Source organism: Planococcus salinus (assembly GCF_003719725.1).
Lineage (GTDB): Bacteria > Bacillota > Bacilli > Bacillales_A > Planococcaceae > Planococcus > Planococcus salinus.
In genome coordinates this window covers 115344-230686 of the sequence record NZ_RIAX01000002.1, presented here as the reverse complement: position 1 = coordinate 230686, position 115343 = coordinate 115344, and the positions used below count along the sequence as shown (strand labels likewise).

At 46.1% G+C, this 115343-nt stretch carries 120 protein-coding genes, 1 other RNA gene and 1 riboswitch (2 of these 122 cut by a window edge); of the genes, 103 read left to right on the top strand and 18 right to left on the bottom strand.

Translation table 11 applies throughout. The annotated features are described in order from the left end of the window. On the top strand, positions 1–231 hold the 3' portion of the coding sequence (locus tag EEX84_RS03820; protein WP_123164260.1) for a rhodanese-like domain-containing protein. Its footprint begins 69 nt before the window's first position; only the last 231 of its 300 coding nucleotides appear in the window; its start codon lies off the left edge, out of view; the stop codon is at positions 229–231. Between the two features lie 43 nt (positions 232–274). On the opposite strand, the gene EEX84_RS03815 is transcribed toward EEX84_RS03820, so the two are convergent. Then, on the bottom strand, positions 275–880 hold the full coding sequence (locus EEX84_RS03815) for a trimeric intracellular cation channel family protein (protein ID WP_123164469.1): 606 nt from the start codon (positions 878–880) through the stop codon (positions 275–277). 109 nt (positions 881–989) lie between these two features. On the opposite strand from EEX84_RS03815, the gene EEX84_RS03810 reads away from it, so the two are divergent. The 5 genes from EEX84_RS03810 to EEX84_RS03790 all read left to right on the top strand — a co-directional run bounded on the left by EEX84_RS03810 (position 990) and on the right by EEX84_RS03790 (position 4925). Beyond that, positions 990–2225 carry a methionine gamma-lyase family protein gene (locus tag EEX84_RS03810; protein WP_123164259.1) on the top strand — a complete coding sequence of 412 codons (1236 nt, stop codon included), beginning with the start codon at positions 990–992 and terminating at the stop codon, positions 2223–2225. 121 nt (positions 2226–2346) lie between these two features. Beyond that, on the top strand, positions 2347–2727 hold the full coding sequence (locus EEX84_RS03805; RefSeq protein ID WP_123164468.1) for a MerR family transcriptional regulator: 381 nt from the start codon (positions 2347–2349) through the stop codon (positions 2725–2727). A gap of 42 nt (positions 2728–2769) precedes the next feature. Continuing rightward, the gene (gene glnA / locus EEX84_RS03800) at positions 2770–4104 is read left to right on the top strand and encodes a type I glutamate--ammonia ligase (RefSeq protein WP_123164258.1); all 1335 of its coding nucleotides are present in this window, start codon (positions 2770–2772) and stop codon (positions 4102–4104) included. 256 nt (positions 4105–4360) lie between these two features. After that, the gene (locus EEX84_RS03795) at positions 4361–4558 is read left to right on the top strand and encodes a hypothetical protein (protein ID WP_123164257.1); all 198 of its coding nucleotides are present in this window, start codon (positions 4361–4363) and stop codon (positions 4556–4558) included. A 163-nt stretch (positions 4559–4721) separates the two neighbouring features. Further along, positions 4722–4925, top strand: coding sequence for a hypothetical protein (locus EEX84_RS03790; RefSeq protein WP_123164256.1), 204 nt, complete (start codon positions 4722–4724; stop codon positions 4923–4925). Positions 4926–5022: 97 nt separating this feature from the next. Here EEX84_RS03790 and lexA read toward each other — a convergent pair whose 3' ends face one another. Next, positions 5023–5643, bottom strand: a complete 621-nt coding sequence (gene lexA / locus EEX84_RS03785) for a transcriptional repressor LexA (protein ID WP_123164255.1) — start codon at positions 5641–5643, stop codon at positions 5023–5025. A 121-nt stretch (positions 5644–5764) separates the two neighbouring features. On the opposite strand from lexA, the gene yneA reads away from it, so the two are divergent. The 6 genes from yneA (at position 5765) to EEX84_RS03755 (ending at position 9976) form a co-directional block, all read left to right on the top strand. Beyond that, positions 5765–6127 carry a cell division suppressor protein YneA gene (yneA, locus tag EEX84_RS16770; protein WP_420812549.1) on the top strand — a complete coding sequence of 121 codons (363 nt, stop codon included), beginning with the start codon at positions 5765–5767 and terminating at the stop codon, positions 6125–6127. Next, the gene (locus EEX84_RS03775; protein ID WP_123164253.1) at positions 6124–6777 is read left to right on the top strand and encodes a YneB family resolvase-like protein; all 654 of its coding nucleotides are present in this window, start codon (positions 6124–6126) and stop codon (positions 6775–6777) included. Before yneA ends, EEX84_RS03775 begins: the two co-directional genes overlap by 4 nt. A 58-nt stretch (positions 6778–6835) precedes the next feature. Beyond that, complete coding sequence (locus EEX84_RS03770) at positions 6836–7069, top strand: DUF896 domain-containing protein (protein ID WP_123164252.1); 234 nt, start codon at positions 6836–6838, stop codon at positions 7067–7069. Positions 7070–7154: 85 nt separating this feature from the next. Further along, positions 7155–9155 (top strand): transketolase, encoded by a 2001-nt coding sequence (gene tkt, locus EEX84_RS03765; RefSeq protein ID WP_123164251.1) that lies wholly within the window; start codon positions 7155–7157, stop codon positions 9153–9155. Between the two features lie 203 nt (positions 9156–9358). Then, entirely contained in the window at positions 9359–9604 is a 246-nt protein-coding gene (locus tag EEX84_RS03760) for a YneF family protein (RefSeq protein WP_123164250.1), read from the top strand. 96 nt (positions 9605–9700) lie between these two features. Then, on the top strand, positions 9701–9976 hold the full coding sequence (locus EEX84_RS03755) for a hypothetical protein (protein WP_123164467.1): 276 nt from the start codon (positions 9701–9703) through the stop codon (positions 9974–9976). A 17-nt stretch (positions 9977–9993) separates the two neighbouring features. Here the strand turns inward: EEX84_RS03755 and EEX84_RS03750 are convergent, their stop codons facing one another. Together EEX84_RS03750 and EEX84_RS03745 are read right to left on the bottom strand one after the other, a co-directional pair. Continuing rightward, the gene (locus EEX84_RS03750) at positions 9994–10935 is read right to left on the bottom strand and encodes an alpha/beta hydrolase (protein ID WP_123164249.1); all 942 of its coding nucleotides are present in this window, start codon (positions 10933–10935) and stop codon (positions 9994–9996) included. A gap of 15 nt (positions 10936–10950) precedes the next feature. Next, positions 10951–11850: a hydroxymethylglutaryl-CoA lyase gene (locus EEX84_RS03745; RefSeq protein ID WP_123164248.1), complete on the bottom strand. Its 900-nt coding sequence runs from the start codon at positions 11848–11850 to the stop codon at positions 10951–10953. A gap of 79 nt (positions 11851–11929) precedes the next feature. On the opposite strand from EEX84_RS03745, the gene EEX84_RS03740 reads away from it, so the two are divergent. Together EEX84_RS03740 and EEX84_RS03735 are read left to right on the top strand one after the other, a co-directional pair. Then, positions 11930–13114: an acetyl-CoA C-acetyltransferase gene (locus EEX84_RS03740; protein ID WP_123164247.1), complete on the top strand. Its 1185-nt coding sequence runs from the start codon at positions 11930–11932 to the stop codon at positions 13112–13114. Positions 13115–13128: 14 nt separating this feature from the next. Then, the gene (locus EEX84_RS03735) at positions 13129–13338 is read left to right on the top strand and encodes a YqkE family protein (protein ID WP_123164246.1); all 210 of its coding nucleotides are present in this window, start codon (positions 13129–13131) and stop codon (positions 13336–13338) included. Between the two features lie 52 nt (positions 13339–13390). On the opposite strand, the gene EEX84_RS03730 is transcribed toward EEX84_RS03735, so the two are convergent. Further along, a complete protein-coding gene (locus EEX84_RS03730; protein ID WP_123164245.1) occupies positions 13391–15793 on the bottom strand; it encodes an S-layer homology domain-containing protein in 2403 nt (800 codons plus the stop codon). Positions 15794–16226: 433 nt separating this feature from the next. After that, complete coding sequence (locus tag EEX84_RS03725) at positions 16227–17129, bottom strand: aldo/keto reductase (RefSeq protein ID WP_123164244.1); 903 nt, start codon at positions 17127–17129, stop codon at positions 16227–16229. A gap of 79 nt (positions 17130–17208) precedes the next feature. Here EEX84_RS03725 and EEX84_RS03720 point away from each other — a divergent pair, with 79 nt between their 5' ends. The 7 genes from EEX84_RS03720 to EEX84_RS03690 all read left to right on the top strand — a co-directional run bounded on the left by EEX84_RS03720 (position 17209) and on the right by EEX84_RS03690 (position 23813). Next, positions 17209–17772 (top strand): NUDIX domain-containing protein, encoded by a 564-nt coding sequence (locus tag EEX84_RS03720; protein WP_123164243.1) that lies wholly within the window; start codon positions 17209–17211, stop codon positions 17770–17772. Between the two features lie 92 nt (positions 17773–17864). Then, positions 17865–18326 carry a ferric iron uptake transcriptional regulator gene (gene fur, locus EEX84_RS03715; protein ID WP_123164242.1) on the top strand — a complete coding sequence of 154 codons (462 nt, stop codon included), beginning with the start codon at positions 17865–17867 and terminating at the stop codon, positions 18324–18326. 72 nt (positions 18327–18398) lie between these two features. Next, positions 18399–19301 (top strand): site-specific tyrosine recombinase XerD, encoded by a 903-nt coding sequence (xerD, locus tag EEX84_RS03710; RefSeq protein ID WP_123164241.1) that lies wholly within the window; start codon positions 18399–18401, stop codon positions 19299–19301. A gap of 68 nt (positions 19302–19369) precedes the next feature. Further along, on the top strand, positions 19370–20554 hold the full coding sequence (gene deoB / locus EEX84_RS03705; RefSeq protein ID WP_123164240.1) for a phosphopentomutase: 1185 nt from the start codon (positions 19370–19372) through the stop codon (positions 20552–20554). Positions 20555–20572: 18 nt separating this feature from the next. Then, positions 20573–21877 (top strand): pyrimidine-nucleoside phosphorylase, encoded by a 1305-nt coding sequence (locus tag EEX84_RS03700; protein WP_123164239.1) that lies wholly within the window; start codon positions 20573–20575, stop codon positions 21875–21877. 73 nt (positions 21878–21950) lie between these two features. Next, positions 21951–23273 (top strand): diaminopimelate decarboxylase, encoded by a 1323-nt coding sequence (lysA, locus tag EEX84_RS03695; protein WP_123164238.1) that lies wholly within the window; start codon positions 21951–21953, stop codon positions 23271–23273. Between the two features lie 180 nt (positions 23274–23453). Then, on the top strand, positions 23454–23813 hold the full coding sequence (locus tag EEX84_RS03690; protein ID WP_123164237.1) for a GNAT family N-acetyltransferase: 360 nt from the start codon (positions 23454–23456) through the stop codon (positions 23811–23813). Between the two features lies 1 nt (position 23814). Here the strand turns inward: EEX84_RS03690 and EEX84_RS03685 are convergent, their stop codons facing one another. After that, positions 23815–24315, bottom strand: coding sequence for a DUF309 domain-containing protein (locus EEX84_RS03685; RefSeq protein WP_123164236.1), 501 nt, complete (start codon positions 24313–24315; stop codon positions 23815–23817). A 58-nt stretch (positions 24316–24373) separates the two neighbouring features. Here EEX84_RS03685 and EEX84_RS03680 point away from each other — a divergent pair, with 58 nt between their 5' ends. The 13 genes from EEX84_RS03680 to EEX84_RS03620 all read left to right on the top strand — a co-directional run bounded on the left by EEX84_RS03680 (position 24374) and on the right by EEX84_RS03620 (position 37910). After that, positions 24374–25147, top strand: coding sequence for a segregation/condensation protein A (locus tag EEX84_RS03680; protein ID WP_123164235.1), 774 nt, complete (start codon positions 24374–24376; stop codon positions 25145–25147). After that, positions 25125–25718 carry an SMC-Scp complex subunit ScpB gene (scpB, locus tag EEX84_RS03675; protein ID WP_123164234.1) on the top strand — a complete coding sequence of 198 codons (594 nt, stop codon included), beginning with the start codon at positions 25125–25127 and terminating at the stop codon, positions 25716–25718. The genes EEX84_RS03680 and scpB overlap by 23 nt, the downstream gene beginning before the upstream one ends. A 436-nt stretch (positions 25719–26154) precedes the next feature. Then, positions 26155–26574 (top strand): hypothetical protein, encoded by a 420-nt coding sequence (locus tag EEX84_RS03670; RefSeq protein WP_123164233.1) that lies wholly within the window; start codon positions 26155–26157, stop codon positions 26572–26574. Positions 26575–26769: 195 nt separating this feature from the next. Beyond that, on the top strand, positions 26770–27726 hold the full coding sequence (locus tag EEX84_RS03665) for a hypothetical protein (RefSeq protein ID WP_123164232.1): 957 nt from the start codon (positions 26770–26772) through the stop codon (positions 27724–27726). A 462-nt stretch (positions 27727–28188) separates the two neighbouring features. Beyond that, the gene (locus tag EEX84_RS03660; RefSeq protein ID WP_123164231.1) at positions 28189–28920 is read left to right on the top strand and encodes a pseudouridine synthase; all 732 of its coding nucleotides are present in this window, start codon (positions 28189–28191) and stop codon (positions 28918–28920) included. A 90-nt stretch (positions 28921–29010) separates the two neighbouring features. Beyond that, positions 29011–29568, top strand: a complete 558-nt coding sequence (gene resA, locus EEX84_RS03655; protein WP_123164230.1) for a thiol-disulfide oxidoreductase ResA — start codon at positions 29011–29013, stop codon at positions 29566–29568. A gap of 12 nt (positions 29569–29580) precedes the next feature. After that, positions 29581–31233 carry a cytochrome c biogenesis ResB family protein gene (locus EEX84_RS03650; protein WP_123164229.1) on the top strand — a complete coding sequence of 551 codons (1653 nt, stop codon included), beginning with the start codon at positions 29581–29583 and terminating at the stop codon, positions 31231–31233. Then, on the top strand, positions 31230–32414 hold the full coding sequence (gene ccsB / locus EEX84_RS03645) for a c-type cytochrome biogenesis protein CcsB (protein ID WP_123164228.1): 1185 nt from the start codon (positions 31230–31232) through the stop codon (positions 32412–32414). The genes EEX84_RS03650 and ccsB overlap by 4 nt, the downstream gene beginning before the upstream one ends. A 283-nt stretch (positions 32415–32697) precedes the next feature. Further along, positions 32698–33414, top strand: a complete 717-nt coding sequence (locus EEX84_RS03640) for a response regulator transcription factor (RefSeq protein WP_123164227.1) — start codon at positions 32698–32700, stop codon at positions 33412–33414. Continuing rightward, on the top strand, positions 33407–35188 hold the full coding sequence (locus tag EEX84_RS03635; protein ID WP_123164226.1) for an ATP-binding protein: 1782 nt from the start codon (positions 33407–33409) through the stop codon (positions 35186–35188). The genes EEX84_RS03640 and EEX84_RS03635 overlap by 8 nt, the downstream gene beginning before the upstream one ends. A gap of 45 nt (positions 35189–35233) precedes the next feature. Further along, positions 35234–35767 (top strand): RNA polymerase sigma factor SigX, encoded by a 534-nt coding sequence (gene sigX, locus EEX84_RS03630; RefSeq protein WP_123164225.1) that lies wholly within the window; start codon positions 35234–35236, stop codon positions 35765–35767. Beyond that, on the top strand, positions 35757–36959 hold the full coding sequence (locus EEX84_RS03625; RefSeq protein ID WP_123164224.1) for a hypothetical protein: 1203 nt from the start codon (positions 35757–35759) through the stop codon (positions 36957–36959). The genes sigX and EEX84_RS03625 overlap by 11 nt, the downstream gene beginning before the upstream one ends. Before the next feature lie 88 nt (positions 36960–37047). Next, a riboswitch (FMN riboswitch) is annotated at positions 37048–37180 on the top strand. Positions 37181–37331: 151 nt separating this feature from the next. Then, positions 37332–37910 carry an ECF transporter S component gene (locus tag EEX84_RS03620; RefSeq protein ID WP_123164223.1) on the top strand — a complete coding sequence of 193 codons (579 nt, stop codon included), beginning with the start codon at positions 37332–37334 and terminating at the stop codon, positions 37908–37910. Between the two features lie 63 nt (positions 37911–37973). Here the strand turns inward: EEX84_RS03620 and EEX84_RS03615 are convergent, their stop codons facing one another. Beyond that, a complete protein-coding gene (locus EEX84_RS03615; RefSeq protein ID WP_123164222.1) occupies positions 37974–38225 on the bottom strand; it encodes a ferredoxin in 252 nt (83 codons plus the stop codon). A 106-nt stretch (positions 38226–38331) separates the two neighbouring features. On the opposite strand from EEX84_RS03615, the gene EEX84_RS03610 reads away from it, so the two are divergent. The 35 genes from EEX84_RS03610 (at position 38332) to EEX84_RS03440 (ending at position 68733) form a co-directional block, all read left to right on the top strand. Next, on the top strand, positions 38332–39357 hold the full coding sequence (locus tag EEX84_RS03610) for a YpbB family protein (protein ID WP_123164221.1): 1026 nt from the start codon (positions 38332–38334) through the stop codon (positions 39355–39357). After that, positions 39354–40790: a RecQ family ATP-dependent DNA helicase gene (locus EEX84_RS03605; protein WP_123164220.1), complete on the top strand. Its 1437-nt coding sequence runs from the start codon at positions 39354–39356 to the stop codon at positions 40788–40790. The genes EEX84_RS03610 and EEX84_RS03605 overlap by 4 nt, the downstream gene beginning before the upstream one ends. 69 nt (positions 40791–40859) lie before the next feature. Continuing rightward, positions 40860–41621, top strand: a complete 762-nt coding sequence (locus EEX84_RS03600) for a LysM peptidoglycan-binding domain-containing protein (protein ID WP_123164219.1) — start codon at positions 40860–40862, stop codon at positions 41619–41621. Between the two features lie 223 nt (positions 41622–41844). Continuing rightward, positions 41845–42600, top strand: coding sequence for a metallophosphoesterase (locus tag EEX84_RS03595; RefSeq protein WP_123164218.1), 756 nt, complete (start codon positions 41845–41847; stop codon positions 42598–42600). Positions 42601–42663: 63 nt separating this feature from the next. Beyond that, positions 42664–43632, top strand: coding sequence for a YpdA family putative bacillithiol disulfide reductase (locus EEX84_RS03590; RefSeq protein WP_123164217.1), 969 nt, complete (start codon positions 42664–42666; stop codon positions 43630–43632). A gap of 53 nt (positions 43633–43685) precedes the next feature. Further along, complete coding sequence (locus tag EEX84_RS03585; RefSeq protein WP_123164216.1) at positions 43686–44654, top strand: asparaginase; 969 nt, start codon at positions 43686–43688, stop codon at positions 44652–44654. 81 nt (positions 44655–44735) lie between these two features. Then, positions 44736–45419, top strand: a complete 684-nt coding sequence (gene prsW, locus EEX84_RS03580; RefSeq protein WP_123164215.1) for a glutamic-type intramembrane protease PrsW — start codon at positions 44736–44738, stop codon at positions 45417–45419. Positions 45420–45718: 299 nt separating this feature from the next. Beyond that, positions 45719–46393 (top strand): (d)CMP kinase, encoded by a 675-nt coding sequence (gene cmk / locus EEX84_RS03575; protein ID WP_123164214.1) that lies wholly within the window; start codon positions 45719–45721, stop codon positions 46391–46393. A gap of 1 nt (position 46394) precedes the next feature. Further along, positions 46395–46985, top strand: coding sequence for a lysophospholipid acyltransferase family protein (locus tag EEX84_RS03570; protein ID WP_123164213.1), 591 nt, complete (start codon positions 46395–46397; stop codon positions 46983–46985). A gap of 68 nt (positions 46986–47053) precedes the next feature. Next, positions 47054–48199, top strand: a complete 1146-nt coding sequence (rpsA, locus tag EEX84_RS03565; RefSeq protein WP_123164212.1) for a 30S ribosomal protein S1 — start codon at positions 47054–47056, stop codon at positions 48197–48199. Positions 48200–48221: 22 nt separating this feature from the next. Next, entirely contained in the window at positions 48222–49256 is a 1035-nt protein-coding gene (gene fni, locus EEX84_RS03560) for a type 2 isopentenyl-diphosphate Delta-isomerase (protein WP_275669724.1), read from the top strand. Between the two features lie 94 nt (positions 49257–49350). Then, on the top strand, positions 49351–50661 hold the full coding sequence (der, locus tag EEX84_RS03555; protein WP_123164210.1) for a ribosome biogenesis GTPase Der: 1311 nt from the start codon (positions 49351–49353) through the stop codon (positions 50659–50661). A gap of 23 nt (positions 50662–50684) precedes the next feature. Then, positions 50685–51704 carry an NAD(P)H-dependent glycerol-3-phosphate dehydrogenase gene (locus EEX84_RS03550; RefSeq protein WP_123164209.1) on the top strand — a complete coding sequence of 340 codons (1020 nt, stop codon included), beginning with the start codon at positions 50685–50687 and terminating at the stop codon, positions 51702–51704. An 87-nt stretch (positions 51705–51791) separates the two neighbouring features. Continuing rightward, positions 51792–51995 carry a DUF2768 domain-containing protein gene (locus tag EEX84_RS03545; RefSeq protein ID WP_123164208.1) on the top strand — a complete coding sequence of 68 codons (204 nt, stop codon included), beginning with the start codon at positions 51792–51794 and terminating at the stop codon, positions 51993–51995. Between the two features lie 10 nt (positions 51996–52005). Next, a complete protein-coding gene (locus EEX84_RS03540; protein WP_123164207.1) occupies positions 52006–52716 on the top strand; it encodes a hypothetical protein in 711 nt (236 codons plus the stop codon). 173 nt (positions 52717–52889) lie between these two features. Beyond that, positions 52890–53162 carry an HU family DNA-binding protein gene (locus tag EEX84_RS03535; RefSeq protein WP_123164206.1) on the top strand — a complete coding sequence of 91 codons (273 nt, stop codon included), beginning with the start codon at positions 52890–52892 and terminating at the stop codon, positions 53160–53162. A gap of 536 nt (positions 53163–53698) precedes the next feature. Then, on the top strand, positions 53699–54274 hold the full coding sequence (gene folE, locus EEX84_RS03530) for a GTP cyclohydrolase I FolE (protein WP_123164466.1): 576 nt from the start codon (positions 53699–53701) through the stop codon (positions 54272–54274). A 23-nt stretch (positions 54275–54297) separates the two neighbouring features. After that, entirely contained in the window at positions 54298–54519 is a 222-nt protein-coding gene (mtrB, locus tag EEX84_RS03525) for a trp RNA-binding attenuation protein MtrB (protein ID WP_123164205.1), read from the top strand. A 77-nt stretch (positions 54520–54596) separates the two neighbouring features. Further along, complete coding sequence (locus tag EEX84_RS03520; RefSeq protein WP_123164204.1) at positions 54597–55370, top strand: heptaprenyl diphosphate synthase component 1; 774 nt, start codon at positions 54597–54599, stop codon at positions 55368–55370. Between the two features lie 5 nt (positions 55371–55375). Continuing rightward, positions 55376–56080 (top strand): demethylmenaquinone methyltransferase, encoded by a 705-nt coding sequence (locus EEX84_RS03515; RefSeq protein ID WP_123164203.1) that lies wholly within the window; start codon positions 55376–55378, stop codon positions 56078–56080. 21 nt (positions 56081–56101) lie between these two features. Continuing rightward, positions 56102–57076 (top strand): heptaprenyl diphosphate synthase component II, encoded by a 975-nt coding sequence (gene hepT, locus EEX84_RS03510; RefSeq protein ID WP_123164202.1) that lies wholly within the window; start codon positions 56102–56104, stop codon positions 57074–57076. Between the two features lie 85 nt (positions 57077–57161). Beyond that, positions 57162–57608 (top strand): nucleoside-diphosphate kinase, encoded by a 447-nt coding sequence (gene ndk / locus EEX84_RS03505; protein ID WP_123164201.1) that lies wholly within the window; start codon positions 57162–57164, stop codon positions 57606–57608. Between the two features lie 164 nt (positions 57609–57772). Further along, on the top strand, positions 57773–58945 hold the full coding sequence (gene aroC / locus EEX84_RS03500; protein ID WP_123164200.1) for a chorismate synthase: 1173 nt from the start codon (positions 57773–57775) through the stop codon (positions 58943–58945). Positions 58946–58948: 3 nt separating this feature from the next. Further along, positions 58949–60025 (top strand): 3-dehydroquinate synthase, encoded by a 1077-nt coding sequence (gene aroB, locus EEX84_RS03495; protein ID WP_123164199.1) that lies wholly within the window; start codon positions 58949–58951, stop codon positions 60023–60025. After that, entirely contained in the window at positions 60022–60405 is a 384-nt protein-coding gene (gene aroH / locus EEX84_RS03490; RefSeq protein ID WP_123164198.1) for a chorismate mutase, read from the top strand. Before aroB ends, aroH begins: the two co-directional genes overlap by 4 nt. Then, on the top strand, positions 60402–61490 hold the full coding sequence (locus tag EEX84_RS03485) for a prephenate dehydrogenase (protein ID WP_123164197.1): 1089 nt from the start codon (positions 60402–60404) through the stop codon (positions 61488–61490). The genes aroH and EEX84_RS03485 overlap by 4 nt, the downstream gene beginning before the upstream one ends. 15 nt (positions 61491–61505) lie before the next feature. Further along, complete coding sequence (gene aroA, locus EEX84_RS03480) at positions 61506–62789, top strand: 3-phosphoshikimate 1-carboxyvinyltransferase (RefSeq protein WP_123164196.1); 1284 nt, start codon at positions 61506–61508, stop codon at positions 62787–62789. Positions 62790–62874: 85 nt separating this feature from the next. Then, positions 62875–64128: a tetratricopeptide repeat protein gene (locus tag EEX84_RS03475; RefSeq protein ID WP_123164195.1), complete on the top strand. Its 1254-nt coding sequence runs from the start codon at positions 62875–62877 to the stop codon at positions 64126–64128. Between the two features lie 14 nt (positions 64129–64142). Beyond that, positions 64143–64706, top strand: a complete 564-nt coding sequence (locus EEX84_RS03470) for a ReoY family proteolytic degradation factor (protein WP_123164194.1) — start codon at positions 64143–64145, stop codon at positions 64704–64706. Then, positions 64703–65164 (top strand): DUF2487 family protein, encoded by a 462-nt coding sequence (locus tag EEX84_RS03465; RefSeq protein WP_240033909.1) that lies wholly within the window; start codon positions 64703–64705, stop codon positions 65162–65164. The genes EEX84_RS03470 and EEX84_RS03465 overlap by 4 nt, the downstream gene beginning before the upstream one ends. Positions 65165–65304: 140 nt before the next feature. Next, on the top strand, positions 65305–65808 hold the full coding sequence (locus EEX84_RS03460) for a QcrA and Rieske domain-containing protein (protein ID WP_123164193.1): 504 nt from the start codon (positions 65305–65307) through the stop codon (positions 65806–65808). 21 nt (positions 65809–65829) lie between these two features. Continuing rightward, positions 65830–66504 (top strand): menaquinol-cytochrome c reductase cytochrome b subunit, encoded by a 675-nt coding sequence (gene qcrB, locus EEX84_RS03455; protein ID WP_123164192.1) that lies wholly within the window; start codon positions 65830–65832, stop codon positions 66502–66504. A 40-nt stretch (positions 66505–66544) separates the two neighbouring features. Further along, entirely contained in the window at positions 66545–67327 is a 783-nt protein-coding gene (locus EEX84_RS03450; RefSeq protein ID WP_123164191.1) for a menaquinol-cytochrome c reductase cytochrome b/c subunit, read from the top strand. A 60-nt stretch (positions 67328–67387) separates the two neighbouring features. Continuing rightward, positions 67388–67999, top strand: coding sequence for a lipoprotein heptaprenylglyceryl N-acetyltransferase LhaT (gene lhaT, locus EEX84_RS03445; RefSeq protein WP_123164190.1), 612 nt, complete (start codon positions 67388–67390; stop codon positions 67997–67999). Between the two features lie 56 nt (positions 68000–68055). After that, positions 68056–68733: a zinc metallopeptidase gene (locus tag EEX84_RS03440; RefSeq protein WP_123164189.1), complete on the top strand. Its 678-nt coding sequence runs from the start codon at positions 68056–68058 to the stop codon at positions 68731–68733. A 40-nt stretch (positions 68734–68773) separates the two neighbouring features. Here EEX84_RS03440 and EEX84_RS03435 read toward each other — a convergent pair whose 3' ends face one another. After that, positions 68774–69643, bottom strand: a complete 870-nt coding sequence (locus EEX84_RS03435) for a YitT family protein (protein ID WP_123164188.1) — start codon at positions 69641–69643, stop codon at positions 68774–68776. A gap of 105 nt (positions 69644–69748) precedes the next feature. Between EEX84_RS03435 and EEX84_RS03430 the strand changes: the two genes are divergently transcribed. The 16 genes from EEX84_RS03430 (at position 69749) to EEX84_RS03355 (ending at position 84091) form a co-directional block, all read left to right on the top strand. Further along, positions 69749–70087 carry a nucleotide pyrophosphohydrolase gene (locus tag EEX84_RS03430; RefSeq protein WP_123164187.1) on the top strand — a complete coding sequence of 113 codons (339 nt, stop codon included), beginning with the start codon at positions 69749–69751 and terminating at the stop codon, positions 70085–70087. Further along, positions 70084–70884 (top strand): 4-hydroxy-tetrahydrodipicolinate reductase, encoded by an 801-nt coding sequence (gene dapB, locus EEX84_RS03425; RefSeq protein WP_123164186.1) that lies wholly within the window; start codon positions 70084–70086, stop codon positions 70882–70884. The genes EEX84_RS03430 and dapB overlap by 4 nt, the downstream gene beginning before the upstream one ends. Before the next feature lie 13 nt (positions 70885–70897). Further along, a complete protein-coding gene (locus tag EEX84_RS03420; protein WP_123164185.1) occupies positions 70898–71302 on the top strand; it encodes a methylglyoxal synthase in 405 nt (134 codons plus the stop codon). Between the two features lie 11 nt (positions 71303–71313). Further along, entirely contained in the window at positions 71314–72456 is a 1143-nt protein-coding gene (bshA, locus tag EEX84_RS03415; RefSeq protein ID WP_192892912.1) for an N-acetyl-alpha-D-glucosaminyl L-malate synthase BshA, read from the top strand. After that, entirely contained in the window at positions 72453–73586 is a 1134-nt protein-coding gene (locus EEX84_RS03410) for a CCA tRNA nucleotidyltransferase (protein WP_123164184.1), read from the top strand. The genes bshA and EEX84_RS03410 overlap by 4 nt, the downstream gene beginning before the upstream one ends. Beyond that, on the top strand, positions 73564–74550 hold the full coding sequence (locus EEX84_RS03405) for a biotin--[acetyl-CoA-carboxylase] ligase (RefSeq protein WP_123164183.1): 987 nt from the start codon (positions 73564–73566) through the stop codon (positions 74548–74550). The genes EEX84_RS03410 and EEX84_RS03405 overlap by 23 nt, the downstream gene beginning before the upstream one ends. A gap of 239 nt (positions 74551–74789) precedes the next feature. Further along, complete coding sequence (gene panC, locus EEX84_RS03400; RefSeq protein ID WP_123164182.1) at positions 74790–75626, top strand: pantoate--beta-alanine ligase; 837 nt, start codon at positions 74790–74792, stop codon at positions 75624–75626. 2 nt (positions 75627–75628) lie between these two features. Next, positions 75629–76012, top strand: coding sequence for an aspartate 1-decarboxylase (panD, locus tag EEX84_RS03395; protein WP_123164181.1), 384 nt, complete (start codon positions 75629–75631; stop codon positions 76010–76012). Positions 76013–76348: 336 nt separating this feature from the next. Continuing rightward, positions 76349–79117, top strand: a complete 2769-nt coding sequence (gene dinG, locus EEX84_RS03390) for an ATP-dependent DNA helicase DinG (RefSeq protein WP_123164180.1) — start codon at positions 76349–76351, stop codon at positions 79115–79117. Positions 79118–79133: 16 nt separating this feature from the next. Further along, positions 79134–79304, top strand: coding sequence for a YpmA family protein (locus tag EEX84_RS03385; protein ID WP_123164179.1), 171 nt, complete (start codon positions 79134–79136; stop codon positions 79302–79304). Between the two features lie 8 nt (positions 79305–79312). Beyond that, positions 79313–79789, top strand: coding sequence for a cell wall elongation regulator TseB-like domain-containing protein (locus EEX84_RS03380; RefSeq protein WP_123164178.1), 477 nt, complete (start codon positions 79313–79315; stop codon positions 79787–79789). 15 nt (positions 79790–79804) lie between these two features. Then, positions 79805–80995 carry a pyridoxal phosphate-dependent aminotransferase gene (locus tag EEX84_RS03375; RefSeq protein ID WP_123164177.1) on the top strand — a complete coding sequence of 397 codons (1191 nt, stop codon included), beginning with the start codon at positions 79805–79807 and terminating at the stop codon, positions 80993–80995. Positions 80996–81021: 26 nt separating this feature from the next. Beyond that, positions 81022–82317, top strand: coding sequence for an asparagine--tRNA ligase (gene asnS / locus EEX84_RS03370; protein ID WP_123164176.1), 1296 nt, complete (start codon positions 81022–81024; stop codon positions 82315–82317). A gap of 72 nt (positions 82318–82389) precedes the next feature. Continuing rightward, a complete protein-coding gene (locus EEX84_RS03365) occupies positions 82390–83091 on the top strand; it encodes a DnaD domain-containing protein (protein WP_123164175.1) in 702 nt (233 codons plus the stop codon). Positions 83092–83103: 12 nt separating this feature from the next. Further along, the gene (gene nth / locus EEX84_RS03360; RefSeq protein ID WP_123164463.1) at positions 83104–83784 is read left to right on the top strand and encodes an endonuclease III; all 681 of its coding nucleotides are present in this window, start codon (positions 83104–83106) and stop codon (positions 83782–83784) included. Beyond that, entirely contained in the window at positions 83759–84091 is a 333-nt protein-coding gene (locus EEX84_RS03355; protein ID WP_123164174.1) for a YpoC family protein, read from the top strand. Before nth ends, EEX84_RS03355 begins: the two co-directional genes overlap by 26 nt. A 99-nt stretch (positions 84092–84190) precedes the next feature. On the opposite strand, the gene EEX84_RS03350 is transcribed toward EEX84_RS03355, so the two are convergent. Both EEX84_RS03350 and recU read right to left on the bottom strand, forming a co-directional pair. After that, positions 84191–86908: a penicillin-binding protein 1A gene (locus tag EEX84_RS03350; RefSeq protein ID WP_123164173.1), complete on the bottom strand. Its 2718-nt coding sequence runs from the start codon at positions 86906–86908 to the stop codon at positions 84191–84193. 36 nt (positions 86909–86944) lie between these two features. After that, entirely contained in the window at positions 86945–87541 is a 597-nt protein-coding gene (gene recU, locus EEX84_RS03345; protein ID WP_123164172.1) for a Holliday junction resolvase RecU, read from the bottom strand. Positions 87542–87732: 191 nt separating this feature from the next. On the opposite strand from recU, the gene EEX84_RS03340 reads away from it, so the two are divergent. The 11 genes from EEX84_RS03340 to EEX84_RS03290 all read left to right on the top strand — a co-directional run bounded on the left by EEX84_RS03340 (position 87733) and on the right by EEX84_RS03290 (position 103666). Next, positions 87733–88098 (top strand): YppE family protein, encoded by a 366-nt coding sequence (locus tag EEX84_RS03340; RefSeq protein WP_123164171.1) that lies wholly within the window; start codon positions 87733–87735, stop codon positions 88096–88098. Next, complete coding sequence (locus EEX84_RS03335) at positions 88095–90365, top strand: DEAD/DEAH box helicase (protein ID WP_123164170.1); 2271 nt, start codon at positions 88095–88097, stop codon at positions 90363–90365. Before EEX84_RS03340 ends, EEX84_RS03335 begins: the two co-directional genes overlap by 4 nt. A 7-nt stretch (positions 90366–90372) precedes the next feature. Beyond that, positions 90373–91629 (top strand): ribonuclease H-like domain-containing protein, encoded by a 1257-nt coding sequence (locus EEX84_RS03330; protein ID WP_123164169.1) that lies wholly within the window; start codon positions 90373–90375, stop codon positions 91627–91629. Between the two features lie 64 nt (positions 91630–91693). Next, positions 91694–91987 (top strand): cell division regulator GpsB, encoded by a 294-nt coding sequence (gene gpsB, locus EEX84_RS03325; RefSeq protein WP_123164168.1) that lies wholly within the window; start codon positions 91694–91696, stop codon positions 91985–91987. 49 nt (positions 91988–92036) lie between these two features. After that, positions 92037–92418, top strand: an RNA gene (gene rnpB, locus EEX84_RS03320) — RNase P RNA component class B. 85 nt (positions 92419–92503) lie between these two features. Then, entirely contained in the window at positions 92504–94237 is a 1734-nt protein-coding gene (locus EEX84_RS03315; protein WP_240033908.1) for a putative bifunctional diguanylate cyclase/phosphodiesterase, read from the top strand. 5 nt (positions 94238–94242) lie between these two features. Next, on the top strand, positions 94243–95379 hold the full coding sequence (locus EEX84_RS03310) for a THUMP domain-containing class I SAM-dependent RNA methyltransferase (protein ID WP_123164167.1): 1137 nt from the start codon (positions 94243–94245) through the stop codon (positions 95377–95379). A gap of 50 nt (positions 95380–95429) precedes the next feature. Further along, entirely contained in the window at positions 95430–97337 is a 1908-nt protein-coding gene (locus EEX84_RS03305; RefSeq protein WP_123164166.1) for an ATP-dependent DNA helicase, read from the top strand. A 164-nt stretch (positions 97338–97501) separates the two neighbouring features. After that, a complete protein-coding gene (locus EEX84_RS03300) occupies positions 97502–98260 on the top strand; it encodes an SDR family NAD(P)-dependent oxidoreductase (RefSeq protein ID WP_123164165.1) in 759 nt (252 codons plus the stop codon). 888 nt (positions 98261–99148) lie between these two features. Beyond that, a complete protein-coding gene (locus EEX84_RS03295) occupies positions 99149–102730 on the top strand; it encodes a dynamin family protein (RefSeq protein ID WP_123164461.1) in 3582 nt (1193 codons plus the stop codon). 3 nt (positions 102731–102733) lie between these two features. Continuing rightward, positions 102734–103666 (top strand): sulfurtransferase, encoded by a 933-nt coding sequence (locus EEX84_RS03290; RefSeq protein ID WP_123164164.1) that lies wholly within the window; start codon positions 102734–102736, stop codon positions 103664–103666. A gap of 19 nt (positions 103667–103685) precedes the next feature. Here EEX84_RS03290 and EEX84_RS03285 read toward each other — a convergent pair whose 3' ends face one another. Then, on the bottom strand, positions 103686–105035 hold the full coding sequence (locus EEX84_RS03285; protein WP_123164163.1) for a hemolysin family protein: 1350 nt from the start codon (positions 105033–105035) through the stop codon (positions 103686–103688). Positions 105036–105218: 183 nt separating this feature from the next. Here EEX84_RS03285 and EEX84_RS03280 point away from each other — a divergent pair, with 183 nt between their 5' ends. Both EEX84_RS03280 and EEX84_RS03275 read left to right on the top strand, forming a co-directional pair. Beyond that, the gene (locus EEX84_RS03280; RefSeq protein ID WP_123164162.1) at positions 105219–106793 is read left to right on the top strand and encodes an amidohydrolase; all 1575 of its coding nucleotides are present in this window, start codon (positions 105219–105221) and stop codon (positions 106791–106793) included. 25 nt (positions 106794–106818) lie between these two features. Then, complete coding sequence (locus tag EEX84_RS03275) at positions 106819–107028, top strand: hypothetical protein (protein ID WP_123164161.1); 210 nt, start codon at positions 106819–106821, stop codon at positions 107026–107028. Between the two features lie 68 nt (positions 107029–107096). Here EEX84_RS03275 and EEX84_RS03270 read toward each other — a convergent pair whose 3' ends face one another. Then, positions 107097–107897 (bottom strand): TIGR00266 family protein, encoded by an 801-nt coding sequence (locus EEX84_RS03270; RefSeq protein WP_123164160.1) that lies wholly within the window; start codon positions 107895–107897, stop codon positions 107097–107099. A 176-nt stretch (positions 107898–108073) separates the two neighbouring features. Here EEX84_RS03270 and EEX84_RS03265 point away from each other — a divergent pair, with 176 nt between their 5' ends. Continuing rightward, positions 108074–108319 (top strand): hypothetical protein, encoded by a 246-nt coding sequence (locus EEX84_RS03265; RefSeq protein ID WP_123164460.1) that lies wholly within the window; start codon positions 108074–108076, stop codon positions 108317–108319. 39 nt (positions 108320–108358) lie between these two features. Here the strand turns inward: EEX84_RS03265 and EEX84_RS03260 are convergent, their stop codons facing one another. Beyond that, complete coding sequence (locus tag EEX84_RS03260) at positions 108359–109003, bottom strand: SDR family oxidoreductase (RefSeq protein WP_123164159.1); 645 nt, start codon at positions 109001–109003, stop codon at positions 108359–108361. A 94-nt stretch (positions 109004–109097) separates the two neighbouring features. Next, on the bottom strand, positions 109098–110132 hold the full coding sequence (locus tag EEX84_RS03255; protein WP_123164158.1) for a PQQ-dependent sugar dehydrogenase: 1035 nt from the start codon (positions 110130–110132) through the stop codon (positions 109098–109100). Between the two features lie 78 nt (positions 110133–110210). On the opposite strand from EEX84_RS03255, the gene EEX84_RS16725 reads away from it, so the two are divergent. Next, positions 110211–110333 carry a hypothetical protein gene (locus EEX84_RS16725; protein ID WP_275669723.1) on the top strand — a complete coding sequence of 41 codons (123 nt, stop codon included), beginning with the start codon at positions 110211–110213 and terminating at the stop codon, positions 110331–110333. Between the two features lie 42 nt (positions 110334–110375). Here the strand turns inward: EEX84_RS16725 and EEX84_RS03250 are convergent, their stop codons facing one another. The 3 genes from EEX84_RS03250 to EEX84_RS03240 all read right to left on the bottom strand — a co-directional run bounded on the left by EEX84_RS03250 (position 110376) and on the right by EEX84_RS03240 (position 111737). Then, positions 110376–110582, bottom strand: coding sequence for a hypothetical protein (locus EEX84_RS03250; RefSeq protein ID WP_123164157.1), 207 nt, complete (start codon positions 110580–110582; stop codon positions 110376–110378). 73 nt (positions 110583–110655) lie between these two features. Further along, positions 110656–111045: a ribonuclease HI family protein gene (locus EEX84_RS03245; RefSeq protein ID WP_123164156.1), complete on the bottom strand. Its 390-nt coding sequence runs from the start codon at positions 111043–111045 to the stop codon at positions 110656–110658. Between the two features lie 2 nt (positions 111046–111047). After that, positions 111048–111737, bottom strand: coding sequence for a queuosine precursor transporter (locus EEX84_RS03240; protein ID WP_123164155.1), 690 nt, complete (start codon positions 111735–111737; stop codon positions 111048–111050). Between the two features lie 143 nt (positions 111738–111880). On the opposite strand from EEX84_RS03240, the gene EEX84_RS03235 reads away from it, so the two are divergent. From EEX84_RS03235 to EEX84_RS03225, 3 genes are all read left to right on the top strand, one after another. Then, positions 111881–112078, top strand: coding sequence for a zinc-finger domain-containing protein (locus tag EEX84_RS03235; protein WP_123164154.1), 198 nt, complete (start codon positions 111881–111883; stop codon positions 112076–112078). Between the two features lie 148 nt (positions 112079–112226). Then, positions 112227–113450: an ATP-grasp domain-containing protein gene (locus EEX84_RS03230; RefSeq protein ID WP_123164153.1), complete on the top strand. Its 1224-nt coding sequence runs from the start codon at positions 112227–112229 to the stop codon at positions 113448–113450. An 18-nt stretch (positions 113451–113468) separates the two neighbouring features. Continuing rightward, positions 113469–115343, top strand: partial view of a hypothetical protein gene (locus EEX84_RS03225; protein ID WP_123164152.1) — the 5' portion only. 90 nt of this gene lie beyond the right edge of the window; the window shows 1875 of its 1965 coding nt (coding positions 1–1875); the start codon lies at positions 113469–113471; its stop codon lies off the right edge, out of view.

Here is a 115343-nt window from a genome sequence, read left to right as displayed (position 1 = left end):
GTCCGTGAAGACGAGGAAGTGGCAGCGGGCATGATTCCCGGTGCCAAACACATTCCTCTTGGAGAAGTGGCGGACCGTGTGGATGAGTTGGATGCAGACCAAGAATATTACATGGTTTGCAGAGGTGGCCGCCGCAGTGCGATGGCATGCGAAATTTTGGAAGGCAACGGAGTTAAATGTGTGAACGTTGAATACGGGATGACTGCCTGGAAGGGCGAAACCATCGCGTAAGACAGGACAAGACCGTCCGGCTGCGACAGCCGGGCGGTCTTGTTTATGAAGATAATATTTTCCTTGCCGGCAATCTCCATTTGAATGTATAAGATAAAATGCGCAGCACAGTGATGGTAACAAACAAAATATAGAGCAGGGTATCTGTCCGGACGATATCAAAACCGATCAGCAAACCGGCAACCGCTGCCCAAACAGCGTAGATTTCGGCTCTTAAAACAAGCGGTTTTCTGCCCGCCAGAATGTCACGGACCATCCCGCCGCCTGAACCGGTCAAAACGGCTGCCACAACTACAGCATATACCGGCAGTTCCAATTCCACAGCATACATGGCTCCCTGTACAGCAAATGCGGACAAGCCGATGGCATCAAAAAAATGCCCCCACCGATTCCAATGGCCCAGAAGGCGATGTGGAAACAGAAAAACGACTGTTATGGCAATCAACGCCAACTGAAACATCATTTCCTGCTCCCACAGTGCCGATACAGGTACACCGATCAATAAATTCCGGATAGCGCCTCCGCCAAAAGCAGTGACCACACCGAGTAGATAAACTCCGAAAATATCATATTCTTCTTCCATTGCGATAATTGCTCCCGATACCGCAAATGCAATTGTGCCAATCGCACTCAATACTTCCCACGCCACTTTTTGCATCCTCCCCAAAAATTCAACTCTATGAATTGTAGCAGAATTTGACGCGTTTTCAAACTTAGCGTCATAATGGGAAAGTAACTATCAATTAAAGGAGAATACCATGCTTACAAATGTAAAAGCGATCGAACAACTTATTCAGCCGCAATTGCAAAAAGCAGACGATACTGCGTTTCAGAATCAGCAAAAAGTATTGGCGGCTTTTCATCGGCAGAAAGTCAGCGACCATCATTTTCATCCTTCTTCGGGGTATGGATATGATGACGAAGGAAGAGATACTTTAGAAAAAGTGTATGCGGATGTCTTCAAAGCGGAAGCTGCTCTTGTGCGTCCTCAGATCATTTCCGGCACTCATGCCATTACCATCTCACTGTTTGGAATTCTGCGTCCCGGCGATGAGCTGCTGTATATAACGGGAAAACCTTACGATACGCTGGATTCGATAGTATCTGGAGGAGGAGAAGAAGACAGTGGTTCCTTGAAGGATTTCAATATCGGATACCGCCACATCGATTTAACGGAAACGAACGGCATTGACTGGAAAGCCGTCAGAGGAGCGATCCATGGCCAGACAAAAATGGTTGCCATCCAACGTTCACGCGGCTATGACAACCGGCCCTCTTTTACTGTCGAAGAGATTGGCGAAATGGTAAAGGAAATAAGAAAAGTGAAACAAGATGCAGTGATTTTTGTCGACAATTGCTATGGAGAATTTGTAGAAGAGCAGGAGCCGATCGAAGTTGGGGCGGACCTCATCGCCGGATCATTGATCAAAAATCCGGGTGGCGGCCTTGCGAAAATTGGTGGTTATATTGCCGGAAAAAAAGAATTTGTAAAAAAATGCGCTTACCGGATGACTTCTCCGGGTATAGGAAGTGAAGCGGGTGCTTCATTAAATACACTCGGAGATATGTACCAAGGATTTTTTATGGCTCCACATACAGTCGCTCAAGCGTTGAAAGGCGCAGTTTTTACGTCAGCTCTGCTGGAATCGATCGGAATGAAAACAAGCCCTCATTATGCCGATGCGCGAACGGATCTGATTCAATCCGTTTCTTTTGAAACCCCTGAGCAAATGATTGCTTTTTGCCAAACGATACAAGCCAATTCTCCGGTCAATGCGCAGTTCATGCCGGAACCGGCCTATATGCCGGGATACGAAGACGATGTCATCATGGCTGCAGGTACGTTTGTCCAGGGATCAAGCATCGAACTGACAGCCGATGGCCCGATTCGTCCCCCTTATACAGCTTATGTCCAAGGCGGTTTGACATATGAACATGTAAAGATCGCGGTTCTTAAATCAGTGGAAGAGTTAAAGAAAAAAGAATTAGTGTAACGCCGCTCCTGCATGATTTCATGCAGGATTTTTTTATGTAAGGAAATATAACGTTTACTTGACAAGTTATATTACATGAATTACACTGAAAGAGTAGTAATCAGTGAAAAGGGTGAAACAAATGACAAACCGAGTTCGCCGGACGATGCCGCTGCTTCCGATCAGTATCGTTATGCAGCTGACGGAATTGACTGCTCGTCAAATTCGCTATTATGAAGAACACGAGTTGATCCGCCCTGCCCGCACAGAAGGAAACAAGCGGATGTTTTCGTTAAACGATGTGGATACCTTATTGGATATCAAAGGGTACCTGGAACAAGGTCTCAATATTGCAGGGATCAAACAGATCTATGGCTTGAAAGAAATGCCAGAAAATGAAAAGGCGGAGCCGAAAACCTTGAGCGATGCCGAACTGCGCCGAATTATACGGGATGAGAGACTTCTGAACAATAGGCCCGGCAGAGAACCAAGACATGGTGATTTATCCCGTTTCTTCCAGTAAGGAACGGGTTTACAAAACATACATAGGAGAGTGAAGAAGATCATGAGCAAGTATTCAAAAGATGACATTAAAAGATTAGTAAAAGAAGAAGAAGTAAACTTTATCAGACTGCAATTTACAGATATCCTCGGCATAATCAAAAATGTCGAAATTCCTACTTCTCAATTGGACAAAGCACTCGACAACAAAATGATGTTTGACGGATCTTCCATTGACGGATTTGTGCGCATCGAGGAATCGGATATGTACTTATACCCTGACCTGGATACCTGGGTCATCTTCCCTTGGATCACAGGAAAAGGCAAAGTGGCACGTTTAATCTGCGATATTTACAGCCCGGATGGAACACCGTTTGCCGGTGATCCGCGCGCCAATTTAAAGCGTATATTAAAAGAAATGGAAGAACTGGGATTCACTCATTTCAATCTTGGACCTGAACCGGAATTCTTTCTGTTCAAGCTGGATGACCGAGGCGAACCGTCTCTTGAGCTGAATGACCACGGTGGTTATTTCGATTTGGCTCCAGTCGATTTAGGGGAAAACTGCCGTCGCGATATCGTGCTTGAACTGGAAGAAATGGGCTTTGAAATCGAAGCTTCCCACCACGAAGTGGCTCCAGGACAACATGAAATTGATTTTAAATACGCAGATGCCATCAAAGCATGCGATGATATCCAAACCTTTAAATTGGTTGTCAAAACCATTGCCCGCAAACACGGCCTTCATGCGACATTCATGCCGAAACCATTGTTCGGTGTCAACGGGTCAGGAATGCATATGAACGTATCGTTGTTCAAAGGCAATGAGAATGCATTTTTGGATGAAGACGGCGAAATGAAGCTGAGTGAAACAGCCTACCAATTCATGGCTGGTATTATTGAACATGCACAAGGGTTTACAGCTGTTACTAACCCAACAGTCAATTCATATAAGCGGTTGGTTCCGGGATATGAAGCGCCTTGTTATGTTGCCTGGTCTGGCCAGAACAGAAGCCCTCTCATCCGTGTACCAGCTTCACGCGGCTTATCCACACGCGTGGAAGTCCGTTCTGTTGATCCAACTGCCAATCCGTACCTGGCAATGGCTGCATTGCTTGGCGCGGGACTTGATGGCATCAAAAGAGAACTGACTCCGCCAAAACCGGTTGACCGCAATATTTATGCCATGAACAGAAAAGAACGCGAAGCTGTAGGCATTAAAGATTTGCCTGGAACTTTATATTCTGCTTTACGTGAACTGGAAGCGGATGAAGTAATGACAAAGGCATTGGGATCTCATATTCTGAATAACTTCATCGAAGCGAAAGAGATTGAATGGGATATGTTCAGAACAAGTGTGCATCCATGGGAACGGGAACAATACCTGAAACTGTATTAAATGTTTCGCAACCGTCAAGGCTCTCTGCCTTGACGGTTTTTTAATGCCGTTTCGGATAACTTCAATCATCCCGGAAACGGAGATCAAAAAATGCAGAATCAAGACCAAAGGATTAGGTAATTGAGACCGTAAGTCGCATCACAGCGCGTGACTTTCACAATTTCTTTAGAATAAAAAGATGTATTATAGGACCTTGTGTTCGTTTAATTACTAGATATATATGATAATCTTTTGTTATATAGTAGGAGGGTGCCACATGAAACTAACAATAAACGGGAAGACGTTGAACGAAGAATGGAGTAACATGATTGTAAGGGAGATCACCAGGGAGACGAAAGCCAGTCATCCTATGGAAGTGGAAGAATATCTGAAGGATTATACGGTGGAAGAAAATGAGAATGCCTTTATTCTCCGTCCTCCTACCGCTGAAGGCATACATATTAAAATTTTTTAACCATCTGACCAGATGGCTTTTTATTTTGTGAACTGACGTGGTGTAGAAATTTCAATAACCAATTTGCGAGTGGAAGAGGCGGGACTGCTGATAACCGATAATTTTTGTCATCTATGTTAAACTGGATTACAGATCTTTAGACAACCAATAGAGGAGGATAAAGATGAAAAGTTATCGCGTTGAATTTTGTTTTGACCAAGGCAATACAATTGTCCATGAGATCAAAGCTGTCGACAAAGCTTCTGTATTGAGTAACATTCCAACCAACGGCACGTTTGAATTCACGAATGAAAAAACCGGTAATATTTATCGCATTACAGTGAACTTGGTCAAGTACATTCTGGTAAGTGAATTGGAAGCAGAGTGAGCGCCTATTATCTAGGCGTTTTTTTATGGCAGACAAAAGTTTACATAATAAAATTACGGAACAAACAAAAAATGCCGAGAAAATCTCAGCATTTTGCTTAAAAAATTTGGCGGTATACACCTACCACTTTACCCAATATCGTTACTTGTTCCACAATGATGGGATCCATGGACGAGTTTTCCGGCTGCAGGCGGACAAAGGATTCTTCTTTAAAGAAACGTTTAACTGTGGCTTCGTCTTCTTCAGTCATTGCCACGACGATATCGCCGTTGTCAGCGGTTTGCTGCTGCTTGACCACCACGTAATCCCCATTGAGGATACCAGCTTCAATCATACTTTCCCCCATAATTTCCAGCATGAAAATATGATCGTCTTCCGTGCCGTATGCCTGGGGCAGCGGGAAATACTCTTCAACGTTTTCAATGGCAGTAATTGGCAGGCCGGCTGTAACTTTACCGATCAACGGAACATGTAGAACAGGGCTTTTTTCGATTAAAGCTTCCTCTGTACTGATGACTTCGATCGCTCTCGGTTTTGTAGGGTCCCGGCGGATTAAGCCTTTGCTTTCAAGTCGTGCCAAATGGCCGTGAACAGTCGAACTGGAAGCCAGGCCAACAGCTTCTCCAATTTCACGCACAGAAGGCGGATAGCCTTTTACGCGTACTTCGTCTTTTATGAATGATAAGATATCTTCTTGTCGTTTTGATACTTTTTTCAACAGTTTCACCTCTTTTTAGTGATTCTTCACGTTTTTCTATACTAATTATAGCAACTTGGGCTATGAAATGCAAACATAGGTTCGAATTTCTTTGTTGACAAAAACATTTGTTCGTTTTATTATGGGAACATACATTCCGAACACACATTCCAAGGAGGTAAATCCAATGGCACTTATTCGAAAAAATCTTTATCTTACTTTCTTTTTTTCACTTATTCTTCTTTTATCTTTTTCCCATCTTGTGCTTCTTCAAAAAGAGGAGCGGCAGATGAGCCAAATCCATATTGAAAAAGGGGACACGCTCTGGACAATGGCTGAGTCGTTTAGTGGGGACACGCCGCATCAGGAATGGATCAAGGAAATCATGGATGAAAACGGCCTTTCGACTCCCCATTTAATAGCAGGACAAACGATTAAGATTCCCAGAGAAGATCTTAAATTCGCTCCAGATGATACCATTCAATTGGCCGGTGATTCAGAATGACGAAAAAAGCATTCATTTATTGCCGCGTCAGTACCACGAAAGATACCCAGGAAACCTCACTCGAAAGGCAAGAAGAAGAATTGATGAAGTTCGCTTTTGAACAATCCTATCTGGTAGATCAAGTGTTCTCAGACCAGCACAGCGGGTATGAGATGGATAGGGAAGGTTTGTTGGAAATGTTGAATTACATCAAAACAAATACTGTTGACGCTGTCTTTGTTCAAGATGAAACTCGTCTCGGAAGAGGGCACGCACGGATCGCCTTGCTTCATGTTATGAAAAAATACGGTGTCGAAGTATATACTTTATCGGATCAGGGCCCGATCGCTTTAAACGACATGGATGACATGGTGCTTGAAATCCTGGCAGTTGTTGAAGAGTACCAGCGAAAGATACATAATGCCAAAATCAAAAGAGGCATGAAGCGGGCGGTCGAAAATGGCTACAAACCTGAAAAAAATCTGAGCGGCAAAGGAAATCCCGAAGGCCGCGAGCGACTAGAGCTGCCAGTGGACCAAATTGTCAGCCTGAAGGAAAGCGGGTTGACGTTCCATGAAATTGCTGTGACGCTGCAAGGGTTCGGCTACCAGGCAAGCAAAGCCACTGTCCACCGTCGATATAAAGAATTCAAAGAGCTGTCTCAAAGCTGATTTATTGCAGTCCTCTCTCTTTTTTTATACCATATGATAAGAAGAAAGGTGAGTGCATATGTTATCTCCAGACAAAATCAACCGAATCAATGAACTATCCCGCAAGTCAAAAAAAGACGGCTTGTCCGCCGAAGAAGCCAAAGAACAGTCAGCTTTAAGGCAGGAATATCTTCAGACGTTCCGTCAATCGATGCGCGGTACAATTGAAAACGTCAAAGTGATCGATCCGAACGGTGATGACGTTACTCCAGAAAAAATCAAGAACATCCGGGAGAATAAGTATTTAAACTAATACTTATTCTCTTTTTCGTTGTATTCTTTTCTATTGTTGACTAAACTAGTAAGGGATGAAATTTAGTTCTAGAGAGGATGTTACGATGTCAAACCATACAGACCAACTTGCAGTAACAACGATACGCACACTTTCCATCGATGCGATCGAAAAAGCCAATTCCGGACACCCTGGATTGCCAATGGGGGCTGCCCCTATGGCTTATACATTGTGGACCAAACATATGAACCATAATCCGAAAAATCCCGACTGGTTTAACCGGGACCGCTTTGTACTGTCCGCCGGTCATGGTTCTATGCTTCTATACAGCTTGCTCCATTTAAGTGGGTATGGCTTGCCGATGGAAGAAATTCAGAATTTCCGTCAGTGGGATTCCAAGACTCCCGGTCACCCTGAATATGGTCACACAGTCGGCGTGGAAGCAACAACCGGGCCACTGGGGCAAGGAATCGGCATGGCAGTAGGAATGGCCATGGCTGAACGCCACTTAGCTGCTCAGTACAATAAAGACGGCCTGGACATTATCGACCACCACACGTTTGCATTATGTGGGGATGGAGACTTGATGGAAGGCGTAGCTGGAGAGGCGATTTCTTTGGCTGGCCATTTGAAATTGAACAAATTGGTTGTGTTATATGACAGCAATGATATTTCACTCGACGGAGATCTCGGCAAAAGTTTTTCTGAAAACGTTCAGAAACGCTTTGAATCTTACGGTTGGAATTATTTGCGCGTGGACGACGGCAATGAATTGGACGACCTTTCGGAAAAGATTGCAAAAGCAAAAGAATCTGCCGACAAACCAACATTGATCGAAGTGAAAACCATTATTGGTTATGGCGCTCCGAACAAATCCGGAAAAGCGGATGCTCATGGTGCTCCACTTGGTGAAGACGAAATGAAACTGGTAAAAGAATACTATGAGTGGACATTCGACAAAGATTTCCATGTGCCCGACGAAGTATACGATACTTTCAAGAAAGCGACAGAAGAACTGGGCGGCAAAGCGGAACAAGCTTGGAACGAAAAATTCTCTGAATACGAGTCGCAGTATCCAGAACTTGCAGCACAGCTTCAAGCCGCAATCAAGGGAGATCTGCCGGACAACTTTGATGCAGAATTACCAAGCTATGAAGCCGGCAAAAGCCAGGCTACCCGTTCTTCATCAGGAGAAATGATCAATGCCATCGCGAAAGCGGTACCTTCTTTCTTTGGAGGCAGTGCCGATCTGGCAGGTTCCAATAAAACGACAATCAAAGATGCCGGCGATTTTGATGCTGAAAATCCATCAGGCCGTAACATCTGGTTTGGTGTACGTGAATTTGCGATGGGAACCGCATTGAATGGCATGACGTTACACGGTGGTCTTCATGTATTCGGTGGGACGTTCTTCGTCTTCAGCGATTATATGCGTCCTGCTATCCGTCTGTCCGCATTGATGGGTCTGCCGGTGACTTATGTGTTCACACATGACAGTGTAGCGGTCGGCGAAGACGGACCGACACATGAGCCGGTGGAACATTTGGCTTCACTCCGTGCGATGCCGAACTTGAGCTTGATCCGTCCGGCTGATGCCAACGAAACAAAAGCGGCATGGCGTCTGGCATTAACATCCAAGACAACCCCGACGTTGCTGGTGTTGTCCCGTCAAAACTTACCGGTCCTGGAAAACAGCGCGGAACTTGCCGAGCAGGGTGTCGAAAAAGGTGCATACGTCATTTCGCCTGCTGACAACCCTGAAGCATTGCTGCTTGCAACCGGATCGGAAGTCAGTCTTGCGGTTGAAGCCCAAAAGCAATTGAAGGAACAGGGAATTGCTGTATCTGTCGTTTCAATGCCATCCTGGGATCGTTTTGAACAACAGGACAAAGAGTACAAGCAATCCGTTATTCCGAAAAACGTTAAAAAACGTCTGGCAATTGAAGTGGGAACTTCTTTCGGCTGGGAACGGTATACAGGCGACGAAGGCGACGTGCTTGGAATCGATCGCTTCGGAGCCAGTGCACCTGGAGACCGCATCATGAAAGAGCTCGGCTTTACACCTGAAAATGTGGCAGACCGAGTGAAGAAATTGATCCAGGAATAACTGGAAGCGGAAGCATCCGATAAAAGATGCTTCCGCTTTTTTGTATCTCAACGGAAATCCCAGTTACATGGGCAGCTCCCAACTGTGGACAGGGAAACCATTGGTTTTGAGCTATTGCTTTATTTGTAGTCACATCGCTGAAATTATAGTATAATCCTTTTTGGTGCATGAATTATTTAAGCAACACGAGGGAGGTAACAAATTTGGATACTTGGATCTGGGTAGTAATCGTCATCGTCGCATTGCTCGCAGGTGTTGCGCTTGGCTTTTTTATAGCTCGCCGATACATGATGAAGTATTTGCAGGACAATCCGCCGATCAATGAAGAGATGCTGCGTATTATGATGATGCAAATGGGTCAAAAACCATCTCAAAAGAAAATCAATCAAATGATGGCTCAAATGAATAAAGCTTCTACAAATAAACCTACTAAAACAGCTAAAAAATAAAAGGCGCTCATTATGAGTGCCTTTTTTCATTGGCAATAAAGTTTGAAAAAACAGCAAACGGGCATGGTAGAAAAACAGGACAGAAAGGGTGACGACATGTCTGAAGAACAATATGCTTTTTATCTGCCCGTGCTGCAAAAAGAAGAGGACAGTTTTACAGCCCAAACCAAAGGAGATAAAATTTTCCCTGTCTCACTCGACAAGATCAATGACCTTGTAAAGGAGCTTTCGGATTTCCAGCTGGATACAATCGAACTCCATATCACAGGGGTGGCCAAGACGGGGTCGTTAACAGAACTGATCATCGGAGCTGAAGGGCAAGCGGGAATGAAACTGATTCTGAACAAAAAGCAGCAGGAAGAAGAACAGTAGGAAGCGCAAAAGCACTCTCAAGGAGTGCTTTTTAAAGGGACAAGCAAATTATGAGACAATAAGAATTCCGCAACGACTTCCTGGTATTCTTCAGGGTTTTTATTGAATGACTGTGCATGTGCCCCTTCTTCAAACAGTTTCAGCGCTTTTGGTGCCGGTTTCCGTTCATAGAGTTCCTCGCTCATATGCGGAAGGACGAATTCATCATTCAAGCTATGGATGAACAATACGGGACTCTTGATGTGCACAACTGCTTCTTTTGGAGACACGGTGCTGATCGAGTAGCCGTCACGTATTTTCAGAAACAGATTGGCCAGCCTCAAAGCCAATGTAGTGCGCAAAGGAGTGGAAGTACGCATGACGTGAAGGAGCTGCTCCGATATATCCGAGTAAGCGCAATCCGATATGTAAAAATCCGCTGTGTCTTCCATACCGGCATATAGCAAAGTAGTGGCTGCGCCCATCGATTCCCCGTGTATACCAAAAAACAGATCCGGTCCCACGTGTAATTTCAATGCTTTGACGACCGCCTGCAAGTCGATTTTTTCATAATGGCCGAAACTTGTCGTTTTGCCACCAGAGTCACCGTGGCGGCGGTGATCATACACCACGGAATTAAAACCCAGGCGTTCAAACATCCGTGCATATTTAAACGAATTGACTTTGTTTTCGGTTACTCCATGGCAGATGATGACGTAGCAATTGGTATCATGCGGTTCTAAAAAAATAGCTTTGATTGGATAGCCGTTTGCTGTTTCAATCCATTTCTCACTTTTTTTGACGTGGGCATACCAGAACTCGTCATAGCGTTTGGCGGAAGTTTCCCGTTCTAATATCAAGTTCTCATCTTTTTTCTTTAAGTACATAAGGCGGTTGGTGATGACAAACCCCAAAATCGTCAATAAAGCAGTAAACAGGCTGGAAATGATTCCAGCTATCCATAACAATCGCTTTCTCATGGCACTGGCAACTCCTTATCTACGGTTTTTGTACAATGTATACATTCCCGTATTGATGGTGCCTGACACATGGGGTTCTATTGCTTCTACAGCTTTACATAATGCATCCACGTCAATTCCTGTATCGATGTTCATGCGGTGAAGCATGTTCACGACATCTTCGGTTGCCACATTCCCCGTAGCACCAGGAGCGAACGGACAGCCGCCGAGACCGCCCGCAGAGGCATCAAATCGATTGACTCCTGCCTGTAAAGCAGCCAGAATATTGGCAAGCGCCATTTTGCGGGTGTCATGGAAATGAGCCGTTATCAAAGTTTCCAGAAACGCTTCCATTAATTCAGTGAACAAACGATAGCTTTCAGCAGGGGTCGCCATGCCGATCGTGTCCGCAACACTCAACTCATTGACTCCCCAATCGACAAATTGACGGCACAGGTCAATTGTATCACTCTGCTTGACCGCTCCTTCAAAAGGGCAGTAAAATGCGGTGGAAATGCAGGCGCGGACAAAAATTCCATCTTTCTTCAGCTGCAAAATGAGTGGTTTCAGTATTTCCATGCTTTCTGCCGTCGTTTTGTTGATGTTTTTCTGATTGAAGGTATTGGAAACGCCGACAAACACCGCCACAGCATCTGCTCCTGCTGCTAGTGCCGCATCAATCCCTTTTTTATTCGGTGTCAGAACGATTTGGCGCCCCATCTTCTGCGTATGCCGGACAATGTCCTTGGCATCCGCCATTTGCGGTACCCATTTTGGCGAAACAAAGGAAGTCAGTTCCATTTCCTGTATTCCCGCTTTTTGCAGTTCACTGATGAATGTCAATTTGTTTTCCGTGGTTACAAGCTTGTCTTCATTCTGTAAGCCATCCCGCGGTCCGACCTCGATAATCGTTGCATTATTTGGTAAACTGAACATAGTATCCCTCCTGCTTCTATTGTATAGAGAGGTGGGAGAAAAGAGCAACTGGAATTACATAAACAAGGGGGAGAATAGCATGTCACAAGAAATTGTCATTGTCAGTGCAGTCCGTACGGCAGTCGGGTCTTTTCAAGGATCGTTGAAGGATGTACCCGCAACCAAACTGGGCGCCATCGTCATTAAGGAAGCGGTAAAAAGAGCCGGTATACAACCTGAACAAGTATCAGAAGTCATCATGGGAAATGTATTGCAGGCGGGACTTGGTCAGAATCCGGCGAGGCAGGCTGCCATGCAGGCCGGGCTTCCGGATGCGATTCCTTCCATGACCATCAACAAAGTGTGCGGATCGGGACTGAAAACGGTTCAATTGGCTGCACAGGCCATTTATGCGGGAGATGCGGATATTATAGTGGCCGGTGGTATGGAAAACATGAGCCAGGCACCGTATTTACTGCAAAAAGCACGCGACGGTTTCCGGATGGGCGACCAAAAAGTGATTGACAGCATGCTGTCGGATGGATTGATGTGTGCTTTCGGCGACTGCCATATGGGGAACACAGCAGAAAACCTGAATGACCGATACGGCATTTCGAGAGAAGATCAGGACGCATTCGCCGCCCGTTCCCAGGCTCGTGCCGCAGCTGCAATCGACGCAGGGAAATTCGAAGATGAAATTGTGCCAGTGGAAATTCCGCAGCGCAAAGGAGAACCGGTCATCTTCAAAGAAGACGAATACGTCAAACGGGAGTCAACAGCTGAAAAACTGGCGAAATTGCGTCCGGCTTTCAAAAAAGACGGCAGTGTAACAGCGGGCAATGCTTCCGGCATCAATGACGGAGCTGCAGCCGTAGTTGTCATGTCGAAAGAAAAAGCGGATGAACTGGGATTGACGCCACTCGCAACCATTGTGGCAAGCGGCAATGCAGGCGTTGACCCGTCGGTGATGGGCATCGGACCAGTGCAGGCGGTGAGAAACGCCTTGAAGAAAGCAGGCATGTCTTTGGAGGAAATTGAATTGGTCGAAGCAAATGAAGCTTTTGCCGCCCAGTCGATAGCGGTCGACCGCGAACTCAAATTCAATCAGGACAATTTGAACGTCAACGGGGGAGCGATTGCGATCGGGCACCCGATTGGTGCGAGCGGTACCCGTATTTTTGTCACGCTTCTGCATGAAATGCAAAAGCGTGACGCCAAAACCGGTCTGGCGACATTATGCATCGGCGGTGGCCAGGGCGTGGCGACCATCGTGAAACGGCCGTAAAGGAGTGAGTGACCATGGCCAAAAGAAACGAACCCGCTGACAGCAATTTGCCGGATGATATCCTGGCAAAACTGAAAGCGACAAAAAAAGAGCTGGTGAAAGAAGAACAAAAGCGCCGGGAAGAAATCGAAGCGCAAAAAGCGTTCGAGCGGCAGGAACGTGAGAAAAACCTGTCGTTCGCAGAACTTCTTGAACGGCATGGCGATCAGGGCAATAAATACTGAAACAGCATGCAAAAACCACGCAGCCTCAAAAGAGCTGCGTGGTTTTTGATTTTTATTCGTTTTCATCCAATGCGTTGAGTCTGTTCAGGAAGATTGCGTAATCTCCTCTCGTCAGGGAGTTGGCAACTCCGAATTGCGTCTCTGATGTACCTTGCGTAATGTCATACTCGAGAAGTGCCGCTACGGCTTGTTCGTATCTTTCAGCTACGTCGGTGAAAGGCATATAGTCTGAGCTGGCATCCAATTGATAAGCATTAGCGAGCATGATGGCCATCTCGCCGCGTGTAATATTGTCATGGGCGCCGAATGAAGTATCGGATTTCCCGTTGACAATACCTGCCGCTTTTAATGCGCTGATGTACTCCCGGGCCTGGTCACGGTCAGGGACGTCGGTAAACCCGGAATCGGATACGTCAGTGATGTCCAGCTCCAATGCCTTTCCGAGCATGATGGCCGCATCCGCACGTTTGATGTTGTTGCTTATCCCAAATTGGGTTTCTGAAATCCCGTGCGAGATGTCATTGATAAACAGATAGTTTACTGCTTCATAGTATTTTGCTGCTACGTCTGTAAATGGTAAAGGGTTTGGTTCAGGTGTTGGATCCGGATTCGGTTCTGGATCTGGCTCAGGATCCGGAGTTGGTTCCGGTTCCGGCTCAGGATCAACAACAGGTGCTTTGCCTGTAGTAAAGCGATACAGTTTCGACTTTACCTCTTCATCCTTGTTTGCAATAGTTACATACCAGAAGTACTCTGTAAATTCCCGCAACTCTTTCCACTCGGCAGCTGCTGTATCGCCTGGTTGCAAATCGGAACTTTGCCCGATTTTGTCTTCCTGGTAAATATTCAGTGCCACGTAATCTGTTTCAAGTTGCTTTTCAATCAGTGGGGAACCATTGACGTCGAATAAATCGAAATTTGCAGTAAAGCTCTCTTGGTCTTCATCAAACGGTTCAAAATTATAATCATCCCAAAAAGGCGAATACGAGATGAACTGTACGGTTTCATCAGTCGGATCAAAGGTGATTAACCGCAAATAACCCTGTCCTCGTTCTGGGTGCGTATTTCCTTGGTGATTTGATAAGACTTCCAAAACTTCCCGTGTGGAGCCGTCTTCATTTGTGTAGGTTTTAACTTCTCTCGTCGCTCCATGGTGGTGGCCACTCAATACCATTTTGACGTTTTCATTTTTGCTGACAATTTCTCTGTTGACGATTACTGCGTTTGAGGAAGCGTAACTGCCAATTGAATTGATATTTTCATGCATGCCGATAATGGCGTTGTAATCTGAATGTTCGGATAGCACTGAGTTGGCCCATTTGATGGTTTCCGGCAATCCATCTGTACCATACCCCAGATACAACATGATGAACTTATGTTCACCAAATGAAAACAAATCATAGTGATTTTTGTTCGTGCCGGTAGGTCCGGACTGCTCGATTTGTTCATGGTACCAAGGTTTGTCCCGGAATCGGTCAGCCCCTACATATTTTTTGTAATTATCGTAAACAAATATCCCCCGTGTTTCGTTGTCCCCTGTATCGTAATATAATTCAATGTCATGATTTCCGGGTAATACACCATACGGAATATCAGCGGCCTCTAACTTGCTTAAGTTTTCATCCACGACCTCCCATTGGTCCAGTTCTTTGGGAACCTGCACGAGATCTCCGGTATGCATGGCATATTCGAAAGTTCCTTTTTGGTATTCTTTGACCATATAATCTGTCATGGACTCCCAAACTTCAGGATAATCCTGGGCATAATACTGTGTATCCGTAAACCACAGCATCGTAAACGGATCTTCGTCGGTTTCGGGAGTAACACTGGAAGCGTGCACCATCGCTTGAACTTTACCATTTCTTTCGAATTGAGAGCCACTAACATCGGCTGTCAGTTCGATTTTACTTCCTTGAGAATTTCCTTCCTGTTCCTTTAATGGCATCCATTTCTTTGCCTGATAATCCCATGCAGAAAGAGTCACTTTGCCGTCTCCCGGTGTTGCTCCTGTCCAATTCACTTCCACCTCATCGCCTGCAGCCAGTTCTTCCTTTACATTCACTTCAAAGCGGTGATAAGGAAAGCCTTCCTCACTGACTGTTTCCACAGAAGTTCCGTCCGCCATATCGGCGTCTGCTATATCTGCATCGTTGAATGGTGTTTCTTTCGTAACATCAACCGTCTTCAGTGGATCACCGGATGAAACGCCTTGAAACCCGTTTATGCCTGTGTCTCTTTGAAAGTCATATGTATGCCCTTTTCTGAATTCGGCAGTTGCGGCAGTTTCCCCTCTAAGATCCGGAACTGTGACTTGCAGTGTTGGATTGAGCCCTGTGTTTGTTGAATAGTCTCCAGGCTCAATGTTGGTCAACTCAGTTGTTTGTGCGAGGGGAGACATCGCTGCCTGTGAGGCGACCAATAATGCGACCAATGGAATTGTAAACCCCTTTTTCATAACTTTCCTCCTTTAGTATTCTTGCTTATTGATTCAAAGCAGCATGCAATCAAATATACCTATGTAAGAAGTTCTAGATGAAGAGAATAAAAGTATAATAATTACAAATATTGAATCTATTTGTCCATGATAACATGAATTTATAAAAAGTAAACGTTGTTTTCTAATATATTTGAAAATTTAATATTCTTATAATTTCGTTCCACTTCTGGCAGTGAAATATGAACAATAGACAGAGACAGGAGGTGATTTAAAAGCTTACCATCATCCCCGAAGACAAACGAAAAGTTGCCGGAACAGTTTCAACGGTTTAAAGCGGCACGCAAAAAAACGGACGAATGAAAGCATTCGTCCGTTTTTCACTTGAATTGGTTGTTATAGCTTAACTTCCAGCTTGTTTGGATCGATGCAGTCAAGTGCCGTGAAAAAGAGTTCAATCACGATGCTGCTCATACCGGTCTTCTTTGGTCAGCTGTTTTGCCTGCTCGATCTGTTCAGCAGAAACGTCCGTTTCATATGCCGATATGGTATCTCTGATTTGCTGTGCAGAACTGGCGCCGGCGACGACAGACGCCACTGTGTCCTGCTCCAGCACGCTGTGCAAAGATAAAGCGTGGAGGTTTCCATGGACATCCAGCAATTTTTTTAACGTATTTTTTAATTCGTCTGAGCTGTACGTTAAGTAACCGTCCATCGTTTCAGCCCGTTTCAGTCCTTCATTCGTAAGCAAACCTTTGGCCAAACTGCCTCGTGTTACAACGGATTTCCCGGCAGCCCCGATGGGTTCCAGAAATTCTTCCGGCCGGCGGTCCAAAAGACTGTATTGCATCATGATGGAAGCGATATCGCTTGTTTCCAAAAAGCGTTTGATGACATTCGGCCGTATGGAAGAAATACCGTATGCACGGATCAGCCCTTCTTTTTTCAAGGTTTCGAAAGCATCGATCGTTTCCTCCGCATTGTCGCTGATCATGCCGCCATGGAGCTGGTACAAATCGATATAATCGGTCTGCAGGCGCCGCAGGCTATGGTGCACCTGCTCTGTGATATAAGGCTTGGTCGCGTTCCATTTTACTTCGTCCGAATTTTTGTCCCACTCATTGCCGACTTTGGTGGCAAGAACAATATTGTTCCTGTGTTTCTTCAAAGCTTGTCCGACAAGTTCTTCGTTTGTTCCTTTGTTGTACAGGTCGGCTGTGTCGAAATAATTGATGCCGTGAGACAACGCTTCTTCAATGATAAAGGAAGCTTCTTGCAAGTCGGTCGGCAAGGACATGCAGCCGAAACCGATCTCACTTACCTGTAAGCCGCTGTTTCCCAGAAACTGTTTTTTCACATTGTCACCTCAAAGTTTATGTCGTTCCTTCTATGGTATACTTGACGGTAAGAATAGCACAAACGAAAAGGAGGCAATTATGAAAAAGTTTGAAGAAAAAACCATACATACAAATCGTTTATACGAAGGGAAAATCATCAATTTGAAAGTGGATGACGTCACTTTGCCGAACGGTAAAACCTCCAAACGCGAATTAATCGAACATCCGGGAGCTGTAGCCATCATCGCCATAACCGAAAATCAGAAAATTATTATGGTAGAGCAATACCGCAAAGCGCTGGAACGCTCTATCATCGAGATTCCGGCTGGGAAACTGGAAAAAGGAGAAAAGCCGGAATATACAGCAATGCGCGAATTGGAAGAGGAGACCGGATATACAGCTGACCACTTGGAATTGGTTCAAACCTTTTCGACTTCTCCGGGATTTGCCGACGAAATCATTCACGTCTTTTTTGCGAAAGGTCTGAAGAAGTCTACCAGCGAAGCGGTTTTGGACGACGACGAATTTGTCGAATTGATGGAAGTCCCGATTGCTGAAGCGGAAGAAATGATGGCAGACAACCGGATATTCGATGCCAAAACGGCTTTTGCAGTATTGTGGGCTAAACAACGATTATCTATTGAGAATGAAAACAATTCCTAAATTATAATGATTCTAATCAAATGGCGGTGCCCGCTCTTGTAAATGAGAACAGTCTTTTGATATAATAAGGACAGTTTGAGGGAGGGCGTCACATGGAAACAAGGATTGATCGAATCAAAAAACAACTGCACGCTGCGAGTTACAAATTGACGCCACAGCGTGAAGCGACAGTTCGAGTTTTGCTTGAGCATGAAGAGGACCACTTAAGTGCTGAGGACGTCTACCTGCTGGTAAAGGACAAAGCACCGGAAATCGGATTGGCGACAGTGTACCGGACATTGGAATTATTAACGGAATTAAAGATTGTCGATAAAATAAACTTTGGTGATGGAGTATCACGCTATGACTTGCGCAAAGAAGGCGCAGCTCATTTTCATCATCATTTAGTATGTCTGGAATGCGGGGCTGTAGATGAAATACAGGAGGATTTGCTTGAAGATGTGGAAAACGTCGTTGAAAAACGGTGGAACTTCCAAATAAAAGACCACCGTCTTACCTTCCATGGCATCTGCTGGCGCTGTCATGACAGCGGCTCCCAACAATCGCCAGAATGAACGATGCACAAAAGGAAGGATGGCCAGGATGGTCGTCCTTCTTTTTCAATTTCAAAAAATGAGGTGTAACGAATGAAGTATGCAAAAGATGCGTTGGATGATTATTTGCATTTCCTTCGTGTGGAACGGCAATTGGCTGACAACACATTGCTGTCATACGAAAGGGATTTAAAGAACTATTTGCATTACTTAAAAGAAGTGGAGCAATTGGATTCACTGCGCAAAGTGGAACGAGTACATATTCTGAATCACCTTCGTCATTTGAAAGAGACGACCAAAACACCAAGGACAGTGGCCCGGCATATTTCTTCGATACGGTCTTTTCATCAGTTTCTGATCCGGGAGCGTGTCGTTGACCAGGATCCGACTGTTCATCTGGAAATGCCTCAAATGGAGAAAAAACTTCCGACCATTTTATCAATTGAAGAAGTGGATGCGCTGATACAAGCACCCATTACCTCGAAACCGAGCGGCTTACGTGACCAGGCGATGCTGGAACTCTTATATGCCAGTGGAATGAGAGTCAGTGAATGCATCAATCTGGATATAACTGATGTCCATTTGACAATGGGCTTTGTCCGTTGCACCGGAAAAGGTGGCAAAGAGCGGATAATCCCTCTGGGAAAATCGGCGCTGAATGTATGCCAGGCCTATTTGGAGAACGCCAGAAATGAATTGGTGAAAGCCGGTGAGAAAACGGATGCTTTGTTTATCAACCAACGGGGTAAACGGTTAACGAGGCAAGGGTTCTGGAAATTGCTGAAACAGCATGCACAAAAAGCGGGAATCCAGAAAGAATTGACGCCCCATACACTGAGACATTCATTTGCCACCCATTTGATTGAAAATGGAGCAGATTTGCGGGCGGTTCAGGAGATGCTGGGTCACGCGGATATTTCGACCACTCAAATTTATACGCATGTCAGCAAAACCAGATTAAAAGACGTTTACTCTCAATTTCATCCCCGGGCCTGAAACAGGTCAGACTTCCGACAAGAAGGGAAATTATGGTACGATAGGAGCGTAAACAAGGAGGAAAGACTATGACAATTAAACCTTTTAAACGTATTCATCTCGTCGTATTGGACTCGGTGGGCATCGGCGAAGCACCGGACGCAGAAGCTTTCGGAGATGTGGGAGCTGATACGCTGGGTCATATCGCAGAAGCAACCGGTGGATTGTATATGCCGAACATGGAGAAACTCGGGTTGGCAAATATTGTTCCTGTCAAAGGCTTAACGCCAGTAGATACGCCGGCGGCCTATTTTGGAAAAATGCAGGAAGCTTCTGTCGGCAAAGACACCATGACCGGCCACTGGGAAATTATGGGTCTGAACATTGATACACCTTTCAAAGTCTATCCGAACGGTTTCCCGGAACAATTGATCCATCAATTGGAAGAAAAAACTGGCCGTAAGGTGATTGGCAACAAACCGGCGAGCGGTACAGAAATTCTGGACGAGCTTGGAAAAGAGCATATGGAGACAGGTGCCATCATCGTCTATACATCTGCTGATCCCGTTCTCCAGATTGCTGCGCACGAAGAAGTGGTGCCGCTGGAAGAGCTGTACAAAATATGTGAAATCGCCCGTGAATTGACACTGGAAGCGGAACACCTGGTGGGACGGGTCATTGCACGTCCGTTCGTTGGTGTGCCGGGGGCTTTCAAACGGACTTCCAACCGCCATGATTATGCTTTGACACCTTTTGACAGAACCGTCATGAATGAATTGAAAGATATCGGAAAAGACGTAATTGCCATCGGTAAAATCGACGATATCTACAATGGAGCGGGTGTCACAAAAGCGCTTCGGACAAAAGACAATATGGACGGTATGGACAAACTGGTCCAAGTAGCAAAAGAACCGTTTAACGGCTTAAGCTTTTTGAACTTGGTCGATTTTGATGCGTTGTACGGCCATCGGCGGGATCCGCAAGGCTACGGCGCTGCCCTGGAGGCATTTGATCGTCGCCTTCCCGAAGTGCTGGAGCTTTTGGAAGAAGACGACTTATTGATTCTGACTGCTGACCATGGCAATGATCCCACGTTCCATGGTACAGACCACACACGCGAATTTGTGCCGCTATTGGCGTACTCGCCTCGTTTCAAAGGTGGCCAAGAATTGGAACTAAGAGAAACGTTTTCAGATATCGGCGCATCGGTCGCTGATAACTTTTCAGCTCCACTGCCGAAGTTCGGCAACAGCTTTCTTTCAAAATTACTTTGACAAAGGCGGTTTTGTTCCATGAGAATGGTTGACCTGATTGAGAAAAAAAGAGACGGTTTCGAACTGTCGGATGAAGAGATTCAATTTGTCATTTCCGGTTATACAGCTGGTGACATTGCGGATTACCAAATGAGTGCCTTTCTGATGGCAGTCTATTTTCAGGACATGACAGAAAATGAACGGGCGGCATTGACACTGGCAATGGTCGATTCGGGTGATCGCATCGATTTGTCCGCAATTCAGGGAATCAAAGTCGATAAGCATTCGACAGGCGGTGTCGGAGATACAACCACCCTTGTGCTGGGTCCCCTGGTGGCGGCATGTGGTGTACCGGTCGCTAAGATGAGTGGTCGGGGTCTCGGGCATACAGGAGGGACGATTGACAAATTGGAAGCGATTGAAGGCTTCCACGTCGAACTTACTACTGATGAGTTCATCCAACAAGTAAACGATAAAAAATTGGCGGTCGTCGGCCAAAGCGGCAATTTAACACCTGCTGATAAAAAGATGTACGCCTTGCGTGATGTGACGGCCACTGTCAACAGCATTCCGCTGATCGCCAGTTCCATCATGAGCAAAAAGATCGCTGCCGGAGCCGATGCCATTGTGCTGGACGTCAAGACAGGCGAAGGGGCTTTTATGAAAACGGCTGAAGATGCAGAGAAGTTAGCGCATGCCATGGTATCGATCGGCAATGCGACAGGGAGAAAGACGATGGCCATCATTTCGGATATGAGCCAGCCGCTTGGCTTTGCGATCGGCAATGCTCTCGAAGTGAAAGAGGCAATTGATACATTGCAGGGCAAAGGACCTGAAGATTTGACGGAACTTTGCTTAGTGCTCGGCAGCCAAATGGTTGTTCTTGGCGGCAAGGCATCGACGCTCGAAGAAGCCCGTTCCATGCTCGAGAAAGCCATGGAAACTGGCCAGGCCCTGCAGATGTTTAAACAGTTGATCGAAAGCCAGGGAGGCAATTCGAAAGTGGTGGAAAATCCGGAATTGCTGCCTCAGGCCAAAGTGACGGAACAGCTTCTGTCTCAGCAGGAAGGTTATATTTCTTTCATGGAAGCAGATGAAATCGGCACCGCCGCTATGGTTCTCGGGGCGGGGCGGGCGGCCAAGGATTCGGAGATCGATTTGGCTGTCGGCATCGTGCTGCACAAAAAAGTGGGGGATTTCGTACGCAAAGGAGAGGCTCTTGCGACCATCCATGCAAATACTGAAGAACTCGCAGAATGCATGGAAATGTTATATAATAGCATTGAATTTACAAAAGAACCAGTTGATAAGCCACAGCTTATTTCAGCTGTGATCACGGAATAGTTTCCTGTCTTGCTGGGGTATTTCTCAGCAAGATTTTTCACATACCCCATTTTTGTACATCAGGAGGAGTAATATGCATTTATATGGTACACAAACAATTAATGCCAAAGGCCATTTGACAATCGGCGGCACCGATACGGTGGAGTTGGCAACAGAATATGGAACCCCGCTTTTCGTCTACGATATCCAGTTGTTCCGTGAGCGGGCCAGAGCATTTCAGCAAACATTCGAACAGCAGAAAATCGGCTACCAGGTTGCCTACGCCAGTAAAGCTTTTTCGAGCATCGCCATCTACCAGGTGGCTGCTGAAGAAAACCTGTCACTCGATGTAGTCTCCGGAGGCGAATTGTACACGGCGATCAAAGCCGGCTTTCCAAAAGAGAAAATTCATTTCCATGGCAACAATAAAAGCGAAGCGGAACTGCGGATGGCTTTTGAAGAAGAAATCGGCTGCATCGTTGTCGATAATTTTTATGAAATTGATCAGTTGAAGAAGCTATCCGAACAGCTGGAACGGCCAATGAACATATTGCTCCGTGTCACGCCGGGTATCTCAGCACACACACATGACTACATTACGACTGGTCAGGAAGATTCAAAATTCGGTTTTGACTTGAATAATGGGCAGGCAGACAAAGCATTCGCCGAAACGGTTCATCACGCGTTTCTGAAAGTCATGGGTCTTCATTGCCATATTGGTTCACAGATTTTTGATACGGCTGCATTCCGCATGGCTTCTGAGAAGCTGGTCAAGAAAATGGCGGAATGGAAAGAACAGTATGAGTATACATGCCCCGTCCTTAATTTAGGCGGTGGGTTCGGGATCCGCTATACAGAAGAAGACCAGCCATTGGCGCCTTCCGAATACGTGAAAGAAATGATTCAGACGGTCAAAACCGTTTCAGCTGATGCTGGGTTTGACGTTCCGGAAATTTGGATCGAACCTGGCCGCTCGCTGATCGGAGACGCCGGCACGACGTTGTACACAGTCGGTTCCACGAAAGAAGTACCTGGCACGCGGCAATACATCGCCGTGGACGGAGGGATGTCAGACAATATCCGTCCTGCCCTGTATGGTGCCAAATACAGTTCGCTGCTGGCCAATAAAGCAAATGCCGAATTGACGAAACAATATACAGTAGCCGGAAAATGCTGTGAATCCGGTGACAAGCTGATTGAACAGGCACAATTACCGGCAGCAGAACCCGGTGATATCCTGAGTATGTTCTGTACAGGGGCTTACGGTTACTCGATGGCGAGCAATTACAATCGTCTGGCGCGTCCAGCTGTTGTCTTCGTGGAAAATGGGGAACACCAGCTGGTCATCAAGCGCGAAAGCTATGAAGATTTGATCAAGCAGGATGTTTCATACAATCCTCAGGTGACCCGCCGATGAAAAGGTCAAACGTATTGCTGCTGATTTTTATTTTCCTGATGGCAATGGCTTGGGGAGTCGTATACTGGTTTTTCTTCGCTGATAACGTCGTCGGTGGCTGATTTGGAGAGACTTGAGTTATCGGTCGCTTTATAGTAGGATGAATAAAGCCGCTTTAAGACGAAAATGAGGGATTTGATTATGTTAATCAGATATAAGAAATCATTTGAAAAGATCGCTATGGGGTTATTGTCTTTCATGCCTAAAGAGCGTGAACTGAAAAAATTGCAGCAAACGATGCATATATACGAAGAGAACCCGGGTTGGCAGCTTTATCTCTGGAAAAAAGGAGATGACTTTGTCGGTTTGCTGGGTGTGGAAGTGGAAGAGGGATTTTTCACTGTCCATCACGTATCGGTCAATCCTTCCCATAGAGGGGAAGGAATCGGCCACGCAATGGTGGAGAAGATCCAACAGATCATGCAGGGTCGGGAAATGCGTGCCACAAAAGATACGGAACCATTTTTGAAAAAATGTCCAGAAAAAAAAGCGGAACTTTGATTTAAAGGTTCCGCCTTTTTTTTTGCTCCCGCAGACTGATGATGGAAGAACGATCCCGCAAGCGATGCTTATGCATTAAAAAATATGGATCGTGTTCAGCCGGTGGATGTTCAGCTTTGTACTCGTCGGCCATTTGCTTCAACTGCAAAGAAGTCAACGGGATTTCGTAAGCTTCGAATGGTTTTCGCTCCGTTACCGCCTCGATCGAATAAGTAAGAAGCTCCAGCAATTTTTCGTGGTTGAAACCTTCCACCCATACTCCTTTGTTGGCCAATTTCACTTTTGCACGGATAAATGACCGCAAGGCACCTGGGTAATTGCTTCTTCGCCAGTGGTACATGCCGACAGCCAATTGGATCCAGCCGGTCAATGGATGGGTTTTGTTTTTCGGTGCCACGATTTTCCAGTATTCTTCGCCGACTTCATGGCATTCGAAATAATCCTTTTCCATATTGAAGTAAATAATGTATTGCAGAAACAGCGGATGGTGGAGTGGGTGCATTTTAATCCCCTTTCTACTATAATATAGTCAGTATTATTGAACAGTCAGGTGGCGAAACATGTCTTATGAAGTGAAAGTGCAGGCTTTTGAAGGGCCTCTCGATTTATTATTGCATTTAATACACCGTTTGGAAATCGATATTTATGATATTCCTGTTTCCCAAATCACTTCACAGTATATGGAACACATCCGGGCCATGCAAGTGCTGGAATTGAACGAAGCAAGTGAATACCTGGTCATGGCAGCCACTTTGCTGGCAATCAAAAGCAAAACCTTATTGCCGGTCCATGAAAGCGATATGGAAGATCTTGATTACGACTATGTGGAAGAAGATCCGCGGGAAGAACTGGTTTCACGATTGGTTGAATACCGGAAGTTTAAAGAGGCATCCCTACAGTTGAAGGAGCTGGAAATGAACCGTTCCATCATCTACACCAAGGCTCCCACGGATTTGTCAGCATACCAGCAGGCAGAGGCGGTTGAAAATCCGGATCTGGAAGTGAATGCCTATGATATGCTGGCAGCTTTCCAGAAAATGCTGCGGCGCAAACAGTTGAAAGCGCCACTGTCCGCACGTGTTGCCCGACAGGAAATTTCCATAAAAGATCAAATGACTTTCATCGTAAATCGCTTGAAAACCACAAAAGGCCGGACATCATTTGCGGAACTGTTCCCTTCCAACGATAAATCCGTATTGGTGGTTTCTTTTTTGTCCGTGCTGGAATTGATGAAACGGCAAGTCATACAAGTGGAACAGGAAAAGAATTTTACAGATTTAATGGTGGAGCTCAGAAAGGATACGTGGAACTATGAAGACGACTCTTTCGAGTAAAATAGAAGCGTTGTTATTCGTTGCAGGAGATGACGGAATGACGATGAAACAATTGCAGTTTTTAACAGAAGCGGAAGAACAGGAAATAAAGGAAGCTTTGAAAGGGATGGCGGAAAGGTACGGAGACGCCGCGAGCGGCATCACGGTAAAAGAAATGGCCGGAGTTTATCAGCTTGCCACCAAAAAGCAAGTCGCCGACACCATCCAGAAGCTGGCGGAAAACCCGACACCTCAAGCCCTGTCGCAAGCTTCATTGGAAGTGTTGGCGATTGTCGCCTATAAACAGCCACTTACCCGCCTGGAAATTGAGGATCTGCGGGGTGTGAAAAGTGAAAAGCCGCTTCATACATTGACTGCGAAAGGGTTGATCCAGGAGACAGGCCGTGCAGAAGGAACAGGAAGAGCTATTTTATATGGCACCACTAACGAGTTTTTGAATTATTTCGGGTTGAACAGCCTGGAGGAACTTCCCGCTTTGCCTGAAGAGCCGGGACAGGAACAGGACGAGGAAGATTCCGATTTGTTCATGACCAGATTTCAGGAAACGTTTAAAGAAGAAGTGAATGCGTAGCAGGATTTCGGGGGGAGACTGGACAATGGACAGTCTTCTTTTATTTATCTAAAAAGCAAACGAGTATGACATTGAGCAGCTGATGAATGAGAAATCATTTGGTTTCTTTTTGAAGCACGGAAAAGCCAATCTGGAGCGGCTTACAGAATGGATTGAAATAGGCGTATTATGTAAGTGGAACTTAATGGTTATCGCCGATATTCCGCAAAAAAGTGCGCTTTCCTGTGGGAGTCTCCGCTGTTTTGCTCCATATCTTTTAATAAAATGGTTAACATCTTAAGTTCACCTTATATAGTTGTAGTAATTTAACTATCAGATATAATAGAAAATAATAGAAATTGTCATTGTTGAGTCATATTTAACATTCCATTATTTTTTCCTCTTATGTAATAAGGACCGCTAATTAACTTGGTAAATACTTTCTAGGAGGTATAAGATGAAAAAAATATTGATATTATTTTTAATTGTTTTACTTTTGCATGGTTGCGCTGAAAGTTCGAACAGCTCTTATAAATTAGAGGGGGAAAGTGCTAACTGGAAGGGGAAACTGGATATTCAAGAGCATGATATTAACGATGAAATAAAGGAGGAAGCTCTGGGAACATTTGAATACTTGGGTGATAATTCCGATGAAGTAAACAATGTTGTGATTACCATACCCGTTGAAATAGGCGAATCAGGTTTTGCTATCAGGGATTTCAACGAATTATCTTCAAGTAATAGTTTAGAGTTCAACTTGTCAGATAAAGGTTTACTAGGTTATTTAAAAGTTACCAAGGAAATAGACATTAACATAAGCTGGAAAGAAAACGACGAGCGGTACGATGAAAATATAATAATTGAATTAGATGAATAGTACGGCTAGAAATTGATACTTGTTAATGAACTTCAACTACAAGGTGTACTAATCATAAAAAGTGGAACTACTTTCTAATAGTTCCATTTTTTAATTATTAAGAAATATTAGTAAAAATTCTGAATATTCGTTGTATTTAGTTTCCATATGAGGTATTATTAAGTTGGACCCAAAAATGGAAATAGGAGGGAAAAAATGAAGTTAAAACAAATAGTTTTTCTCATATTGAGTTTAATCTTAACTTTGTCAATTTTTCCAAGTACTTCTTTAGCGACAGGAAATGGTAAAACATGGGGTACTTATTTGTCGAGTTCAGGAACTGGCGGATCTGTAACTAGATATAATTCAATTTCCGGAACCGTAGCCAGTCAGTGTAATGGGGTTTACAATACTATGCATAGTTACACTTATGGTTCTTTTAATCTATCAAATTTTTATTTAAGAAGTGATAACCTTAGAATAACATCTATCAGTAAAGGCGCTGTTACAGGTGGGATAGGAATGTCCTATAATACCGAAAACTCCAATACTATTGTGTATAAGAGTCCTTACTATGCTGACCGTTTATATGCTGGAGACTCGTATCCAAATACTTGGAATAGAAGCATTCCTTTAGGTTCAGTAAATCGAGCAGCAGCAGCAATTAGCTCCACGATATCTGGACTTCAAAACTCTGCGGTATGTGACACAGAAGTGCACCAATTATTTTTTGTTGGAGGGAATAGCCGCTCGATGTCTTCCGATTCGTTACCAGTCAATGTAGATGAAGCTGAAGTGCCTGAAGAAATTCAAACTAGCTCAGATGCTATTTCATTTCTTATGAGCGAAGATTTCAGGAAGTCAGATAGTTCAATCAAAGTTGTTGGAGCAATTACGGACCAATTCGTACACAAAAAAACAGGTGAGTTAGTTTCAATTATTCAACAAGACGTTCCAGTTATTATTGCAGATGTTCAAGATAGTGAATGGAGACAAGAAAAGCATGGTAATTTAAATTATGAAGTAGCTACTTATTCCAATGCCGGCGGAACTCCAATTACAACTCTAAAATATAAATCGGGGGATATTTATGTCGGTTTAGTTTCTTCGCTAAATGAAAAAGAATTGATCAAAGTTATGCGAAAGTATAGTAAAGGCAAATTGTTTGAATAAGAAATAAACTTGACAAATTGTAACACTAAAAGCAACACCCAGAAAGGAAGAGGTATCGAGGAACGAATGGAGCAGCTCGCTTTTACAATTGAGCTGCTCCATTTATATTTACAATAGTAAAGTTATTAAATTTAAACCAGAAATCTTTTTGACCTAGTATATTAAGTAGGCTATAATCTGACCATACTTATTTTATCTTTTTATTTTGTCAATCGTGCTAACGTTCCGACGGTGATGACACTATCAAGCTCCTGGACTGATTTGACACATAGTTTCTTTGACTATGGTGACTAATCTTCCCAGGGGCTTTTTTGTTTATCGTAGCAAGCGGAAATCAGGATTTCCTGCGTGTTCTGCCTTAAGCCTGTCGGGACAGAGCGAAGCGCTTTCGCTTTTCGTGAAAATGTGCCATAATTCCGAGAGGAACGAACGGCCAAAGGAAAAATTCAATGAGGTGAACTTATGGAGAGATTACAAAAGATGCTTGCGCATGCAGGCGTGGCTTCAAGACGCAAGGCGGAGCAGATGATATTGGATGGGAAAGTCAGAGTGAATGGCAAAGTAGTCAAAGAATTGGGGACGAAAGTATCTTCCAATGACACCATCGAAGTGGAAGGCGTACAACTTGAAAAAGAACAAAAAGTTTATTATTTACTATATAAACCGCGCGGTGTTATTTCTGCGGTGACTGATGATAAAAACCGCAAAGTGGTCACTGACTTTTTTGAGCATGTGGAAAAGCGGATTTATCCGGTCGGACGGCTGGATTACGATACATCAGGCCTGTTGATTATGACAAATGACGGTGAGTTCGCCAATTTGCTGACTCACCCGAAGTTTGAAATTGATAAAACATATGTTGCTCGTTTAAAAGGCATTCCTGCAAAAGAAGACCTTCAAAAATTGGAGCGTGGCATCAAGCTCGAAGACGGCATGACTGCTCCTGCTAAAGTGAAAATGCTGTCGAGCGACAAAAAACAAAACAAAGCCATCGTCCAGATTACAATACACGAAGGCAGAAACCGCCAAGTACGCAGAATGTTCGAAGCGATTGGCTATCCGGTCCAGAAACTGAGCCGCGAACAATTTGCCTTTTTAACATTGCACGGGTTGAATGCAGGAGAATCAAGAGAGTTAACAGCGCATGAAGTGAAACTGCTGCGAGTGATGGCAGAAACCGGAAAGCGTCATTAACGTTCACAAACCCTTCAAAACTCCGTTCTTTTGTGTCTGGAAACTTTGCTATAATTGGATTTGCATTCAAGCCTCGAAGGAGGAAGGACATTGAACGACAAAAACAGCAACAAAAAAAATAAAAAAAGAAACAGAGCCATTATGAGGTCAGCTATTCTGCTCGTGCTGATTGCAGCGATCGGATACACGATTTACAACAGTGTAACGGCAGAAGATGTCAGTTTGCTGAAAGTCGGAGACGAGGCACCGGATTTCGTTCTTGTGGATTTGGAAGGCGAACAGCATCGATTGTCAGACTATCAGGGAGAAGGTGTATTTCTGAATTTCTGGGGGACCTGGTGCAAGCCGTGTGCCAAGGAAATGCCTGCCATGGATCGCCAGTATGAAGTCTACAAAGAGCAGGGTGTCCATGTCTTAGCTGTGAATATTGCCCAATCCGATTTTGAAGTCCAGTCGTTTGCTGATCAGTATGGTTTGTCTTTTCCGGTTGTCATCGACAAATCGAAAAGCGTCATGTCTGCCTATAATATCAACCCATTGCCCACGACTGTACTGGTAAATCCGGAAGGCAAGGTTGAAAAAATCATCACAGGTGAAATGACGGAACAGGATATTGAATCATATATGGCTTCGATCAAGCCTGAATAAGGAGTTTTTCGAATGGAGAAGGTGCAATGTCAATGCGGTCATGTGAACCCGCCCGGAACGGACTTATGTGAGTCGTGCGGGCGGTCTTTGACTGAAAAAGAACAGAACAACACATTGGCGGATATGAGATACGAAGGAACAGCCAGAAGATCGCAGACATACAATAAATCGATTGTTGATAAGATATGGAATTTCTTTTCCAGTGTCAAAATAGGAGTCAGTATTATTGTAGTATTGCTGGTTGCAGCGTCAATCGGTACAATACTTCCGCAGCAGGCATATGTCCCGGCCAATACAGAAGCGACGATTAAGGCTTATTATGCCGATGTATACGGAGTTCCCGGACAAATTTATCACGCATTGGGATTTCATGATCTCTACAGCTCGTTCTGGTTTATCGCCTTGGTGGGAATGCTTGCTATTTCACTAATCGTGGCCAGCCTGGACCGGTTTGTGCCTTTGTATCGGTCGTTGAAAAATCAGCGTGTACTTCGCCACGTAAGCTTTATGAACAAACAGCGCATATACGGCAAAGGGCCCGGCAACGAAGACACGATGAAAAAAGCGGAAGCGAAACTGAAAGAATTGAAATACAATGTGTCCACAGACAAAAATGGCCTTCTTGCTGAAAAAGGCCGGTTTTCCAGATGGGGCCCCTATGTCAACCACATCGGGTTGATTATTTTTCTTTTTGGCGTCATGCTGCGCATGATTCCAGGATTTTATGTGGATGAAACGCTATGGATCAGAGAAGGTGAAACGCGTGCAATCCCGGATGCACCGGGTTATTTCATCGAGAGCCAAAACTTCGAGTTGGAAACCTATACGGGTGAAGACGAGGAGGCAGTTTTCGGGGAAGCGATTGAACGTGTAGGAAATGTTGCGAAAAACTACCAGACCGATGTTGTACTGTATCAGAAACCGGAAGACAGCCTTCCAGGTGCAACAGACGATATGGAAGTGGTGGATGAATATCCGATCCGTGTAAACCAGCCTTTGAAATTTGACGGATATGCAGTTTATCAGATGGATTTCCGACTCGACGAATTGAAATCCATGACGTTTGCGCTGACCGATAAAGAAACAGAGGAATCTTTCGGTGAGTTGACAATCGATTTGATCAATCCGGATGAGTTTTATGAACTGGAAAATGGAGCTACTGTGGAATTGCTCGGTTATTACCCTGATTTTGATGGATTCGACAATGGAGAACCCCAAACGGCGACTCCTCTTCCGAACAATCCTGGATTTCTGGTGGAAATGACGACTCCCGAAACGCCTGAAGGTGAAACAAGCTTCATCTTAATACAGGAAACGATTGAACCTTTCGGGGAAAACCAATATAAACTAAGCTTTCAAAATGTCGAAACACGCGATGTTTCCGGTTTAACGATCCGCAAAGATAAAACCCTGCCGATTTTGGGGCTGGGCGGCTTGATCTTTATGATCGGTGTGGCACAGGGCATGTACTTTAACCATCGCCGTTTCTGGATCCAGCAACAGGAGGATGGAACGGTCATCCTGGCAGGCCACACGAATAAAAACTGGTTTGGTTTGAAAAAAGATCTTGATCAAGTTTCTGAGTTTGCATCACTTCCGGCTTATCAGGACCAGCAGGAAGAGACCAGGGAACAAGATGACAAGAAAGGTGCTGAATTGACATGAGCTTAGCTGACTTGAGTGCAAATTTATTATATGTGGCTTTTATCGCTTACCTGATTGCGACATTCGTTTTTGGGGGAGCGGTAAAAGGGAATAAGAACGGATCGTTTAAATCAGAAAAACGGTGGGGCAAAGTGGCCATTACCCTCACAGTGATCGGATTTATCGCCAATTTGGGTTATTTCTTTACCCGATGGGGCGCAACTGGTCATGCTCCACTCAGCAATATGTTCGAATTTACGACAGCTTTTGGAATGACCCTTGTTGGCGGATTCATCCTGTTGTATCTCTTATATAAGACACCGGTACTCGGCATGGTCGTGTTGCCAGTCGCTTTGCTGATCATCGCTTTTGCCAGCATGTTCCCGAGCGAAGTAAGTCCGTTAATACCGGCTCTCCAGTCAAATTGGCTGGCGATCCACGTGAGTACTGTGGTGGTTGCTGAAGGGGTTCTGGCGATCAGTGCGGCTGCCGGTTTGGTTTACCTGTTGAAAGTGGTGGATTTGTCGAAAAACTCGAAACAGCGCTTTTGGCTTGAAGCCATCATGTACTCGTTGATCCTGGTGCTTGGATTTGTCATTTCGAGTACGTATTTCTCTTTGACAAATTATGAGGCAAATTTTGAATATGTCGATAAAGAAGGCCAACCCGCAGAAATCACATATAATATGCCCCCTATCTTCGGAATGAACGAATATGTGGCACTGACAGATGACGCCATGACGCCGCTTGCTGAAACGCCAGCTGTGATCAATGCCGGCAAATTGACGACCGTCACATGGTCCTTTATAGTGGGGACGATTCTGTACTGGCTGATCCGTTTGATCGCGAGAAAACGTGTGACAGCGATTTTCCAGCCGTTCGTTAAAAACGTAAACTTGAATTTAATGGATGAAATCAACTACAGATCGATCATCATCGGTTTCCCTCTGTTTTCTTTGGGGGCTTTGATATTTGCGATGATCTGGGCGCAAATCGCATGGTCCCGCTTCTGGGGCTGGGATCCCAAAGAAGTATGGGCTCTGATCACTTGGCTGTTCTATGCTGCATATCTGCATCTGCGGCTCGGCAAGGGCTGGCAGGGCGAAAAGTCAGCATGGCTGGCGGTTGTCGGTTTTGCCATCATCATGTTCAACTTGGTGGCTGTCAATTTGATCATCGCCGGTTTGCATTCATACGCGTAACTAAGAAAAGCGGAAGCACCTAAAAGAAGAAGGTAAGCTAAGATCGCAACATCCTGTCGCAACGCTTACCTGATCCGCTTCCTGCGGACCTCCGACCAGCGCTGGAGGTCTTGCCGGTAATGGTGCTCTTTTCCATTACCGGCAAGACCGAAGCGACTCGAGGGGCTAGGTGCTGGAGTCTGGACAAATAAAGCCTTTTCCAACAGTGGAAAAGGCTTTTTATTTATTTTTGGGATTTTAGACGTTACAATGGGACATAAGAGAAGAAAGTGGAGGGATTGCAATGTCAGAGGAAATTACGGTTTTGGTTGTCGATGACGAAGAAAGGATCCGCCGGTTGCTGAAAATGTATCTGGAGCGTGAAGGATACATAGTGGAAGAAGCTGAAAACGGTGTGCAGGCTTTGGAGATGGCAATGGAAAAAGATTATCATTGCATCCTGCTGGACTTGATGATGCCTGAGAAAGACGGCATTGAGGTGAGTGCCGAACTCCGTGAAACGAAAATGACACCGATCATCATGCTGACTGCAAAAGGAGAAGAAGCCAACCGCGTACAGGGCTTTGAATCCGGAGCAGATGATTATATCGTTAAACCGTTCAGCCCGCGCGAAGTTGTGTTGCGTGTGAAAGCGATTTTACGCCGTTCTTCCGCTTATTCACCGGTTAACAGTTCGCCTGTCTCAAAAGATCTGGTCGTATTTCCGCATTTGACAATTGATCACGATGCCCACCGCGTAACCGCTGACGGCGTGGAAGTGAATTTAACGCCGAAAGAATACGAGCTGCTGTATTTTCTGGCAAAATCTCCAGACAAAGTGTATGACCGGGAGCATTTGCTGAAAGAAGTATGGCATTATGACTTTTTCGGTGATCTGCGGACAGTGGACACCCATGTAAAGCGTTTAAGGGAAAAGTTGAACCGCGTATCCGAAGCCGCCGCAAAAATGATCGTGACGGTGTGGGGCGTAGGCTATAAATTCGAGGTAGGCAATGAATAGAATATGGAATAGTATTGTCGGGAAGCTGTGGATCACCATACTGCTTCTCGTTTCCTTTGTCTTGTTTATTGTGACGATATTGCTTCTGGAGTTTCTGGGGAACTATCACAGCGAGACAGTTGAAGAAGCCTTGAACCAGGAAGCTGCGACGATTGCCCGGATTTTTAATCAGCATGGGGAAATGGATATTTCGCTGACGGTCATCAATGATATTCTTGGCCCCGAAACCAACGCCGTTATTGCAGAAGCTCCTCATGAAAGTACATATTTTATCCACGAAGGGCTTAACGGTGAAGAAGTCCGCGAAGCTATTTTGAATGAGCCGGATTTTCAAAAAGTGTTCGAAACGGATGAAACAGTCATGAAAGAGATGCTTTTGCCGTCACTGTCTGAAGAAGACCGCATGGAGGCGTATATTGTTTTGGCCAGTCCGATAAATACAGGTGAAGAAGTACATGGCACCGTTTTTATCTATCAGTCACTTGAAGTGATGGACCGCACAGCCAACAGAACGACGAATATCGTTTTTCTCTCAGCTTTCATCGCATTTCTCCTTACTACGTTCTTTGCATTCTTTCTGTCCACGCGCATCACTTTGCCGCTCAGGAAAATGCGGGAAGGCGCTTTTGAATTGGCAAAAGGGAATTTCGATACAAAAGTACGTGCGGCTTCAAGCGATGAAATCGGCCAATTGGCGACTGCTTTCAACCAGATGGGCCGACAGTTGAAACATCATGTGGAAGTCATCAATCAGGAAAAAGAACAGCTTTCCAGCATATTGACTTCAATGGCTGATGCGGTGATCACATTTAATCAGGACCGGACAATTTTGTTGAGCAACCCCCCGGCAGAAAAGCTGATACAGCAATGGTTCTTGAAAAAAGATGGTTCAATGGATGAATCTTTGCCGCCTGAGATGCTTCATATGCTCGATCATGTCCTGGAACTGGAGGAAGAGATCGAAGAGGAGCTTGAAATGGAAGGCGCTTATTACGCCATCAGCCTCAGTCCGCTCTACAGCGGTGAATCAATCCGAGGGGCAGTAGTCGTTTTACGCAATATGACCGAGCAGCATCGCCTGGAAAAATTGCGGGAAGACTTTGTTTCCAATGTGTCCCATGAACTTCGTACGCCGATTGCCATGCTTCAGGGATACAGCGAAGCTTTGCTGGATGATGTGGGGGCAACGGAAGAAGAACGGAAAGAAATGACCAAAATCATTTACGAAGAATCTCAGCGTATGGGCCGCTTGGTCACAGACCTGTTGAATTTGGCCCGTATGGAATCCGGACATATGCGATTGTATAAAGAAATCGTCCAGCTCAATAGCATCATTGAAAGAATGACCTATAAATTTTCCCAAATCGCCAAAGAGAACGGATTGAATCTGTCGTTTGCGACAACGATGGACGACTGGGCTGCGGCTGAATTGGATGAAGACAGAATTGAACAGGTTATGACCAACCTCATTGATAACGCCATACGCCATACACCGTCCGGCGGTGAAGTCAGTGTTCTGGTGGAACAGGACCAGGGATATGCAAAAATCTCCGTCTCTGATACGGGAGTGGGGATACCGGAGGAAGATCTGGAATACGTCTTCGAACGCTTTTACAAGGCCGACAAAGCCAGAACGCTCGGCAAAGGAGGCACAGGGCTTGGATTGGCGATAGCCAGCAACATCATTAAAGCGCATGGCGGACAAATTTACGCTGAAAGCAAGGTGGGGGAAGGCACGTCTTTTATTTTCCTGTTGCCATTAAAAAAAATGTAACTTTTTTCGAAAAGGCACGACTAATTCTAAGAACGGGGGGAGTAGATGAAGGACTCCGTTTTCCATCGGCTCTATGATCAATACCATCAAGATGTATTTCAATTCCTCATTTATCTGGTGAAAAACCGCCATTTGGCTGAAGAGTTGATGCACGAAGTATATATCCGTGTGTTCAAGGCATATGACCGTTTTGAAGGAAAAAGCTCAGAGAAGACATGGCTGTTTTCGATTGCCAAGAATGTGGCTATCGATCATTTCCGGAAAGCTGCTGTCAGAAAAAAACATTCGATGGATCATTTCGACTGGGAAACGCAGCAACTGGTGTCACATGAGCGAATTCCTGAAGAAGTTTCGATGTTGAACGAAGACAAGGTTTTATTGTACCAAACGCTTGATACGTGTACTGGGGATCAGAAAATGGTTATCATCATGCGGTTTTTTCAGGACTTGTCGATTGCTGAAACAGCGGAGGTCCTTGGTTGGACACAAGGGAAAGTAAAGACAACACAACATCGCGCCATCAAATCACTGCGGGAAAAACTAACTCAACAGGAAGGGGGAAATGCCAATGTCGAATAACAAATGGGACGATGAGCACATCGAAAATTTGTTGCGGGATTTCCCCAAAATCCATGATGAGCGGCCGAAAGAAGAAGTATATCTTCGGTTGAAGAACCACCGGCCGGTAACCAATGGAAAAGCGAAGCGCTGGCTGCCACTTATGGTCGCCGCACTGGCTTTCGTCACTTTCGGTATATTGCTGGCCTCACTTTTAAGTCAGGGCAGCCAGAACGAAATGAGCGGTGCGGACCAGGCAGAAGAGCAAGGTTCCATCACTTCGGGAGAAAGCGAAAGCGGAGAAAGGGCAGCTGAAGATGCCGCGGGGATCTCCGAATCCGCTGATGAAGAATCGGCTGAAACTTTTTCTATGATGGAGGCCCAGTCTCAAACGGTCGCTGTTTATGAAGAAGATTTGGAGAATCATGCACTGTTCACCGTTGGCTTGACGGAAAATGCTTTTGTCATTCCAGTGTCGTTCCTGATTCCCGATCAGCAGGTGGAACAGGACCTTGGTGCAGAAGATGTAAATACCGTCAATTTGTATAATGAATACGCCGGGGAAATCGATGAAGAAGCCCTCGGTTTCGATGAATACCATCCGTACCTCGGAACAATTTCTTTGTCGGGTCAGCGCGTTGAACATCAATTGCCTGAAGATCATCAGTACGATATGGCCTCAGCTGCCATCGGCGTATACACTGCAAGTTTGAAAGAAACATTCCGCGGTGCGGAGGAAATTGCAGTTGTTCAGGAAGATGGCTCTTTGGCCGATTTTGATCAAGTGGGCCAACTTGAGCCCCTGGAGGCTTCTGTGACCAATGTCGCTTACTACGCTTATACGACAGCCCGGGGCGATATTTATGTAACTCCGGATTATGGGATGGAATACACTTCTCCAACAGAAGCATTCAATGCAATGACTGAAGCGCCGAACGATTTTCACCATCCGCTGATTCCTGGGGATATGTCTTTTACCGTCACCGAGACGGAAGACATCATTGAACTGGAATTTTCAGAGGCGGTCAATTTGGAAAATCTGGAGAAAGACGAAGCGGTCCGGATGATTGAAGGTCTGTCGCTGACAGCCAAGTCGTTCGGCAAACAGGTAAGGCTGCGCAATGTGGTGCAGGAGCAATGGGACCGCTACGATTTCACTGCCCCATTGCCGATGCCGGCAGCTGCAAACCGCCTGGAATGGCCAATTAACTGAACAGAGAAACACAAAAAGGCACAATGTAAGCTTTTCTATTTACATTGTGCCTTTTTTCTAATAATATAAAGATAGCAACAAAATATCGATTCATCTTCGGGGCAGGGTGAGAGTCCCTACCGGCGGTAATTGAACTGTGTTCATAAGCCCGCGAGCCGTAAAAAGCAGGATTTGGTGAGATTCCAAAGCCGACAGTATAGTCTGGATGGGAGAAGGTGAAGGTGCGGACGTTTGTCTTTTACATGCAGGCAAAACGCTTATTCAGTGTGCCTTTTCTCCCTTAAGTCTCTTTTGAGCTTAAGGGTTTTATCATGTTAAGACGATTGCGATCCAAACCTTTCTTCTGGTGAATCACGACAAGGAGAGAGGAATATGAAGAACAAAAAGTTACAAGCAATGATTGTCATTGGTATGTTGAGCAGCATTTCGTTTATCCTGATGCTTTTCAACTTCCCGTTGCCGGCGTTACCGGCGTTCCTGAAAGTGGATTTCAGTGACGTACCGGCATTGATTGCCACCATTACCATGGGACCGGTAGCCGGAATACTCGTCGCATTTTTTAAAAACGTTCTGGATTGGCTGTTTGCAGGAAGCCCTACTGGAGTACCGGTTGGTCACATGGCGAATTTCGTAACCAGCATTCTGTTCATTTTGCCGGTGTATGCAGTATACCGTAAAGTATCGAATAAAAAAGGGATTGTGTTTGGTCTTGCGATTGGCACGTTAACGATGGCGGTTGGAATGAGCCTTCTCAATTACCTGGTGTTCCTGCCGATGTATACGTATTTCCTGAATATGCCAGCAGAGACGGGCAATGCGTTATTCACTACAATCGTTCTGGGAATTTTGCCGTTCAACTTGATCAAAGGCTTGCTGCTGACAGTGGTAGTCATCCTGTTATTCAACAGTATGCAGTCATGGATTGAAAAACAGCGGGCAATTTACCAATAACCATAAAATAAAAGAGCTGCGCTGAAAGCATTTATGCTTTCAGCGCAGCTTTTTCACTGAAGATTAATCTTCATATTTTAAAGGGTCTCCGTCAAATGGAGCGTCTGCCACTTTAATGGAATCTGTAGGGCATCCTTCGAATGCATCTTCCATATCTTCTTCCAGTTCATCTGGAACTTGCTCTGTTCCCATGTTATCATCTAGAATAACAAACGCGATGCCTTCATCGTCGTAATCGTAAATATCAGGTGCAGCAGCTCCGCAAGCGCCACAGGCGATACAAGTATCTTTATCGACAATGGTATACTTAGCCATATCATTTTCCTCTCCTTTATCTCCGAACAAGTTCAGTTATACTATCGTATTCATTCTATAGGTGTTTGTGCAGATTTTCAACCAAAAAACGTTAGGAGGCCCCGTCTTGTTATTTGATGAACTTGTTCTTACCATCATGAAAGCGGTTAATCACCAACGGACTGTTTCTTCTCCTTTTCACTTGATCAAAGGAAAAAAATCGGGCCAGACTCTCCAGGATATCGGCTATTTTCATCTTTATCCATATTTTTCCGTTCTGCCGCGGCTGGAAAAAGCGGCATACGATCAAACGGTGCAGCGTTTCTACGAACAAGGTCTGCTGGTGGAAGGCGAAGAAAACATCCACTTAACAGCAAAGGCAATGGCTTTGCAGACACCGGTGCCGTTGTTGAACGGCTGGAAGTACAGGGGGAACGAGGCGGTGTTTTTCCAGCGGCTGTCTTTGGTGATTCAGACGTTTTCCCATGTCAGCCAGGGGATACGCATATTCGATCCGGTCCAAACAGCTGAAGACATCCAGTCATGGGTCAAATCTTATTTAAGGGCAATCCGATTTCGTGAGCCATCGGTTTATGCTGATTTCAACGCAGAACTCATAACAACGTTTAAAGCCATACAGGCGACCGATCAGCAGAAGCTGATGCTGATGCAGCGGCTTTCAGGATACGGTCTCAGCGGCATGACCTGGAAGCAGATAGCCGGTGTCCATGGCATCCAGCCAATCGATGCACAGTTGCAGACTGTGGAAGTTCTGCATGGTTGGCTGGAAGTGATTGAACAACAGCGTCCCCCGCTGCTCTCGCTTTTGGCGGAAGGCCTTGTCCAGCAATCTGCACTTACCGAAACAGCAAAGCGAACCAAAAGTTTGTTTGAAAATGGTCATTCGCTTGAGGAAATTGCGGCCATACGACGATTGAAAACAAGTACGATTGAAGACCATTTTGTCGAGCTGGCGATGAACGAGCCAGCTTTTGATCACTCGTCATTTTTGACAAATGAAATATTAAAGGAAATCGTTGCTGTCAGCAAAGCGCAAAAAACGAAACGATTGAGGGACATTAAACAAAAAATTCCGCAAGCTAGTTATTTCCAAATTAGACTAGCGCTGGCGATAAAGGAGGAGCAACAATGAATTTGGATGATTTGCTGTTTACTACATATGGGTTCGCTTCGTTTCGTCCGGGACAACGGGAAGTCATTGAGGCAGTGCTTGAGGGGCAGGATGTGATTGCCTTGCTGCCCACAGGCATGGGAAAGTCTTTGTGTTACCAGCTTCCGGCTCATCAATTGCGGGGCAGTGTGGTGATTGTCTCTCCCTTGCTGTCGCTCATGCAGGACCAGGTGTCCCAGTTAAAGAAAATGGGTGAGAAATCGGTGGTGGCCATCAATTCATTCATGAAATCGGAAGACAAGGCGAAAGTATGGAAACACCTTTCCTCTTACCGGTTTATTTTTATTTCCCCTGAAATGCTTACGCAGGATTTCGTCAAAAGGCAGCTGCAGCGGATACAGGTTTCACTTCTGGTTGCGGATGAAGCCCATTGCATATCGCAATGGGGGTTTGACTTTCGTCCGGATTATTTGCGGATCGCAGAAGTGATTCCGTTGCTTGGGCATCCTCAAGTTCTTGCTTTGACCGCGACTGCAACGCCAAAAGTGACAAGTGAAATCAAAAAATATTTGGCCATTGAAAATCCCTTCGTTTACCAGCATCCGATGGATCGGCCAAACATTTCCTATGATGTGAGAAAGTTTAAGACTCAGGATGAAAAAACCGATTGGCTTGTTGACTTTGTGACCAATTTCGAAGGGCCCGGCATTGTCTATGCAGGAACAAGAAAGAAATCGGAGCACCTGGCAGCGTTATTGACAGAGGCTGGTTTAGCCGCCTCGTATTATCACGGTGGCATGGAGCATCAGGACCGCATTTTTGTTCAGCAGCAATTTCAGAACGGTGAATTGCAGTGGGTGTGCTCCACCAATGCATTCGGTATGGGCGTGCACATCGCCAATATCCGTCACGTCATCCACTTCCAAATGCCGACTTCCGTTGAAGGCTACGTTCAGGAAGTCGGTCGTGCTGGCCGAGATGGCGAGCCGGCTCTGGCGACTCTGTTATATGCGGATGGAGACGAAGCACTGGTGGAAAGCCTGTTGATCGACGAACTGCCTACGGAGCATGAAATATATACTGTACACAAAAACGGAATTCAAGCTTCATCTCTTGTAGAGCAAGGGATAATCCGGGAAACAGCTTTTCGGGTCATTTCCTACTGGCTCAATCAATTAGGAGTGGAAGGAACCCTTCAACAAATCGGAAAAATGCAGTCGGAAAAACTGAAACAAGCAGCCAAAATGCGGGGTCTGATAGTCGGGGGCAGGTGCATCCGAGACTACCTTCTCGAATGTTTCAATCAGCAGACTGACCGAAAACCTGCCAATTGCTGCAGTTTTGAAGGGGTGGATTACACCGTGTATAGAAAGCGAATATTGAAAACCACGCCTGACACCCTGACAAGTTGGGAAGCGCGAATCCAAGCCCTTATGCCCATGAAAAATGGGTGAATATGACATTTACAAATGACAGACTTTTCGTCATAATGTAAATAATAGTAAGGATAGGGGTAGTTTATTATGGGAAATCAAAATTATCATGAATCCGCTGAAAAAAACCGCCAGAAAATAACGGACGAAAGCAGCAATTTGCCTTCCAGAAGAAGCCAACGGAAAGCCGCAAAACAAAAACCTGAAAAAGAAAAAAATTTGTTGTTGCCAGTGTTATTCTTCATATTCATTTTAATCCCTGTAGCACTACTTTTCTATATTGCCTTTTTGTACGAACCTGAAGAGCCGGTCACTTCCAACACAATGGAAACGGAAGTGAGTTTTGAAACCAACACAGCTCCGAGTCAGTCGGAAATTGCCGCTATAGCAGAGCAGGAAAAGGCTGAACGTGCGGAGGCTGAAAAAGCTGAGAAACTCGCCCGCCAGGAAGCGGCAGCGAAAGAACAAGCAGAGAAAGAAGCTGCAGCAAAAACGGAAGCCGAGGCGAAAGCGGCGGCAGAAGCCAAAGCTAAAGAAGAAGCCAAAGCAAAAGCTGAAGCAGAAGCAGAAGCCGCTAAAGCCAAAGCAGAAGCAAAGGCTAAAGCAGAAGCTGAGGCACTTGCACAAAAACAAAAGGAAAAAGAAGAAGCCAAGAGGCAGCAGCAGAAAAAAGAGGAAAAGGCTCCATCTTCCGGGAAAACACATACAGTTCAGCCCGGCGAAACATTATACCGCATAGCTGTTAATAATTACGGAGCGGCGGGAGCAGCAGCAGCTGTTGAGAAAATCAAGCAGGCAAACGGTCTGTCATCCAATTCGATCAGTCCGGGACAAACTTTGATTCTGCCATGATTTCGGCCAAAGTTGGTGACAGCCTGATAAAAGAAGAGGTATACTTGCAAGTGAACTCAGTTTTTCAGGACATTCTTTCTGAATGATGAATGTTTAGCCATCGTTCGCCTCGGGAGCCACGAGCTTCTGTAATGTATGAACAAACTGGTTGAAAAAATAAGGAATGACAAGGCATAGGCAGGAAGTTGCTTATGTTTTTTGTTGTATTGAAAGGAATCTGCACGTGAAATGGATTTATCAAAGCGGCCTGGCAGCCAGTGCGCTGCTTCTTTTTATGTGGCGAAACGCTTTTAAGGAAAAGCTGAAGCATCATACTGTGGAACTTGAGACCAAAAAGCCTTTTTCTCCATTTCAGATGTTGTTTATTTCAGATATCCACAGAAGAACGATTAAAAAGGATTTGATTGATTTTCCTGTGGACTTAATCGTCATTGGAGGAGACCTTGCAGAAAAAGGAGTGCCGCTGCATAGAATTGATCGCAATTTGAAGGTTTTATCGGCAATTGCTCCCGTGTACTTTATGTGGGGCAATAATGACCGTGAAGTTGGAGAAGAAAAATTGAGGCAATTGCTGCACAAGCATCAAATTCATATTTTAGAAAACGAATCGGTTTCATTGTTTGGCGAAGCTCATGTAAAATTGGTGGGAATCGATTATTTTGGATTTGTGGAAAATGGCTTTGAAAAAGCTTTTGCCAATGTTTCCAAGGATGACACCGTTATTTTTGTCTCGCATACCCCTTTTGTATTTAATCGCATAAAAGAAAAGTACCAGGTGCACCTGCTGCTGGGCGGACATACGCATGGGGGCCAAATTCGCTTTGGGCCACTGGGTCTTTATGAAAAAGGGGCATTGACGGAAAAAGATGGAAAAGTGGAACTTGTCAGCAACGGTTTTGGCACTACGACTTTGCCTTTTCGATTAGGGGCGGAAGCGGAATTCCACCTTTTTTCCATTTATCCGAAATTGCTGCACTAGCTGACAGGAAAGAATACCAGAATCATTCTGTAAATGATTCTGAAAAAGTAAGAGAGGTAGATTATGGAGTACACAGATGTGATTGTCATTGGGGGAGGCCCCTGTGGTTTGGCGGCTGCAATGGCTGTCAAAGAAATAGGCCTTCACCCGGTTGTCATTGAGAAGGGCAATATTGTCAACGCCATTTACAATTACCCTACTCATCAAACCTTTTTCAGCACGAGCGATAAGCTATCAATAGGCGGAATCCCTTTCATCACCGAAAACAGAAAGCCGAAACGGAACCAGGCACTGGTATATTACCGGGAAGCGGTGAAGATGAGCGGCATTGAAGTCCGGGCGTTCGAGAAGGTCCAAAAAGTAAGCAAAGATACTTTGTTCACCGTTGAAACTTCGAAAAAGACATATCAGGCAAAGTATGTGATAGCGGCAACCGGTTATTACGATCAGGCCAATGATCTGGAAGTGACAGGTGCCAGTTTGCCCAAAGTCATGCACTATTTCAAAGAAGGGCATCCTTATTTCAATCAGGATGTGCTGGTCATCGGTGGAAAGAATTCTGCCGTGGATGCAGCATTGGAATTGCATAAAGCCGGCAGCCGTGTGACGGTTTCCTATCACGGGACCAGTTATTCGAAAAGCATCAAGCCATGGATTTTGCCGGAATTCGATTCCCTGGTCCGAAAAGGCGAGATCACCATGCTGTTCGATTCGATGGTGGATCGGATTGCAGACGATGAAGTGGAACTGACGGTTAACGATACCAAGCAAACCATACCGAATGATTTCGTTTTTGCGATGATTGGCTATCATCCCGATCATGCATTTTTACGAAGCATGGGAATTGAAATTGACCTGGTTTCAGGCTGTCCTGTAATTGACGAAGAAACGATGGAAACCGGCGTGGAAAATCTGTTTGTCGCAGGAGTGATTGCGGCGGGAAATAATGCCAATAAAATATTCATCGAAAACGGCAGATTTCACGGTGGGCAAATTGCCCAAGCCATTGCAGCACGGGAAAGCACACGTTAAGTGTGCTTTTGTTATTTTTATCGATACATATATTAATCCAGGGGTGATGACAGATGAAAAAGAAAGTTTCCTTGATAACAACAGGTGGCACAATTGCCAGTAAAGAAGTTTCTAAAGGACTGTTGAAATCAGGGGCGATTTCAGGAAAAGAGCTGGCGGAGCTTTGCCAGTTGCCTGAAGAGATAGAAGTGAAGGTGATCGATGTATTTCAGTTGCCGAGCATGCATATCGGTTTTCCTCAAATGCTGGAACTGCGCGAAGCGATTGTAAAAGAGCTCAATGACCCTTCCGTGGACGGTGTCGTTGTGACTCACGGAACGGACACGTTGGAAGAAACCGCCTATTTCCTGGATTTGACCATTTCAGATGAACGAACCATCGTCGTGACAGGATCTCAGCGTTCACCGGACGATGTCGGGACGGATGTCTATTCCAATTTACGCAACTCCATTTACGTATCGGTTGATGAAACACTGCGCTGCACCGGAACGGTCGTCGTTTTCAATGAACGGATTTATACAGCCAAGTATGTAAAGAAAGTGCATGCCAGCAACCTCCAGGGATTTGATTCCTTTGGTCATGGCTATTTAGGGATCATTGACAATGATGAGGTCAAGGTTTATCAGAAACCGATTATGAGGGAAGTTTACGAGGTGGAAGACACGATCCCGCGTGTCGAAATCGTCAAATGCTATTCGGGACAGGATGGCTTTATGATTGATCTTTTAACTGAAGGCGGAACAAGTGGCATTATTCTGGAAGCGGCAGGCCGTGGGCAGATCTCTCCCCATATGGTGAAATCCGTTGAGAAAGCATGCCGGAATGGAGTGGTGGTCGTTCTGACAACAAGCGCTGAAGAAGGCAATACATACCCCACCTATGGTTATCCCGGAAGCGCCCATGACTTAATGTCCCGCGGAGTTTTTCTGGGAAGTGATTATGACAGCAAAAAAGCCCGGATCAAACTGGCAATCGTCCTGTCCGCAGGAAAAGGAATCGACGAAAAGACTTTCCATATTTGAGTCTTTCGTAACGGTTTCAATGGCAAAAATTAACGGTCGTCCGTGGTATAATGAAGCTATTCCAGTCAAAGGAGCATGTCCATGATAATCCTTCTAACAGTTGCGATTGCTCCAAGTTTGGCGTTGTTCAGTTATTTCTATCTGCGCGATCAGTTCGCTACAGAGCCTTCTAAATTATTGTTCCATTGTTTTATCTACGGTGCGGTTCTGACATTTCCGATTCTTTTTGTTCAGTATGTTTTCGATGCTGAAGGTGTCTTTTCAAATGTTTTTACCCAATCGGTGCTATTTGCCAGTATCGTGGAAGAATTTTTTAAATGGCTTGTATTGGTCATCGCCATCTATCGGCATGTCGATTTCGAAGACCCATATGATGGGATCTTGTATGGAGCAAGTATATCCCTCGGTTTTGCCACGGTTGAAAATATCTTGTATCTTTTGGAATTTGGCCTGGAAATAGCTTTTATCCGGGCATTCCTGCCTGTCTCAAGTCATGCTCTGTTCGGTGTGGTCATGGGGTATTACTTCGGAAGGGCTAAGTTTTCGAATCATCAGTCAGGCAGGAAATGGCTGGTTTGGGCTTTGTGCGCTTCGTTGGCGCTGCATATGCTTTACAATGCAATATTGTACTTCAACGACAGCAACTGGCTGTATGGTATCGTCCCTTTTATGCTCTTTCTTTGGTGGTTCGGCCTTCGGAAAGTAAAGCAGGCCCACCAATTGACACTGACGCATTACCGCAACCGGCCCGACATCCAGCCTTGAGACATTCATAGTGACTTCTTTTGAAATGAAAGGAACACGCATAGATTCACCCGCCTGGAACCCGTGAGTTCCGGGTTTTTTGATGCCTGAAAGCTGTTGGGCAAATTTTTGAAGCAATGGCCGCCTGCGCTTTTCTAGTGTCCAGACTCCGGCGCCTAGCCTCTCGAGACGCTTCAGTCCTGCCGGAAATGGCAAGGGACGCCATTCCCCACAGGCCTTCCAGCGCTTGTCGAGGCTGGATAGGCGCCTGCGCTTTTCTATGTTAAAATACATTGACTACATATGACGAGGTGACTGTTTTGACGAAACCGATACAAATTGCGATTGATGGTCCGGCGGCGGCTGGAAAAAGTACAATCGCAAAGATTGTGGCTGAAAAATTAGGGTATATTTACATTGATACAGGCGCGATGTACCGTGCCATTACATTAAAAGCGTTACAGGAAGGGTTAAACCTGGCGAGCAATGAGGAAGTGGGTGAACTGCTGAAAAACACCGTCATTGATTTGCAGCCGTCAGAGAATGGGCAGCTTGTTTTTCTGGATCAGAAAAATGTGACCGAAGATATTCGATCGCAATATGTCACGAAGGCCGTTTCGGAAATTGCAGCCCATGAAGCAGTGCGTGAGCAGATGGTTCATTTACAGCAACAGCTGGCTCATGGGCGCGGAGTGGTGATGGATGGACGTGACATCGGAACACATGTGCTCCCGGACGCAGCATTGAAGATATTCATGTCGGCTTCTGTTGAAGAACGTGCCAGAAGAAGGTTTGAGGAAAACAAAAAACGGAACATTGATACCCCACTGGAAGAATTGCAGAAAGAAATTGCCGAACGTGACAAACTGGACAGTGAGCGTGAGTTCGCACCTTTGCGCAAAGCGGAAGATGCCATTTTCCTGGATACGACTGCTTTGACTATAGAGGAAGCGGCCCTCGCCATCTTAAAACTGACAGCAGAAAGGTTGAAGTAAAGTGAATTTGTATACGTTCGGAAAAGCATTGGTTAAAACCGTGTTAACACCCATGTATCGTTTCGAAGTGATCGGAGCTGAGAACTTTCCGAAAGATGGGGGGATTTTGCTTTGTTCCAATCATATTCATGCGCTTGATCCACCGGTGGTTGGCATGACAGCGCCAAGGACTGTCCACTTCATGGCAAAAGAAGAACTGTTCAAAGCCCCGATTCTGGGGCCGATTCTTCCGAAAGTCAATGCATTCCCCGTCAAACGCGGGATGAGTGACAGGGAAGCACTGCGGACCGCCTTAAAGTTATTGAAAAGCGGCAATGTTGTCGGGCTATTTCCAGAAGGGACCCGCTCGACTGACGGAGTGCTTAAAAAAGGGTTGAGTGGAGCCGGGTTCTTTGCGTTGCGCGGAAATGCAGATGTGATGCCATGTGCCATCATCGGCCCTTATAAGGCATTCCGAAAAGTGAAAGTGGTTTACGGAGAACCGATTCGCATGGAGCCGTTCAGGGAGAGAAAAGCATCCGCCGACGAAGTAACCGAAGCGATCATGGGGAATATCCAAAAAATTCTTGATGAATACCAGGAAAATAAGTGATTATTTTTGTTTTTATTAGAGAATTCGAATAAAATAAAAGATGGATAGTTTGTGAAGGAGGGCTACTTATGTCTGAGGAAATGAACATGATGGAAAACGGGGATCTTCAAGTAGGGGATCGCGTAAAAGGTATAGTTGCTAAAATTGAAGAAAAAGCAGTGACCGTAACGATCGAAGGAGCACCTTTCGATGGAGTTATTCCTATCAGTGAGTTATCAAGCCTTCATATTGAAAAAGCATCAGATTCCGTCGAAGTCGGAGATGAACTCGATTTGGTGATCACGAAGGTGGAAGATGAAAATTATGTATTGTCCAAGCGCAAAGTCGATGCTGAACAGGCATGGGATGCCTTGGAAGAAAAATTTGAGTCTGGCGAAATCATCGAAGCAGAAGTGAAAGATGTCGTAAAAGGCGGATTAGTAATCGATTTGGGCGTCCGCGGTTTTGTCCCGGCATCTCTTGTGGAGGATCATTTTGTCGAGTCTTTCGAAGATTACAAAGGGAAAGTTCTGACTTTTAAAATTGTAGAAATGGAGAAAGAAAATAATCGCCTGATCTTGTCTCACCGGGCGGTCGTTGAGATGGAAAAAGAATCGCAAAAAGCAGAAGTGATGGAAAATATCCATCCTGGCGATGAGCTGAAAGGCAAAGTGCAGAGAATCGCTTCTTTTGGTGCATTTGTCGACATTGGCGGAGTCGACGGCCTTGTCCATATTTCTCAATTATCACATGAACATATTGACAAAGTTTCAGATGTGGTTACCGAAGGACAGGAAGTCACGGTAAAAGTACTTTCAGTTGACCGGGACGCCGAACGGATTTCTTTATCCATCAAAGATACGCTTCCAGGGCCTTGGGATTCGATTGAAGACAAAGCGCCAAAAGGATCGGTTCATACAGGCAAAGTGAAACGCCTTGTCAGTTACGGTGCGTTTGTCGAAGTGTTCCCTGGAGTGGAAGGCCTTGTCCACATTTCACAAATTGCCCATAAGCACATCAGCACCCCACATGAGGTATTGAGTGAAGGGCAAGAAGTTCAGGTGAAAGTGCTGGAAGTCAACAAGGCGGATAAGCGCTTGTCACTCAGCATTAAAGAGTTGCAGGAAAAAGAGCAGGAAAATGATTATTCGGATTATGATATGCCTGAAGAATCATCCGGATTCTCCATCAGTGATGTAATTGGCGACAAATTGAAAGGCTTTAAATCCGAGTAAGATGTCGAGAGCTAAACGGAAGATGGATCATATTCAATTTGCTTTATCCACCGGCCAGCAAGCCGACACAATGTTCGATGACATCCGTTTTGTCCATCAGGCATTGCCGAATACGGGTGTGCAGAACATCAGTTTAAAACCGGAAACAGGTGATTTGAAGTTGAAGTCACCTGTTTTTATTAATGCAATGACGGGTGGAGGAGGCGCCGACACTGAGAAGTTGAACGCCATGCTGGCGCGTGTTGCCAAAGAAACAGGCATGGCAATGGCTGTCGGCTCTCAGATGTCAGCGCTCAAAGACAAAAGCGAACGCGCTACTTATCAGGTGGTAAGGAAAGAAAATCCGGAAGGGATCATAATGGCCAATCTCGGCAGTGAAGCCTCACTGCAGCAGGCAAATGAAGCGGTTGAAATGATTGAAGCAAATGCACTTCAGATTCACTTGAATGTGATTCAGGAATTGACGATGCCTGAAGGAGACAGGGACTTTACAGGAGCATTTGAGCGGATTAATGAGATCGCTGAAAATGTTAATGTTCCGGTTATCGTGAAAGAGACAGGGTTTGGCATTTCCCGTGAGACGGCTGAAAAATTGAATGACACGAACATCGCTGCCATTGATGTCAGTGGCTGCGGAGGAACCAACTTTGCGCAAGTTGAAAACGAACGGCGTCAACGGAAGCTGTCCTTTTTTCAGGACTGGGGCATTCCGACGCCAGCAGCCATTGTTGATGTGTCAAGCGTCAGCAGAAAAACAGTTTTGGCATCAGGGGGCATCAAGCATGCCCAGGATGTTATCAAGGCATGTGCTCTCGGAGCAGACGCAGCCGGATTGGCGGGTTCTTTCCTGAAGACGGCTGTCAAGCAGGGGGAGAAGCCACTGATAGAGGAAGTGATGGCTTTGTACGATGATTTAACAATGATGATGACAGCGTTGGGCGCAAAAACCTTAAAAGACCTGACACATTGTCCTCTCATTATTTCGGGGGACCTGGCTCATTATTTGACGCTCCGTGGCTTTGACCTGCACGACTTTGCCAATCGGGCGAAAAACTGAATATTGCACCTTTGAAGGCGATGGACATTTAAGCGATGCCATCGTCTTTTTCGTGTATAATAGGCAATATATGAAGTGGAAGGATGAAATTATTATGTCAAAACCGGTAGTAGCAATCGTCGGCCGGCCGAACGTTGGGAAGTCCACGATATTTAATCGCGTGGTAGGAGAACGGGTGTCCATCGTGGAAGATGTTCCAGGAGTCACGCGTGACCGCATTTACAGTTCGGCTGATTGGCTGACACATGAATTCAATATCATCGATACTGGAGGCATCGATCTCCGCGATGAACCATTTTTGGAACAAATCCGGCATCAGGCGGAAATTGCCATGGACGAAGCCGACGTCATCATTTTTTTGGTCAATGGACGTGACGGTGTGACCGTACAGGATGAACAAGTGGCAAAAATCCTGTACCGGACAAAAAAACCGGTCATTTTAGCAGTCAATAAAATAGACAATCCGGACATGAAACACATGATCTATGATTTTTATACGCTTGGGATGGGGGAACCGTTTCCGATTTCCGGCTCTCATGGATTGGGTCTTGGAGACCTGCTGGATGAAGTGGCCAAGAACTTTCCAAAAGAAGACGAAGAGGAGTATCCGGACAATGTCATCAAATTTTCATTGATCGGACGGCCAAACGTCGGGAAATCGTCACTTGTCAACTCCTTCTTAGGAGAAGAGCGCGTCATTGTCAGTGAAGTGGCCGGAACGACCCGGGATGCTGTCGATACGCAGTACGAATACGATGAACAGCCTTATGTCATCATTGACACGGCCGGAATGCGGAAAAAAGGGAAAGTATATGAAACCACTGAAAAATACAGTGTGCTTCGGGCCCTTCGTGCAATTGAACGTTCTGACGTTGTGCTGGTCGTCTTAAATGCGGAAGAAGGCATTCAGGAACAAGACAAGAAAATTGCCGGTTATGCGCATGAAGCCGGAAAAGCGATTGTCATTGTGGTCAACAAATGGGATGCCATTGAAAAGGACGAAAAGACAATGAACGTAATGACACGTAAAATTCGGGAACATTTCTTGTTCCTGGATTACGCACCCATCATGTTTGTTTCCGCTATAAGCGGAAAACGCGTCCATAATATTCTGGAAGTGATCAACAAAGTAAATGAAAACCATTCAAGACGCATTCAGTCGAGCATTTTGAACGAAGTGATCGAAGATGCTGTAGCGATGAACCCTGCACCGTCTGATAAAGGCCGCAGACTCCGTCTGTATTATGCGACACAAGTGGCGGTGAAACCACCTACTTTTGTGGTGTTTGTCAATGAGCCGGATCTGATGCACTTCAGTTACGAACGGTTTTTGCAGAATCGGATCCGTGAAAGCTTTGACTTTGAAGGAACTCCGTTGCGGCTGATTACACGTGCCCGCACGTAATTGCTAAAAGGTGGTGCATCATTATGGAAAAAGTTTCTGTTTTTGGAGCAGGGAGCTGGGGGACCGCGCTGAGCTATGTGCTGGCTCAAAACGGCCATGATTTACTCGTTTGGACACACAGAGCGGAACAAGCCATAGAAATCAACCAGCATTCCAATGAAAATTATTTAAAAGGAATCCGTCTGCCGGATGGATTAAAAGCGACATCGGATTTGCCGGAAGCTGTAGGGCACGCCAGAATCTATGTATTGGCTGTTCCGACAAAGGCAATCCGCGAAGTTTGTGTCAAGATTAAGGAAAATATGGTGGAACCTGCTTTGTTTGTCCATGTATCAAAAGGAATTGAACCTGATTCGCTGAAACGAATCAGTGAAATGATCCGGGAAGAAATTCCGGCACAATGGATTGAAGACGTTGTTGTCCTGTCCGGACCAAGCCACGCAGAAGAAGTGGTGCTGGAACATCCGACAACCGTTACGGCGGCCTGTGAAAACACGAAATCAGCCGAGCGGGTACAGGACCTTTTCATGAACCACTATTTCCGAGTCTATACCAATAAAGACGTGATTGGAGTCGAAATCGGTGGAGCGCTTAAGAATATCATTGCTCTTGCTGTCGGCATCACCGATGGGTTGGGTTATGGCGACAACGCTAAAGCTGCTCTCATGACACGAGGACTGGCGGAAATCGCGCGTCTTGGTGTGAAAATGGGAGCGACTCCATTGACGTTTTCTGGATTGACCGGTGTCGGAGACTTGATTGTCACTTGCACGAGTCCCCATTCAAGAAACTGGCGCGCCGGGAATATGTTGGGAAAAGGGAAGTCGCTGGATGATGTGCTGCAGGAAATGGGGATGGTGGTCGAAGGCATCCGGACAACCAAAGCCGCTTATCAATTGGCAGAAGCCTACAATGTCCCCATGCCGATTACAGCCACTCTTTATGCGGTGCTGTTCGAAGGGGTATCGACTACAGAAGCTGTTGATAAGCTGATGGGCCGCATGAAAAAGAATGAAATGGAAGACTTGATCGACTTACTGTAATTGTCACAAAAGAAGAAGCAGCACACAGCTGCCTCTTCTTTTTTTATGCTATACTATGGACTGAAACTGAACGAAAGGCGGCCAATCATGAGTTCTTTGGATAAAATGTGGGTGTCATTTGCCGGAATTGCTTTTTTGATCATATCGATGGGCTTGATTTACTTGAGCCGATACAAACTGAAAAATGGCATCTTTAAATTTCTATTCGCGTTAGTCGCGTATGTTTTGCTGATTCTTGGATTCTTTATCATGATATTCACGGTATTCAGCGGCCCTACTGGCGGCGCTTGAGGTGAGAAATATGAAAAAATACCAATTGTTATCAATCATCTTAGTCGTTCTCGCACTGCTGTCTGGTTGTATGCTCCCTGAAAGCGAAAGAGCCGGAAACCAAATTCCGTATGGGGATCAACTGAACACTGTGCAAAACGCAGTGGATCAATACCGGGAAGCTACCGGCGGTTTGCTGCCGATCAAGACACGGGATATGGACGTTGATCAATACATCAAGTATCCTGTTGATTTTTCTAAAATTGTGCCGGATTATACAGCTGAAATCCCTCCCAATGCTTTTGAAACGGGTGGAATCTATCAGTACGTGCTGATGGATGTCGAAGAAGCTCCAACTGTAAAGCTGGTGGACTTGCGGGTCGCAGAAGCCATCCGGTCCATCAATATCCGGAAAAATGCAAATGGGGGACGTGCGCCAATTTCTGAAACTGTGGCAGATAATGTGTACAAATTCAATTACGAAGCCATGGGGTTCAGTGAAGAACAGACAGTCAGCAGTCCATACAGCGGCAGAGAATTACCATTTGTGGTGACAGGAAGCGGCGACGTCTACATCGACTATACGATGGATCTGTACACTGCCATTCAGGAATACGAAGGCAGCTTGGAAGCGGGACAGGATATCCGTTTTCTTCTTTATGAAGAAAGCCCGATTGTTCCGGCATACTCTTTGCCTTACACCATTGACGAAAATAACGAACCCGTCTTTATGAACAGCTGAGAACCTTGAAATGACGGGTATTTTCGGATTAAAACCGTCAAAAGTAAAAAATTACCATAAATTAGCCTTTTTCTGGGGAATGCGCTGCTTTAGTTGTTGCTATGCGATTTTCGTTGTGATACTCTTTTTACAGGATTGATGTAATGCATCCCCTTTGAGAGGAGGTGAATGGCATGAACAAGACAGAATTAGTGAACTCTGTTGCTGAAGCAGCTGATATTTCTCGTAAAGACGCTGCAAAAGCAGTTGACGCTGCATTTGAAACGATTCAAGATGCTCTTACTAAAGGTGAAAAAGTACAATTAATCGGATTTGGTAACTTTGAAGTTCGCGAGCGTGCGGCCCGTAAAGGACGTAACCCGCAAACTGGTGCTGAAATCGAAATCGCTGCAAGCAAAGTTCCTGCATTTAAGCCAGGTAAAGCGCTTAAAGACGCAGTGAAATAAGCTTCTGCATTGTACATAGAATGACTTTTGCGAGACTGGCTCTCGCAGAAGTCATTCTTTTTTTGAGCCTCTGTTTTGCGAAACAGAGGTTCTTATGCTAGAATTCATGTGATAATGACAGAAAAGCGGAGGCGGCCGTTCTGCCTTGACAAGCGTAAGACAGAACGGCGAAGCGGCATGTTTTCAGCCGCACAGTCCCGAAAAGCGGAAGTGCCTGTTCAGCTCTGACAGACATAAGGCAGACCAGCGAAGTGGCGCTCTTTGCCCCACAGCTGGGTTGCCTTATGTCCCGAAGAGCTAGGCACTGGAGACTAGACAGTGTCTGGCTTATGACCTCGAGAGGCAGGCCGCTGGAGACTGGACACAGAAAAGCGGAGGCGGCCTGAAAAAGGCAAGCTGAAAAATCAGGCGCCTTGTCGAAGCAAGGTTTCGAATGCTTGCTGCGGGCCTCTGGAACATCCTGGCACGCTTGCGTAATTGCCGTAACACAAATAATGGACTCGTCTTATACAGGAGGAAACAGAGTGGCAGATGTAATGATAAAAAAAGAAGTGGACTTGGAAAAAATCGAACTGGCTGTTTCAATGATATTGGAGGCTGTTGGAGAAAATCCTGGGAGAGAAGGATTGCTTGACACCCCTAAACGGGTGGCGAAGATGTATGCGGAGATTTTTTCCGGCCTGCAGGAAGATCCCAGAGAGTACTTTCAAACGGTTTTTCATGAAGGGCATGAAGAATTGGTGCTGGTAAAGGATATCCCTTTCTTTTCAACTTGTGAACACCATTTAGTTCCTTTCTTTGGAAAAGTTCATATTGCCTACATTCCCCGTGACGGTGTCGTTACCGGCTTAAGCAAATTGGCCCGTGCTGTGGAAACAGTATCCAAACGCCCTCAGCTGCAGGAGCGCATCACTTCGACTCTCGCTGATTCCCTGATGGAAACATTGAATCCTCACGGTGTTTATGTAATGGTTGAAGCAGAGCATATGTGCATGACGATGCGGGGAGTTAAAAAGCCCGGGGCTAAAACAGTGACCGCTGTATCCAGAGGAATGCTGGAACATGATGATGTCAAGCGATCAGAAGTAATTACTTATATAAATATGAACTGAAAAAAAGAAAAGCGGGTGGAAAGATGGCACAACCGGAATATGTAGTGATTCGAGCCCAGGAAGATGGCGTAAATGTCATCGGATTGACCAGAGGGAACGATACTAAATTTCACCATACTGAAAAACTGGATAAAGGTGAAGTGATGATTGCCCAATTTACCGAGCATACTTCGGCCATGAAAATCCGTGGGAAAGCAGAGATCCATTCTGCCCACGGAATCATAGAGAGCGAAGCGAAAAAATAGGCAGTATCAGATGATTGCAATGCTTTGCCTATGATATACTTATGCAGTATGGCTAAATCATGAATGGAGCAAGCAGTATGAATGAACAACAAATACATTCGAAAATCAGGCTAATGGAAAGTGATGTCAAGAACGCTGTTCGTCAACGGACCTTGGAAACCTGCACGGGAGGCCCATCGATCGAACGAACACGTTTGTTTTTTTTGCTATTGCCGCTTTTTACAGGAAAACCATGGTCAGGTGAAATTGAGGCTTCAGCTAAGACTGTTTCCATCGTTTATGCTGCCTTGCATGCCCATGATCAGGTAAAGGAAGTTGCGACAACCAAAAAACAACAGCTGACTGTCCTGGCCGGTGATTTTTACAGTGGCATCTATTACCAGATGCTTGCCAACTTGAATAATTTTACGTTGATCCAGCGTTTAGCAACGGCTATTACCAAAGTCAGCGAACAAAAGACTTCGTTTTATGAAACGGTGATCCGCTCTGAAGAAGAAATTGAGCGTTCGGTGCAAATCATCGAATCGGATCTGCTGACCACATTCTACAGATATTACGGTTATGAAGAATACGCTCAGCTCGCTGAAGTGTCTCTTCAGTATGTCCGTTATTCAGAAGAATTGGCTTATTGGGAAGCTGGAGTACACACACAATTATTGAAAACCTTATACCATTCGCTTCAACCGGCAGCCAGTATTGAGACATGGCTGATGGAAAAGCTCGACCAATTGGAAGAAGAAATGCTGGAATTGGTCAATCACCATTTATTACCGTATGACCTGAAAAACTATTTGCTTCATAAAATAACCCCGCACCAGCATAGAGCTGAGCAGCTAACCCGAGAAGGATGACAGAGATGCAGAAAACGAAAGAACAGCGTGTTCACGAAGTTTTTGAGAAAATTTCCGGAAATTACGATCAGATGAATTCCGTTATCAGCTTTCAGCAGCACAGTAAATGGCGGCGCGACACCATGCAGAAGCTGCAGGTACCAAAAGGGGCTTCGGCTATTGATGTCTGCTGCGGCACAGGTGATTGGACGATTGCATTGGCAGAAGCGACAGGAGAGTCAGGCCGTGTAGTCGGTTTGGATTTCAGCCAGAACATGCTGAATGTCGGAATTGAGAAAACAAAACACCTGCCACAGGTGAATATGATTCAAGGCAACGCCATGTCACTGCCTTATCCTGACAATTCTTTTGACTATGCGACGATTGGTTTTGGCTTGCGCAATGTTCCGGATTACCGGCAAGTGCTGTCAGAAATGCATAGAGTGTTGAAACCGGGAGGCGTTATTGCCTGCCTGGAAACTTCACAGCCCAATAACTTGTTTTTCAAGCCTTTTTTCAGACTGTATTTCCGATTTATCATGCCGGTGTTCGGCAAGCTTTTTGCGAAGAGCTATAAGGAATATTCGTGGCTGCAGGAATCTGCCAAAGGATTTCCGGGCATGAAACAGTTGGCCAAGCTTTTTGTGCAAGTCGGCTTTGAAAAAGTGAAATACAAACCGTACACAGGTGGAGCTGCAGCGCTTCATTTAGGGACAAAAAAAGTATATTAATTTGCGGGAGAAGGTTGTTAAGTGGAAAAGATGAAGTTGAAATTGCTTTATTCCGACCTTAGACCGGAGTTGGAAATTATTGAAAAAGAATTAGAACAGGCAGTGGATTCCTCATCTCACTTATTAAACGACGCCTCGCTTCATTTACTGCAGGCCGGAGGAAAACGAATCCGCCCTGTTTTTGTTTTGCTTGCCGGCAAATTTGGCAATTACAATATCGATGTGATGAAACAAGTGGCAGTTCCTCTTGAATTGATCCATATGGCTTCGCTGGTCCATGATGACGTCATTGATGATTCTGAGATCAGAAGAGGTCAGCCGACAGTCAAAGCACAGTGGAACAACAATGTAGCGATGTATACGGGAGATTTTATATTGGCGCGAGCTTTAGAGCACATCACTGAAATCGACATGCCTTCGATTCATCATATTTTGTCGAAGACGATGATTGAAGTGTGCCGTGGTGAAATCATCCAGATTGAAGACAAATACAAACTGGACCAAAACCTGCGTTCTTATTTGCGGCGCATCAAACGCAAGACCGCTTTGCTTATTTCTTCAAGCTGCGAATTGGGGGCTTTGGTTTCTGGCACAGATGAAAAGACCGCCGCCCATTTGAGAAGGTTCGGCTACTTTATCGGTATGTCGTTCCAAATCATCGATGATATTCTGGACTTTACAGCGTCGGACGAAGAGCTTGGAAAACCGGCTGGCAGCGATTTTATGAACGGCAATATCACGCTCCCTGTATTGTGTGCGCGAAAAGACCCCGCCATCTATGCAGTGCTCAAAGCAAACCTGAAACAGGACCTGTCCGATGATGCACGAGTGGAAATTGTGGAGATGATCCGGAACAGTCCGGCTGTGGGTGAAGCAAAAATGATGAGCGAACGTTATCTGCATAAAGCATTGAAGGAATTATCCTATCTTCCGAAAAGTGCTGCCAACAGAACCATGCGCAATATCGCTTTTTTTATCGGGAAACGGAAGTTCTGAAGTGGCAGTTGACAAATAAGGGCAGAATGATAGTATTTTTTAAGGCGGGCAATTTGCCCAAGCTTTTAAAAGAGGAGTGTTCATAATGGAAAAAACATTTTTAATGGTAAAACCTGATGGTGTACAACGCAATGTAATCGGTGAAATCGTAGCGCGTTTTGAGAAAAAAGGATACCAATTGGCTGGTGCTAAATTGATGCAGATCCCCACAGAATTGGCTGAACAGCATTACGGAGAACACAAAGAACGCCCTTTCTTCGGCGAATTGGTTGAATTTATCACTTCAGGTCCTGTATTCGCAATGGTTTGGGAAGGCGAAAACGTCATCTTGACTGCTCGTCAAATGATGGGTGCAACAAACCCGAAAGATGCAGCTCCCGGAACAATCCGCGGCGATTTTGCTGTAACTGTCGGCAAAAACATGATCCACGGTTCTGATTCAGCTGAAAGTGCTGAACGTGAAATCGGTTTGTTCTTCAAAGAAGAAGAGTTGGTTTCTTACGAAAAAACAGCGAACAGCTGGGTAAACTAATCACCGAAAAGGCAGCTTAGCTGTCTTTTTTTTATTGTTTTCATAAAAACTGTCCATAAATTTTGGACAGTTTTGTTTTATCTAAAATTAAGATAGAATTGTAGAAAAGCTATATGTTATAGTGATACATAAATACTTTAGCGAGTTGAAGGGAGAAAGTGTAAATGCGTTATCTAACAGCAGGAGAATCCCACGGTCCACAATTGACCGCCATCATAGAAGGCTTACCGGCTCAAATGCCCTTAACAGCTGACATGATTAACAAGGAATTGAAAAGACGCCAGGGAGGCCATGGCCGGGGCAGAAGAATGCAAATCGAAAAAGATACAGTGGAAATCGTTTCAGGCGTAAGACATGGTAAAACGTTGGGTTCGCCGGTGACTCTAGTGGTGAAGAATGATGATTGGAAACATTGGACCAACATCATGGGGATTGAACCAATTGAAGAAACCGATGAGGTGAAACGCCAGATTTCACGTCCACGGCCAGGTCATGCGGATTTGAACGGTGGGATGAAATATGGCCACCGCGATCTCCGCAATGTGTTGGAGCGCTCTTCAGCTCGTGAAACTACCGTTCGAGTAGCAGTAGGGGCAGTTGCGAAGCAGTTATTATCCCAATTGGGCATTGAAATCGTGTCGCAAGTGACAGAGATTGGCGGAATCCGTGTAAATCCCGAAACTTACCAGGGAAAGAGCGTAAAAGAAATCAGGGAAATCGTTGAGCAGGATGCAGTGTACTGCGCAGATCCATCCGTGACCAAGCAAATGACGGACCTGATCGATGAAACCAAAAAAAATGGCGATTCGATAGGCGGGACAGTCGAAGTCATTGTTGAAGGAATGCCGGCCGGGATCGGTTCGTATGTCCATTATGACCGGAAGCTCGATGCCAAAATAGCGGGTGCGGTTATGAGCATCAATGCATTTAAAGGTGTGGAATTCGGCCTCGGTTTTGAAATGGCCAGAAGACCCGGAAGCCAGGTCCATGACGAAATCCTGTGGTCTGAACAGCAGGGTTATAAACGGAAAACCAATAATCTGGGCGGTTTTGAAGGCGGAATGACGACGGGCATGCCAATCATCGTCAGAGGTGTCATGAAGCCGATTCCGACGCTTTATAAGCCGTTGCAAAGCGTTGACATTGAAACAAAAGAACCTTTTCAGGCAAGTATTGAGCGCTCTGACAGCTGTGCAGTGCCGGCTGCCTCCGTTGTTGCCGAACACGTAGTTGCATGGGAAGTCGCCAATTCTCTGATCGAGCAGTTTGATGCCGACCAACTGCCGCGCTTACAAGCGAATCTGCAGGATTACCTGACATATTCGAAGGAGTTCTGATTGATGAAGTTACTGAGAGTCGAAGCTGACCATCCTTACAATGTACATATTGGAACAAATGTGTTTAAGTTCTTTCATGATTTATATCGCGACTTGTTAAGTGATGCCGATAAAATTGTGATAGTGGCAGATGATAAAGTTGCCGAGCTTCACCTGGACTATTTGCTGTCTTTCCTGAAACCATTTGATGTCAGTGTTTTTCGTATTCCGGCTGGCGAGCAGGCAAAATCGGTGGAAACCTTTATGGAGTGCCATTCCTTCCTGTTGGCCGAAGGGTGTTCCAGAAAAACATTGCTGCTGGCGTTTGGCGGAGGCGCAACAGGGGATGTGGCAGGGTTTGTCGCTTCCACTTTCATGAGGGGCATCCCTTATATTCAACTTCCTACAACGATTTTGGCTCATGACAGTGCTGTCGGGGGAAAGACGGCCATCAACCATGCTCTTGGAAAGAATATGATCGGCACCTTCTATCAGCCAAAAGCAGTTTTGTATGATACCAAACTGCTGCATACCCTGCCTGCTGAAGAAGTTCGTTCGGGTATGGCGGAAGTCATTAAGCACGCTTTTATCTCGAATGAGCAATGGCTTTCAGATCTGCTCCAAAACCGGAAGTTCAGCGATTTAACAGATGAAGAAATGATTGCCCACCTCGAAAAAGGCATAGCGGTGAAAGCGGCCATTGTGGAAGAAGACGAATTTGAAAGCGGCATGAGAAAATATTTGAATTTCGGCCATACACTGGCACATGCCATCGAAGGCTATGAAGGGTATGGGAAGATTACACACGGTGAAGCAGTGGCGCTCGGAATGGCGTATGCTCTTTTGTTATCCGATCACCCCCGGTTGGAGGAGTATTTGTTCTGGTGCAGATCACACGGCTACCCGTTATCCAAACTGACTGAGATCCCATTTGATTCTTTACTGGCTTACATGAAAAAGGACAAAAAATCTTCCAGAGGAACATTGAATTTTGTGTTGCTCGAAGAAACCGGGAAGCCATTCATGGAAATGATCGAAGAGAAAAGAGCTGAAGCGGCTTTTCAACAACTACTTTCAAAGATTGGAGAGGTTCTGATATGATTCGTGGAGTCAGAGGCGCGATCACGGTTACTGCTGATCAGCCTGAACAAATACTACAAGAAACCAGACGATTGGTGCTCGAAATAATTGAGAAAAACAACATTGAACCCGATGATGTGGCGTCAGTTATAATCTCTACGACGACGGATATCTCGTCAGCTTTTCCTGCAAAAGCCGTCAGAACACTGGAGAATTGGACGTATGTGCCGGTCATGTGTACCCATGAGATGGATGTTCCAGGCAGTTTGCCGCTTTGCATCCGTGTCATGATGCATGTTGAGACTAAACTGGCCCAAAAAGATGTGCAGCATATCTACATGAATGAGGCGACGAAATTGCGCCCGGATCTCCTGAAAGACAGCCAGGTGAGCAATCAATGAAAGCACAAGTACTCGTAATCGGCCTCGGGTTGATCGGGGGATCGCTGGCAAAAGCGCTTCAGCGTCATGAAGGCATCCATGTAGCCGGCTATGATGCTGACGCACTGACTGCCAGAAAAGCGTTTAAAATGGGTATTATACATAGTTCTCCTCCTTCTCTTGAAAGAGCGGCTTCTGAAGCGGATTTTATCATCTTTGCAACTCCGGTAGGGGCTACTGTTAAATTGATGGAACAAAGCAAGTTCTGGGATTTAAAAGAAGGCGTTATATTGAGTGACACCGGTTCCACCAAACAAGTCATCATGGAAGCGGCAGAGAACCTGCAGCATATTTTCATCGGGGGCCACCCGATGGCTGGCTCCCACAAAAGCGGAGTCGAGGCAGCCAAGGATGTCTTATTTGAAAATGCTTTTTACATATTGACGCCCGGCAAGCTGGCGAGCGAAGCGAACATCTCACAATTGAAAGGCCTGTTGTCGGTGACGAAAGCGAAAATTGAAGTGCTGGCTGCGGCTGATCATGATCATATGACAGCGGTGGTCAGCCATTTCCCGCATTTGATCGCTGCTTCTCTGGTTCATCAATTGGATAAGGAAAGCGAATACTCCTTTACACGCCAGCTGGCAGCCGGCGGGTTCCGGGATATTACCAGAATCGCATCATCCGACCCGGTCATGTGGCGGGATATCACCACTCAGAACAAAGACATGATTGTTGAACAAATGGACAATTGGATGGAAGAAATGCAGCAATTGAAATATTTGCTGGAGCAAAATGACCCGCACGCCATACAGCAGTATTTCCATCAGGCCAAAATGGTCCGTGATGAATTGCCGATTGCGGGACACGGGGCTCTGTATTCCGTTTTCGATTTGTATATTGATATTCCTGATGTACCAGGCATCATTTCAGAGCTGACGGGTTATTTGGCAGAAGAGCAGATCAGCATTGTCAATTTGCGGATTTTGGAAACACGGGAAGATGTTTTTGGTATTTTGGTTCTCAGTTTCCAAACGTCCGAAGACCGTGAACGTGCAAAGAATTGTTTCGCAAGACGAACGGTATATGATTCGTATATTTCCTGAAAGGATGGCAGTTATATGACCTTAAAGCTGAATTATGAAAATCCTTCCCTGCGGGGGACTGTGCAGGTTCCGGGAGATAAGTCGATTTCTCACCGGGCCATCATGTTCGGGGCGATGGCTTCGGGGGTTACAAAAGTGGAGGGATTTCTGCTTGGAGATGATTGCTTGAGCACCATCAGCTGCTTCCGCAAACTCGGTGTGGAAATCTCTCTGACCGGAAAACAAGTAACAATTTCAAGCCAAGGAAAAGAAGCGTGGAAAGAACCGGAAGAAGTGCTGGACACCGGCAATTCAGGCACTACGACCAGGCTGATGCTCGGAATCCTTTCGGGCACTTCTTTTCATACGGTGATGGCGGGAGATGAATCCATCGCCAAACGGCCGATGAAACGCATTGTTAATCCATTGCGTGAAATGGGAGCCGATATACGCGGGAGACAGGACGGCCAGTACACGCCGCTTGCCGTGCAAGGGGCCAGACTGACGGCTATTGACTATACGATGCCTGTGGCAAGTGCTCAAGTGAAATCGGCCATTTTGCTGGCAGCACTGGAAGCGGAAGGCAAGACCGTCATCACTGAGCCGGTTTCTTCCCGGGATCACACGGAAATCATGCTGAAGCATTTCGGCGCCGACATCACCCGCCAAAACGGCGTCATCGAACTGAAGGGCGGTCAAAAGCTGTCGGCGGCGAACGTTCAGGTTCCAGGTGATATTTCTTCAGCCGCTTTTATGATTGGCGCTGCTTTGATTACGGAGAACAGTGAAGTCACGTTAACAAATGTGGGAGTCAACCCTACGCGGACCGGTATTCTCGATGTCATTGAAAATATGGGCGCCTCCTATGACCTGAAAGAGCTGGAGGTGGAAGGGGAACGAGCTGCGAATATAACGGTTCGTTCATCCAAACTGACAGGCACAGAGATTGGAGGGGAACTGATTCCCCGTCTAATTGATGAGATTCCACTCATTGCGCTGCTGGCGACTCAAGCGGAAGGGACCACTGTCATCAAGGATGCTGAAGAATTGCGTGTCAAAGAAACGGATCGCATTGCTGCGGTCGTTGCAGAATTATCCAAAATGGGCGCGGACATCGAAGCGACGGAAGACGGCATGATTATAAACGGCCCGACTCCGCTCAACGGAGCCGAGATGAATTCGTACGGCGATCACCGGCTGGGGATGATGGCGGCCGTAGCGGCCCTAAAAGCCGGCGGACAGGTGGAAATCCATGATCCGGATTGTATTTCGGTCTCCTATCCTGACTTTGTCGGCCAACTGAATTCCTTATTAAAATGACTCTCCTTCGGGGGAGTTTTTATTATGCTTCGATCTGCCTTTCGTGTAGGATAGAGGTATGAAATTGAAAAGAATAGGTGATAGAATGGCAAGCAAGGAAGACATACAAAAAGCAGTGGAGGCGGGAGATCCCGCTTCTGTTAATTCCATATTGGAGAAATACTTGCTGACAGGCGATCCTGACGAACAATATGGATTGTCGGAATGGTTGGCTGAAATCGGTTACGTCGAGGAAGCGATCAAAGTACTCGAACATCTTCAATATGTTTTTCCGGAAGAATCCCAGCTCACCGTTGACCGGGCAAATCTTCTCATTGAAGTGGACCGCGAAGATGAAGCCTTGAATGAGTTGATGGGAATTTCGAAGGATGATGAACTATACCCTCAAGTCCTGGTGACACTGGCAGACCTTTTTCAGCTGCAGGGATTGCTGGAAGCAGCAGAGAGCCGCCTGAACGAAGCGATTGAGCTGCTGCCGGATGAGCCGTTGCTGTGGCAGGCGAAGGCAGAGCTGCTGCTGGATTCCGGCCGTTATCTGGAGTCGGCAAGAATTTACCAGGACTTGAAAGACCGGCAAGTCGACATCGAAGGAGTAAATTTATCCGAACGGCTGGCGGAAGTTTACAGCGCAGGAGCAGCTTATGAAGAGGCGCTGCCATATTACGAAGAGGCGATGGAAGACCAAGTCCAGCCTGATGTCCTGTTTGGTGCAGCTTTTGCATTTTTCCAGACAAAACAATACGAGAAGGCGGCACGCAGGCTGAAGGAATTGATCGACATAGATCCCGATTATTTTTCAGCTTATTTATTAAGGGCCCAGAGCTTGAATATGGCCGAAGATTACAAAGGTGCCTATGAAGCGATTCTGGAAGGGATTGCAAGAGATGAGTTTGACAAGGAACTGTACCTGTTCGCGGGCAAGCTGGCTTTGAAGACCGGCAAGACGAACGACGGCGTAAACCATTTAAGGCAGGCCATTGCGCTTGATCCTGAATACATGGAAGCCATTTACACATTGATGTCCTATTTCCATGCTGAAGAAATGGATGACCAGGTATTGGATCTGGCGGAACATGTAGTGGCCGGCGGAGACGACTGGGCAGGATTATACCCGATGATTGCTGAATCTTTCGAGAGAACAGAACAATTCGGAGAGGCTGCTGTCTATTTTGATAAAGCTTATCCCTCGTTCAGGAACGATGCAGAATTCCTGGAGAAATACGCCCGTTTCCTGGTTGAGGAAGGGAAAAGGGAACATGCCCTCGAAATTATTAAAGAGCTCCAGGTTTTGGAGCCGGACAACCCTGAATGGTTTGACTGGCAGCAGTCGTTTGAATGAAAGGAGGAATACACATGACCGCTTCGGTTTCAGTAAGCGAAAAGAAACAATTCGTCAGATGGTTTTTACAATCCTACAAGATGAAAAGACGCGAGTGCATCTGGATACTGAATTACATGCTGAGCAATGAAGAGTTACTGGATAAGACGCATTTTGTCGAAGAAGCGCATTTTTGTCCACGGGCAATGGTCATGTCCTCGACAGAATCAAAAGATATCCCCTTCCGTTTTTACAAAGGCAATTTGATGACGGCGGATGCGGAAAAATCGTTTCATGATTTGCGCCTGAATCCGGAAGAGGATTTGTATGTGCAATTGAATTTTCCCAATCGTCCTCCCGCGCCGCTGTACATATCGGTTCTTGAAGAAAACCCTTATATGCCGCAGGACGCAGCCATCACGGAACAAGACCGCCTACTGGCAGAACAGGTACTGTCAGAAAGCATGACAGCTTTTCAGGAAGAAACTTTACTAAAGCAAATCGATGAGGCGCTTGATGTCAATGACCGGGAACGTTTTTTTGAACTGTCGGCATTGCTTCAAACGGTTAAAGCGATGAAAAAAACGGAGAGTGAATGACAGCTATGCATTTTATCGGGAAAGACATGGACCAATATCTTCAACAACAACAATACGTAGACACTGCGGTCATCCCGCTTTTCGAATTGGACCTCAGCACTTCGGCGATCAGGCAAAGCGCCGGTGCTTCCGAGTATCTGCAATCCCTGACCGCTTTGCTGGAAAAGCAATTCAAAGGGCGGATCCTGCTGTTTCCGCCCGTTTCTTATGCCCAAAAAGCCGATCGGTCTCGACTGGCGGAAGAGTTGGTCAACGAAGTGAGTAAAACCAGTTTTAAACATGTTTTTTATATAACAACTGATGCTGAATGGCGTACGATTGAAGATGTGGAGAATATTATTTGGCTGCCTGCTATTCCGACGGAACATATGGATCAATCTTTCAAGAAATCGGTGATGGAAGACCAGTTGCGCCAAGTGTTGCCGCTATTTATCAAAGAATGGTCGAAGGATTCATGAAATGTTCACAAACTGTCGGAAACGGCATGATGCGTTATTGACCTTCACTTTTGATTGATATATCATTAGGATGTCCTAGTAATTATATTTGAATGAGTATGTCCGTCGGACTGACCTTGAATGTTAGAGGGGGGAAAAGAATGAGTAACAATCGTGTATCAAGACGTCAATTTTTAGGCTACACTTTAACAGGTGTTGGTGGATTTATGGCTGCAGGAATGCTGATGCCAATGGTTCGATTTGCTGTTGACCCGGTACTTCAGGAAGCGGGCGCTGGAGATTTTATCATGACTGACCAAAGAGCGGACGAAATTACAGAAGAACCGGTACGTGTCGACTTTTCGTTTGAACAAGTCGATGCTTGGTATACATCTGAAGTAACGAATTCAGCTTGGGTGTATAGAGATGGCGACACACTAGTCGCGCTTTCACCAGTCTGCAAGCATTTGGGTTGCACTGTAAACTGGGCAGGGGATGAAGAACACCCGAACCAATTTTTCTGTCCATGCCACGCCGGCCGCTATGAAAAGAACGGCCAGAACGTTGCAGGAACACCGCCTCTTGGACCGCTTGATGAGTACGCAGTAGAAGTAAGAGACGGCATAGTCGCTATTGGTCCTGTTAGAGACAACACATTAGTTTAATAGTTAGGGGGTACTATACCAGTGCTAAACAAGTTATATGATTGGGTTGATGAGCGTTTGGATATCACGCCTATCTGGCGTGACATCGCTGACCACGAAGTACCGGAACACGTAAACCCCGCACACCACTTTTCAGCATTTGTTTATTGTTTCGGAGGATTGACTTTCTTCATTACAGTAATTCAGATCTTATCCGGTATGTTCTTAACCATGTATTATGTGCCAGATATTGAAAATGCTTGGCAGTCGGTTTACTATCTTCAAAACGAAGTTGCTTTTGGAGAGATTGTGCGCGGTATGCACCACTGGGGAGCCTCACTAGTAGTTGTTATGATCTTTTTACATACACTACGCGTATTCTTTACAGGATCTTATAAAAAACCACGTGAGTTGAACTGGATTGTCGGAGTTATGCTGTTTGGTGTAATTCTTGGATTAAGTTTCACGGGTTATTTGCTTCCTTGGGATATGAAAGCATTATTCGCAACGAAAGTTGGTATTGAAATTGCCGCTTCCGTTCCGGTAATCGGTGAGTCGATTAAATTGCTGCTGGCTGGGGATACTACAATTCTCGGTGCGCAAACCCTGACCCGATTCTTCGCGATTCATGTATTCTTCCTGCCTGCCGCTTTGCTTGGGTTGCTCGGCGCGCATTTCATCATGATCCGTAGACAAGGTATTTCAGGTCCATTGTAAAAAGTAATGTGCTTTAAGGATTTATAAAGGAGGGGACACTATGCATCGCGGAAAAGGGATGAAATTTGTAGGGGATTCACGTGTTCCAGGAATGGAACACCGCAAACCGAATATCCCGAAAGATTATTCCGAATACCCTGGTAAAACAGAAGCTTTCTGGCCCAACTTCCTTTTGAAAGAATGGATGATTGGCGCGGTCTTCTTAATCGGTTATTTGCTGCTGACAGTCGCGCATCCTTCACCTCTTGAAGGCCAGGCCGATCCGACAGATACAGCTTATATTCCATTGCCAGACTGGTATTTCTTATTCTTATACCAATTGCTAAAATACGAATTCGCATCCGGCCCATACAACATTGTCGGAGCGATCATTATGCCTGGACTCGCTTTCGGTGCGTTGATGCTGGCACCATTCCTGGATCGCGGACCGGAAAGACGTCCATCAAAACGCCCGCTTCCGACTGCATTCATGCTTCTTGCTGTAGCATCGATCATTTTCCTTACATGGGAATCAGTAGCAAACCATGACTGGGAAGCTGCTGAAGCGCAAGGTCAGATTGCACCGGAAGTTGAGATTGATACATCTGCACCGGGTTATGAAATTTATTCGAATTCCGCCTGTATCAATTGCCACGGTGAAAACTTCGAAGGAGCTGTCGGTCCTACATTGATTGGACTTGAACATACTCCGGAAGAGATTGCAGAAATCGCTGTGAACGGTATCCAGGAAGGCGGCGCACAAACAATGCCTCCTTCATGGGATGGTTCTGACGAAGACCTGCAAGTCCTGGCTGAGTTCATCGCTGGACTCGAAGAAGAATAATTAAAACAAAAAAGAGCCGGATTTCCGGCTCTTTTTTGTTACCCTGAAAGGAAGATACCTATGCTTTCCTTTATGACTAAACTTTCAGCCTGGCTGATGTTCCGCCCATTTCTATTGCTGTTGTTCTTCATCAATTTAGGAGGTACGATTTACGGTTACATATGGTACGGCTGGCAGCTGGCCATTACAGAACCCAAATTCCTGATTTTTGTTCCGGACAGTCCGACGGCCAGCCTATTTTTCACGATTGTACTGGGACTGTGGCTGATCGGCAAGCGCAGCGGCCTGATTGAAGCGTTGGCATTTATCACGTTGATCAAGTACGGTTTGTGGGCAGTGGTCATGAATTTGCTGACATTGGTTGAAACAGGTTCGATCGGTTGGATGGGCTGGATGCTTGTCGCATCCCATTTCGCCATGGCTCTGCAGGCGGTGCTTTATATCGACCATTACCGGTTTGGCTGGCTGTCAGCGGCGATTGCGGCAGTATGGACGCTCCACAACGATGTCATCGACTATGTATTTGGCCAAATGCCGATTTACAGCAGCCTGTCCGATTACAGCAATCAAATCGGCTACTTCACTTTTTGGCTGTCCGTCGCCTGTATTGCTGCTGCTTTCTTCGTCGTACGTGACAATAAGGAGCGCGCCGTTTCAGTTGACCAAAGCTGACTAACCCCTGTAAAATAAGGATAGGTTAGATATCAGAAAGAGGTGTGGAATAAGCTATGGGTGGTTTCCTGATTTACTTTATTCTGTTGCTGATTATCCCAATGTGGGCTCAATTTAAATTGAAACGAACATATGGAAAGTATTCGAAAATCCGTTCCACTTCCGGTCACACAGGAGCGCAGGTCGCCCGTATGATTCTGGATCAAAACGGCTTGCACGATGTGAAAGTGACGGAAAGCCGTGGAATGTTGAGTGACCATTACAATCCGTTGACGAAAGTGGTGGCGCTCAGCAGCCACAACTATCACGAAGCATCTGTTGCCGGAACAGCTGTGGCAGCTCACGAAGTGGGACATGCAATCCAGGACGCGGAAGCCTATTCGTTCCTTCGTTTGCGTCACCGGCTCGTGCCGATTGTCAATATTTCGTCAAACGCTTCGTGGATTTTCATCATGATTGGATTGTTCTCTGCATGGAGCGGCGCATTGCTGGTCGGTATCATATTATTGGCTGCAGGGGTTGTCTTCCAACTGGTGACCCTGCCTGTTGAGTTTAATGCGTCCAGCCGGGCGATGGATCAATTGCTGTCGCATAATATTATCCGCAACGATGAAGAACGCCATGCAAAAAAAGTTTTGAACGCAGCTGCAATGACGTATGTAGCGGCTACAGCGGTTGCTGTATTGGAATTACTGCGTTTGCTGCTGATTTACACAAGCATGAACCGATCTTAATACGAAAAACCGGTCCGAAAAATTCGGGCCGGTTTTTTCTTTAGTCAATCGGCTGTTTTTGTTCATCGAGTGTAAACCCTTCGCCCATCACATCATGGACTTCCATCAAGGAAACAAAGGCGTGGGGATCGACATGGTTGATGATGTTCTTTAAACGGACAATTTCGTTTCTTGCCACGACGCAATACAGCACTTCTCTTTCCTCTTTTGTGAAGTGTCCATAACCGCGAAGGATGGTGATTCCTCTGTCCATTTCCACGGCAATGCGCTCCGCAATCGCTTCCTGGGAATTGGAGATGATCAAAGCCCCTCTGCCGGAATACGCGCCTTCCTGCACAAAATCGATGACTCGGGCGCCGACAAAGACCGCAACAAGCGTATACATCATGGACCGGTAATCGAGAAAAGTCAGCCAGGAAAGCAAGATGACACCAGCGTCAAACAAAAACATTGTTTTCCCCATGCTCCAACCCACGTATTTCTGAACGAGGCGGGCTATAATATCTGCACCGCCGGTCGTTCCTCCGTAACGAAAAATGATGCCGAGCCCGGCTCCGACAAAAACACCTGCGAAAAGGGCGGCTAAGAACAAGTCGTCCCGAAGCGGAATCTGGACTTCGTAAACCAGAAAAATTTTCAGAAACACAGAAACCGCGACTGTCCCGATGAGCGTATAGAGAAATACTTTTCTACCGAGCAGTTTCCAGCCGATAAAAAACAGCGGGATATTCAAAAGCAGGTTCATCAAAGCGGGATCCCAATTCAATAAAAAGTACAGGATCAGTGTGATTCCCGCAAAGCCGCCTTCACCCAGTTCGTTTTGAATATTGAAATGGACAAATCCGAAACTGTAAGCAGCAGCACCGAGCAAAATGAAAAAAATATTCTTAAACTGCAGTTCCTTGAACAATCAACCAGCTCCTTTGCATAATCTCAACTCCTGTATTATCGGCTATTGGAATGATTTTGACAATAACCTTCCTTTTCTTTACGATTAAACCAGGAGTGTGATGAAATGAACGGCCAAAAAACCATGAAGGAACTGCAACAGGAAGTGGATGACTATATCGGCCAATTCAAAGAAGGCTATTTCACCCCAATGGAGCTGATGGCACGGCTGACCGAGGAATTGGGGGAATTATCGCGTGAAGTCATGCATCATTACGGACCGAAAAAAAAGAAAAGTACCGAACAGGACAACACCATCGAAGCAGAAATCGGAGATGTGCTGTTTGTATTGACGTGCATGGCAAATTCGCTGAATATTGATATGGAACAAGCGCACAACCAAGTAATGGAGAAATTCAATTCCCGCGACAAAGACCGCTGGACAAGAAAGGACGATCAACAATGACAATACGAGTGGCAATTGCTGGAGCCCGAGGAAAAATGGGGCAGGAAGCCGTACATACAGTGATGAAGAACGAAGAAATGGAATTGGTATCGGTTTTGGACTATAAAGAGATCGGCAAAACTTTGGCAGATACCAACTTGTTTCCTTCTTCTTATGATGCACCGGTCTATACGGAGCTGGAGACGTTGCATAAAGAAACAAAGCCGGATGTATTGGTGGATCTGACATCGCCGGAAGCTGTCTACGAACGCACGAAAAAAGCACTGGAACTGAACATCCGTCCAGTTGTCGGGACGACCGGTTTTTCCGATGAAGAGTTGGACGAATTGACGCAATACGCCAAAGACAGAAAAATCGGCTGCATCATCGCTCCGAATTTCGCGGTGGGTGCTGTATTGATGATGAAGTTTGCAGAGCAGGCGGCCAAATATTTGCCGGACGTCGAAATCATCGAAATGCATCATGACCAGAAACTCGATGCGCCCTCAGGGACCGCGATGAAGACAGCGCATTTGATTTCCGATCAGCGCCCTGTCCACGAGCAGGGGCATGTCCGGGAGAAAGAGACCTTAAAAGGGGCAAGAGGTGCCAATTATGACGGCATGCGCATCCACAGTGTCCGGCTGCCGGGTCTGGTTGCCCATCAGCAGGTGCTGTTGGGGGGAGAAGGCCAATTGCTGACGATTCGCCATGACTCGTTTAACCGCGGCTCTTTCATGTCAGGCGTCGTGTTGTCCATTAAGACTGTCATGGAGACAGAAGAACTTATTTACGGGTTGGAACACATCATCGGTTAAAGGGGAAGAGTCCATGAAAATCGCATTGATCGCTCATGACCGGAAAAAAGAGGATTTAATACATTTCGTAACAGCCTATCAGCCGATCTTATCTGAGCATTCTCTTTATGCTACAGGAACAACGGGTCGGCGGATCATTGAGGAAACAGCACTGCCGGTTACTTGTTTTCAATCAGGGCCTCTAGGCGGCGATCAGCAGATAGGTGCAATGATCGCTCAAAACCAGATGGATATGATCATCTTTTTCAGAGATCCTCTGACTGCCCAACCGCATGAACCCGATATTACAGCGCTTCTCAGGTTGTGTGATGTTTATCATATTCCGCTGGCGACGAATATGGGCACCGCGGAAGTGCTGCTGAACGGCTTGCAGGAAGGTTTGGTCGATTGGCGTTTGATCCGCAGGAACAGAGAATAGGAGGCGCAGTTTTGAGAAAAATGAAAATCGGCATCACCTGTTATCCGACAGTCGGCGGATCCGGTGTCATTGCCACTGAACTTGGAAAAATGCTTGCAGAAAAAGGGCATGAAATCCATTTTATCACGTCGAGTACGCCATTTCGGTTAAACCGCATGTATTCGAATATCTACAGCCATCAAGTGGACATCAACAATTATTCCGTCTTTCAATATGCCCCTTATGACATTGCACTGGCGACAAAAATTGCAGAGGTCATAAAAAATGAGAAGCTGGACTTAATGCATGTGCATTATGCAATTCCACACGCAGTGTGTGCTATCCTCGGAAGAGACATGGCCGACTCCAATATCGGCATCGTCACAACTTTGCATGGAACTGATATCACGGTGCTGGGATCTGATTCCTCCCTGAAAGATGCCATCCGTTACGGAATCGAAAAGTCGGACGTGGTCACGGCAGTGTCAGATTCACTGAGAGATCAGACATATGACTTGATCCAGCCGGATAATGAAATTCAAACGGTTTATAATTTCGTTGATGAACGTGAATACTTTGAAAAAGAGATGAGCTCTTTAAAAAGAGAATTGGGCATTGAATTGGATGAAAAAGTAATCATCCATGTGTCCAATTTTCGACGCGTCAAGCGTGTTGGAGACATCATAGAAGCGTTCGGACTTGTCCAGCAGAAAGTGAAATCCAAATTATTGCTGGTAGGCGATGGCCCCGAAATGAGCCGGATGATTCAGCTTGTACGGGATATGGGATTGGGCGAACAGGTACTGTTTCTCGGGCAGCGCGATAATTTAGCTGATCTGTATAACATAAGTGATGTAAAAATGCTGCTTTCTGAAAAAGAGGCATTCGGCTTAGTGCTTCTCGAAGCAATGGCTTGCGGAGTTCCCTGTATCGGCACCCGTGTCGGAGGTATGCCGGAAATTATCGAGCCGGGGAAAAATGGTTACTTGGCGGAGCTCGGCAATGTAGAGCAAATTGCTGACTTTGCACTGAAAATTTTAACGGATCCAGAAGAATACAAGCGATTGCGGAGCGGTTCCTTGGCAACAGTCAAAAAGGCCTTCAACTCCGCTCAAATCCTATCTCAATACGAGGCCATTTATGAAACGTTATTGGATGGGAGAGAACATCAGTGAAAACAGCCTTAAAAGTGATTGGAATTCTGGAGAAAGCAGGGTATGAAGCTTATATGGTCGGTGGAGCCGTGCGGGATTATTTGCTTGGGAAATCTCCTCAAGACATTGACGTTACCACTTCCGCTTCCCCCCAGGAAGTAAAGAGCTGTTTTTCAAAAACCATCGATACCGGGATTCAACACGGTACTGTATTGGTGCTGCTGGACGGTGAAGGCATCGAAGTCACGACTTTTCGGACAGAAAGTGGATATTCCGACAACAGAAGGCCGGATGCCGTGGAATTTGTCAAATCGCTTCCTGAAGACCTGAAAAGAAGAGATTTTACCATTAATGCAATGGCGATGACCAAAGAGCTGAAGGTCATTGACTTTTTTGGAGGACAGGAAGATTTGAAACGAAAGCTGATTCGTGCAGTAGGAGAGCCAGACCGTCGGTTCAGTGAAGATGCGCTGCGTATGCTTCGTGCTGTCCGTTTTTCCAGCCAGCTGAATTTCATGATCGATGAAAAAACACTGGCTTCCATCAAACGGCAAGCCCGATTGATCCGATCGATTGCTGTGGAACGGATCAAAACCGAAATTGACAAAATAATGGTCAATCCCCATACACAGCGCAGCATGGAGTATTTAAAAACCACCACGTTGACAAAACATTTGCCCGCAGGCTATCTGTTCGAAGTCCCATGGGAGAAATACATAGCTGAAGGAAACTCCGTAAAGGGTTGGGTATACATGCTTTATCATTTGGAGAAAGAATTTGCAGACATTCGTGCATACAAATTCTCGAATGATGAAAAACGTCTGATTGAAGGTGCGCTGCGGGCAGCGAGAGCCGACTTCTGGGATGCCTGGACATATTACGTCTATACAGAAGAACAACTGCAGATCGCTTCTGCGCTCCGTGAAATGACCGTCAATATCCCATTGGAAAAAAGGCGGCTGCCGATTCATTCCAAAACCGATATCCAAGCGACCGGACGTGACCTGATGGACTGGAGTGCTTCCAGGCAAGGGCCATGGCTGAAAAAGTGGATAGAAAAAATGGAGAAGGAAATTGTATACGGCCGATTGCAGAATGACAAAGAACAGATAAAGGACTGGTTCATCAATGAATACAACCATGACGCATAGGCTGGCACAACGTTTGATTGAAGCCGGTGGAGAAGTGATTTCCGGTCAGGAATTGGCCGACGAGTTTGGTATATCAAGAACCGCTGTCTGGAAGCACATTAAAGGTTTGGAGGAAAAAGGTTATTCCATCGAATCTGTCCGGAAAAAAGGGTATCGCCTGGTGCAGCTGCCGGATTCACTGGAGCCGGTGGCCATCCAGTCGTTATTGAAAACCGAAACGCTCGGGAAAGTGATCGAATACCAGGAAAGTTGTCTTTCAACCCAAATTATTGCGCATCAATTGGCGCAGGAAGGCACTCCATCGGGTACTGTGGTACTGACAGAAGAACAAACTGCCGGAAGAGGCCGACTAGCCAGGAAATGGGATTCTGCTCACGGCAAAGGCATTTGGATGAGTGTCATTTTGCGGCCGGACATCGTTCCCCATAAGGCGCCTCAGTTTACGCTGGTGGCCGCTGTAGCAGTGGTCCGGGCGGTCGAGGAAGTGACGGGTTTGAAACCGGCTATTAAATGGCCGAATGATATCCTGCTGGATGGGAAAAAATGTACGGGCATCCTGACAGAACTTCAATCGGACGCCGATGGCATACAGGCGATGATTATCGGTATCGGCTTGAATGTCAATCAGTCCATGGAAAATTTTGATGAATCCGTGCAGGGAATTGCCACTTCACTGAAAATGGCGAGCGGACGGGAAGTGAACCGGCAAGTTCTTGTGCGGTCGATTCTGTTCCACCTGGAACAATACACGGAGCTGTATTTAAAAGAAGGGTTTGCTCCATTGAAAATAATCTGGGAAAGCTTTTCCGTCACCATAGGGAAACCGGTTCTGGCCCGAATGGCGAATGAAACACTTGAAGGCATTGCAGAAGGAATCAATGATGACGGCGTGCTTCAATTGAGAACAGCCGATGGCAGGATTCACGGCATCTATTCAGCCGACATTGAAATGCTCAATCGGTGAATTGAAGTTTGTCTGGCAGACATATTTTCTGCTATAGTAGTGCTTAGCGGGCAGTATCACAGGTGAACTGCACCGGCGAAAGGCAATACAGCGACAATTTCATATGTACGATTTCTGCCTTGATCTTTTAAAATGACAGGGACGGAGGAAACCAAATTCGAATTTACTGTCCTTCTGCCCTTTTTTCAGCAGAAGGATTTTTTTATATGGTTTTCTCGCCGAAAGGAGAGAACTGATTGATGCAAACATTTACGGCAGTTGCTGAACTGAAAAAATGGGTGAAGGAGATAAAAAATTCCGGTCAATCCATTGGATTGGTTCCCACAATGGGCTTTTTACATGAAGGGCATTTGGCTCTTGTGGAAAAAGCCAGGAAAGAAAATGACCAGGTCGTGATGAGCATATTCGTCAACCCGGCCCAATTCGGACCAAACGAAGATTTTGACCGTTATCCGAGAGATCTGAAGCGGGACCAGGAACTGGCTCGAAACGCCGGAACGGCTGCTATATTCGCTCCTTCTGTCACAGAGATGTATCCACACGAGTCCACCATCAGCATTTCCGCAGGAACGCAGGCTGAAAAGTTGTGCGGCGCCAAACGACCAGGGCATTTCGATGGTGTGCTGAAAGCGGTGACGAAATTATTTCATTTAACAGAAGCGGACCGCGCTTATTTTGGCCAAAAAGATGCCCAGCAATTGGCCATTATTGAATCCTGGGTCCGGGATTTCAATTTTCCGCTCGATATCCGGCGAGTGGAAACAGTGCGTGAAACGGATGGCCTTGCCAAAAGTTCCAGGAATGTCTATTTGTCTGAAGCTGAAAGAAAAGAAGCGCCTTTTCTGAACAAAGCGCTGGAACTGGGAAAGCAAAAAGCTCTAAAGGGAGAAAATCCGCTTCCTGATATGGCCGATTTTCTGAAAAAGAATATTTCCGGAAAGATCGATTATATCGAGTTGCTGGATTACCCGTCACTTTCTGCTGACGTAAAAAACGAAGCCATATTGGCGCTCGCTGTGCAGTTTGAAAAAGCCCGTCTGATTGACAATAAAATATTCACATTAAAGGGGAACTGAAAATGCTTCGAATGATGCTCAATGCAAAAATCCACCGTGCCACAGTCACTGAAGCTGATTTAAACTACGTTGGAAGTATTACGATCGACCAGGATATTTTGGATGCGACAGGCATGCTGCCGAATGAAAAAGTGCATGTAGTCAATAACAATAACGGGGCCAGGTTTGAAACGTACATCATCGCAGGGGAGCGGGGAAGCGGTGTGGTGTGTGTCAATGGCGCAGCGGCACGGCTTGTCCATCGGGGAGATATTGTCATCATCTTGACATATGGTTATGTGATGGATGAAAAAGCACGGGAGCACAAGCCGACGGTCGCCATTATGGATGAAGGCAATGTGATCCGGGAAATTATCCATTACGAGCCTGAAGCGACAGTGATGTAAGAGAGGCAGCCTCCGAGAAATCAGGAGGCTGTTTTTATGTTCATACAGAAGAGAAGAAATACAAACTGATATATACGTTAAACAAAAGAATTACCTTTTACCCACCGCTTCGGTCGCTTTGGGCAACGGTGCTCCTGTTTCTGTCTCTGTCTCTGCATCACTGCGCTGCTTCGAGACATAAAAGGGCGTTGCATCGCTGCGCAGCTGTTTTGCGTTTGCGGAATAACGCCAAATTAAAATGATCAGTTCAACTGATATAGTTTTTTTCAAAAAGCGGAAAAGGGCGGGATATGTTACAATTTTGACGAGAGAATCACCTGAGAAAGAGGGGTTGTGATGAACACCCAAAAATACGTCGTTGTCGATATTGAAACAACGGGCCACTCTCCTGCAAAAGGCGACCGGATCATTCAAATCGCATTGGTCACGATCCAAGACGACGAAATTATTGATACATATACTGTTTTTATCAATCCAGAACGCAATATTCCGGGGTTCATACAGGACTTGACGAACATTACCAATGACGATGTCAAAGATGCAAAGCCTTTCAAGCATTATGCTGCGGTCATTTTTGAGAAAATGCAGGATGCCATATTTGTAGCCCATAACACCAATTTCGACCTGCCGTTTCTGCAATCTGAACTGCAGCGGGCGGAGATGCCGAAATGGCGCGGATTGGCCATGGATACTGTCGAATTGACCCGGCTCATGTACCCCACTGCTTTCAGCTATAAGCTGCAGGACATCACGGCGGAAGTGGGGATTCCTTTAAAAAATGCCCACCGTGCCGACGATGATGCGATGGCAACGGCTTTGTTGTTTTTGCAGGTAAAAAAAGACCTGGAAAACCTTCCTTATGAAACACTGGCACTTTTGCATAAACGCAGCTTTCAGCTGAAATCGGATCTGTCCCGCCTGTTTTTTGAATTAACACAAAAAAAGAGAGATGGCCAAGTGGAGAACGTTACCCGCTTTAAAGGCATTCCGATAAACGCAAGAAAACGCCTAAAGCCTTTACAGGCGACAGGACAAACCGCTTTTGACAACTGGGAAGAAAGGCTGGAAAGTGTCTTCCCGCAATTTGAACGCAGGCAAAGTCAATTCGACATGATGACCGCTATTCAACAGGCACTGGCTGAAAAAAAGGAAATGGTCATTGAGGCTTCCACAGGGATGGGCAAGACGATCGGTTATTTGCTGCCTGCAGTCAACCACGCCATGCAGACAGGCAAAAAAGTGATCATCAGTACTTATACCACTCATCTTCAGGAACAACTGATCCTGAAAGAAGGGGAAATCGTCGAACGGTTTATTGGTTCACCTGTCCAAATTTCGCTGATCAAAGGGTTGAGCCATTACATTGATTTGCCTCGCTTTGAAGAGCTGCTCCACGGTGAAGATGAGTCATATGATGAGACCTTTACGATTATGCAGGTTTTGATCTGGCTGACTTCTACGGAAACGGGAGATTTAAACGAACTGAACGTGTCGAGCGGAGGCCAATTTGTACTCGACAAAGTCAGGCGTTCACATTTAAGAAAACTGTCAAAACTGGAAAAAAGCTACGACTTTTATGAATACGCCCTTGAACAGGCCAAAAACGCCCAAATCATTGTGACAAACCATGCGTTTCTATTGAATCAACGTATTACGGAACATTCCATCCTGGCAGATGTGGATGCCTATATATTTGATGAAGCACATCAAGTCGTGCAGACCGCTGTCTCACAGCATGAGAAGACCTTTGTCTACACGCAGTGGAAATACGTTTTTGGTCAATTGGGGACATATGATGACCGTCAGTTATTCGCCAAATTCTACGAAGCTGCGGAACGGGCCGGTTTTGCTTCGGTGCCGGAATTATTGCAGCTGGAATCACTGTTTGTGAAGTTCACCACATTATTCGATGATATTTCAATCGAACTGACCAATAAGTTTACCGCAAAGTTCCGGGGAAGCAGATATAAGAAATGTGCTTCCCTGTTGACCGACCTGCCATTGGAAAAAGAGCCATTCGTCAATTTATTGCGGTATCTGAACGAATGGATCGATTTGTCGCAGCTTATGCTGCAAAAAGCGGAACGGATGACAGAGAAGACCATTGAAGAGCAATTGGCAATTACAGATTGGCGTTATTGGACAGAAGAGCTGATGATCAAAGCAGTGGAATTCAGCGAAATTTTTGTTTTTCCCTTGGAGCAGGAAGTCAGCTGGATTGAAGGGGATTTGCGAAGCCTGCCCAATAGTTTATCTCTTTACAAGCGGCCATTCGAAGTAAAGGAAATTGTGGAAAAAGTGTTTGGGGGAGTCAGAGGCGAAAAAGCGCTCGTCTGGTTGTCAGGGACGATGAGTGTGCCGTCCAACGAACGTTTTATCGTCAATCAATTGGGAATACCGGCATCGGTGGCCATCACCAAATTTGACCCGCCTCAGGATTTTTACCGGGGGGCACGGGTCTTTGTGGTGGACGACATGCCGGACATTCAGCATGTGTCACAGGCTGATTATATTGAGTCGGTGGCGGATGCGGTAATCCAGACTGTGCTGGTGACGGAAGGACGGTGTTTTGTCTTATTCACGTCACAGGATATGTTGAGAAAGACGGTGGATCTGATACAGGATACCGGATTGCTCGATGACTATATGCTGTTTGCACAAGGGATATCGTCGGGAAGCCGTTTGCGTCTGCTGAAATCATTCCAGCGTTTCCAGAAGTCCGTCTTGTTCGGGACCAATAGTTTTTGGGAAGGGGTCGATGTTCCGGGAGATGCTTTGCGCGCGGTCGTGGTGGTGCGCCTTCCGTTTACTTCTCCCGATGAGCCGATTTTCAAAGCACGTTCGGAAATGATTGCACGGGATGGGAAAAACCCATTCCTGAATTACGCCTTGCCGGAAGCCGTGCTGAGGATGAGGCAAGGATTCGGCCGGCTGATCCGTTCGAAAAATGATCAGGGAATGTTCATCGTTCTGGACCGGCGCATTGAAACGAAATCATACGGACAGGAATTTTTGAACGCCCTGCCTAACGTAAAAGTCTCAAAAGTGTCTTTGGAAAAGATGGTAACGGATATTGAACATTGGTATAATAAGCATGACAAATGAAAGGAAGGTCGCATAAATGGAATCGAAAATCGAAGTGCTGTCCACTGTAACGGTCACGTACCAGTCGGATTTATATAAAGTGGTGGATGTCCTGAACCGGACGCTGAAAGACAATGATCTGATGTTCGGTTTGGCATTGGACAAAGAGGACCCGGAAAAAGCGGTCTTTACAATTTACAAAACATAGGTGATCAGATGAAACAGTGGTTTACATTTATAGCAGGCTTCCTCTCTTTTTTGGCTGTCGGTTTGATGATCGTCATTTTATTCATTGGGAATCAGCCTTATTCAGATGTTGAAAAACAGGCGATCGCTTTTGTGGAAAAGGAGAACTTCCTTGCTGAAATCGATCGGGCTTATGTCTATGCAGACAGCCAGCTGTCAGTGACTGTGATTGGAACGGACAAAGAAGGTCGTCAGAAAGCTGTATTTGTACCTGTAGAAGAAGGCGACGTCGCGTTTGCGGATTTGGAAAATGCCACATCGGCTCAGGAAGCACGGGACATAGCACTGGCGGATATGGATGTCAAAAAAGTGTTGCACACAAAGCTTGGCATGGAAAGCGAAGGTGCTGTATGGGAAGTGGCGTTTGTAAACAATGAAGACACATTGAATTACGTTTACATTCTGGCACATGATGGAACATGGTGGAAGCGGATTTTGAATTTGTGAAAGGGTGGATGAACTATGGCGAATTTAGCGGATCGTGTAAAAACTTTAACTCCTTCAACCACATTGGCCATTACGGCGAAAGCCAATGAACTGAAAGCTCAGGGAGTGGACATCATCGGGCTCGGCGCGGGGGAGCCTGATTACAATACGCCGGATCATATTCTACAGGCGGCGTATCAGTCCATGATGGACGGCAAGACGAAATATACTCCGGCCGGAGGACTGCCGGCATTAAAGCAAGCCATCATTGACAAACTGCAGAAAGATCAAAACCTGACTTACCAGGCAAATGAAGTCATGGTCGGAGTAGGTGCCAAACATGTACTGTATACGCTGTTTCAGGTGTTGTTGAACGAAGGCGACGAAGTGATTATCCCGATTCCTTACTGGGTCAGTTACCCGGAGCAAGTCAAGCTGGCGCAGGGCGTTCCGGTATACATAGAAGCGACAGCCAGCCAGCAGTACAAAATTTCACCTCAGCAACTGCGTGAAGCGATTACAGACCGGACAAAAGCCATCGTTCTGAACACGCCAAGCAATCCGACGGGAATGATATATTCGAAGGAAGAACTTGCGGAAATCGCAGAAGTCTGCCGTGAATTTGATATTCTGATCGTTTCCGATGAAATCTATGAAAAACTGATTTACGGAGATGTCAGCCACACATCAATTGCGGAACTGTCGGAAGATGCCAAACAGCGTACCCTCATCATCAATGGCGTCTCGAAATCACACTCGATGACAGGCTGGCGCATTGGGTATGCAGCAGGCGATTCGGATTTGATCAAAGCGATGACGGACTTGGCGAGCCATTCAACATCAAACCCGACCACTACATCTCAGTATGCTGCGATTGAAGCCTACACAGGCCCGCAGGATGCTGTCGAGGAAATGCGCCAGGCATTCGAAAGCCGACTGGAAGCGATATTCCCTAAAGTGGAAGCCATTCCGGGCTTTCAAGTCATTCGTCCTCAAGGGGCATTTTATCTATTGCCGGAAGTGTCGGAAGCGGCACAGAAAACAGGTTATGATTCCGTTGACGATTTCGTCACCGCTTTGTTGACGGAAGCCAATGTCGCCGTGATACCGGGATCCGGTTTCGGTGCCCATTCCACGATCCGCCTGTCTTATGCCACGTCGCTCGAGGCGTTGACGGAAGCGGTGGAACGGATTCATCAATTTGTTACATCGAAATGGAAAGACTGACAGAATCACAATTTTTGGAGGCTAGTATGAAAAAGATTACCATTGCCGAAATGGCAAGTTATAATGGACAAACAGTTAAATTGGGAGCCTGGGTGGCCAACAAGCGCTCAAGCGGAAAGATTGCATTCCTGCAATTACGGGACGGCTCAGGATTTGTACAGGGCGTAGTGGTAAAAGCTGAAGTTGGTGAAGAACTGTTCGCTGCTGCCAAGTCATTGACACAGGAAACTTCCCTGTATGTTACAGGAGAAGTGAAAGAAGACGAACGTTCTGCTTTCGGCTACGAACTCGCTGTCACAGATATCGAAATCATTCATGTGGCACAGGATTTCCCGATTACCCCAAAAGAACATGGAACGGAATTTTTGATGGACAACCGCCACTTATGGCTTCGTTCGAGAAAACAGCATGCCATCATGAAAATCCGCAACGAAATCATCCGTGCGACTTATGAATTCTATAATGATAACGGGTTCATCAAAGTAGATCCCCCGATTTTAACGGGTTCTGCTCCGGAAGGGACTTCTGAACTGTTTGCTACGAAATATTTTGATGAAGACGCATTTTTGTCGCAGTCAGGCCAGCTTTATATGGAAGCAGCCGCGATGGCTCTTGGAAAAGTGTTTTCGTTCGGGCCGACATTCCGTGCAGAAAAATCCAAAACACGCCGCCACTTGATCGAGTTTTGGATGATTGAGCCGGAAATGGCGTTTATGGAGCATCATGAAAGCCTGGAAGTGCAAGAACAATATGTAGCTCATATTGTCCAATCTGTTCTGAAAAACTGTCGATTGGAATTGGAAAGACTGGAAAGGGATACAACGAAACTTGAAAAGATAAAAGCGCCGTTTCCGCGCATTACGTACGACGAAGCGATCAAATGGCTGAATGACAACGGCTTTGATGATATTGAGTGGGGAGAAGACTTTGGAGCTCCTCATGAAACAGCAATTGCTGAAAACTATGATATGCCGGTTTTCATCGTAAATTATCCGACCAATATCAAACCGTTCTATATGCAGCCGCATCCGGAACGTGACGATGTGGTATTGTGTGCAGACCTGATTGCTCCGGAAGGCTATGGCGAAATTATTGGAGGATCCGAGCGAATCCATGATTTTGAATTGATGAAGCAGCGCATCAACGAACACGGCCTGGACGAAGAAGCGTATGCCTGGTATTTGGAACTCAGCAAATACGGAGCAGTGCCGCATTCAGGCTTCGGTCTTGGCTTGGAACGGACAGTCGCCTGGATTAGCGGAGCAGAACACGTAAGAGAAACCATCCCGTTCCCGCGTTTGTTGAACAGACTGTATCCATAAAAGAAGAAAAGCGGAAGTTGACAGTAGGTATAAACCTCAAGAGAAATAGAAGAACAGAAGGGTGTTTGGAATATGAAACAGCCGAATCGGTTGCAAGCATGGATTGAGCGGGGAAATGTACACATTTCCCAGCTTTTTTTTCAATTCTACAAGGACTTGAAGATTTCGGATGAAGAAGCGATGCTGTTGATGCATGTGCATTCGTTTCAACAGTCCGGCAACAACTTTCCGACGCCTGACGAAATTGGCGAACGTATGATGACTTCTCAGAATAACGTCACCACCATGCTGCAGAAATTGATGCAGCAAGGCTATTTATCGATTGAGCAGGAAACGGAAAACGATGTGCTGACTGAACGGATGTCCCTGCAACCTCTTTGGGATCGTTTATTGGATTGTGTATTTAAAGAACAGCATAAGGAAAAGGAACACACACAGAAAAAATTGGAAGGGGAAGTCTTTCAATTATTTGAACAGGAATTCGGGCGCTTTTTGTCTCCTATGGAAATTGAAACGATTTCAATGTGGATGGACCAGGACGGCCATACGCCTGCAGTTATACGCCTCGCTTTGAAAGAGGCAGTCATTTCACAAAAAATGAGTTTGCGCTATGTGGATCGGATTTTATTTGAATGGAAAAAGAAGAACATTAAAACGTCTTCTGAAGTCTCCAAACATGCAAATTCTTTTCGCGAAAAAAATCTTCATATCCAGCCTGCAGCCAACAATACCAAGAAAGTGGAATTTTACAATTGGCTGGAAGACAGAAACTAGGCGGTGATTGAATTGATGACAAAGAAAGAATGGCATTTATGCCTGGAAGAAATGGATAATATGTTTCCTGATGCACATTGTGAGCTGGTTCATCGGAATCCATTCGATTTGTTGATCGCGACATTGCTGTCTGCGCAATGCACCGATAAGCTGGTCAATAAAGTGACATCCAGCCTGTTCCAAAAATATCATCGTCCGGAAGACTATGTTGCCGTAACGCTTGAAGAACTGCAGAACGATATCCGTTCCATTGGGTTATTCCGCAACAAGGCGAAAAATATCCAAGCGCTCAGCAGGATCTTGATCGATCAATATGACAGCCAGGTACCGGCTGACCGTGATACACTCATGACATTGCCGGGAGTCGGACGTAAAACGGCGAACGTTGTAGTCTCTGTGGCTTTCGGCATTCCTGCGCTGGCGGTGGATACCCATGTTGAACGGGTGGCTAAACGGTTAGGCTTGAACCGTTGGAAAGACAGTCCGTTACAGGTGGAAGAAACCATCATGAAAAAAACTCCGGCTGAAAATTGGTCGAAGACTCATCACCAAATTATTTTTTTCGGCCGTTATCATTGCAAATCGCAAACTCCGGCTTGCCATATCTGCCCGTTGTTTGATCGGTGCCGGGAAGGGCAGAAGCGCTATAAAAAAGGGCTGGTTAAACGTGAGATTATTACAGAAGTTAACTAATGAGCAGCTGTCCTTTTTTTACAGCCGCTGGCGTGAACTGAAGCCTGCCCTGATCGATTCCATCACGTCGAAGGACAGCCACCAGGCAGGTCGGTTGATGCAAGAGGGCATACAGCTTTACAAGGAGCTTCTGGCCCATTGTGAGCATGCCATTGAACCGTTGAATGGGCAAGAGCGTCTGGCGTTCATCGAGCAAAATAGAGGCCGCTATGCCGCTTTCCGGCAATTGGACGAGTTGTTTGAAGAAATGAAGAAGAAAATCGCCTCAAAGCGGATTCAATTGCACCGAAATCTCCCGGCAGAATAAGGAAACAACAAAAGGACCCGATGCTTTCGGGTCCTTTTTCGTATGGTTGCTTATTCAGTTACAGCAGTCAGCAACCAAGTTCTGTTTCACTGTGCAGGTTTAATCGTTATCGGCAGAGTCATTTTCCTGGCGGTTTGGAGAAGATGCGGGATTGGCCTCCGCTTCTTCTTCTTCACCGGTGTCACCATCAGGCGCATTGTCGCCTTGGTTGCCGTTCTCCCCGTCGCCACCAGAACCATTGTTATTGTTTCCTTGGCCGTTGCCGTTATTATTGCCGTTGTTATTACCGTTGCCAGTGCCATTATTGTTGCCGTTGCCTTCGTTGTTGCTGTCTTCCGTATTTTCTTCATCAGTTGGATTTTCCTCTTCGGAATCACTGCCGTCTTCCGCCGGTTGTTCCGGCTCTTCTTCCGGCTCATCCGCCGGCTCTTCTTCCGGTTCTTCCGGCTGTTCCGGTGCAGATACATTCACGATGACCGATGCCGGATCACTGCGTTCCCCGTCATTCACTGCGGTGACCAGGAAGGTATAAGTGCCTCCAGCTTCGAGTCCGTTGAAAGAATAAGATGTATTGCCGGTTGTTGTCAATACGGAGCGGCTGCCACCAGTTTCCACGGACACTTCGAAAGAAACGTCGCCAGCGTCAGAATGGTTCCAGGACAAGGCAGCTGTATTGCCGCTGACATCCGCGCGAAGTCCCGTAGGAGCATCCGGTTCTTGCTGGATAAATTGCTCTGAAACTCTTGTCGGTTCTGCTCCCCTCACAAACAACTCGCTTCTTCTCAAATAGCCGGGCGTATAATCGCTGGCCAGTTTAAGCGGGGAAGTGCCGGCTTCGACGACCAGCTCCACCACAGAGTCCGGCTTGTCGAAAGTGCCGGATTCCGAACTTGAAATCTGGGACATGACGTTTTTGAATAACCGTTGTGCCAGCAACCGTTCCTGTGAAGCTGTATCGATTCCGGTTGCGCGGGTTGGATAACCGGTCCAGACAGAGACGGAATATTCAGGAGTGTAGCCGGCAAACCAAATATCCGGTGCTGAAGAAGAATCGAGCCCATAGTCGGCCAGCTCTTCTTCTGAGTAGTTGGAAGTACCGGTTTTACCGGCCATGTCCAATCCACTGATCGCTGCTTCTTTGCCGGTCGATCCGCTGAGGTTCGGATTTACTACATCCCTCAACATATCTGTCACCATATAAGCGGTGCTGTCTTTCATGGCAGGGACAGATTCCGGCTTGACGACTTCTTCCGTCGTGCCATCACGGAAAACGATTTTGGTGATGGTATGCGGCTTTGTATAGATTCCTTCATTGCCGAAAGCTGCAAAAGCGCCGGCCATATCCACTGTGGAAATATTGTCTGCGCCAAGCGCGGTGGATTCATATACTTCGCCGATTTCAAGACCCAGGTTTTGAACAAAGTCAGAAGCGTTTCCAGCACCCACTTCTTTTAATGTTTTAACAGCCGGGATATTGCGTGAACGGTACAATGCTTCTCTGATGGTCATCGATCCAAGGAACTGGCCATCCACGTTGCGGATTTCCTGGCCGCTGTCATAAGAATAAGGTTCGTCGACAATTGGCTGCCCAGTTGACCAGTCCAGATATTCGACCGCTGGGCCATAGACGGTCAACGGCTTAATGGTGGAACCGACCACACGGTCCCTGGAAGTCGCATAATTGGTGCGGATGTCCCCGCTGTAATCACGGGCGGCACCCACTGCACGAATCGCACCGGTCTCTGTATCCACAACGGTCATGGCAGATTCCACTTCTTCGTCAAAGAACAGATCTGAGGCCATTGTTGCGTTCACGGTTTTCTGGACGTCGGGTTCAAGAGTGGTGTAGATGGTCAACCCTTCATCCAATGCAAAACCGCCGTCCAGCGATTGCAGTTCTTCTGTGACCATTTCCATAAAGGCGGTGTACTCTCCAGTTGGAGCAGTAGGGCGCTGTTCTTCAGGCAATAAGGAATCCGTCACCGAAGCGGCTTGTGCCTGTTCTTTTTCTTCCGTTGATATTTTCTCGTGCTGTTCCATCAGACTTAGTACGATATTACGCCGTGTTTCTGCGTTTTCGGGATTGGTGAATGGGTTGTATCGATTTGGGCTTTGTGGCATGCCGGCCAATAACGCGGCTTCATGCATTTCCAGTTCGCTGACTGGTTTCCCGTAAAAATGTTCAGACGCAGTACCGAAACCATAGATATTGCCGGACATGAGGATTTTATTGAAATACATTTCAAAGATTTCCTCTTTTTCGTATTCCTGTTCCAGCTGATAGGCCAAATAGGCTTCCTGGGCTTTCCGTTTCAAGGTTTTGTCATGCGAAAGGAACGAGTTTTTGATGACTTGCTGGGTGATGGTACTGGCTCCCTGAGAACCGAAACCATCGGTGATGTTGGCGATGACAGCACCGCCAAGGCGGATGACGTCAATGCCGGAGTGGCTGTAGAACCGATTATCTTCTGTCGCCAGAATGGCATCTTCCATCACTTTTGGTATGTCTTCATATTCGATGTATTCCCGGTTTTCCGCTGTGGCATAAGGAATTTCGGTCGTGCCGTCAGCAGCCAGGAAAGTCGGACTGATGGGGTCGCGCAGTAATTCTTCATCCAGGTCAGGAGCGCTGCTGGCGTAATAGGTGAAAAGGCCGATACCAAAAACAAATCCCGCCAACCCGATAATGACGACAGTCAGCAAAATGCGCTTGATCAGACTGGCCCCCGGAGTTTTCTTGTTCTTTTTCTTTTCAGCTTTTTTCTGTCGTTCGATTGCTTTTCTGCGCTGTTCGCGCGAAATTTGTTTTTCACTCACAATCGTGTTCCTCACTTTCGTATAAATGCAGTAATCTTACAGCTTGTGCAAGCTTGATAAATAATCGATCCGTGGATAAGCACCTGGTGTTATTTCAATCGAAGTTTCTTCGATTTCCTTTAAAGTAATGGACTTTCTGCCGCCCGTGATCATGCGGTCCCAAAATACCTGCAACGATTCAAAACGCATGAGGAAGTAGCGCTGCAAAGATGAAAATCGTATGATCATGAAAGCCAAACCGTTTTGTTCCACTACCTGCGCCATATGGTGGATCTGGTGCTCATGGATGTTCTTTAAAGGAAAGGAAGTTTTGTTTTCGGTTTCCTTTGCTTCAAAGTCTATATACCTGCCGTTCCATACGCCGTTATAGTCCGTTGTCGAAGGAGTTCTGAAATAAGCCTCTCTGATTACGGCGGCACTTCGCGAAGGATATTCGACTTTCACGATTTGGACGGGGACCGGTTTTTTATGGATGACGGCATGTCCAAGCTGTAAATAATAATCATTTGTCTCGTTTAATTCGTCTTCCAACGTTTTCCCGCGGTTACTGAAGGAAAAGTCCTTTTTTTCTTTCTTTTTAACCGGCTCTTTCGATGGATTGAATTTTTTGCCATTCGGATAATTGATGGCCATGATGACACACCTCGCTTACTTTACCATAGTACACGAAAATAGACGACTTTCCTTTATGGAAAGTTTCAAAAACGCTAATCCTATAATATAGGATTCGGTTCATCATTCCAACCCAAAAGAATGTCTGTTCGTTGAAAGTCGTGTCAATTTGGCAAATATGATAAACTATTGCCAATGGAGGGATCAGCAAAATGACAGTACGGGAACTCTCAGCTGTATTATATGAAGAATGCGGGAAATGTCTGGACCGTTTTTATGACATGCGTGAACGCGACGCCATCCCGGATTTTTATGAAGAAGTCAAACCATATGCCGATTACTGGCATGGCAAAATAAATGAATGGCAAACAGAGTCATTGTTGTATATCCAACAGGAACGGCCGAAATATGTCCACAAGCCACAGATTGATACGGCGGCAGAAGGGATGACGCAGTTTTTCGTTCAAAGTTTCTATAAAGAAACGAGCAAAAAACGTTTTATCCAAACCATCCAGGCCGCCCAATATACATTGCAGACTTTCATGCTCGCCATCGATGAAAAGAGTTCGAAACAATGATCAAACGAAAATCGTTGCCTGAATTGATGAACGAATGGAAAACCGAACCGGAAATGATGGAACGCATCGTCCATTGGCATACAAAACAAGAAAAGCCGGCAGCATACGCCGATTTTTCACCAGCAATGCACGAAGCATTGAAGTTGGCTCTGCAAAAAAAAGGAGTCAATCAATTATACACCCATCAACGCCAGGCATTTGATCTGGCGGAACAGCATCACTCTTTTACCGCTGTGACACCTACGGCATCAGGTAAATCCTACTGCTACCACTTGCCGGTCCTCAACAAGATCTTAAACGATCCAGGCGCAAGAGCCCTTTATTTGTTTCCGACAAAAGCTTTGGCACAGGATCAGAAAAGTGACCTGGGGGATTTGATTGAAAAAACCGAACGCGACATCCTGTCCTATACGTACGACGGCGACACTTCTCCGTCCATCCGGACAAAAGTGCGGAAAGCGGGGCAAATCATCATGACTAACCCTGATATGCTGCATTCCGGCATTTTGCCTCATCATACAAAATGGGTTTCTCTTTTTGAGAATCTTCATTATATAGTCATCGACGAACTGCATACTTATAAAGGTGTATTTGGTACACATGTAGCTCATGTCATTCGCCGATTAAAGCGCATTTGCGAATTTTACGGCAGTGATCCGGTATTCATCTGCACATCGGCGACCATCGCGAACCCGAAAGAGCTGGCTGAAAACCTGACAAATACCAGTCACGAGTTGATCGACCAAAACGGGGCACCTGCCGGCAGGAAACACATCGTTTTTTACAATCCGCCGATTATCCATCCAAGTTTCGGTGTCCGCCGAAGCGCCGTTCTGGAAGTCCGGGATTTAGCGACGCATTTGATCAAACAAGGCATCCAGACCATTGTATTCGCCAAAAGCCGTGTACGAGTGGAGATGCTGGTAACGTATCTGCAGGCGATCACCAAATACAAACTGCAGGATGAGTCGATCAAAGGTTATCGGGGCGGTTATTTGCCGACAGAGCGACGGGCCATCGAAAAAGGGCTGCGTGATGGTTCAATTCAATGCGTGGTGTCCACAAATGCTTTGGAACTGGGAGTGGACATTGGCCAGTTGCAGGCATGCATCATGACCGGTTATCCCGGGAATGTGGCCAGTGCCTGGCAGCAGGCAGGAAGAGCAGGCAGAAGGCAGGATGAATCTCTGGTGGTGTACGTGGCCCAATCGACAGCACTTGATCAGTATATTATCAATCACCCTGAGTATCTGCTGGATCAATCTCCTGAAGAAGCTCGCATCCATCCTGAGAACATCATTATTCTGATGGACCATTTAAAATGTGCATCATTTGAGCTGCCTTTTTCCACGGACGATATGTACGGGGAATTTCAGGTGCAGGAACTGCTCGAGTATTTGGAGGAACAAGGCGTCCTGGTCAGAACTTCGGACCGCTGGCATTGGATGAGCGACCGTTTTCCGGCCCACGACATCTCTCTCCGGTCAGCTTCTCAGGAAAATGTCGTCATCATCGACCAGTCGATTCCTGCTGCGACGCGGGTTATCGGCGAAATGGATCGATTCAGCGCCATGACGCTGCTGCATGAAGAAGCGATCTACCTGCATCAAGGAACGCAATTCCAGGTGGAAATTCTGGACTGGGAAGAAAAGAAGGCGTACGTGCGGGAAGTGGACGTGGATTATTTCACAGACGCCAACTTAGCGGTTGAATTAAAAGTGATGAGCGAAGACAAAAGCCGCGAAATGAACGATTCGGAAGTTTATTTTGGCGATATTGCAGTATTGGCGATGCCGACAATCTTTAAAAAGATTCGTTTTGATTCGCATGACAACATCGGATCCGGTCCGATTTCGCTTCCTGCTGAAGAACTCCATACTTCTTCCACATGGCTTAGTTTCGAAAGGCCTGAAGGTTTCAGCGAAGCGGAGTTGTCGGATACCATGACCGGAGCTGCATATGCCATCGAGTCGTTCATCCCGATTTTTGTTCAATGTGACAGGAGGGATGTCCATGTGGTGCCGCAAGTAAAATCGCCTCACAATGATTTGCCGTCGTTTTTTATCCATGACTCTTATCCTGGTGGAATCGGCATCAGCGAACGGATCTTTGAACTATGGAAGCCGCTGCTTGATAAAGCACACCAGCATGTGACGGAATGCCCCTGCCTGGACGGCTGTCCGTCATGCATCGGCGCGCAGGATGCCGCGGTCAGTATGAAGAGCCACGTCATCAAATTATTGGACGTGCTCCGCGAAGAGAGGTGAGCAAGTGATGTCATTTGAAAGCAAATTGCTTCAGATGAAAGGTCTGATCAAAAAAGATCCGGTTAAAAAGAAGCAGCCCAGAGCTGCAGAAAAGCCGGCGCATGAAGACAAATGGAATGAAATCGGCCTTGAGCTCAAAGAAAATAAGTTTGGCTATGTGTTCCAAAAGAAAATTGTATACACTGAAGAAACACGGCATGGAAAAGTGCAGTTGAAAGAACTGGATCGAGTGCTGGAAGCATGGGAGAAAGTTTCCTTCAACCATCCATTCAAGTTGAGACCGAGTGATTCAATCGTATTCTTTGATACGGAGACGACTGGATTGAGCGGAACGGGAGCCTATATTTTTTTGATCGGCCTGCTGACAAAAAAGGAAGGGCAATTTGAGATGATGCAGTACATCCTGCCCGATCCATCCCATGAGGCCGCTTTCTTATATGAGACAGGACTGTGGAAAGAAGAGCAACCCATCATCTTTTCCTATAATGGCAAAAGCTTTGACTGGCCTCAGTTGATGTCCCGATGGACCATGCACCGCCAGCAGTTGCCGAAGCTTCCGGTCCCAAGACAAATCGATTTGTTTCATGGAACAAAACGGATTTGGAAAAATGAGCTGGAGCGGATGAAGCTCAGCTTGATTGAAGAAGAAAAACTGGATTTCAGACGGTCTGGGGATGTGCCGGGGTTCTTAATCCCGCCCATTTACCTTGACGCTGTCAAAAGCGGTTTTCCGGAAGGGCTGGCGAAAGTTCTTTACCATAATGAGCTGGATATCCTGTCGCTTGTTTCGTTGTATGTGGTGTCATCTGACTTGCTGATGAAGGACCTGGCATCAGAGACAAGCGGTGCTTACACGAACATCGGCAAATGGTATGCTGATCTGAAAGAGTATGATCAAAGCGCAGCTTACCTGGAACATGTGACAGGGCAGCGCGGCGCTTCGGCTGCGATGGCCCGTTATTTGCTGGCCATCCAGAAAAAGCGGAACGGATTCTACGAAGAAGCGGCACAGCTGTTCAAAGAAGCGGCTCCTCATCTTAGAGGCACGGTGGAAGTGGAGGCATGGATCCATCTGGCCAAATTATATGAACATCAGTTGAAAAATCTCGACCAGGCGATCATTATGGCAGAATTCGCGAAACAGGCAAGCGAGCATACGAAAGTCCGCGCTTCCCTGCTGCAGGAACTTCAAAAACGGCAGCGGCGACTGCAGGAAAAGCAGGAAAAAGGCCAAAAAAAGCAATCAGAACTTAAGAACATCTAAACACGAAAAACCTGCCTTATGCTATACTTAGCAAAAGGCAGGTTTTGATGGAAGGGCGATTAGAATGGAGATCAAATTTACGGCAAAAGACATTTTGGAAAAAGATTTTAAAACAGGAATGCGCGGCTATAACCAGGACGAGGTAGACCATTTCCTGGATGAAGTCATTCAGGATTACGAAGCATTTTCCAAGAAAATTGAGCAGCTTACAAACGAAAACAGACGTTTGCGGACAGAATTGCAGGAAATGCCGAGAAAGCAGGCATCACCGGCACCGGGTACAACGAACTTTGACATTTTGCGCAGATTGTCCCACTTGGAAAACCATGTGTTCGGCAATAAATTGAACAACGAGTGAATTTCGTTGTATTCTAAAATAAGATGACGTATACTAATATAGCCATTTGAAATTCTGGCAATCGCTCCAGTTCTGACTGGAGAGGAAAGTCCATGCTCGCACGGACCTGAGATGGCCGTAGTGATCGCGCTTAGCGAAACAATAAGCTAAGGCAGTTGCATAAGCAGCTGACGGCGGGTAGAACGCCTAAGTCCTTGAGATACGGCCGACATACCCTGAAAGTGCCACAGTGACGGAGCTGCATAAGAAATTATGCAGGTGGAACGAGGTAAACCCCGCGAGTGAGAAACCCAAACTATGGTAGGGGCACTTTTCCGAAGGAATTGAACAGAGGAAAAGGCAGGTGCACATCTGCAGATAGATGATTGCCTTCCACCAGTACGAGGTGAAAACCATTTGAGTACGTGGAAAACAAAACATGGCTTATAGAATTTCTGATGGTCTAAACATGCTTAAAACGGCTCTCCTTCCGGGGGGCTTTTCTCATATTCCTAACAGAATTGCGGTGCTTGCACAGTGACTGATCAACTGTCCATCAATAAACCCGGTATTTCCCTCACGGCTTTTCCTGAAGAATTATCAGAGAAAGTCTTTAAAAAAGTATCCGAAGGCATTATGATTACGGATTTGCACAGCCGCATTGTCCACGTCAATCCGGCGTTTGAAATTGTGACTGGATATACGCGTGATGAAGTGATCGGCCATACACCGAAAATTTTGCAATCCGGTATCCACCATCTTGAATTTTATCAATCGATGTGGAAAAAATTGCGTGAGCAAGGTGAATGGAAAGGTGAAATATGGAACCGCCGAAAAAATGGAGAGATTTACTCCGAATGGCTCAGCATTACAGCTGTCAACGATTCCAACGGAGAAATTCAAAATTATTGCGGCATTTTTTCCGATTTATCCGATCGCAAATCAGCGGAAGAAGAGCTGAAAAAGATGGCTCTGACGGATTCGCTGACCGGTGTTTCCAATCGCTACGATTTTACGGAACGCATGCTTCATTTAATGAATACCTCAGAAAGATACAAGATCTCCCATTCCTTTTTGTTTTTGGATCTGGATCGATTCAAACAAATCAACGACTCGCTTGGACACGAAGTGGGAGATCAATTATTGATGGAAGTTTCTCAGCGCATACGCATCCTAATTAAAAACAAAGACATTATTGCAAGATATGGCGGAGATGAGTTTGTGATTGCCTTAACCGCCATCCAACACCCCAGAGAAGCTGCTCAACTGGCCGAAAAGATCATTGATATGCTGGAGCAGCCTTTTCACTTGGCAGGCGAAGAAATTTATATTTCCACCAGTATCGGAATCAGTTTGTATCCCAATGACGGAAAAACGACGGATGAACTGCTCCGAAAAGCAGATAAGGCCATGTACTTTGCAAAGCAAAACGGAAGAAGCCAATACAGCTTCTTTTTCGACGATTTGAAGACAGCAACAAAGCGGCTTGTTGTGCTGGAAAGCGAACTCCGAAAGGCAATCGAAACAAAGTCCTTTACAATGCTTTACCAGCCCAAAGTTAATATCAAAACAGATCGGATCATTGGCCTTGAAGCCCTGATCCGCTGGGAAAGCGACAAACTCGGAATTGTGTCTCCATCGGAATTCATTCCATTTGCTGAAGAAAATGGATTGATCATTCCATTAAGCGAAGCGATTATTGAAAAGGTTTGCGGTGAATTCATCCGGCTGGAACTGGGGAAAAGAGCAGACATGCCGATTTCCATAAACGTCTCCAGCATTCATTTTCAACAGCATTCTTTTGTTTCGTCGTTAAAGGCGATATTTGAAAAAATGAATTGTCAGCCTTCTTTTTTTGAGCTTGAACTGACGGAAGGCACCATTATGGCGAACGCTGCAGAAACCTCAATGAAATTGAAAGAGTTGAAGCAGCTCGGCTTCCGGATTTCAGTGGATGATTTTGGAACCGGGTATTCTTCGTTAAGTTACTTGAGCCGATTCCCATTGGATTACTTGAAAATCGACAAAAGTTTCATCACCACGATCCTCAGCGCAAAAGAAAATGAATACATTGTGGATGCCGTTGTTCAATTGGCACACAGCCTCCATTTGGAAGTGATTGCTGAAGGAGTGGAAGCCGTTGAACAAGTGGAGCTTCTTCAGACGCTGGGCTGTGACATTGTGCAAGGCTATGTATTCGGAAAGCCGATGCCGGCAGAAGATATCAGCCATTATATTGAGATCTGGAATATCAAGCGACAGGAAAGGTAGTTATTATGACAACATATAAATTACTTGCTACTGCTGCAATGGGATTGGAATCCATTGTTGCGGACGAAGTAAAAGAATTAGGGTACGACACACAGACGGAAAACGGCAAAGTTTTTTTCGAAGGCAATGAAAAAGATATTGCCAAAGCGAACCTTTGGCTCCGGACTGCCGATCGTGTGAAAATCATTGCCGGCGAGTTTTCCGCGTATTCGTTTGATGAATTGTTTGAGCAGACGAAAGCCATCGAGTGGGAAAAGTTTTTGCCGGTCGATGCGAATTTTCCGGTACAGGGGAAATCCGTTAAATCGAAATTATATAGTGTGCCGGACTGCCAGTCGATCGTCAAAAAAGCGATCGTCGAACGATTGAAAAAAGCCTATCACCGGAATTCGTTCCTGGATGAATCAGGGGCACGGTACAAAATTGAAGTATCAATATTGAAGGATAAAGTGCAATTATCAATCGATACAAGCGGCGCCGGCCTCCATAAACGCGGATACCGTCTCGACCAGGGCGAAGCTCCTTTAAAAGAGACCTTGGCAGCCGCACTTGTGAAATTGACGAAATGGACACCCGATCGGCCGTTTGTGGACCCTTTTTGCGGATCAGGCACCATTGTCATCGAAGCTGCGATGATCGGGCAGAACATTGCACCGGGTTATAACCGTGATTTTGACAGCGAACAATGGCCTTGGATGAAACAGCAGATATGGGACGAAGTCCGTGAAGAAGCGGAAGAATTGGCGGATTACGACCAGCCCCTCAATATTCTCGGTACGGATATCGATCATCGAATGTTGAAAGTGGCGGAAGAAAACGCCACAGAAGCTGGATTTGCCGACTTGATCACTTTCAAGCAGCGGCAAGTCAAAGATTTCACTACGCAGGAAGAGTCCGGTGTGGCAGTCGGGAACCCGCCATACGGCGAGCGACTCGGCGAAGTGGAAGTTATTGAAGAAATGGTCAGTGACATGGGCCGTGTCTTTTCCAAACATCCGACCTGGTCGGTTTATATGCTTTCTTCAATGGAAAACTTTGAAGAATTATACGGACGGAAAGCGACCAAAAAACGCAAGTTGTTCAATGGCTTCATCCGCACCGATTTTTATCAGTTCTGGGGTCAGCGCCCAACAAATAAATGAGACGAGAACGGAAGGGCCCGAGCCCTTCCGTTTCTCTGTGAGGAGACTTTATGAGACAACCCATACCATTTCAACTCTCAAAAGAAAAAACCTTTTTCGGATCGCTCAGCGACTGGATCGGTGATGTGTTCTACGACGAACTGCCGGAAAAAGGCTACGATGTGCGGGATGAGCAAGTATTTATGTCGTTTCAGATAGAACAGGCATTAAAAGAAAAAGCGGTGCTGTTTGCGGAAGCGGGTGTCGGGACAGGCAAGACCCTGGCGTATTTACTGCCAGCCATCGCCTATGCGCGTTATACAGGGAAACCTGCATTGATTTCCTGTGCCGATGAAACCCTGATTGAGCAATTGGTGAAAAAAGGCGGCGACATTGACCGTTTGAATGACCTGTTTAATCTGAATCTCGATGTCCGCCTGGCCAAGTCACGAGATCAGTACTTATGCCTGCAGCGCCTCGAAGGGGCACAGAAGTTGTATGAAGATGATTTTCTGGATGAAATCGAAGACAGCTTGCCCGGCTTCGTCAATAAAACCCATTCTATGCAAAAAACGTATCCATACGGGGAACGTTCCAGTTTTCCGGAAGTGACCGATGAAGAATGGCAGAAAGTCAATTACCATCCGATTCAGAACTGTGCTGCCTGTGAACTGCGCAATAAGTGTGGGCAGACGATTCACCGGAATCATTACCGTGAAGCGACGGATCTGGTCATTTGTTCTCATGACTTTTTGATGGAGCATATCTGGACGAAAGAAACGCGCATACGCGAAGGGCAGACGCCGTTACTTCCGGAAGTTTCGCAGATTGTACTCGACGAAGGGCATTTATTGGAGTTTGCCGCACAACGGGCATTGACATACGAAGTCCAGGAAAAAACCTTATTGGATTTGACGGAAAGCATCATGGTCGATGGCGTCAGAGAAAAAACATTGAATATGATCGAACAAACCATCGATATGCACAATGAATTTTTCCGCATGGTCCGTGCCAATACAGTCCAAAGTGAGGAAGACCGCAAAGCAATCGAAAAATCTGCGGATATGCTGGCACTGGGCAAGCAGCTGATTCGCCATATTGACCTGATGATGGAAGAGTTCGTGTTTGAAAGTGAACTGTATACCATCCCGGAATACGAATTGAAGATTGCTGAAGAATATTTTGAACTCTACACGTTCTCCATGCGTTTATTTGTCGAGGAAGGCGATGCCATCAATTGGCTGGAAGTAAAAGATGAAGTTGAGACATTGGTCATCATGCCGCGTCTGGTGACCGATATCCTCGATGAAAAATTATTTGATGGCAAAGTGCCGATCATTTTTTCTTCCGCCACGTTATCGATTCAGAAAGACTTCAGTTATTTGGCAGACAGTCTGGGAATCGACAAGTACCAATCGTTTTCCGTGCCATCGCCGTTTGATTACGAAGAAGTCATGAAAATCCGGAAACATGTACTGCCGCAGGAAGAAAAATTCCAGCGTGTGCAGCAATTGCTGGAAACACAAGAACAGACCCTGGTGTTGTTCAAGTCCAAACAGGAAATGATCCGCTTCAAACAATCGCTGCCAGCGGACCATTCGCTGCGCATTGAATTTGAAGGGGACCGTGAATTGTCGACGGTCGTGAAAGATTTCCAGCAAGGTGCGTTCCAGGTGCTGTGCTCCTACCATTTATGGGAAGGACTCGATTTGCCGGGTGATGCACTGACCAAAGTCGTCATCGTCGATTTACCGTATCCTCCTCAAGATCCGGTTTTCGAGGCGAAGCGGAAATTCAGTGAAAATCCGATTGAAGACATCGACATCCCGTTCATGCAGCTGAGAATCCAGCAGGGCATCGGGCGCTTGATCCGCAGCTCCAATGATTCCGGTGAAATCCACCTGCTGCTGAACGAAGAAGAACTGTTGATCCAGCATATGTGGGAATCCATTCTTCCGGTACCGGTCCAAACCGTTTAAAACCACAATGATCCAACAGTCAAATATTGAATATCGGCTGACCCTTAATATGGGGTCAGCTTTTTTGTGGTTACTGATCATCATTTGCAATTTTTTTGAAAGTCTGTAAATGCGTTTGGACAGGAGCTATGGAAGTGGTTAAAATAGAGAACGGAGGGGATTTTATGTTGAAATCATTCAGTTTGGAAGGGAAAACCGCCATCGTTACAGGTGCCGGAAAAGGAATTGGAAAAGCGATCGCTTCTGCCATGGCAGAAGCGGGGGCCAACGTCATGATGGTGGCGCGGACAGAATCGGATCTGCAGCAGGCGCAGCAGGAAATTGGCACAGAGCGCACCGCTTACAGCGTGGCCGATATTACAGATCGCGAGCAGATTCAACAGGCTGTCGAAAAAACGACTGAGCGGTTTGGATCAATCGACATACTGGTCAACAATGCAGGGATGAACATCCGTTCCACGTTGGAACAAGCCAGTGATGAGGAGTGGCATAAAATCATGGACACCAATGCGCAAAGCGTCTTTATGTTCTCGCAGGAAGCGGTGAAAAAGATGAACAGCGGCGGGTCCATTATCAATGTCAGCTCAGTGGGCGGCGAACGGGCACTCAAGACCGGCGTCATTTATGCGGCGTCCAAGGCTGCCATCATCCAAATGACAAAAGTCATGGCGATGGAATGGGGGCCCGCCAATATCCGAGTCAACGCCATCGGACCATGGTATTTCAAAACACCGCTGACAGAAGGGTTGCTGAGCGACGAAGAATACCTGCAGTCCATCCTGGCTGTGACACCGATGAAACGCGTCGGTGAATTGCCGGAAGTCGCATCACCAGCTGTCTTCCTGGCTTCTGACGCATCCAGCTACATCACCGGCCAGACATTGTTTATCGATGGTGGCATGAGCATCCACGGATTTTCGTAAGTCTTTTTACTTTACCTGGATGAATCAGAATTATATAAGTTGAACTAATACTCTTTAGTAATCGATATTCCGCAAAACAGCTCCGCTTGCGGGCCCACAGGATGTGGGTCATGCAGTAGGCGTGACAGGATGTCGCGCTGCCTACTGCCAAAACCGTGCTCCTGCATCGCTTCGCTAGCTTCGTCGCAAAGAGTTGCCCTCGCAGGCTTCGAGCAACTCTTCGCTGTTTTGCTCCATATCTTTAGCGACTTCTTTCAGCGCCGGCGCGTCTCCGGACTGGACGGAGCAATAAGACGAGTGATCTTCTCGGCTTATTGTGGGAGTCTTGTCCAAAGCGCCGAAGCGTTAGATAAAGGATCATTCTGTTGTTCAACTTATATATAAAAGGACTTCCATGGAAATGGAAGTCCTTTTCCTTTTTCTGAAGATGGCTTCAACCAATGTACCCAACAAATGCTCCACAGGAGTTTTCATTTTTCATATAAACTTATTCCTAATCTAAACAATAAAATCAAGCCGATTAACGCAAGAAAAAACCCGAGTGTATACCAATCGATTTCTCCGCTTCGTATGAAGCTGACGATTGCTAACCCTATACCAACCCCTGCAAGACCTACAAGCAATCTCTTCAAGAAGTTACTCAAAACATCCCTCCACTCCAGCTGAAAATTAGTTATAACGAATATTTCGTAAACTTCGATACCCTAAGTGTATCATAAGTTGCCTTATTTGGTATTGAATTCCTATTTCTGATAAAGCCTTTACCAGTGATTTCATCCTAAAGGATTGCTGGACTAAAAACATCCTGTCCCGAATTAGAAAGGATGTTTTTAGTTGAGCGGGAAAAATGATATGATAAAAGAAGTATGTGAAGAAGGGGATACCAATATGACAGCTCTTGACCATCAACAGGAATTAATCGAAACAGCACGGTTGCACCAGATTTTTGAAGAAAACGAAGACACCGAACGCGCAGCAAAAGCGGAACTGTTCGCGAAAAAGATACTGAAAAATAATTTTATCATCGGATTTGCCGGCCATTTTTCTTCCGGAAAATCGTCGATGATCAATGCTTTGACGGGTGAAACATTATTGCCTTCCAGCCCGATTCCGACGAGCGCCAATATTGTAAATGTGCAAAAAGCGGAGACGGATTATGCCATCGTTAACAGGACTCATGAAAAGCCGGTTTATTTTCCCGAAAATTACGATTTTGAAGCAGTCAAAGCTTTCTGCAAAAGCGGTGATGTTACGCAAGTCGACATCGGCCACAAAGCATCCGTATTGCCGGAAAATATCACCGTCATGGACACACCGGGAGTCGATTCAACCGATGACGCGCACAGAATGTCGACCGAATCGGCGCTGCATGTGGCGGATATGGTTTTTTACGTCATGGATTACAACCATGTACAATCCGAATTGAATTTTAATTTTACACAGGAACTGCAAAAATACACCGATCTTTACCTAGTGGTCAATCAAATTGATAAACACCAGGAGCGGGAAATGAGTTTTTCGGAATTCAAACAAACGGTCCATGAATCGTTTGCACAATGGGGCGTTGTGCCGAAAGGAATCTTTTTTACATCGTTGAAGGATTTTTCTCATCCTCATAATGATTTTGAGCAAGTAAAGCAGCTGGTTTCTTCTTCCATGGAAAATTGGCAGGGTCACATCGGGACAGCAGCCCAATCAGCTCTGAACCAGTTGAAAGACGAACATCTACGTTTTTTGGAAGATGAAAAAATTGAAAGCTTGCAGGCGTTCTCAGCAGTGCTGAGCGAAGAGGAATGGGAAAATCGGGAAGAGCTGAAAACAGAAAGCGAAGCGGTTGAACGCCGACTGTCGGTTCTTGATTTTGAAAACTGGCAGACAGATTTTGAAAAAAACCGAAAAGACCTGCTGGAAAACGCCAATATCATGCCCTACGAACTCCGGAACGCATTGAAAAACTACTTGGAATCGGTTCAGCCGAATTTTAAAGTGGGGATTTTGTTCAGCGGCAAAAAGACGGAAGAAGAACGGAATGCCAGAAAACAGGAAGTGGATGAACGGTTGTCTTCCGTTGTGTCTTCCCAAATCACCACTCATTTGAAGAAGCTGATGAAAGCTTCATTGAAAGACGCCGGTTTACTGACGGATGAAGAATCCCTTGTCATTGATGACATGGTTTTTGATGTGCCGTTTTCAGTGGTGGAAAACCAGATTCCCAAAGGAGCAGGGCTGACAGGTGATACCGTATTGAATTACGCCAATAGCGTCAGCTCGGCAGTACAAAAATGGTTTATCAGCGAGACGGAAAGCTGGAAAAAAGCGCAACAGCAGAAATTTGAAACAGTGTCGGATGACGCTGCAACCGAAATGGACATGAAGTCGGAACAGTTGAACCAGAAGCTTCTGGCCATTCAAACGCTGGAAGAAATGGATCGCCGGATTGCCAAAGTGAAACAATCCTTTTCTGCAATGCTGCCGAAACAACAAGCGGCGGCTGAGGAAAAGATGAGCCGCTGGCAGTCTGACTTCCAGGTGTCGGTCGAGGATATGACCGAATTCGACGTTTCCATGCTGGAAGAAAAGCAAACGCAGGAAGCGGAGCAGCTGCAACAGCCGGAAAAAGCGGCATACGGAAACTTTGACGAACACCAGACGGTGGCGCGTGTAAAACAGACTTCCGAGACGATTGAACCGATCAAAGGATTTGCGGAAACTGCACAATATTTGAAACGGAAAGCGTCACGGCTGGAAAACCAGGAATTCACCATCGCTTTGTTCGGCGCTTTCAGTGCTGGGAAATCTTCTTTTTCCAATGCATTGATGGGTGAGTCGGTGTTGCCGGTATCACCAAACCCGACAACGGCCACCATCAACCGGATCCGTCCTGTTGCAGCAGACCGACCGCATGAAACTGCGGATGTCCGTTTAAAAACCCTCTCCCAAATGACGGAAGATGTGCAGAATTCGTTTCGGGCACTCGGCATGGCTGTGCAGTCACTGGATGAAGCATTTGAAAAGGCGGGAGCTTTACCGGAGATCGAAGCGGCGGAACAGCACATGCATAAATCGTTCATCACCGCTTTTCAGAAAGGGTATCCGGATTTCAAGCAGCACATGGGTGAAACTCTCCGTGTCGACAGGGAAGAATTCGGGCTGTATGTGGCGAAAGAACAAAGAAGCTGCTTTGTGGATGAAATCGATTTTTACTATGATTGCGAGCTGACCCGCAATGGCGTCACGCTTGTGGATACACCGGGAGCTGACTCGATTAACGCCCGCCATACCAATGTGGCATTTGAATACATCCGGAATGCGGATGCCATTTTGTTCATTACGTATTACAACCATGCTTTTGCCCGTGCCGACAGGGAGTTCCTGATTCAGCTCGGACGCGTGAAAGATGCATTTGAAATGGATAAAATGTTCTTTGTCGTCAACGCCATCGACCTGGCAAATGACGAGCAGGAAAAACAAGCGGTCATTACCTATGTCCAGGACGAGCTTCAGCGGTTCGGCATCCGCTTTCCGCGGCTGTTTGGTGTTTCCAGTCTGCAGGCACTGAAAGACAGAGAGGCGTCTGGTATGGCCGACTTTGAACAAGCTTTCCATTATTTCCTGCGTGAAGAACTGAAAGGCATGGCTGTACAATCGCTCGCGGAAGAAGAACAAAAAGCGATCAGCCGGCTGCAGGCATTGATAGAGCAGACGGAAAAGAACCTGTTGCGGAAAGATGAACGGCTGGAAGAACTCAAGCGTCTGGAACAGCAATTGCGCATTATGTTCAGCTCTTCAGTGGCACAGCTTTTGACAAAAGAAGCGAAACAGGAACTCGATGAGCTGTTGTATTACGTTAATCAGCGCGTATTTTACCGCTTCAATGACTTTTTCAAAGAGGCCTTCAATCCATCGGTTTTCAACAACAAATCAGCTCAACAGGCACTGGACCATGCTCTGCAGGAAATAAAAGACATGACCGCTTTTGATTTCCAGCAGGAACTGCGGGTGACGAATTTCCGTCTTGCTCAATTTATTGAAAAGAAAATCGGAAGCCGTTTCAAGGACGATACCAATAAATTAAAGGAACTTAACAAAGATTTTTCATTTACTCCATACGAAGTGGAAGAAGCCACCTTATTGGATGTGGGCAGACCATTTGAACAGGCAAATTATGCCTCCGTTAAATCTTATTATAAAAACAACAAAAGTTTTTTTGAAAAGAACGAAAAAGAAAAACTGCGGGACGCTCTGCAGGCATTAATGGAACCGGATGCACTCCGCTATTTGGAAATGGAAAAAGCCGGTCTTGCCGAATGGGCCGAGTTTTGGATCGAACAGGAAGCGGAAGGTCTCCGTCAGCATATCATGAGACAGGCAGTCGATCAGATCGATTCGGAGCGCACTGTTCTTCAAGAACAGGAAAAACTGATTGACTGGAAAGACCGCTACTCAAATCTTGTTCATGAAAGGGTGTAGGATATGAAAGTCTTTATCGAAACGACCGATACAGAAAACTATAGATGGATCGATGCACGTTATGATTTAGGAAACCCGAAGGTGGGCCGCGAACTCTATGAAACAGAACATGTCAAAGGGGCTGTGTTCTGGGACTTGGGCCAGGATCTGTCAGACATGTCGTCGGCAGAAGGGCGCCATCCGATGCCGTCAAAAGAACAATTGACCGAGTTATTCCGCCAAAGCGGCTTGGACCGCGATGACTCCATCGTTGTTTATGACCAGGGAGGCTCTGCATATGCCGCCCGAGCGTGGTGGCTGTTGAAGTATGCAGGGTTTGAAAATGTCTATATCGACCGGAATGGCTTTGAGCAATTGAAAAACCAGGGAATCGATACAGACAATGAAATCCCGAAATATCCGCGATCTGAAATTACTCCTGAGTTCAATGAAGCGATTTACGCCACTCAAGAAGATGTAAAGAGTGTTATAAATGGAAAAGATTTAGGTGTGTTGCTGGACGCCCGGTCTGCGGAACGTTATGCCGGGAAAAACGAACCGATTGACCCGGTCGCCGGACGAATTCCGGGAGCCAAAAATTATGATTGGGCACAGCTGGTCGAAAACGGGAAAGTCCAACCGGATTCTGATTTATCGTCTGTTGTCCAGCCGAATGAGCCGGCAATTGTCTATTGCGGCAGCGGCGTATCGGCCGCCGGCTTGTTTGCGGTACTGACGGAAACTGGGCACGATCAAATCAGGCTTTATACCGGCAGTTTTTCCGATTGGATTTCCAACAAAGACAATGTCGTGGAAATTGACCGGGAAGAACATCCGGAGGCAGCAGATGATGAGACAAAAGCGGTATTGGCCAGACTGATCGAAGAAGGTTATTCCGGTGAGATGCTGATGAAAAAATTCGAGTATGAAAAGTCACTGCTTGATGAAAATAAATAGGTACGAAAAACCCCTTCAATCAGACGATTGAAGGGGTTTCGTTTTGGTATGCTTCAGTTTCTTCTTCTGCTTCGCTGAAGCGTGTCAGCAACACACGGATAATCTGGTGATTCTCCATTTCTTTTACTGTAATCTGGTGCCCGGGTAATTGTACCGAGCCGCCTTCGCTGATGTCGACGTTTTTCAGCTGGATCCAGCCGCCGATTGTATCGATGTCTTCACTGTCGTCAAACGACAAAGCGAAGCGTTCTTCCAGATCGGAAAGCAGGACACGGCCATTTAAAAGATAGTTAAGATCGTCGACTGCTTTGATTTCATCCCGTTCATCGGTATCAAACTCGTCACGGATTTCCCCGACGATTTCTTCGAGGATGTCTTCCATCGTAATGACACCGGAAGTGCCGCCATACTCATCGACCACGATAGCCATGTGGACATGCTGTTTCTGCATGGTCAATAAGACGTTCTGGATGGGTGCCGTCTCATGGACGAACGGAATTTCATGCACAATGATACTCTTGGTCAAATCCTGTTTATACGTATAATGTGTCAGCATTTCTTTCACATTGATAAAGCCGATGATATCGTCCTTATCGCCTTCTTCAGTCACAGGGTAGCGTGTATACTGATTTTCCCTGACAATTTCCATCAGGTCATCATGCGTCATTTCAAGGGAAATGGTTTCCATTTGTGTACGCGGCAGCATGACGTCTTTCGCAGTGCGCTCATCAAACGAAAAAATGTTCTGCATATACGATAATTCAGTTTGGTTGATCTCGCCGCTTTGAAAGCTTTGGGTCATAATCATTTTCAGATCTTCCTCAGAATGTGCCTGCGGCCGTCTTGTCTGTTCCACTCCGAACATGCGCAGCAGCAAACGGGCAGAACCATTCAAAATCCAGATAAATGGCGCCATCAGCTTCCCGAATACATAAAGAGGCCGGACAAATGCCAAAGTTAACCGTTCTGCATACTGGCTGGCCAGTGTTTTTGGCACCAATTCGCCGAACACCACATGCAAAAATGCAATAATACTGAAAGCGATCAGGAACGAAAAAATATCAGTGGCAGTTTCACCAACGGCAAAAAAGTCGAATGCCGGCCGCAGGATCCGCTCGATTGCCGGTTTTCCCAACCAACCGAGTCCGAGCGCTGTCACAGTGATGCCAAGCTGACAGGCGGATAGGTAATAATCCAGGTTGTTGATCATTTTTTTGGCCAATCCTGCTTTTTTATTGCCTTCTGAAATCAATTGATCGATGCGCGACATTCTGACACGGATGATGGAAAACTCAGAGCCGACAAAAACAGCTGCCAAAGCGATTAATAAAACCATTAAAACCAAATTTAAAATAAGTATACTGTCCAATTATTCCCTCCGACCAGGAGGGTTCACCTCTGCTTTCTTTTGATAAAAAACATTATATCATATATCCGACCTGCTGCGCATTTGAGGCGAATCCATCAAATATTTTGCTGTTGAACGACTATCTTCTATTGTATGCAGCCAAAAAAATATTTAAGATGGATGAAAGAGAGAAGGAGTGAAATTATGAAAACGTTATGGCATGGCGGGACGATCTATACGATGGCGGCAGAAGGCGATACCGTTGACGCGCTACTGGTGTCGGGTGGAAAAATAATGAAAACAGGTACATATGAGGAGTTACAGAAAGAAGCGGACCGGAAAGTCGACTTGAAAGGGAAAGCGCTTTATCCAGGATTCGTGGACAGTCATATGCATGTTATTGGACACGGCGAAAAATTATTGCGTGTCGATTTATCGAAAATCGACTCTTCAGAAGCTATGAAAGAACAATTGATTCGTTCCACTGTGGATCTTGCGGAAGATGAATGGTTTATCGGCGAGGGATGGAATGAAAACAATTTCCCTGACCGCAAGATCTTCCACAGAACGGAGCTCGATGACATCAGCCGGTCACCGATGATGCTGAAACGGGTTTGCCGTCATGCCGTACTGGCGAACTCCCGTGCCCTGGAACTGGCGGGGATTACAAAGGACAGTCCTGATCCAGAAGGCGGAGTTATTGTAAGAGACGCGGACGGCGAGCCTACAGGGTACCTGCTGGACGCAGCACAGGACCTTGTGGCAAATCAGGTGCCGGAGGTCAGCGTCGAGTATTTAAGCCGGGCTTTGCGGACATCGGTGGAAAATCTGCTGTCTCTTGGATTGACGGGAGCCCACACGGAAGATATGGGCTATTACGGGCATTATTCAAAACCTCTTCAAGCGTTCCGGAACGTCATTGGAGAAGAGTTGAAATTCCGGGCACATTTATTGAGGGCGCATGCCGTTTTTGAAGAGATGGTTGCAGGTGGAGAGTACAAGGAGCCTTTCATCGACCCCGGTCCGATGAAAATTTTTGCGGACGGTTCGATCGGCGGGAAGACGGCGTTGCTCAGTAAGCCGTATAACGATGATCCGTCAACAAGCGGCGTGGCAATCCATTCCGATGATGAACTTAAGCGGCTGGTTGCGCTTGCGCGAAGCCACAACGAAGCCGTCGCTATTCATGTTATCGGGGATTTGGCGGTTGAAAAAGCAGTGGAAGCGATTGAAGCACACCCGGTGCCTGCCGGCAAACGTGACCGTTTGATCCATGCCATGGTGGTACGGCCGGATTTGATTGGACGTCTTCAGAAAATCGATGTGGTTCTTGATCTGCAGCCGAGTTTCGTGACATCTGATTTTCCCTGGGTCATTGAACGGCTGGGCGAAGAGCGGATCAATTGGGCTTATACATGGAAACGCTTTTTGGACGAGGGCCTGATTTGTGCTGGAGGCTCTGATGCTCCGATTGAAGACGTGGATCCGCTGCTTGGCATTTATGCGGCGGTGACCAGAAGAAAACCTACTGAAACGCATGATGGTTATATGCCGTACGAAAAGCTGACAATGTATGAAGCTGTCGGGCTTTATACGGCGGGAAGCGCGGCGGCAATCTGCAAAGAACAGGAGCGCGGCAAAATACTGCAAGGGTTTGACGCCGATTTTACGGTCTTTGATAGGGATCTGTTCAAAGGGGACGCCGAACAATTGCTTGAAACCAACGTTGAAATGACAGTAGTGGCTGGAGACATTATGTACCGCAGAAAAGCTGAATGAATCCAAAGGAAAGGGTGAGCGGCTGATGAGTAAGATACCGGAGGAAATTTTGTCAAAACTGGCCGATGCAGAACAGGCGGGGATCAATATGAAAAGCCCGAAAGCGGTGGTCACCCATATGCTGGCGCAGGGAGAAAAGGAATCTATTTTGTTTTTTTACAAACCGGGAACCATCGATTTTGACTTTGATAAATACGACTATGCAGTTAAAGAGATGAGACAGCGGAAAAACTGAACGGCAAACAGAAAGAACTCTGGAATCAAGTGATTCCAGAGTTCTTTTAGGTGAAATTTCAGGACATATTATCTGCCGCCGAAAATGTCGAACAGCCCGCCGGCGGCACTGCCTTCTCCTTTGGATTGGCCGGCCGGGTTCTGCGGAGCCGCTGCAAACACACGGCTGGCGAGGCGGCTGAATGGCAATGATTGTACCCATACACTGCCCGGCCCCCGCAATGTGGCGAAAAATAACCCTTCGCCGCCGAACAAGGCGGTCTTGACGCCGCTGACCGGTTCGATGCTGTAGTCCACGTCTGCCGTCATTGCCACGAGACATCCTGTATCGACGCGGAGAACCTGTCCTTTCTGCAGATTTTTTCGATACAAAGTACCTCCCGCATGGACAAAGGCCATGCCGTCGCCTTCAAGTTTTTGCATGATGAACCCTTCACCGCCGAAAAAGCCGGTGCCCAACTTCCTCTGGAATTCAACTCCGATGGATACCCCTTTTGCCGCGGCCAGAAATGCGTCTTTCTGGCAGATCACCTTGCCGCCGAGCGTGCTTAAATCCATCGGGATGATTTTACCCGGATAAGGGGAAGCAAAAGAGACGTGGCGCTTACCGGTACCTTGGTTGGTAAAAGTGGTCATAAAGAGACTTTCACCGGTTATCAGGCGCTTGCCCGCACCCACCAATTTCCCCATGAGCCCTCCGGTGCCGGAACTGTTAGAACCATCGCCGAAAATAGTTTCCATGACAATGCCGTCTTCCATCATCATCAACGCTCCTGCTTCTGCCACCACTGTTTCCGACGGGTCCAATTCCACTTCCACGAATTGCATATCATCCCCGTACAGTTTGAAATCAATCTCATGATTATTCACATTGTTTCCTCCTCTAAAGTACTTCAAGTCATACAGTAGATACGCAGAGAAGGAACAAAAAGTTTCATTTGATTTTGATACGAAGGGAGAAATGAAGGATTCAGCAATACAGTATCCGAAAATGAAAGAATATGCTAAAATTTCAAGTAAATGAATTACAGGAATGGGGAAAAGAAATGGGAACAATTTTGCCACTGATCATTGTGGCTGTTGCAATTTTTGTAGGAGTAGCTTCGAAGAAATATTATGATAAACCGCATATAGTCAATTTTTCCATCAGCGCAATGATGCTTTTGCTGGTCATCCAGACTTTTCAGATGCAGCCGCTCAACGGATTGGGAATCACAGCCATCATCACTTGTTCCATTGCGTTCGTCATTCAGTTTTATCTGGGCTTCCGGAACATAAGAGCGAACGCATAGATTGAAAAAAGAGGTGCCCAGGGGCACCTCTTTCAATGTTCAAAGTTTGCTCAACGCTTGTTCGATCTCTTCTTCTCCTGAAACGATTTCGAACGTCTTATGATAAAGCCTTTCGTTGTCGAGTGCATGGAGCAGCACGCTTGCGACATCTTCGCGGGGGATGGCCCCGGAATCCAGGTTTTCCCCTGCACGGATTTTTCCTGTTCCCGCGTCGTCTGTCAACAAGCCCGGCCGGACGATGGTATAATCCAGGCTGCTGGCACGGACGATATTGTCGGCATGGTGTTTTGCCACGTAATAAGGCGCCATCGTCTCACTCCAATTCTCACGGCGGTCCGCATGGATGGCACTGACCATCAAGAAGCGTTTGACACCTGTGAGTTCCGCCGCTTCAACGGCTTTGGCGGCACCGTCCAGGTCGATGAGCAATGTCTTGTCAGCCCCTGTTGCTGCACCGCTTCCTGCAGTGAAAACGACAGCTTCGCAATCCTTCATGGCAGAAGCGATTTCCTGGACATCGTCTTCGAGGCTCGTCAAAATCGATTCTACTCCCAAACTGTTGAAGAAACTGACTTGTTCTTCTTTTCGGATCATGGCTTTTGGCGTGTGTTCAGAACTCTCTGCCAGCATTTTAACGATATGCCGGCCGATTTGGCCATTGGCGCCGACTACTAATACTTTCATTATAGCCCCATCTCCTTTTGTTAATGAATGCTCTTTTAGTATACCCCCGGCAGGTCAAAGTAATCTAATGATAGATTTTCAATTCTTGTCTGCGTTATTCAACTGACATCCGATACAGTTTGTCATCATCTTGTGCCGGGTCTCCTCGTCCGTCTGTGTTATTCGTGATAAAATACAGGTCATCACCATCGGATAACACATCACGGATCCGGCCAAATCCGTCAATGGAATCGACAGGTTCGGCCGTTTCCAGGTCGATCACCCGGATGGCTTCGCCACGCAGGGTGGCCACATAAAGAAGGCCGTCCTGAATCGCGATGCCGCTGGGTGCCCATGTTTCATCAGCACCGGTCGTAAAGAAAGGGGACTCCAGTCCTTCTTCGCTCTCGTTCCCTTCGATTAAAGGCCAGCCGTAGTTTTGTCCTTCTTCAATTTTATTGATTTCGTCATCGGCGCTTTGGCCGTGTTCCGAGGCATACAGATCATCGCCGCTCCAGGCAAGGCCCTGCGGGTTCCGGTGGCCCATCGAATAGATTTGAAACTCGTTGTACTCGTTAAGCCGGAGAATTTTTCCGTTTACAGAGGCAGGGTCCTGTGCCAGCTCAGGATGGGAAGCATCCCCGATGGTGGCGAACAAAACACCGTTGTTATCCAGTTCCAATCGGCCGCCGTGGTGGACATTGCCTGTAGGAACGGAGTCGATCAACACGTCTGTTTCCTGCCAGCTTCCTTCTTCAAGAGACAGCACCACGATTTTATTGAAGGAGCGGCCGTCTCTTTCGTAGACGTAGTAAGCATAAGCTTCCTGCGACTCAGAGAAGTCGGATTTTAATGCGAAACCAAGAAATCCCGTTTCTGCTGCATTTGACACATTGTCGCTGAAAGCCACTTCCTGGCGGGTCAGCTGGCCATCTGCGTCGATATGGGCAACCGTTCCAGGCCGTTCGGAAATATAAAATTCCTCACCGACTTTATTGATGGACCAGGGTGTTTCGAGATTTGTTGCGATTTCTTCCAACTCATTATCCGTGTTTTCGGGAGTTCCGCCAGAGCTTGGTTCGGTGTTTCCCAAACTATTGCAACCAGTCAGCATCAGGAAAAATAGGGAAGAAACCATCCATTTCTTCATCCGAAAAACCTCCTTTTTTTCATCATAAAGGAAGGGAACTTTAAAACGAAATAATAAATGCATAAGGAGGAAGAGAATATGCCGCTTGGAAAAGAAGCGAAAGAACAAGAGGAAATCAGAAAAAAGAAAAACCGCATCCGTATATTTACATGGAGTTTTGCAGCTGTTGCGTTGTTTTTGTATTGGTACTTTACAAGATGAAAAAACCAGCCGTTTTATGCGGCTGGTTAGCTGAAAATATTATCATCTTTGGTTTTTCCGCTGTTTATCCGCGTACAATTGATACAGATTGTAAATGGAAAAAACAACGGCCAATGCCACAATGGCGATGGAAATCACCGGATAAACCGACACACCATTGGCGGATATGTCCAGTATGCGTGTGTAAATGATCCAGGGGCCGATCAGCAAAATGAAAATATCAAGTGCAGTTCCTAATTTGGTTCTCACAACAATTCCTCCATTATCCATTCGTCTTACCAGTGTATCAGACGATTGACTCTTCGTCTTCGGAAAAGTGCAATCATTTGTATTCACGCAGTTTTTCCCGCGCCAATGCATCCGCAGCCCGGTTTTGAGAATCCGGAATCCATTTGATGAAACAGAAATCGAATTGATCTGCCAGTCGGAGCGCCTGCTCAAGCAGCGGTTTGTATTGTGGATTTTTGATGAACCTTTTTTCAAAAGCGTCCACAGCCACTTTGGAATCGGATTTAATGGAAAGAAAGTCGCTCGACAATTCCTTTGCCAGTTCGAGCCCTTTGATCAATGCAGTGAATTCCGCAGTATGGTTATCCATTTCCCCTACGTATTCACTCCATTTGACCAGATGGCCTTCCCCTTTTATAAAAACCCCAACGGCACTCACTTTGGGAGAGCCGGCGGTCGCAGCATCTACAAAAACTTCCAACATGTCTACACCTGCTTTTCATCAATTGGTTTGATCCGTTTGGCGATATAGCCGAATGGCGTATCGAGTACAGAAACGATAAACTTCAGTACATAGGTGGAAATGAAAATCTGCAGCCAAATATCGAACGAGTAAACGCCATAAAAAGCGATGCCGGTGAAAATCAGCGTATCCAGCAATTGGCTGAGCAATGTCGAGCCGTTATTGCGGATCCAAAACTGGCTGTCTTTCGGAAACAGCTTTCGGATGGCAGTGAAAATGTAAACATCCACATGCTGGCTGGCCAGGTAGGCAATCATGCTGGCAATCGCAATCTGTGGGATAAGACCAAAGATCGTATGCAACGATTCATCAGCAAAGTCACTTTCAGCCGGGATGAACCTCATGCCGAACTGCATCGTCAATATCATGATGAGCAACGAGAAAAAACCGAGCCATACTGCTTTTTGCGCTTCTTTTTTGCCGTATTTTTCATTCAGGATATCGGTCGCCAGAAAAGTGGAAGCATACAGGCTGTTGCCGAGCGTTGCGGTCAGCCCGATAATCTCGATCGTTTTGGTAACTTGTATATTGGCCAGAATTGTCGAGATGGCCACCCAGGCAAACAAACCGGATTTGCCGAAGAACTTGTACATGACAAGCAATAAGATAAAATTGAACAAGGCAAAGCCCAGTCCCAGAAATTCATTGAACAACTAAAATTCCTCCTTAGTTTTGGTAAAGCGGGAGTTTTCGAACCGCTGTACAACTGAAATGTCCTTAGCCAGTATAACTACTGATGGAATAAAAAACAAATCCATAGTAGAATAAAGAAATGCTGATTTTGTGAGGTGACACTGTGAACAAAGTTTCCATTATCAACGAAATAGACGAAATGCTGAATACCTATTGTGAAGGATGCTTCGTAAAAAAGCAGATTCGCAAAGAACAGGGGAAAACTGCCGCTCACCGGTTTTGCATCAGTGACTGCACAGTCGGCTCACAACTGCAATTCTTAGGAAATGAACTGAACAAGACGGCAACAAAAGATAAATAGCACGAAAAGGGAAGTCCTGGAAAGAAAACATCTTTTCAGGACTTTTTTGCCTCGCAAGTGATTGAATAATCCCAAGTGTTTGAACAATGCGCCATTAGGAAATGTTATATATATGCGTCATTTATCTCTAATAGAAAGGGAGTTCTATATGACTGAACAAAACGAACAGCAACTGATTGCGATTTTAGGCTGGAGTCTGCCGGCGATTGAAGCGGCTGACAAACTGGACCGGCCATTTGTGGTAGTGGGTCCGCCCGATTTTCAAACGTTTGCAGACGAAAACGATATTAACTTCATCGGCTGGGATTTTGATCGCTTGAATGAGGGATCGGACGAATTGTATGAACAGCTGAAAAGCATGGACACCAAAGTAGCAGTTCCCATTTACGAAGAAACCGTCGAATGGGCCGGCGCACTGAATGCCCGTTTCTTTGAAGACCCCCGCATCTTTAACCGTTCACTTCTCCTGCGTGACAAAGGATTGATGAAAAGGAAAGCGCAGATGTCAGGCATCAAAGTCGGTGTCTTCGAAGAAGCCCACTCGAAAGATGACATTCTCCGATTTTTGAAGCGTGTCAACGATGCCTTGATCAAAGTGGAAGGGGACCTGAACGATCCCATTCACATCAAACCCCTCAATAAAGCAGGGACGGTCGGCCATATGATGATCCGCGAAGCGGGGGACATCGACAAAATGGGAGACCAGGAATTTCCGTATCTGATGGAAAGCCATTTGGATGGCCAGGAATTCTCCTGTGAAGTGTTTGTCCACGACGGCAAGATCAAGTTTTTGAACATCACGGAGTATGTCCAGCTCGGACATTCCAATTTTGTACCGGCTTCACCGGCGCTGGAAGAATGGCGCCCACAGATCCACCGGGAAATCCAGAAACTGATCGATTCGTTCGAGATCAAATACGGTGTCATCCACCCTGAATATTTCATCTCACATGATGGCACATTAAATTTCGGGGAAGTGGCGGCTCGTGTACCTGGAGGGCATATTTTCGATTTGATAGAACGGGCCTATGGCTTTAACGCATTCCAGGCGCAGATCCTGTGCAGCGATCCCGATACGCCAACCGAAGTTTTGGATGACTTCTTCCCGGAAGAAGTTACATCTGCCAAAGGTTATGCCGGCAGTTTGATGGTTTATCCGCGCGTCCGGCTGATTGAAAAACTTGATGTGCCGGAAGAACTTAAAAACGATCCTTATTTTGAGAAACATGATTTGTTCATCCCTGTCACTTCCAAAGTGGCCGAGCGGGTTGGTTTTGGTAACCATTACGGAACTTTGTTCTTTTTCGGTGACGACAGTGACCGGATGAGAGAACTGCTGAAACAATATGAAGACTATGACTTTTATTCTTAAATACCTGGGGGAATTTTAATGGCAACAGAAGCAAGGTCCATAAGTGAAAAGTTCGAACTGGCTCTTCAGCAGCTTGGCGAGGCCAAGCCTTTTGCCAAAAGCATGTATCAAACCAATGTATTCCAGCTGGCATCTGAACTCGCAGCAACCGATGAAGGCCTGGAACTGTTGTATAATTATGCCCCGCGGTTTGATGACGCCGGTGTATTCCACGGCGGCCCTTGGGCAGATGCTGCCAACCTGGAAGCGCCATTCGTTGGCGGGTCACTGAAAATCCGTGGCATCAATTCCGTAGTGGAACTGATGAGTGAACTGCGGATGCTCGCGATTATTGAAGAAAAATTCGAACACGAGACGGTGACCAAGGAAGATGCATCGGCATTCCTGAATGAAGTGCTGGCACTGAACCTGGATTTATTGTTTCCGCCGGAAACCGAAGAAGCACGTGTTGAAGGCGGCGAACACATGGAAAGAGGCGAACGGCTGTTCCGTTTTTTGGGCAGTAAGTTGTCGTATACCGCGGTAGCCCATAAATTGGTGGAAGAAATTGAACGCCTGACAGTCCAAAGACCCATTATGGTTGAACGGATCATCAAAATGATCGAAGCCGCCACACAAATGGTGAATGAAGAAATTGATGACGATACGAAGAACCGCTTGCTGTCATTCAAAAAAGCGGTTTCAACGCCCACTCCTGTCAGTGAACAGTATGCGGATTTAAAAGAGTACCGCAAAAAGTTGGCGGAATTGGACGAGGAAGAACTTCGCGAAGAAGCGCAAGCATTCGCCGAGTCCGTGAATAACACGGGGCTGGTGGCACCGGTAAACGCCATCTTCATTCGTTTCATCAACCGGAAATATCCGGATCTATTGCCCGATGCACTCAATTTATCGGAAATGGGAATTGCCAGCATCAATGCAAACGCCGAATTGGTCCGTGACATGATTCAACTGTCCGTTCATCCACAAACAAGCAAAGTGGTTTACGGCTTATCCCGTATGCTGGACCGGGGCATTCTGACACAGGAACCCCTGCTTCCTGCTCTGCGACGGTTATTTGAAATCGATATCCATCCGGATGTCAAACGGATGTTCATGAAACCGGAACTTAGAAAAGCCGGAATCACATCCAATGGTGTGCTTCTCGGTGGCGTCATCAATGTGCTGGGTCAGCCGCTCGGCATCGGACAAGGGCTTAACCCGACATGCCAGTCTGCAAGGGCCATCAGTCTGTGGGCTCAGCATGGCATTGGCCAGCTTCTCGAATACATTGCCCGTGCCGTACGGGAAAACGATATTGATATGACTTTTGAAGGAGAACCGATTCACTCAAAAGCTGTCGATGGGGGAGTGGCGGAGGAAATCCATCACGAATTGGATCCGGTTTCAAGCGTTCTGGTGCCTCACCTTGACAAAATCTATAACGAAATGATGAAGAAAACTTTACTGCGAGGAGAGGACGGCCATAAATGGGTCAATCCGGAATTTTACGGAGAATGGATACCGCGGGGGTTCGTCAACATCATCGATCCTCTGACAGGGTATGTGACCGATTACGAAGCATTTGTGCGCTTATTCTATGCCACGCATCATCCGGAATACAACGAAGGCTATGAAATGATTTATCCGAATCCTGTCGGAATTTACATCACCAATGTCCATGGCAAGCTGCTGGGGCTTCATGCAGTTTCCATCCAGCGCATCGCGCAGGATCCGGAAGGTGAATACCGCGTTTATTTCTACAACCCGAATAACGACAGCGGGCAAAACTGGGGCCAGGGAATCGAGACAAGCGTCCAGGGCCATGGCGAATTGGAAGGCGAGTCATCTTTGCCATTCCATCAGTTTACCGCCCGGATGTACGCATTTCATTACAACCCGTATGAACAAGGT

What these genes read in the sequence shown, in the direction of transcription:
- EEX84_RS03515 (WP_123164203.1), top strand. Translation starts at nt 55,376, where the DNA reads ATGCAGAAAACGAAAGAACAGCGTGTTCACGAAGTTTTTGAGAAAATT.
- fur (WP_123164242.1), top strand. Translation starts at nt 17,865, where the DNA reads ATGGAAACAAGGATTGATCGAATCAAAAAACAACTGCACGCTGCGAGT.
- EEX84_RS03605 (WP_123164220.1), top strand. Translation starts at nt 39,354, where the DNA reads ATGAATTTGGATGATTTGCTGTTTACTACATATGGGTTCGCTTCGTTT.
- EEX84_RS03680 (WP_123164235.1), top strand. Translation starts at nt 24,374, where the DNA reads ATGTCTTATGAAGTGAAAGTGCAGGCTTTTGAAGGGCCTCTCGATTTA.
- EEX84_RS03690 (WP_123164237.1), top strand. Translation starts at nt 23,454, where the DNA reads ATGTTAATCAGATATAAGAAATCATTTGAAAAGATCGCTATGGGGTTA.
- der (WP_123164210.1), top strand. Translation starts at nt 49,351, where the DNA reads ATGTCAAAACCGGTAGTAGCAATCGTCGGCCGGCCGAACGTTGGGAAG.
- EEX84_RS03540 (WP_123164207.1), top strand. Translation starts at nt 52,006, where the DNA reads ATGAAAAAATACCAATTGTTATCAATCATCTTAGTCGTTCTCGCACTG.
- dapB (WP_123164186.1), top strand. Translation starts at nt 70,084, where the DNA reads ATGACAATACGAGTGGCAATTGCTGGAGCCCGAGGAAAAATGGGGCAG.
- dinG (WP_123164180.1), top strand. Translation starts at nt 76,349, where the DNA reads ATGAACACCCAAAAATACGTCGTTGTCGATATTGAAACAACGGGCCAC.
- deoB (WP_123164240.1), top strand. Translation starts at nt 19,370, where the DNA reads ATGACAATTAAACCTTTTAAACGTATTCATCTCGTCGTATTGGACTCG.
- EEX84_RS03600 (WP_123164219.1), top strand. Translation starts at nt 40,860, where the DNA reads ATGGGAAATCAAAATTATCATGAATCCGCTGAAAAAAACCGCCAGAAA.
- EEX84_RS03585 (WP_123164216.1), top strand. Translation starts at nt 43,686, where the DNA reads ATGAAAAAGAAAGTTTCCTTGATAACAACAGGTGGCACAATTGCCAGT.
- EEX84_RS03615 (WP_123164222.1), bottom strand. Translation starts at nt 38,225, where the DNA reads ATGGCTAAGTATACCATTGTCGATAAAGATACTTGTATCGCCTGTGGC.
- EEX84_RS03335 (WP_123164170.1), top strand. Translation starts at nt 88,095, where the DNA reads ATGATCAAACGAAAATCGTTGCCTGAATTGATGAACGAATGGAAAACC.
- EEX84_RS03295 (WP_123164461.1), top strand. Translation starts at nt 99,149, where the DNA reads ATGACAGCTCTTGACCATCAACAGGAATTAATCGAAACAGCACGGTTG.
- EEX84_RS03330 (WP_123164169.1), top strand. Translation starts at nt 90,373, where the DNA reads ATGTCATTTGAAAGCAAATTGCTTCAGATGAAAGGTCTGATCAAAAAA.
- EEX84_RS03440 (WP_123164189.1), top strand. Translation starts at nt 68,056, where the DNA reads ATGGGTGGTTTCCTGATTTACTTTATTCTGTTGCTGATTATCCCAATG.
- prsW (WP_123164215.1), top strand. Translation starts at nt 44,736, where the DNA reads ATGATAATCCTTCTAACAGTTGCGATTGCTCCAAGTTTGGCGTTGTTC.
- EEX84_RS03420 (WP_123164185.1), top strand. Translation starts at nt 70,898, where the DNA reads ATGAAAATCGCATTGATCGCTCATGACCGGAAAAAAGAGGATTTAATA.
- ccsB (WP_123164228.1), top strand. Translation starts at nt 31,230, where the DNA reads ATGAGCTTAGCTGACTTGAGTGCAAATTTATTATATGTGGCTTTTATC.
- EEX84_RS03475 (WP_123164195.1), top strand. Translation starts at nt 62,875, where the DNA reads ATGGCAAGCAAGGAAGACATACAAAAAGCAGTGGAGGCGGGAGATCCC.
- EEX84_RS03255 (WP_123164158.1), bottom strand. Translation starts at nt 110,132, where the DNA reads ATGAAGAAATGGATGGTTTCTTCCCTATTTTTCCTGATGCTGACTGGT.
- rpsA (WP_123164212.1), top strand. Translation starts at nt 47,054, where the DNA reads ATGTCTGAGGAAATGAACATGATGGAAAACGGGGATCTTCAAGTAGGG.
- EEX84_RS03685 (WP_123164236.1), bottom strand. Translation starts at nt 24,315, where the DNA reads ATGCACCCACTCCACCATCCGCTGTTTCTGCAATACATTATTTACTTC.
- glnA (WP_123164258.1), top strand. Translation starts at nt 2,770, where the DNA reads ATGAGCAAGTATTCAAAAGATGACATTAAAAGATTAGTAAAAGAAGAA.
- EEX84_RS03700 (WP_123164239.1), top strand. Translation starts at nt 20,573, where the DNA reads ATGAGAATGGTTGACCTGATTGAGAAAAAAAGAGACGGTTTCGAACTG.
- EEX84_RS03650 (WP_123164229.1), top strand. Translation starts at nt 29,581, where the DNA reads ATGGAGAAGGTGCAATGTCAATGCGGTCATGTGAACCCGCCCGGAACG.
- aroA (WP_123164196.1), top strand. Translation starts at nt 61,506, where the DNA reads ATGACCTTAAAGCTGAATTATGAAAATCCTTCCCTGCGGGGGACTGTG.
- EEX84_RS03520 (WP_123164204.1), top strand. Translation starts at nt 54,597, where the DNA reads ATGAATGAACAACAAATACATTCGAAAATCAGGCTAATGGAAAGTGAT.
- EEX84_RS03430 (WP_123164187.1), top strand. Translation starts at nt 69,749, where the DNA reads ATGAACGGCCAAAAAACCATGAAGGAACTGCAACAGGAAGTGGATGAC.
- EEX84_RS03635 (WP_123164226.1), top strand. Translation starts at nt 33,407, where the DNA reads ATGAATAGAATATGGAATAGTATTGTCGGGAAGCTGTGGATCACCATA.
- fni (WP_275669724.1), top strand. Translation starts at nt 48,222, where the DNA reads ATGGATCATATTCAATTTGCTTTATCCACCGGCCAGCAAGCCGACACA.
- EEX84_RS03620 (WP_123164223.1), top strand. Translation starts at nt 37,332, where the DNA reads ATGAAGAACAAAAAGTTACAAGCAATGATTGTCATTGGTATGTTGAGC.
- EEX84_RS03775 (WP_123164253.1), top strand. Translation starts at nt 6,124, where the DNA reads ATGACGAAAAAAGCATTCATTTATTGCCGCGTCAGTACCACGAAAGAT.
- EEX84_RS03740 (WP_123164247.1), top strand. Translation starts at nt 11,930, where the DNA reads ATGTCACAAGAAATTGTCATTGTCAGTGCAGTCCGTACGGCAGTCGGG.
- EEX84_RS03245 (WP_123164156.1), bottom strand. Translation starts at nt 111,045, where the DNA reads ATGTTGGAAGTTTTTGTAGATGCTGCGACCGCCGGCTCTCCCAAAGTG.
- EEX84_RS03755 (WP_123164467.1), top strand. Translation starts at nt 9,701, where the DNA reads ATGTCTGAAGAACAATATGCTTTTTATCTGCCCGTGCTGCAAAAAGAA.
- EEX84_RS03230 (WP_123164153.1), top strand. Translation starts at nt 112,227, where the DNA reads ATGACTGAACAAAACGAACAGCAACTGATTGCGATTTTAGGCTGGAGT.
- recU (WP_123164172.1), bottom strand. Translation starts at nt 87,541, where the DNA reads ATGGCCATCAATTATCCGAATGGCAAAAAATTCAATCCATCGAAAGAG.
- EEX84_RS03365 (WP_123164175.1), top strand. Translation starts at nt 82,390, where the DNA reads ATGAAACAGCCGAATCGGTTGCAAGCATGGATTGAGCGGGGAAATGTA.
- EEX84_RS03280 (WP_123164162.1), top strand. Translation starts at nt 105,219, where the DNA reads ATGAAAACGTTATGGCATGGCGGGACGATCTATACGATGGCGGCAGAA.
- EEX84_RS03745 (WP_123164248.1), bottom strand. Translation starts at nt 11,850, where the DNA reads ATGTTCAGTTTACCAAATAATGCAACGATTATCGAGGTCGGACCGCGG.
- EEX84_RS03450 (WP_123164191.1), top strand. Translation starts at nt 66,545, where the DNA reads ATGCATCGCGGAAAAGGGATGAAATTTGTAGGGGATTCACGTGTTCCA.
- xerD (WP_123164241.1), top strand. Translation starts at nt 18,399, where the DNA reads ATGAAGTATGCAAAAGATGCGTTGGATGATTATTTGCATTTCCTTCGT.
- EEX84_RS03265 (WP_123164460.1), top strand. Translation starts at nt 108,074, where the DNA reads ATGGGAACAATTTTGCCACTGATCATTGTGGCTGTTGCAATTTTTGTA.
- EEX84_RS03300 (WP_123164165.1), top strand. Translation starts at nt 97,502, where the DNA reads ATGTTGAAATCATTCAGTTTGGAAGGGAAAACCGCCATCGTTACAGGT.
- EEX84_RS03470 (WP_123164194.1), top strand. Translation starts at nt 64,143, where the DNA reads ATGACCGCTTCGGTTTCAGTAAGCGAAAAGAAACAATTCGTCAGATGG.
- mtrB (WP_123164205.1), top strand. Translation starts at nt 54,298, where the DNA reads ATGGCACAACCGGAATATGTAGTGATTCGAGCCCAGGAAGATGGCGTA.
- sigX (WP_123164225.1), top strand. Translation starts at nt 35,234, where the DNA reads ATGAAGGACTCCGTTTTCCATCGGCTCTATGATCAATACCATCAAGAT.
- EEX84_RS03290 (WP_123164164.1), top strand. Translation starts at nt 102,734, where the DNA reads ATGAAAGTCTTTATCGAAACGACCGATACAGAAAACTATAGATGGATC.
- EEX84_RS03750 (WP_123164249.1), bottom strand. Translation starts at nt 10,935, where the DNA reads ATGAGAAAGCGATTGTTATGGATAGCTGGAATCATTTCCAGCCTGTTT.
- EEX84_RS03465 (WP_240033909.1), top strand. Translation starts at nt 64,703, where the DNA reads ATGACAGCTATGCATTTTATCGGGAAAGACATGGACCAATATCTTCAA.
- lysA (WP_123164238.1), top strand. Translation starts at nt 21,951, where the DNA reads ATGCATTTATATGGTACACAAACAATTAATGCCAAAGGCCATTTGACA.
- EEX84_RS03340 (WP_123164171.1), top strand. Translation starts at nt 87,733, where the DNA reads ATGACAGTACGGGAACTCTCAGCTGTATTATATGAAGAATGCGGGAAA.
- EEX84_RS03260 (WP_123164159.1), bottom strand. Translation starts at nt 109,003, where the DNA reads ATGAAAGTATTAGTAGTCGGCGCCAATGGCCAAATCGGCCGGCATATC.
- tkt (WP_123164251.1), top strand. Translation starts at nt 7,155, where the DNA reads ATGTCAAACCATACAGACCAACTTGCAGTAACAACGATACGCACACTT.
- gpsB (WP_123164168.1), top strand. Translation starts at nt 91,694, where the DNA reads ATGGAGATCAAATTTACGGCAAAAGACATTTTGGAAAAAGATTTTAAA.
- asnS (WP_123164176.1), top strand. Translation starts at nt 81,022, where the DNA reads ATGAAAAAGATTACCATTGCCGAAATGGCAAGTTATAATGGACAAACA.
- panC (WP_123164182.1), top strand. Translation starts at nt 74,790, where the DNA reads ATGCAAACATTTACGGCAGTTGCTGAACTGAAAAAATGGGTGAAGGAG.
- EEX84_RS03720 (WP_123164243.1), top strand. Translation starts at nt 17,209, where the DNA reads ATGAAAAAGTTTGAAGAAAAAACCATACATACAAATCGTTTATACGAA.
- EEX84_RS03735 (WP_123164246.1), top strand. Translation starts at nt 13,129, where the DNA reads ATGGCCAAAAGAAACGAACCCGCTGACAGCAATTTGCCGGATGATATC.
- EEX84_RS03385 (WP_123164179.1), top strand. Translation starts at nt 79,134, where the DNA reads ATGGAATCGAAAATCGAAGTGCTGTCCACTGTAACGGTCACGTACCAG.
- EEX84_RS03770 (WP_123164252.1), top strand. Translation starts at nt 6,836, where the DNA reads ATGTTATCTCCAGACAAAATCAACCGAATCAATGAACTATCCCGCAAG.
- EEX84_RS03375 (WP_123164177.1), top strand. Translation starts at nt 79,805, where the DNA reads ATGGCGAATTTAGCGGATCGTGTAAAAACTTTAACTCCTTCAACCACA.
- aroH (WP_123164198.1), top strand. Translation starts at nt 60,022, where the DNA reads ATGATTCGTGGAGTCAGAGGCGCGATCACGGTTACTGCTGATCAGCCT.
- EEX84_RS03275 (WP_123164161.1), top strand. Translation starts at nt 106,819, where the DNA reads ATGAGTAAGATACCGGAGGAAATTTTGTCAAAACTGGCCGATGCAGAA.
- EEX84_RS03380 (WP_123164178.1), top strand. Translation starts at nt 79,313, where the DNA reads ATGAAACAGTGGTTTACATTTATAGCAGGCTTCCTCTCTTTTTTGGCT.
- aroB (WP_123164199.1), top strand. Translation starts at nt 58,949, where the DNA reads ATGAAGTTACTGAGAGTCGAAGCTGACCATCCTTACAATGTACATATT.
- EEX84_RS03405 (WP_123164183.1), top strand. Translation starts at nt 73,564, where the DNA reads ATGAATACAACCATGACGCATAGGCTGGCACAACGTTTGATTGAAGCC.
- EEX84_RS03550 (WP_123164209.1), top strand. Translation starts at nt 50,685, where the DNA reads ATGGAAAAAGTTTCTGTTTTTGGAGCAGGGAGCTGGGGGACCGCGCTG.
- lhaT (WP_123164190.1), top strand. Translation starts at nt 67,388, where the DNA reads ATGCTTTCCTTTATGACTAAACTTTCAGCCTGGCTGATGTTCCGCCCA.
- EEX84_RS03535 (WP_123164206.1), top strand. Translation starts at nt 52,890, where the DNA reads ATGAACAAGACAGAATTAGTGAACTCTGTTGCTGAAGCAGCTGATATT.
- EEX84_RS03640 (WP_123164227.1), top strand. Translation starts at nt 32,698, where the DNA reads ATGTCAGAGGAAATTACGGTTTTGGTTGTCGATGACGAAGAAAGGATC.
- EEX84_RS03665 (WP_123164232.1), top strand. Translation starts at nt 26,770, where the DNA reads ATGAAGTTAAAACAAATAGTTTTTCTCATATTGAGTTTAATCTTAACT.
- folE (WP_123164466.1), top strand. Translation starts at nt 53,699, where the DNA reads ATGATAAAAAAAGAAGTGGACTTGGAAAAAATCGAACTGGCTGTTTCA.
- EEX84_RS03660 (WP_123164231.1), top strand. Translation starts at nt 28,189, where the DNA reads ATGGAGAGATTACAAAAGATGCTTGCGCATGCAGGCGTGGCTTCAAGA.
- EEX84_RS16725 (WP_275669723.1), top strand. Translation starts at nt 110,211, where the DNA reads ATGCCGCTTGGAAAAGAAGCGAAAGAACAAGAGGAAATCAGAAAAAAG.
- EEX84_RS03485 (WP_123164197.1), top strand. Translation starts at nt 60,402, where the DNA reads ATGAAAGCACAAGTACTCGTAATCGGCCTCGGGTTGATCGGGGGATCG.
- EEX84_RS03310 (WP_123164167.1), top strand. Translation starts at nt 94,243, where the DNA reads ATGACAACATATAAATTACTTGCTACTGCTGCAATGGGATTGGAATCC.
- aroC (WP_123164200.1), top strand. Translation starts at nt 57,773, where the DNA reads ATGCGTTATCTAACAGCAGGAGAATCCCACGGTCCACAATTGACCGCC.
- EEX84_RS03730 (WP_123164245.1), bottom strand. Translation starts at nt 15,793, where the DNA reads ATGAAAAAGGGGTTTACAATTCCATTGGTCGCATTATTGGTCGCCTCA.
- ndk (WP_123164201.1), top strand. Translation starts at nt 57,162, where the DNA reads ATGGAAAAAACATTTTTAATGGTAAAACCTGATGGTGTACAACGCAAT.
- EEX84_RS03545 (WP_123164208.1), top strand. Translation starts at nt 51,792, where the DNA reads ATGAGTTCTTTGGATAAAATGTGGGTGTCATTTGCCGGAATTGCTTTT.
- EEX84_RS03790 (WP_123164256.1), top strand. Translation starts at nt 4,722, where the DNA reads ATGAAAAGTTATCGCGTTGAATTTTGTTTTGACCAAGGCAATACAATT.
- EEX84_RS03805 (WP_123164468.1), top strand. Translation starts at nt 2,347, where the DNA reads ATGACAAACCGAGTTCGCCGGACGATGCCGCTGCTTCCGATCAGTATC.
- EEX84_RS03590 (WP_123164217.1), top strand. Translation starts at nt 42,664, where the DNA reads ATGGAGTACACAGATGTGATTGTCATTGGGGGAGGCCCCTGTGGTTTG.
- EEX84_RS03460 (WP_123164193.1), top strand. Translation starts at nt 65,305, where the DNA reads ATGAGTAACAATCGTGTATCAAGACGTCAATTTTTAGGCTACACTTTA.
- EEX84_RS03795 (WP_123164257.1), top strand. Translation starts at nt 4,361, where the DNA reads ATGAAACTAACAATAAACGGGAAGACGTTGAACGAAGAATGGAGTAAC.
- scpB (WP_123164234.1), top strand. Translation starts at nt 25,125, where the DNA reads ATGAAGACGACTCTTTCGAGTAAAATAGAAGCGTTGTTATTCGTTGCA.
- EEX84_RS03670 (WP_123164233.1), top strand. Translation starts at nt 26,155, where the DNA reads ATGAAAAAAATATTGATATTATTTTTAATTGTTTTACTTTTGCATGGT.
- EEX84_RS03305 (WP_123164166.1), top strand. Translation starts at nt 95,430, where the DNA reads ATGAGACAACCCATACCATTTCAACTCTCAAAAGAAAAAACCTTTTTC.
- EEX84_RS03810 (WP_123164259.1), top strand. Translation starts at nt 990, where the DNA reads ATGCTTACAAATGTAAAAGCGATCGAACAACTTATTCAGCCGCAATTG.
- EEX84_RS03625 (WP_123164224.1), top strand. Translation starts at nt 35,757, where the DNA reads ATGTCGAATAACAAATGGGACGATGAGCACATCGAAAATTTGTTGCGG.
- panD (WP_123164181.1), top strand. Translation starts at nt 75,629, where the DNA reads ATGCTTCGAATGATGCTCAATGCAAAAATCCACCGTGCCACAGTCACT.
- yneA (WP_420812549.1), top strand. Translation starts at nt 5,765, where the DNA reads ATGGGAACATACATTCCGAACACACATTCCAAGGAGGTAAATCCAATG.